This is a genomic window from Paenibacillus sp. FSL M7-0656 (assembly GCF_038003225.1).
Lineage (GTDB): Bacteria > Bacillota > Bacilli > Paenibacillales > Paenibacillaceae > Paenibacillus > Paenibacillus amylolyticus.
On the sequence record NZ_JBBOOT010000001.1, the window covers coordinates 1,672,472 to 1,787,814 of the forward strand.

The window sequence follows — 115,343 nt, forward strand, 5'->3', positions numbered from 1 at the left end:
TACCGTTAGCCAGCAAACTAAGAATTTTAACGTCCTCTTTTGTTTTGGCAAACATCTTCATTTGCATGGAGTCCGTGAAGTCGGTCAGGTAGAAGGTAAACAACGTATTTCCGTTTCGCAGTTCTTTACGATCCAGACCAAAGACCGAACCTTGAAGCGTGACCTTTTTCTCTTCATCCTGGATTTCCTGCATGGGTACTGCAGGTTCCTTGATGTCATAACCCATTTGTAATCGCAGATCACCCTGCTCCTCATCCACCGGGATTTCTGTGTCCACTTCACTCATCATCTTCTCGATGACCTCAAGTTCTTCTACACGTTTTTGGGCTTGGAACTGTTCCATGGCCTCTTTATTGCTTCCCACTTCACCCACTTGCATCTTGATGCGAAGAGGTAGATGAAAGTATTTTTCATAGAATTTCGTAATAGCCTGATCAATCTGTTTCTTACGAGCCAATTCCATCGACGTTGCATCACTCATTGTCAGTTGTAGGAGATCCTCTTCACATTCAAAGGTTGTCCGGTTCATCCAACCATTTACAGATGGAATCTCACGGGTAACCCACTCCAGAAAGAGATTCCAATATTCACTGACGATATCACCATTTTGTACTTGGTCCGTGTATTTGAAGCCAAATGAAATTTTGGCGATATGATTCATTTTCTCTTGGATATGCAGGCAAAATGTGCGATAGATTGGAGCGGGTACCAACGTATCCTTTGCAATCAGAATATTCCAATCCCGATTACTTCGATTGGTCTCTACTTGTTCAATCCATCCATCCAAAAAATAGGGCTCTAACAGACCAGCCGGAAGCTCTGCCTGTTTCATCAACAACTCAAACCGTTTTCTTTTCTCCTCGAATCCGCTCATCGTGTTCCTCCTTGTACCCCCTTAAAGCATGAAAAGCCCCTGCATTCAAAAATGTCACCGATCCGAACTCGCACCGACTCATTTTATCCGACAGAAGCTCTCCATTCATTACTCTTACAGTCCGTACGTGCCATTATATACATTGAACAAAAAGATATTTACACTTACCACTCCGATAACAGAACAACCTTCCGATCGCTGTTACCCCCAGATTTTTTGATTCCCATTTACAAAGGGGAAAATCCGGGGATAAAGGCGCAGTGTATGCTTCCGATGTAGCTTTCTTTCAGAAAGCTTTTAGCTCCGCTTCTTCAGGTTATTTCTGTTCTCTACGTTCTCATGTAAATGTTTAGTTCAATGTATATAGTCAGGTTATCCTGACTTAATACGCTCTTGCAAACACAACCGTGTGTTCTGCCTGTTCACCACAAGCCAGGCACGTATGCTTTTCTTCAGCAGGCTGGAACGGAATGTTCCGGCTTGTTGCACCTGTGACTTCTCTTACTTTATCTTCGCAAGTTTCCGAACCGCACCATCCGGCCAGTGTAAACCCGCGTTTATTTTCCATCAGTTCTTTCATCTCATCGAGTGTATCCACGGAGTAGAAGTTATCCGACATAAATGTGCGAGCACGCTCTAACATATCTACCTGGATCTGTGTCAGCATAGCCTGGATCTCTTCTACCAGATTTGCTTGTTCTACCACTTTCTTCTCACCTGTGATCCGTGATACGAGTACACAAACGCCATTTTCCATATCACGTGGACCAATCTCCAGACGAATCGGAACACCGCGCATCTCGTATTCATTGAATTTCCAACCTGGGCGAACATCGCTGCGATCATCCATTTTCACACGGACTCCAGCTTTTTTCAACTCAGTGAACAACTCATCTGCACGCCCAACAACAGCATCACGTGTTTTAGGAGGTCCAATTGGAATCATGACCACTTGAGTAGGTGCGACTTTAGGAGGAAGTACGAGACCACGGTCATCTCCATGAACCATAATTAATGCACCGATCAAACGTGTGCTTACTCCCCATGAAGTAGTGTAAGCCAGCTCCAGCACATTATTCCGGCTAAGATACTGGATTTCAAATGCTTTTGCAAAGTTCGTCCCCATGTAGTGAGATGTACCTGCTTGTACTGCACGTCCATCCTTCATCATGGCTTCGATCGAGTAGGTATCCACCGCACCCGCAAACTTCTCGGACTTGGTTTTCTGACCCACAATTACAGGAATAGCCAAGTATTCCTCAACCACTTCACGATAAATCTCCAGCATTTTCATCGTTTCTTCACGTGCTTCTTCTTCCGTCTCATGCGCTGTATGACCTTCCTGCCACAGGAACTCACTTGTGCGAAGGAAAGGCAACGTTCTTTTTTCCCAACGAACTACGTTAGCCCACTGGTTGATCAGTACCGGAAGATCACGATAAGACTGAATCCACTTGGAATACATGTGACCAATAATCGTTTCGGATGTAGGACGGATTGCCAGACGTTCTTCCAGCTTCTCTCCGCCAGCTTCCGTTACCCATGGTAATTCAGGGTTAAAACCTTCCACGTGCTCTTTTTCCTTTTGAAAGAAGCTCTCAGGAATGAACATCGGGAAGTATGCGTTGCGATGACCCGTTTCCCGGAAACGACGATCCAACTCATCCTTAATATGTTCCCAGATTTCAAATCCGTCTGGTTTGAACACAATACAACCGCGTACGGGTGCATAGTCCATGAGATCAGCTTTTTTGATAACATCAATGTACCAGCGTGAGAAATCCTCACCCTGTGGTGTGATTTCAGTCACGAACTGTTTATCATTTTCCTTTGACATAAGACTCCAGCGTCCTCCCATAACGACTATCTCTGAATGTACAGAGCGTAGTCCAACCGTAATTATCCGTTAATTAAACGTAATATATCATTGTAAGTTACTGCCAGCATCAACACAAACAACATCGCAAATCCGACGAAATGCACCATGCCTTCGCGATTGGGATCAACAGGTCTGCCGCGCAGCGCTTCAATTCCCAAAAATACCAGACGACTGCCGTCCAGTGCAGGTATTGGTAGCAGGTTGAAAATCCCAAGGTAAAGACTCAAAATCGCTGCCCATCTCGTTAACTGTTCAATCCCTTGTTTAGCAATTTGTCCTGTCACTTCAAATGTGCGAACTGGACCACCGATATCATCCATGTTGAACTGATTGATCAGATGTTTAAATCCTTCAAATATTATTTTGGTTGTATCAACCATGGCCACGCCTGAGACTTTAAATGTCTCTACAAATCCAACAGATCGGGTTGGTAACGTAGGTACGATTCCCACTTTACCGCCCTCTTGTCCTTCTACAGCACGTGGAGTAATCGTTATATTAAACGTATCCGAACCCCGGCGCAGCGTCCATTCCATCGGCTTGTCTTTGGAATCGGCAATCATCGACACCATTTTTTGTGAATCCGTACCAATTGCAGTACCATTGATTGTTTCGATAATATCGCCCTTTTGCAGGTTTGCCTGATCGGCTGCCCCACCTTCAACCACTTCACCAATTACAAGATTTTTTGGATTTTCCACTGGAACTCCTGCCATCTGCGCATATACAGCAAACAGCACAAAGGCCAAGATAAAGTTCATGAGTGGGCCCGCAAAAATAGCCAATGCACGCTGTCCAACAGTTTTGCTGCCGAATTGACGATCTTTCGGTGCAATCTGCGTTTGTTTACCACGACTTACCAACATTGCTTGAGGATGAATACGATACTCCTGAATCTCTCCATCTACATCGAGTTGAAGCTTCAGCGCTCTCTCCATATCAATGGAGATGACTTCACCACGTATTACATTTTTACGGTTATCCAGCTGATCCAGATAGATCATCTTCACCTGGTCATCCGCTGATCTTACCGCAATGGTCTGTCCTTCCTGGATCTCTACCAGTTCCGGATCTTCCCCTGCCATCCGTGCATATCCACCAAAAGGCAACAAACGCAATGTAAACTGGGTCTCGTTTCTTTTATATGAGAACAATTTGGGACCAAAACCGATCGCAAACTCCCGTACAAGAATACCGGCGCGTTTGGCAAAATAATAATGCCCCCATTCATGAACCGTCACGATGACAAAGAACATGAGCACCGTTAGAAATACCACTTGTATGGTTTCCAATCCCTATCCATCCTCCTTCACGGCACATACCGCAGTCTGTCCCTCTAGATTATCATTATTCTCTGATGCCGCACAAGAGAATCACTTCTTCCAATTTGTTATGAAAAAAGAGATTACAGACTCGCCGCAAGCTTACGGCTCTCCTGATCACAACGCGCGATCTCCTGCAGATCAGGCTCGTCCACATTGTGGTGTGCTTCCAGCACAGAAGCAATAATATCTTCTATTTTAAGGAATGAAATCTCTTTACGCAAGAAACGGGCTACAGCAACCTCGTTGGCTGCATTAAACGCCGTTGTTGCGGTTCCTCCCATTTTACCACACTCATACGCCATTCTTAAACACGGGAACCGTTCCATATCCATATCACGGAAATGTAATTTCCCAGCTTGAGCAAGAGACAGACGCTGTGCCGGTGATGGCAAGCGGTCAGGGTAAGTCAGTGCATATTGAATTGGAACTCGCATATCCGGATTCCCCAGTTGTGCGATGATGCTTGTGTCATCAAATTCCACATATGAATGAATAACACTCTCTGGGTGAAGCAATACATTAATCTGATCATATCGAAGACCAAATAACCAATGTGCTTCAATGACCTCAAGACCCTTGTTAACCATCGTTGCCGAGTCTATCGTGATTTTGGAGCCCATTGACCAATTCGGATGTTTAAGCGCATCCTCTATAGTCACGTTCTTCAACTGTTCACGGGTAAGATCACGGAATGATCCACCTGAAGCGGTGAGCGTGATGCCTGTCAGGCGTTCTCTGTTTTCACCATTTAAACATTGGAATATCGCAGAGTGCTCACTATCAACGGGCAGTAAAGAGACTCCTTTGGCAGCCGCTCTTGTCGTAACAATATGCCCCGCTGTAACCAATGTCTCCTTGTTAGCCAGTCCGATCTGTTTGCCTGCGTCTATGGCAGCCAGCGTTGACTCCAATCCAACACTGCCCACCACCGCTGTAACAACCGTATGCGCATCGGTTCCTGCCGCAACTTCTACGAGTCCTTCGTTGCCATAAAATAGTTGCGTTCCTGCTGGCAAATGTGGAGCTACCTTCTCCGCCAGTTCTTTGGACCCCACTGATACTTTCTTCGGCCGGTAACGTTTGGTTTGTTCGATCAGCAGGTCTGTATTGCCTCCGGCAGCCAGTCCCTCCACTTGAAAGAGTTCTGGATGCATGTCAACTACATCCAGTGTCTGGGTTCCAATGGAACCGGTTGACCCAAGAATCGCAATTTTTTTCATGCTGCACCTCATCTTTAATTATCCAATGCCTACGGCGAACAATGCTGTTATCTCAGACTCATGTTCTTCTTTAGTAGGGCAGTAGCATTAGTATATGTACGAATGGAAAAACAACAATCCAGCTGTCGCACCGATCAAGAATGCCTCCATGCCCTGGGAGAAGACTGCCTGAATCCTTGATATTATATACACGTTTGTATGCAGACTGGATCAAGTCACCCATCTGACCTACAACTGCACAGGCAATTCCGATCACAATCGCTCTCTGCCAGGAAAGCAAACCATCTGATACTAATGCAAAAATAACAGAAGTAACAATTGCAATTACGATGCCACCCAGTGCGCCCTCTATAGTCTTGTTTGGACTGATGGAAGGCCACAGTTTGTTTTTACCAATGAGTTTCCCTACAAAATAAGCTCCTGCATCACTGGCCCATATGGAGCCCAGCAACAGGAACGTCCAGAACAACCCATGATGCAGATGTCTGGATTCTGCAATGTAATAGAAACCGATCCCTATATACAACACGCCGAGGAAAAGCATGGCCACTGTATTCACGGGAACCTTATTTTTGGTGACAACCGAAGCTGTCATCAGTACAAGCATTACTATCCAGATGACCTGAAATAAGGATAGCGGTCTTGCCTCCCAAAACATTTCCCAAGGAAACACAATGGCAAACACACCAGCATATCCAATCAGGGCCACACCTGAAAAAGGCATCACCCCGGTCATTTTAACAAATTCATAATAACCGATGAGAGCCATAAGCAATACCAAACCATGGTACCAGGGTCCGCCCAGCATGCAAAAACCTAAAAACAACACACCTGCTATGATTCCTGTCGTTAGTCGCTGTTTCAACGGCTTCATCCTCCATCTATTTCAAACCGCCGTAACGCCTTGTTCTGCGCTGATATTCGGCTACTGCTTCAAGCAAATGCTTTTTGCCAAATTCGGGCCAGTATATATCCGTAAACCATAATTCACTATATGCAAGCTGCCAAAGCATAAAGTTGCTTAATCTCAACTCTCCGCTCGTCCGGATCAGCAGATCCGGATCAGGCATGTCAACCGTCAGCATATGTCTATCAATGAGTTCAGGTGTTATGTCCTCTGCCGATAGTTCCCCCGATTTCACCTGCAGAGCGATCTGTTTAACACAGTCCGTCATTTCACGACGACTTCCATAGTTCATTGCAAAGTTCAAAACGAGACCTGTATTATGTTCCGTAAGACGAATGGCTTCCCGCAAGGCATTAATGGTATGAGAAGGTAAATGTTCCTCTTGACCCATCATGCGAATGCGCACATTTTTTTCTATAAGTTCATCCAGCTCTATGGCTAGAAATTCTTGCGGAAGTCGCATCAGAAAATCCACTTCTTCTTTTGGACGCGTCCAGTTTTCTGTCGAAAAAGCGTACATCGTCAGATATTTGATGCCCAGTTCATCCGCCGCGATGGTCGCACGTTTGACCGCCTTCATGCCATTTTGGTGCCCGGCTATACGCGGGAGTCCCAAACGTTTGGCCCATCGTCCATTGCCGTCCATGATGATGGCGACGTGCTGCGGGATATTGTCCTCGGATATAGTCAGCGTTTCCTGCTTGTCAGCCCCATTCCACCACGACCGAACCCGTTTGATCATTCCTGTTCCTCCAAAATCCCTGAAGTTTCTTTATCTGAAGCTTGGAAAAAGAGACAAAACCCCACCGTATTGGAGGGGCTGCGCTTGTCTTACACTTCCATGATTTCTTTTTCTTTGGCAGCGAGTACCTTATCGACTTCAGCAATATACTTGTCAGTCGATTTTTGGATATCGTCCTGATGTCTCCGCGATTCATCCTCGGAAATATCTGACTTTTCCATTTTCTTGATGTCATCATTCGCGTCACGTCGAATGTTACGAATCGCTACTTTACCTTCTTCACCGAACTTCTTCGTCAGCTTAACAAGTTCCGCTCTACGTTCTTCCGTCAATGCCGGAATAGACAAACGGATCATGCTGCCATCATTGGCTGGAGTAAGACCCAGATCCGATTTCATGATGGCACGCTCGATGTCACCCATGGAGGATTTGTCCCAAGGCTGAATCATCAGTGTACGGGAATCCGGAGTACTGATATTAGCGAGTTGATTCAATGGCGTCATTGCTCCATAATACTCTACCTGAATTCGGTCCAGAAGAGCTGGAGTTGCGCGGCCTGCACGCAAAGTAGCCAGGTCACGACGCAATGCTTGAATTGCTTTTTCCATACGCTCTTCGGCATGTTGTTTAACCGCTTGTGGCATTAATCTACACTCCCTTTAACGATTGTTCCGATACGTTCGCCCAGAACAACACGTTTGATGTTACCTTGTTCCGTAATGGCAAATACGATCAACGGGATGTTGTTGTCCTTACAAAGCGAGGATGCCGTTGAATCCATTACACCAAGGTCTTTGTTAAGAATATCCATGTAAGTCAACTGATCAAATTTCACAGCTGTACTGTCCTTAAACGGATCTGCTGAGTATACACCATCAACTTTATTTTTGGCCATCAAGATAACTTCTGCTTCAATCTCCGCTGCGCGCAGTGCTGCTGTTGTATCCGTGGAAAAGAACGGGTTACCTGTACCTGCTGCAAAAATAACGACCCGGCCTTTCTCCAGATGGCGAATAGCTCTACGACGAATATAAGGCTCTGCAATCTGTTGCATTGCAATAGATGTCTGTACACGCGTAGGCACTTCAATCTGTTCCAAAGCATCCTGCAGTGCCAGCGAGTTCATTACTGTCGCCAGCATACCCATATAATCGGCAGTTGCACGATCGATGCCGTTTTCGCTACCGGCAATTCCACGCCAGATGTTTCCGCCGCCACATACAATAGCAACCTGTACACCAAGTGCAACAACCTCTTTTACCTGTTGGGCAATCGACGAGATCGTATCTGCATCAATACCGTAGCCGTTTTGACCGGAAAGAGACTCTCCGCTGACCTTTAAGACAACACGTTTAAATACTGGCTGTTCCAATTATTCACCCTCCACTTTGAATCGAACACGCTTGGTGTTCAACCAACAAAACTTCTCGCGCATGGCCTCCTGCTTAAAAAGAAAGGAACACAGTTGTGTTCCGCTCTTTTAGGAAAAACGTTTAACCGGTAAGGCACTGTTTTCCTGAGATATAAGGGAGTTTACGCTTCGAAGTTTCATCATTCTTATATCTTCGAAAATCAATTCTGCTCGCCGGTTTATAGAAACCGTCTTATTTGTTTACTTGGGACATAACTTCTTCTACGAAGTTGTCTACTTTTTTCTCAAGACCTTCACCCAGTTCGTAACGAACGAAACGACGGATGGAGATGTTTTCACCAATTTGGCTGATTTTTTCGTTCAGCAATTGAGAGATCGTTTTGTCTGGATCTTTAACGAAAGTTTGTTCCAGCAGGCAGTACTCTTCGTAGTATTTACCGATACGGCCTTCAACCATTTTTTCAATGATTTTTTCTGGTTTGCCTTCGTTAAGAGCTTGAGCTTTCAGGATTTCTTTTTCTTTTTCCAGCTCATCTGCAGGAACTTCTTCACGTGTAACGAATTTAGGATTAGCTGCAGCGATTTGCATAGCTACATCTTTAACGAAATCCTTAAATTGATCCGTTTTACCCACGAAGTCTGTTTCACAGTTAACTTCAACCAAGACACCAATACGTCCACCAGCGTGGATGTAAGATTCAACAACGCCTTCAGTTGCTGCACGGCCTGCTTTGCTTGCTGCTGCAGAAAGACCTTTCTCACGCAACAATTCAGCTGCTTTTGTTACATCACCGTTTGCTTCTTCCAGTGCTTTTTTGCAATCGAGCATACCAGCGCCCGTTCTTTCGCGAAGTTCTTTTACTGCACTCGCATTAACTGCCATTATAAATTCCCTCCAACATTAAGTATTGTACGTACACTCTAAAAAAAGGGCAGTGAGAGGTTATCCACCTGCCAACCACCCTTTTCATTTAGTTTATAACATATGTTCGAATCTATTAAGCGGAAGTTTCTTCGCCTTGGTTAGCTTCGATTACAGCATCAGCCATTTTACCTGTCAGCAATTTAACAGCGCGGATCGCGTCGTCATTACCTGGGATAACATAATCGATCTCATCCGGATCGCAGTTAGTATCAACGATACCAACAATTGGGATACCCAATTTGCGAGCTTCCGCAACAGCGATACGCTCTTTGCGTGGATCGATGATGAACAGGGCGCTTGGCAGGCCTTTCATATTTTTAATACCGCCCAAGAATTTCTCCAGACGATCTTTTTCTTTGCGAAGCAAGATAACTTCTTTTTTAGGCAATACAGCGAATGTACCGTCTTCTTCCCAAGCTTCCAACTGTTTCAAACGATCAATACGTTTTTGAATAGTTTGGAAGTTAGTCAGGGTACCGCCAAGCCAGCGTTGGTTAATGTAAAATTGACCAGCACGTTCAGCTTCTTCTTTAACGGAATCTTGAGCTTGTTTCTTAGTACCCACGAAAAGAATTGTACCATTCTCTCCTGCGATTCCTTTAACGAAGTTGTAAGCCTCTTCGACCTTTTTCACCGTCTTTTGCAAGTCGATGATATAAATTCCGTTTCTTTCAGTGAAGATATAACGATCCATTTTTGGGTTCCAACGACGAGTTTGGTGACCGAAGTGTACCCCAGCTTCGAGAAGCTGCTTCATGGAGATTACTGCCATCTTCACACACCTCCTAATATGGTTTTTATTGTGTCCTCCGCCGGCATCATTTTTCGCCAAGACTCTCCATAAGGAAAGCACCCTCAACAAAATTAGCACATGCGTGTGTTTTAACACCGTTATCTAATATAGCATAACTGACTGTCCGATGCAACAGTCTTTGAAGCTAAAATCTACTTTTCATTTTTTGCTAGTATCGAATCCTTTAAACTTGATATGTAACTCAAAGCTAATTATTATCAAGCTTTGAAAATGTACCGTTTAATACGCAAAAACCGTCCTGTCCGAGCATGCTCAGTTTGACGGTTCTTTCGTGATTTTTGCGATAATGGATTTGAAACTTTCGCCTTTTTCAAGCGCATAGGTACCCACCTGGATTTTGGTATTGATTCGCTCAGCCTTGCCAGCCTTTATGAATGCTTGAGCATCATCTACGATTCCCGCAGTTTTTAGGTTTGCTGCAACGATCGCCAGACTGTTGCCTGAACGTACTTTAAATGATACTGTTGCGCCTTTCGGATTGCTTGGCGTTACAGGTTCTGTTGTCTTCGGCTCAGTTATCTCTTTCTGCCCTTCACCTTCACTTGCAGCAGGCTCTTGTGGCTTCTCAGGCTTGGTAGGTGTTTCCGTAGAGGTTGCTGTCTCTGGCGGTGTTGCTGTACTCCCCTGCAACTCACTGCTCTCCTGCTTTTTCTTTGCCACCCACTCTGCTTCTGTGTATAGTTCCTCTTCAGAACCGACCAACTTCATATCCAAGGTTTTCGCGGCCGTTTCAAGCTGTTCTTTGGTCATATTGGCAGTCTGCTCGGGGTCCAGATTACTATCCGACAATGCATTTTGTCCAACTGTGGCCAGTTGAAGCAAAACCGCACCAATAATCATGCCGCTCCCCAGACCAATCCATAAGGATCGCTTGTCCATGACTTAGCTTTCCTCCCGTTCTGCCAGTTGCAGTATTAACTGTACCTCACCTCGCTGAATGCCTGTCTGCTTGGATATGGCATCCATCGACTTACCTTCAGCATGTAGATTAAAGAGTTCCGCATATCGATCTTTAATCGATTCACGCCCAGGCAAAGATTCGACTTCACTGGTCTGTTGGTCTGCTTCTAACGCCTGCTGGGCCGCCTCTGCTTGTACACTTTTCACGAGCGCTTGTGCTTGCAAACCTTCGGAAGATTGTACAGATACATTACCGGAGTGTGGAACAGGTGATGCGACAGCTTCATTCTTTCTGCTCTGTTCCAGCTGATCCAACCGCTGCTGTAATTCCTGAAGTTGCAATTGCATACGTTGATCGGCTGCTGTCGCTTCTCCCTTCATTTCAGCCACGCGTTCAATAAGAGCATCATTATCATTCTCGATCTCGGTCATGTAGTGCTCAAGCGTAGATTCCATCTCCTGCACCAGTTGATGCCCAGGCTCTTGCGCCTTGTTTTTCCGAGGCATAATACAAGCGTAGGCGATGGCGCAGGCCCCTAATATGACAATAATGATCCATGGTGACAAATTGGGTTCTCTCCTTCTGATTCAACCATCGGTGCGCAAGACTGCATGTCCATAACAACCATTTATTATAAAGACAGATCTATGTGTTTTCCCTTGTACGGGTGCTCTGCAGGTTTGACAGTTTCTTGAGCCTGAGCAGTCTCCTGTCCATCGGAACCACTCTGCTGATCCCCATCATGGTTATGACCATCACGCACCGAAGTCTGTGAAGTTTCGTCCATTGCTTCACTTCGTTGCCTTGCTTCATTTGCTTCTTTCGACGTTTGCTCTGCCAAAAGATTCTGATCCGTAATCGGTCGCTGCTGGGCTTCACTTTGATAACGTCCCGCTTCACTTGTTCGTGGTACCGCAATCTGCAACTCCACTGCTTTGAAACTCATACGCTCACCTCACGGTTTCGAATGGATTTCTTCCTGTGCCTGAATGCTGTACTTAAACGTATGGAACCATCGTAATATCACCATCGTGATAATAAAATGAAATTCGACTCACTGGATCTTTAATAAATTTCGTGTATCTGCCGATAACTATTTTAGAGCCTCCATAAATCATCTTCAGAATATCAACACGAGCATTACTTGTATCTTCAAGTGCCTTTTCAATTTCAAAGATACGCATTTTCGTTTCTTCACTTATACGAAGAGCAGATTTCTGCGTAGCATTCAGTTTGATTCGCATCGACATCTTATCTGGAGTTAGTTGTCCAGCGGCAGCTAATTGATCCAGCAATGTCAAAGCTTTCTTCGTTTTGTCCAAGGAATCCATCTGCTCTCTGACTTCCTTGCGCAAATCATTGAGTTCGTTACGCAACTTTGGTAGCACACCAACTTCAATGGAAGTGACCGTGGACATGCTGTTGCCCACAACACGCGCTGAGACGTTCTGACCAGCCTGGATCGAGCCACCAACAATAAGACCCTTGGTTCCCGCACAGATGACACCGTGGCCAGCACGAATATTAGAATGCATAATACTTTGGGAAACCAGAACATCTTCACCAGCATCTACGTTGCCCTCTTGAATGAAAGTACATTTAACATTATGGCCTGCTTGTACCAGTCCTTTGTTATAACCAATAATACCACCGGTAATTTCGATTGAGCCGCCTGCTTCCAGTTCAGCTCCTTCGACACCTCCGACGACACGAATGTCACCTGCTGCTTTTACTTTAAATCCGGTAAGTACATTGCCTCGTATGACAACTGTGCCTACAAAGTCGATATTACCGTTATTGTAGTCAACGTCACCATTGACTTCATAAACCGGAAACACATTCAGTTTGTTACCGTCCGTTTTGGTAACCAGCCCATCCAGTGCAGCATACATCGCAGAACCATCCGGGTTAATCACAACGTTTTTCCCAACTTTAAACCGAGCTTCTTTTCCCGGACGATAAGGAATTTCCTCACCCGTTACTGCCCTGCCTGGTATGCCATCGCTAGGAGCGATCCGCTCTGCAATGATCTGACCACTACGGACATTGTTTAACCGGGTCACTTCTTTGTAATCGACAGTTCCATCTTCCGATTCCAGTGGTCGTCGTTCATTCGTATCGTCCATTCCAACCAGGACCTTGATGAAGCCATCTGTTCCTTGAATGGGAGCGACACCTTCTGCAATCTTGTATTTATCTTTCAAATAGGTTTCAGGGTTGTTCACAAAAAGTAATAATGCCTCTCGCGATACACCTTGTTTGATCCCCTTGTTTGCCACAAATTGTTCAAGTTCATCGATCGTGCAGGCAAAGCCTTCTTCCTCTTTGGAAAATTCAAGGTAGGCTGTGCATTTGTCGTCCGATAAAACAATGTTTAAACATTGTTCCAAAGCAGTCCGCTGTGTCACCGCAATTCTTCCCCCTTTTAGACTTTCCACTCCCCAAACTCCAATGATATTACTTCTCTCTATTAATCTTTACGCATCAACAAATCTTTCTGTTTGTCCAACGTGCCGCGTAATCGTAATATTGCCTTGGAATGTAACTGGGATATACGAGACGGAGAAAGAGACATAACCTCAGCAATTTCACTAAGAGAAAGATCTTCGTAATACAAGAGTGAAACAACCGTTCTCTCTTTTACCGTCAACTTGTCAAGCCCTTGCACCAAAGCTTCCTTCAAATAAAACTCATTCACTTTATAATCCGGATTTTTGGCTTTCTCATCCACCATCAAAGACAGACGAGTCTCAGACTCTTCCTCACGAATTGGGTCCTCCAGCGAGCAAAGTGACATGACTGCCACTTCCTGAAGCATATGTTGAAAATCTTTAGTGGATACGTCCAAATACTCGCTCATTTCCTCATCACTAACAGACCTGAGATAACTTTGTTCCAGCTGTTGGTAGGCGTCTTCAATTCGCTTGGCCTTCTCACGCACAGAACGCGGAACCCAATCACCTTGACGCAGACCGTCAAGAATGGCTCCGCGGACCCTCCATGATGCATAAGTTTCAAATTGCAGACCACGTTCATAGTCGAACTTCTCCAATGCATCAATTAACCCCATAACGCCATTGCTCTCCAAGTCATCCTTGGGAACATTTTTGGGTAAACCAACAGCCAGTCGACCGGATACATAATTTACAATATGAAGATACTTTTCAATCAACGTTTTCTTGGCTTCAAGATCTCCATGTTCTTTCCACTTTTCCCACAGATCAGAATGGTTCAAATGTGAAGCTTTACGCTCGTTCAATTACTTTCACCCTCCTTATTTGTCTGTCAGGTGACGAACGGCCTGCGCCAATTCCTCCGGATCCTTGGTCCGGACAAGTTTAGGCGGATCCAAAGGGGCGAATCCCGTTGGAGCTTTCGTCTCAGATGGCGGAAGATCGTCCCCAGATGAAGCGTTCTGTCCACTCTTGAGCAAATCATTCAGCTCTTGTCCATCGTCTTCGATTTTAATGTCCACCTGTGAACCTCTTTGATCTTGAGCACTTGATGAATCATAACCATACCCATTTCCCTCGATCTGAGGGTTCAGCAGCAATCCCAATCCCCAGCGTAAACCATATGCAAGGACAAACCAGGCTACGAATCCGATCAATCCGCGAATTAAACTGGTCATCAGCACATTGCTGCTGTATGCTACAAAAAAAGTAAGAATAAACCCAACGATGCCTGCTCCAAGATTAATGCGGTAGTTTCCTATCATAGTCTTATAGTTCCTTTACACCCATTTGTACGCTTCGAATAGTCAAAAGTCCAGTTTCACAATCCATCTCAATCGTTCGTCCATAATTCCCACCCGTATCTTCTGCTAGAAGAGGGATATTGAGTTTTTGAAGCCACTCTCGACAAGAATCTGCATTCCTTGGTCCAATACGCATTGTATCTCCAGCGCCAGCAAAGGCAAACATCTGAGAGCCTCCGGCCATTTTAGACACAATACGTGAGCGAGAAGCGCCTAGTTTAATCATCTTTTCCAAAAGCTCAGGCAACGCCGTGTCCGCATATTTCGCAGTGTTCAGTTTCCCTTCACGGGCGATCTCTGAAGTAGGAAGCATGACATGCGCCATTCCAGCCAGCTTCAAATGTGGGTCATACATTGTTAATCCCACACACGAACCCAAGCCAGTCGTACGGATTACACCAGGAAGATGAGCGATGTTTAAATCCGCCATACCGACTTTAACGACGCTTTTGTCCTCAATCATAGCTCAGTGGCACCCCTAGCGATTCAAATATCTTTGCAAAGGATGGTGGATCCGGAATGAGGAAAAACTGACCCTCAACTTGATCTTCACCTTCAAAGAAAGATGTGTCAATCAACAATGCAGCGTCACCCATCTCGCCAAATTGCAGCAAGCCATAACTTAGAATGGCACCTGCCATGTCGATGGCAAGTCCAGGGACAGTTGGATACATAGACAACTTCGTGAAATCTGCCAGAGAAGAAAGATAGGATCCAGCCAAAATATTTCCAATCTCGGAAAGCGCTGATTGTTCCATATCTGTAAAATCAAGTCCTTCTTTCAGATCAAACCCGGCAAGTCTATTTAACAACATTTTAGCAGCCTCTGGTGTCATCATAAAGAAAAGATTTCCCGGTGCCTCGCCTTCTACACGAAGAAACACGGTAACCACGATGCGTTCATCTCCGCCCACTTTTTCGGCAACTTCTTCAAAAGGGAGCATTTGTACTGTAGGTACACCCATGTCAATCGGTCTGTTGAGGAGTTGAGACAACGCCGTTGCGGCGTTGCCTGCTCCAATGTTACCGACCTCTTTGAGCACATCCATCTGGAATACCTCAAATCGGTTGAACATCTCCACGGTACTAGCCCTCAACACTTTCCAGCTGTACAATCTCGCTTTTATTTAATACTTCGTTTAGGTTGAGCATGATCAACAAGCGTGAATCTTCCAATTTAGCAACACCTCGCAGGTATCTCGCTTTGACGCCGCCAACCACTTCTGGTGGGCTATCGATCGCACTGCTCTTGATATCAATAACATCATTGGCAGAATCTACGATAAAGCCAACTTGCATGTCGTCTACACCTACGATAACAATACGAGTCTGATCCGTGTATTCCGTTTCCGGAAGGGAGAAACGACCGCGTAGATCAATGACCGGAATTACAACACCGCGTAGATTAATAACTCCTTTTACAAAGGAAAGTGTCTTGGGAACACGGGTAATTGGCATCATGCGCTCAATCGTCTGAACCTTGTCTACCTCAATACCATACTCTTCGGAACCCAATTTAAAGACGATGACTTTCAACTCTTCTTCCATGTAAAAAACCTCCCTATTAAATGTAAGACTTAGCTCTATGCTTATTTAATAAATGCATTAGGATCAAGAATCAGGGCTACTTGCCCATCTCCGAGAATGGTTGCTCCAGAGATTCCTTCAATAGCAGGAAGATAGGTTCCCATTGATTTGAGAACAATCTCACTTTGTCCAATAAATTCTTCAACAGCTACGGCTGCAAGACGGTCGCCTTTGCGAATCACGACAATTTCTGTTTCTTGCTCATCAGCGTCATTGAAATCCGGTACAGAGAATACTTCGCTCAAAGACAAGTACGGAATAAGTGACTCACGGAACGTGATCATTTTATTGCCGTGAATATTACGAACTTGCTCACGCTGTACAATGGCCGTCTCTACAATGGAAGACAACGGAACAGCATATTTCTCAGAACCAAGTCGTACAAGCATTGCAGCAATAATGGATAGTGTCAACGGAAGCTGAACAGAGAAGTTCGTGCCTTTGCCTGGAGTTGAATGAATCGTTACATTACCGCCAAGCGAAGTGATCTTCGATTTTACTACATCCAAGCCAACACCCCGGCCAGAGATATCCGAGATAATATCAGCAGTACTAAAACCAGGTGCGAACAACAGCTGATTCACTTCATCATCACTCATTTTGGCACCTTGTTCTTCGGTTACAACACCACGTTTGATCGCGGTTTTCAAAAGCTTGTCGCGATAGATACCTTTACCATCATCTTCAATTTCGATAAATACGTGATTTCCACTGTGGAAGGCACGCAGGTTTACTGTACCCATCTCTGGTTTACCTGCAGCTACACGCTCTGCAATGGATTCCACACCATGGTCAACCGCGTTACGCAGTAAATGCACAAGCGGATCACCAATCTCATCAATTACCGTACGATCCAGTTCCGTCTCAGCACCTGTAATCACCAGATCGATTTTTTTATCAAGTGTCTTAGCCAGATCACGGATCATGCGCGGGAATCGATTAAATACGGTATCTACCGGAACCATTCGCAATTTCAGTACAATATTTTGCAAATCTGTGCTAACTCGACTTAAATGAGCTACTGTATCGGATAAATCATTGTTGCCTGTTTCACTGGCCAGTTGCTCCAGACGTGAACGGTCAATCAACAATTCACTGAACAGGTTCATCAATACGTCGAGACGTTCAATATCCACACGAATGGTACGTGAAGGTGCAGCAGCTTGCTTCGGTGCAGCTGTTTTAGCTGGTGCCGTTGTGGTTTCTTCTTTGGGTACAGAATTCTTATCCGGCGAAGCAACCTCAGCTACAGCTGTTGGTGCGGGTGGCGCTTCAACTGTAGCTGCTACCTGATTGGCCATCTGCTGAAGAGTCTCCTGATCCAGTTGAATGAGCTTTGCACTTTCAATTTCAGAGATACTCATGATGCCTTCTTCCAGTTCGTGCGCTTCTTTAGTTGTTATGTAATACAACGAGAAACTGCGCTCAAACTTCTCCTGCTCAATATCCTGAACGGATGGGTAAGCCTTAACGACTTCACCTGAACGTTCCAGCATATCAAAGACCATATAAGCCCGTACACCTTTTAACTGGCTATGCTCGCTAACAAGCACATCCACGTAGAACACACGATGACCTTCGGCGATCGACTGATCCAGCACTGAATATTGGAATTCATCCAGCTCCACAGCCGAAGAGATTGAAGCGTTAGCCGGCTTGTTTGTTTCTGTAGCAGGTCCATTTCCGTTTGTCATTTCACCATTTTCAATGGCTTGAAGTGAAGCTACGATCGACGATACATCTGCTTTACCTTGTCCACCTTCGGTAATATCCTGAACCATAGTTTCCAAAGCGTCCAGACTCTTGAACATGGTATCAAAAATGTAATCCTGCATTTTCAACTTCTCATTACGAACCAGATCCAACACATTTTCCATTTTATGTGTCAGTGATGCCAAATCTTCAAAGCCCATAGTTGCTGCCATACCCTTCAAGGTATGAGCAGAGCGGAATATAACCTGAACTATGCCCAGGTCTTCCGGATTGCCTTCAAGTTGAAGCATGTTTTCGTTAAGCGATTGCAGATGATCATTAGACTCATCAATAAACATGGATAAATATTGGTTCATGTCCATTGTGAGGCACCTCCTCCGTGAGTTACACTCCGTTATTTCACTGCTTGAACAAGTTTAGAAGCAATCTCCTGCAATGGCAGAAGATGACGAACGCATTGCAGCTCTACAGCAGAACGCGGCATACCATATACAACACATGTTTCTTCATTCTCGGCAAAGGTTGATGTAACTCCGGCTTCGTATAATCTCTTCATCATACGTGCTCCATCACTTCCCATTCCCGTTAGCAAAACAAGATGCCTTTGTAAAGATGTAAACGGCAGAAGTGACTCAAACATCGTATCCACTGAAGGTCTATGGCCATTCACTGGTTGATCTTCAGTCAACTTCACGATAAACTTCCCGTCTGCTGTTTTGTTAACTTTCACATGGAATCCGCCGGGTGCTATATAGGCGGTTCCTTTTTTCAGAACCATGCCCTCTTCAGCTTCAACCACATGCAGTGGACTGAATGTATTCAATCGTTGAGCCAGAGAACGTGTGAAATTGGGCGGCATATGCTGCACAATAATGACCGGTGCAGGCAAATCAGCAGGCAACTGCTCGAGCAATGTCTTGAGAGCCCTCGGTCCACCCGTAGAACAACCTATTGCCACAAGTTTGTTGAATGGTCCTTCCAGTCCCCCTCCACCTTTGGGAACAGGATTAGGCTTGATTACATCCTTGGCTTTTGCAGAGGCAGAAGTTGCCGCTATTTGATCAGCTGCCACTCTAGCTGCATTAGGTAGTCGAACTTCCTTTGGAGTCTGTACTGGATTAGCTGACCTCACTGCTTTTTCTGCCTTCGTACCCAAATTACGCTCAGCCTTTGGCAAAGGCTCTGGTTTATTCTCTACGCGACCTGGTTTTGAAGGTGACAATGGTTCAATTGGTTTCTTTGCTTTGGCCTGAAAGGCTTCAGTCCGCTCTCGAAGAGAGCGTTGGATCGTCTCGACAGGTTCGATCGTTTTTTTCACAGGCTCCGCTCGATCCCTAGCCGGCAGTTCTTTCTGCACTGGCTGAGTTGGGGGAGCAACTGCTCCTCGCAACATGTCTCTATTTTTCATGGATAACTCACGATCAGCTTTTCTTTTAATCTCATTCATCGCAGCTCGCATGCGCTCAACCAAGGCTTTACCAACTTGAGCAATATCCTGGTCATGTGAAATAGATGGTTTGCGAATGAAGTCAAATGCCCCAGCTTCAAGCGCCATAATGGTTTCTTTCATGCCTTGTTCATTGATACCAGAGAGCATAATCACAGGAACGAAAGATTCCTTCATAATTGATTTTAATGCATCCAACCCATTCATTTCGGGCATCTCAACGTCCATTGTAATAATATCGGGTTTCAATTCTAGTGATTTTTGAATCGCTTCTCTACCGTTTGATGCCGTTGCTGTAACCTTGAATTCTGGATCCGCTTGGATCAAATCCGTAACAATCTTACGCATAAAAGCGGAATCATCGACAACCAATACTTGATACGCCGCCATGTTGTGTCACCCCTGTTTCCTTTATTCAGAAATCATGTTGTCCGTTTAAGCCACTTATTCATAAATCCCCTGATTCCTGTCAAGGTTCCGGATCCCGGAGTTGCAGGTACAGCCAGATAACGAAGAGCAAGTTTCTCTATATCTTTAGAGGCTTTGGCATTGGGATAAGCCAGACTATAGGGCATTTGCCTTTTAACCGCCTTGACTACCTGAGCGTCTTCTGAAATATACCCAAGCAGCGGAATATCCGTCTGCAAAAACCGCCTCGCCACTCCAGCTATTTTTTCTGCCACCCGTTCCGCTTCTCGTTCGTCTTCCACCCGGTTAACGATCATCCGAAAGGGCGTAGCATTTTCCTGGCCGTGCATAACTTTGACTAAAGCATAAGCATCGGTTATTGAAGTCGGTTCAGGTGTAGTTATAATCAGGCATTCATCAGCAGCACCGATGAACTTCATATTCTCTCTGGAGAGTCCTGCCCCAGTGTCAAAGATGACATAATCCATTTCCTGGGCAATATCCTCGACTTGACTAGCGAAAAACTCCAGATCACGATCAGACAATGAGAACAACTCTTTCATGCCCGATCCTCCAGCAATGTAAGGCAAGCCACTGGCACCCAGTTGTATGATTTCCCTTATGGATTTTTGTCGGTACAACAGGTGGTAAAGATTATAGGAAGAAGACGTACCCATAAGAACATCAATATTAGCCATTCCAATATCGGCATCAAATACAAGTACCTTTTGCCCCAAAGCCTGCAATGCCAAGGCAAAGTTCAGTGTGAAATTGGATTTGCCAACACCTCCCTTACCACTGGCCACAGTAATGATTTTCGAGGATCGAATATCTCGCTCAATGCCTTCCATTTCCAATGGCGCGGAGACCATACTTCGAAGTGCAGCTGCCTGATCCTTCATTGTGACCATTCTCCCAGCAACTGTTTGGACAACGAATCTGCATCTGGTTTCAACAAATCGTCCGGAACATTTTGTCCATTTGCCACATATGCGAGCTTGAGTGGAAAACGGTGTAACAAGTTAAATAGCGGACCGCAGCTCCCAGTCTCATCCATTTTGGTGAAAATCACCTTATCCAGTCCATATTTACTGAAATGTTCAGTGATCTGCACCATATCAGCACTTTTGGAAGTCATACTCATGACCAGAAAGGTTTCGCTATTCTCTACAGGAGCAAGCAAACTTTGCAGTTCTGAAACAAGTAATTCATTTCTGTAGTTTCTACCCGCTGTATCCATAAAGATCAAATCACAATTCTCTAATCGAGAAATGGCACGTTGTGTATCCCCGGGCGATTGTACAACCTCAAGTGGAACATTCAGTATAGATGCATACGTTCTAAGCTGTTCTACCGCCGAGATCCGATACGTATCTGATGTAATGAATCCCACTTTACGCTGTTTTTTGAACATTTGTTCAGCAGCCAATTTTGCAATTGTCGTAGTTTTCCCTACACCGGTTGGTCCAGCTACATAGACGATTCGCGTGGTAGGAAGAATGCCTTCTTCAATACGTTGCTCCAAAAAGTGCATAACCTCAAGCTTCACTATTTGCTCTACACCCTGTTCTTTTAATCCATCCTCAGACCGTTTTGCTTGAATTGAATCAAACCAGGATTCCCACACTTCAGGCCAAACATCTTGTTCTGTCAAACGTTCTCGGATCGTATGCAGTTCCTCTGGCACAGGGTCTGCAGAAGTACCTTGCTTTGAAAGCCTGGTCACCATCTGTTTAAGATCCTGCAATTCAGTCATCAACTTATCCTGCTGCAGGTCTGAACCTGTTGGCTTCGGACCAGTTGTTGAACCCGAAAAATCCGCCCCTTGCGGTCGCGGTTTATGATCCGTGCTCGAAGAACCTGAGCCGCTGTCTATGTTTGAACCGATATTACGCGATTCAAACACAGACGGTGCAGCCGCAGATTGGTCCTGTACACTTTGATCAGCTGTATTCGTTGCCACCGACTCATCAGAAGCCGCAACAAACGAACGAGCTGTTTGCCGATAAGCCTCAGGTACAAATGCACGAGGTACAGGTGTGAATTGATTTTGTACTGGCTTTGTTGTTTGCTTGTTTTCTTCCTTATCCACTGCAGCTACAACTTCGATCCGTTTTTTGCGAAACATTCCCATCACACCGCCCACCTTAATCTCTTTGGTGGACAGAATAACGGCATCACTTCCCAGGTCTTTGCGAATTTGAAGCATAGCTTCGGGCATGGTCTCAACAACGTATTGTTTTACTCTCATAAGTTCACCACCCCGATACTTTGAATTTCAACATTCGGCTCCAACTCGCTGTAGGAAAGCACAGGAATGTCCTGCATAGTACGTTCAATAACCTGACGCAGATACATCCGAATGGTTGGAGAAGTTAATACAACAGGTTGTTGACCTGATTGAATCAAACGGTTCACTTGTTCACTGAGCTTCTGATATACACTTTGTGTAGATACGGGGTCTAGCGCAAGATAACTGCCTTGATCCGATTGTTGCACACTTTCAGCAATTTTCTTCTCAAGACCAGGTCCAACCGTAATCACTCGAAGTGTCTCACCTTTCTGTGAGAACTGCTGAGTAATCTGACGTGAGAGGGATTGTCTGACGTATTCAGTCAGCACATCAGGATCTTTCGTATACGTACCATAGTCAGCCAGTGTCTCGAAGATGGTCACCATATCTCGAATAGATATTTTCTCACGCAATAACTTGGCAAGCACTTTCTGTACATCACCAATGGAAAGTAGAGAAGGGATCAGTTCATCCACAAGGGCAGAGTAGTTCTCTCTGAGATTATCCACAAGTGCTTTTGTCTCTTGTCTTCCAAGTAACTCATGCGCATGTTTCTTAATCAGTTCCGTCAGATGTGTAGCCACAACGGAAGGCGGGTCAACAACCGTATATCCTGCAAGTTCGGCTCTGTCTTTGGTCACTTCATCTATCCATAGTGCTGGAAGCCCAAAAGCAGGCTCCGTCGTTTCAATACCTGTCACAGACTCCTCATCATAGCCAGGACTCATGGCAAGGTAATGATTCAACAACAGTTCTCCGCCACCTACCACATTACCCTTGATTTTGATAACATACTCATTGGGTCTGAGCTGGATATTATCTCGAATCCGTATAACCGGAACGACCAACCCCAGTTCAAGAGCACACTGCCTCCGAATCATAATGATCCGATCCAATAAGTCCCCACCCTGCTGATTATCAGCAAGCGGGATTAAACCATAACCAAATTCAAACTCAATAGGGTCCACCTGAAGCAGGTTAATTACACTTTCAGGACTTCTAACCTCTTCAATCTGCTGTTCTTCTTCCAACTGTTCTTCCGCTACTTGTTTCAAATTCAGATTATTCTGCATACGCCACGCGGCATATGCCAACACACCTGCCAACGGAAGCGTAGTAATAACATGAATTGGTGTGAAGAAACCGAGCATGGCAATAACGAAAGCTACGATATAAATTAGTATTGGATATGTAAACAGTTGCCCCGTAATATCATCTGCCAGGTTTCCTTCTGAAGACGCTCTGGTGACGATAAGTCCTGCTGCTGTGGAAATAAGCAGAGCAGGGATTTGGCTTACCAATCCATCTCCGATAGTCAGTACAGAGTACGTTGACATTGCATCTGCAAAAGCCATCCCATGCACAGTCATACCGATTATAAATCCACCAATGAGATTGATCAGGAGGATGATAATACTTGCAATTGCGTCACCTTTTACGAATTTACTTGCTCCATCCATCGCTCCATAGAAATCGGCTTCACGTTCAATTTTGGAACGACGCTCACGAGCTTGTTGCTCGTTGATCAGACCCGCATTCAGATCCGCATCAATACTCATTTGTTTACCAGGCATCGCATCAAGGGTGAATCGGGCAGCAACTTCAGCTACGCGCTCAGACCCCTTTGTAATAACGATAAACTGAACGACAACGAGGATCAAAAACACGATAAATCCAATTGCAATCTGTCCTCCAGCAATCCAGCTACCAAAGGTAGCAACTACAGCTCCAGCATCCCCTTCACCAAGAATTAGCTTGGTAGTCGAAATGTTCAGAGCCAGTCGGAATAGTGTAGTGATCAACAGCAAAGCTGGAAAAATAGAAAACTGCAACGCTTCTTTGCTGTTCATTGCAACAAGGAGTATCATCAGTGCAATTGAAATATTGACGACCAGCAACAAGTCCAACAGCCAGGTTGGGATCGGAAGAATCATCATCAACACAATGCCAATGATACCCGCAAGGACAGCTATATCTTTAATCTTCAATGAATGTACGGCCTCCGATCCCCTTTTATTTCGTTCTGCCCTTTAGTTTATATACATAAGCCAGCACTTCAGCTACCGCTTGAAACAAATCGGCCGGTATAGCGTCACCAATCTCGGCTCTCTGGAACAATGCCCGTGCCAGCGGCTTGTTTTCCATCGTAATAACACCGTTTTCTTTGGCTATTTCCTTAATACGCAAGGCGACATAATCCTGACCTTTGGCAATAATCTGTGGTGCCTCCATCTCGGAACCTTCATACTTTAGCGCAACCGCAAAGTGGGTCGGGTTCGTGATGATTACATCCGCATTTGGCACTTCCTGCATCATACGCTGCATAGCCATACGACGCTGGCGTTCCCGGATTTTACCTTTGATCAGCGGATCACCTTCCATTTTCTTGTACTCGTCTTTGATGTCTTGCTTGGACATACGAATCTTCTTCTCATGGTCATACTTCTGATACATGTAATCAAATATCGCAAGTATCATTAATGCCACTGCAATCTTGATACCAAGACTTAAAGTGATCGACGCAGCGAAATGTAAAATAGCATCCAATGAAAAATGAGAAAGTGAAGCAATATCTGACTGGTAGCCTTTAATTGTACTGTAAACGAGATAACCGATAAGCGACATTTTCAAAATGGATTTAGCAAATTCCACTAATGAGCGGAGAGAGAATATATTTTTGAAACCTTTAATCGGGTCCAGTTTCTCAAGTTTTGGCTTCAAACCTTCCCCTACAAGAAGAAAACCAACTTGCATGTAGTTAACGATTAAAGCAACCAGTAACGCACCCAGCAAAACGGGAGCGATCAATAACAAAACTTCAATGCCATAGCGCATCATAAGCGCCATCACATTCTCTCCGGTGATATCCATACTCAATCGATTGATGAAGATATCTGTAAACAGACGAACTATACGTTCTTTATAGAAATTGCTGAATACCATCATGATCAAAAACACGATTAGGAGAATGGATGCGCCAGATAGTTCAGCGCTTTTTACAACCTGTCCTTTTTTTCGTGTATCCTGTCTCTTTTTCGGGGTAGCTTTCTCCGTCTTCTCCCCTGAAAACAACTGGAGGTCGAGTTGAAGTTTCATCCGTGTCTTTTCCTCCGTTTCACTCAGCCGGGCCTTTGTCCAATGGTTCCAAGCAATTTTTCCATCGATCTGAATATCGCTTCGAACAATTGACTAAATACAAAGGAGAAACTGGGAACCAGCAAAAGCAAAATAGCAAGACCAACGAGTAACTTAAGCGGCAACCCAACTGCAAATACATTAAATTGAGGAGCAGTTTTGGCCAAAAAACCCAATCCAACATCCGTCAAAAACAACGCAACTACAATCGGAGCCGACATCTGAAAAGCCAGCATAAATGATTGACCTAAGGTCTGAATCAAAAATTCAGCAATACTTCCATCTGCCAACCGTAGGAAAAACACATTAGATAATGGTACCCACCGGTAACTGTAAACTATCGCATCCAGCAAATAATGGTGACCATTCATTGTCAGAAACAGAAGCATAGCAAATGCATACTTCAAGTTACCCGTAAGTGGAGCTGAAGCACCTGTCATTGGATCGTATACATTGGCCATACCAAAACCGATCTGTAGATCGATAAAGGTCCCCGCAGTCTGAACAGCCGTCATCAACAGATAAGCCACAAAACCTAAAAGCAGGCCAATTAGAATCTCTCTGATGATCAATAAGACATAACTCAGGTCTGTGGGTACGGTCTGGTCTATTCCGTAAATCAGATAGACAGATAATGTGACAAATGCAGAGATACCTATTTTAACTGAAGCCGGCACATTTCGAGCCGAAAAAACTGGCGCAGTTACAAAAAATGATGTGATTCGACAAAACATAAGCAGAGCGACAGGGAAACTTTGCAACAATGTCTCCATCTGCTAAAGCCTACCCTATGTATCTGTATAGATTATCGAGAATGTTAAACGTGAAATCGACCAAGATATTTAAGATCCAAGGTCCAAACAAAAGTACTGACAGAAGTACGGCAACAATCTTGGGCACAAAAGCTAATGTTTGTTCCTGAATTTGAGTTGTCGCTTGAAAAATACTGATTGCAAGTCCTACAACCAGAGCTAGTATAAGCATAGGTGCGCTGGCCAGCAATGACGTGTATACCGCTTTCCCGGCCAGACCGATAATAAATTCCGAAGTCATGACCGTCCTCCTTTAACTTTCCGGATCAAGTATTAAAACTCAGTAACAGTGACTTGACAACCAGATACCACCCGTCCACAAGGACAAAGAGCAGTATTTTGAAAGGTAATGAGATCATGACCGGCGGAAGCATCATCATCCCCATTGCCATGAGTGTACTCGCGACAACAATGTCTATAACCAGAAACGGAATAAAAATCATAAACCCCATTTGGAATGCTGTCTTCAACTCACTGATTACATATGCCGGCACCATAACAGTAATTGGGATATCCTGATAGGTCTTTGGTTGTTCAGTCTGATTGTACTTCATAAACAGCAGAAGATCTTTTTCTCTGGTGTGACTAAACATAAATTTCTTCATGGGATCCGCTGCTTTTTCAAGTGCCTCGGTTTGCGTAAGCTCTCCCTGGAGATAGGGCTGAAGCGCTACCTGATTTATGGAAGACAACGTCGGCGACATAATGAAAAGTGTCAGAAATAGCGCCAAACCGACCAGCACCTGATTGGGTGGCATTTGTTGTGTACCCAAAGATGTACGTATAAAACCGAGCACAATTACAATCCGGGTAAAACTGGTCATCAGTACAAGCATTGCTGGAGCAATACTAAGCACTGTAATTAACAGAATGATGGACAGTGAACTCGTGCTTGGTGTCCCTCCATCACCGTTTCCAATCTGAATATCAATATTCGGAATGGGTTCGGCAAAGGCAACCGTTACAGATGCCAGACTGATAAGTCCTAATAAACAACACGCTAACCAAATCTTTTTCTTCATGAATCCCTCGACCGATCTGTAGTATTGTCTTTATCCAGGAGCTTTTCCATCTTCTCTTTACGGTTAGGCATCTGCCGAAGTTTGGATTCAAACATTTCGTGAAAAGAAGTTGTGTCCTCTAGTTCCATTTCCCGCGGCGGTTCTTCTTTACGGAAACGTTTTGTGAGCTTGGCAATGAGAGGTGAGAGATTTCCTTGTTGTGCAGCAGCATCTCGTTCGAAGGAATCAATGATTCTTTGGGCCTCTTCCAAATCCGAAACCTTATCTATCAACTGGATGTCTTCACCTACACCAAGCAGATATACACACCCACCAATTTCCATAATTTGCAACGACTTGTTTTGCCCCAGTCCAACTCCGCCCAGGGTACGAATTGTGCCGTGCCGGAACATTTGCTGATTCCTTTTGTTTAGAAAACGGATCAGATAAACAATAAGGGCCAGGATGACGGCCAGGACAACAATCACCCATACAAGCTGTAAATAATAATTACTTCCCACGCCAGCTCCTCCTGGAATATCACCCTGAGCCATCATCATGTCTCTTAAACGCCCAGTGTCTTGCTGATCGCTTCGATAACCCGGTCAGATTGGAACGGTTTAACGATAAAGTCTTTAGCACCTGCTTGAATAGCGTCGATTACCATCGCTTGTTGACCCATCGCGGAGCACATAATTACTTTAGCGTTAGCATCAATCTTCTTGATTTCTTTCAAAGCTGCAATGCCGTCCATCTCAGGCATCGTAATATCCATTGTGATTAGATCCGGACGAAGCTCTTTAAATTTCTCAATTGCTTGTGAGCCATCCTGTGCCTCACCAACAACCTCATATCCATTTTTGGACAAAATGTCCCGGATCATCATTCTCATAAATGCAGCGTCGTCTACGACTAAAATTCGGTTTGCCATCTTGATTTAAGTCCTCCCTAAATTGTGCTTATTGTAATTTCTGAATTCGGTCCCATTGGCTAACGATATCTATAACACGAACACCAAAGTTTTCGTCAATAACGACAACTTCTCCCTTGGCGATCAGTTTGTTATTCACCAAAATATCGACAGGTTCCCCGGCTAACTTATCCAGTTCGACAATCGAACCCTGTGACAGTTCCAAAATATCTTTAATTTGCTTCTGGGTCCTTCCTAATTCTACGGTGACCTTAAGGGGAATGTCCATCAATAAATTCAAATTGTTTTCGTCTACCTGACCATACGCCCCATTTTGCAAATTGGCGAATTGAACTGGTTGTACGTTAACATTCCTATTTGGCATTCCACCGTAATGTTGAGGTGCACCATAAGGTTGCTGCGGTGGCATGCCATACGGCTGCTGTGGCGGCATTCCTTGAGGCATACCCATCGGGGCCTGTCCATATCCGTTATAGTCCTGAGCAGGCTGTTGTGGAGCCTGTGGAGCCTGTTGGTGCTGAACGGGCGGTTGCTCCGCAACCGGTGGTGGCGTTGCTGGTACAGCTGCTGGCGCAGGTTCAGGTGTTGATGCCACTGGTGCGCTGGCTGTTGACTCCTGAGCGCCTCCAATCAGCATATCTACCATGTTTTTGGCAAAATGTACTGGAAGCAACTGCATCAGATTGGAATCGATCAGATCCCCGATTAACAAACGAAATGAAACTTGGATAAGGGTCTCATCTGCTGGAAGATTACTTACACCCTCTCCACTCTCCAGATTGAGAATATCAATTCCCGGAGGGGAAATATTCACAAAACGATTAAAAATGGTGGACATTGAGGTTGCAGAGGAACCCATCATCTGGTTCATCGCTTCCTGTACTGCACTAATATGGATTTCATTCAGTTCTTCATCGACCGGATTTCCTTCGCCACCCAACATCAAATCAGCGATGACTTGAGCATCTCTCTTCTTGATAACAAGTGAGTTAATACCTTCGAATCCATCCACGTAATTCACATGAACGGCAACATGTGGCTTAGGAAAAGCTTCTTCAAACTGCGTTCGACTAATGATAGAAACTTTAGGTGTTGTAATATCTACTTTGAGGCCTAATAGCGTGGACAAGGCTGTTGCCGCGCTACCAAATGTAATGTTACCAATCTCCCCCAAGGCATCCTGCTCCAGCTCGGTCAAAAAATCATCAACCGTCTTTTCAGCGGGTTCCGAGCTGTTTATCGATTCCGATTGCCTGAGCAAAGCATCGATTTCTTCTTGGGATAAATAATCCTTACTCGTCAAATTCTTCAACTCCTTCGGTGACAATCTTGTCTATTTGCACAGCCACACGGTCTTTGATTGTCCCCGGACTGCCCATGTATTTCAGTTTGTCACCCACTTTAATGGAAAGTCCCTCATCAACTGGTTTGTTCAACGTAATGACATCGCCAACGGACAGACCCAGAAATTCTGCAATTGAAATTCTCGATTCTCCCAATTCCGCAACGATTGGTAACTTGGCTTTGTTCACACGCTCTTTTAGAGCATCATACTCCTCCGGAGCTCTCGTTTTCTTCTCCGAAACAAACCACTGATGAGTTGACAACCGTGACATAATAGGTTCAAGAACGACATGCGGTATACATAGATTGATCATGCCTGTCGTGTCACCAATTTTGGTACTGAGCGAGATCAGAGCAATGGTCTCATTGGGAGATACAATCTGCATAAATTGCGGATTGGTCTCGAGCGCTTCCATCCTTGGGGAAATATCCAACACGGTCTTCCATGCTTCTTGCAAACTTTCAAATGCTCGGCTGAATATCCGCTCCATGATGGTCGTCTCAATCTCCGTCATCGATGCGATCTTGGTTGGAGCAGTTCCGGTTCCACCAAGCAGGCGATCCAACATCGCATATCCCACGTTCGGATGGACTTCCATCACCATTCGTCCCTGTAGTGGCTCCGCTTCAAAAATGTTCAATATCGTCATCTTAGGAATAGAACGGATAAACTCATCATAAGGCAACTGTTCGACCTGAACGACATTGATTTGAACGAACGTCCGCAGTTGGGCTGAAAAATAAGTGGTGAGAAAGCGTGCAAAGTTTTCGTGAATACGAGTCAAGCTTCTGATATGGTCTTTGGAGAAACGCACTGCCCGCTTAAAATCGTATGATCTAATTTTCTTCTGAGTATCTTCCTTCTTCAATTCTTCTGCGTCCATCTCACCAGAAGAAAGGGCTGCTAATAGGGCATCAATCTCATTCTGTGATAATACATCCACCATGTTCTCACCCCCTTACAGGTCTACAGCGTGTTCTGTTCATTTACATTGGCGCTATAACAATGTCTGAAAAACTAGTGCTTTTCAATTTCGGCTCAGGCAATGCCTCATTAATCAGACCTGTCAGTTTCTCATTGAATTGTTTCATACCCTTGGCCGAACTCAGTTCCTCAGCCTTGGTGTCTGCAAGTGCCTGAATAATAATAGGCTTCACCGTAATGCTTTTAATTTTCTCAAAATCTTCTTTGGCTGTTTTATCAGATAAAATGAAAGAAAAACTAACCATAATAATACGATCCGGATCGGCCATATTCGTTTTAATCTGTGCAAGCTCTGAGGATACCTCTACAATTTCATCCGCAGTCATTTTTTTTTCTTCAGCAGCTGCCGCCGTATGTGTGTCGTTCTTATTCCCGGTCTGTCCTTGCATAAATACAAACACAACCACCACAATGAGTGTTATTGCCAGCAACATTGTTGCAAGCCAGGGCATCATTTTTTTCATCAGGATTCCTCCGTTTGCTGCACTTTAATAGTGGCTGCCTGAACCCCGATTTCACGGTTGTAATCTTTAATTTTGGAAATAACTTCATCGGCTTTCTCAAGCACAATCAATCTCTTTCCAGTCACCAGAGTAACATACGTGTCAGGCGTCTCTTCCACAATCTCAACCATCAGCGCATTTAACCACATGGGAGAACCATTTAACCGCGTAACCGAAATCATGCTAAGCCCCCTCGATCAGAGTGGGAGGAGCAAGCTCCTCCACATTTTAAAAATCACTAATCAGCTATTAACGTTTCAGGTTAACAACTTCCTGAAGTATTTCATCCGACGTTGTAATGATCCGGGAGTTGGCCTGGAATCCACGCTGAGCTACGATCATCTCAGTAAACTCTCCAGTCAGATCCACGTTAGACATCTCGAGCTGTCCAGCAACGATTGCTCCTGTTCCGTCCTCAGCACTGTTCGCTGTTAATGGTTCCAACGCCCCATCCGGATTCGCGTTTGCTGTCATACGATACAAGTTGCCCCCAATTTTCTCAAGACCTTCTGGATTGACAACTTTACCTATTCCAAGCTGTGGACCCGCTTCGATGGTTCCGTCTGCCATGGTTTGGTTGATTGTTCCATCCTGACCTATCGTGAAGGAAACAACATCATCCGGTATCGTAATATTTCCACCACCGTTATCCAGAACAAACAATCCATCCGAAGTCAAAAGGTTACGTGCAGCATCCACATGGAAATCTCCTGCACGAGTCAGGTAAGGTACTTCCTGATCTTCACTCAAACGTACCAAGAAGAATCCATCTCCATTAATCCGAAGATCTGTTGGATTATTCGTTGTCATTGGGCTACCTGCCAGATGCAACGTATCAATTGAACCTACCGTTACACCAAGACCGATTTGTTTCGCATTGACACCACCACTTGCATCGCCAGGGGCAGTTACCCCTGCCGTAGTTTGGCTCATAATATCTTTGAACATAACCCGACTGCCTTTGAAGCCAACCGTGTTTACGTTCGCAATATTGTTACCAATTACGTCGAGTTTTGTTTGGAAACCCCGCATCCCGGAAACGCCTGAGTACATTGATTTTATCATTTTTAAAAATCCTCCCAGTCTTCATTTGGTTACCGCATCAGTCGGTCAGCGGCATTCCGGCTCCCGAGAAGGGCCAGCCGGTTAAGAAATGATTACAGCACTATCAATCTGAGTGAACACATTATCCTTCATGCTCTCACTATCCATAGCTGTAACCACAGTACGATTTTTGACATTGACGATAAAAGCCATATCCTGCATTAAAATCAATGACTCTTTGGCTCCTTTGGCAGCAGCTTTGTCCAAAGCAGAACCAATCTGTTCCATTTGCTCAGTCTTGAGTTCAATACCACGCTGTTCCAATCGTTTGGCAGCATGATTGCTCAATTTCAGAAGATTATCTTCCAGCACTTTTGCAAAAGGTTTTTCGGGTATAGCCGAAGCTTCTCCCGTTTTGGGTCTTTGAAGCATATTCGGTGTAATCGGGCCTGCGTATAATTGTCCAACCGTTATGCGATCACTCATATCGTTTTCCCGCTATCTTCCGTATCACCCGTTTCAGCGGATGATTCAACTTCTTGGCTCTCGTTCGTTTCAGGGGCTACATCCTGAACGTTCTGTACCGGAGTTTGACTCTCTTCTGCCTTTTTTGGATAATTCACCTGAATGATCTCATCCAGCTTAATCTCGTCGTTGCCTACTTTTGCGTATTGAACGCTATCTCTTACAATGATGGAATCTACAATACCCTGACGAAGAGTTCCGTTATCATCTTTATTAGAAGAAAGCCAACTTACCTCCATGCCAATCATGCCGGATACAGCACCAAGGGACTGGTTCAATGTTTTAAGTTGCGTAGAAATATTGACCAGTTGTTCCACTGAGCTGAACTGTGCCATTTGAGCGATAAATTCCTTATCCTCCATCGGCTGCATCGGGTCTTGATTTTGTAGCTGGGTAATCAGGATTTTTAGAAACTGATCTTTACCCAATTCTTTTGTTGCAGCACTTGTGGTTGCTTTATTAGCTGCCGAATAGTTCGGCCAGGTATTATTCGTTGAAACAATTTCATTAGCCATATGCTCACCTCATTTCTGTTTAAGCCTCAGCACTAAACGTATCTCTCTGTAATTCATTTCCTTCGACTTGCTCGCTACGCCAGTTACGCAATTCTTCTTGAATCCCTGCTGTAGCTATAGCATCATCCGATTGTTCCTCACGCTCACGCGAACGGCGTTGTTGTTGAGAGTTACTTCCCGGCTGACGGCCTCCGTCCTGATACATCTGTGATCCGATTGAACTGTTCTGGGTAACCTCAAGTCGTTCCACTTGAATTCCCTGGGCTTGAAGTGAAGAACGCAGTTGCGTCATTTGTTGTTCAAGCATGTCTTTAGCCATCGTATGTTCAGTCATAAACCGTGCAACCAGCTGCCCGTTCTGCAAGGTAATTTGAACATCCAACTTACCTAGATGCTCAGGCCGAAGTGAGATGGTCGCCTCGGAAAATCCTTTTTGCTGGACAATATCCAGCTTGTTAACAACAAACTGTGTCATTTCCTTGGCAAACTGTGATGTTTGCATTACAGGTTCAGCCGGTTTTCCTGCTGTAGTACCTGATGAACGCAAGGACAGCTCTCCTGCAGTAATGATGGTTGAGTGTTCCACTTCTCCACCTGCATTTGAAGTAGATGTTGTCTCAACCTCAGCTTTCACTTGGGTTCCAGAATTCGCCACTGCCGCAACAAGAACTTGTGGTACGACCAAATCCTGTTTGGATGTTTGAAGCCTAGTACTTGGAGCGACCTGTGCAGTCTGATCCTTAACTGCAGTCAATGTATCCAGTATGGATTTCAGTTCAGTCCATCCTTTGTTACTAGTGGTATCCACTCCAGCCTCTTGAAGCTGACTCTGCAGAGATTGTAACAAATGTTTGAATTCAGGAGCGTTCTTCGCAACGTTACTCTCAGGATCATTCATTCCAGCTACTAATTGTGTAAGCATATCTTGCAGAACAAAACGTACTGCTGCAGGATGCTGCGACAGTTCAATTGCGGGTACTGTTTTTACACTTTCCGCTCCGTTCGAAGACTCGTCGGAACCTTCTGCATTAGTACCTGAAGGATCACTTAATTGTGTATACATCTGTTGAATCAGAGTTTGCAAACCTGCAAGTAGAGCTGGGTCATTTTCCAAAGCTTCGTCAAGTGAATCCAAGTCCGTGAACAACGAATTCAGTATATCTGTGATTGATGCCGCTTCTCCTTCTTCACTTGTAGCAAAGGAAAACAACAACGGATTGGCAGTTAAACTTCCAGTAGCGCTTGAACTGTCACCTTCTGTGTTTCCTCCAGATAGCGATTGTGCAAGAGTTTGGAGAAATTCACCGCTAGCACCTACAGCTGAACCTTTCGATTGTGCTCCGGTTGTCTGACCTGTCCCCGTTGCTTTTGCAGATGCTGTGGATGCCATTTGATATACAATCGACATTTATTTTCACCTCCTCTCGGTTATACAGAGTAATCAGTTCTACTTGTTACCCATTAATCTGTTCAAAATTTTTGCAGTTTCAACCGAATCCTCTGAAGACATGTTCTCAAGCAATTGAGAGCGTGTTGCATCATCTACTGAATTCAGGATGGTCAATGTTTTGTCAGGACTTAACTTGTATGTTTCCAATAATAGCTTGGCACCACTTGAAGCAGACATCGAAGCAAATGTTTGACTAAGCTGGTTTTTATCCAGGTTTTTGCTTGTGGTTGTGGATGCAGTTGAAGTTGCTGTGGTTTCTTTCTTCAATCTGGATTGCAGCGCATCCAGCGCCAGATCCCCGGACGGTTTGGCATCCTTCATCATCATGGTGACATCGGCTGCCGTTTTCGGGTCCATCTTTTCAAGCACCTTGGTCCGAGCAGATGACTGCATGGCATTCAACAACAATACCATTTCCTCATTCGTCATATTTTGCAAAATCGGTGCAGCTTTGCTTGGGCTCATGTCCGCATACATTTTAGCCAAATCTTTGATTTGTTTCTGATAATCAGATTCCGTTTCGGGCGTTGCTGCTGTAGCCGTTTCAGCCGCTTTTTCCGCATCATCCAACTTCTTCTGAAGGTCCGTGGCCTTCTTTGCTTCAGTTGTTGTCGCTTCCTGTGCTGCCTTGAGCTCTGTTTCTTTGGCAGTTACTTGGGATTTCAGCTTTTCGATTGTGGCTTCAGCACTTTCAACCTGCTGCTCACTCTTCTCCAGCTTCTCCTTCTCCGGATCCAGTACAGGATCAGGTACCCATTCCTTAACTACCGGTATCTTGTTGGCAAATTCAAACAAATTATTACGAATATCTACATTAAATAGCGTAAGTAGTACACCTAGCAATACCACGGTGAATACAATCGGGATAGAAATCATGAGAAACTTTTCCCAACCGCCTCCCGACTCTTTTTCCATGTCGCTATCATCTTTAACAGCCATCGTTTATTCCTCCTTCACGAGACAACTTCGCGTCCGGCTCACATCAATTCGCGCGTCCGGCTTTGGCAGCGAAGCGTACAGTAGCCATCTCGTCCAGATCGTTCTGTTCCCGGAGGAGCATCTCCTGCTGAAATTTGATTTTTGCCTTGTCTCTCGCTCCAAGCCATACTTTTTCATCAACCATCTTACCGTTCAGAAACGTCTGATTCCGTTGCACATTGACCTGAGCATGTTTAACATCACTGTTTTTGCGTGAAATGCACTCGTCAAGGTGATGTACATAACGCTGCATCTCCTGCAGACTGTTTACAGACGCTGTATTTTTCGTAGCAGATTGGATAATGCCGATCAGATTACTTCTATCATTAAGAAGTTGTATCAGATGTTCTTCCTCCGTCTGAAGTTTACCGATCGCTGTGGATAACATCCACTCTGCCTGTGTTTTTTCATTACTCTTCAGGTCAACAACTTTCTGGAAATGATATCGAAATTTCATCGTTTACCCATTCATCTCCTTGCAAATTCAAGAATCAAACGTTCCTGTACTTCACTTAAAGTGACTTTCTCGTCGACTTTCTGCTTGGTAAAGTTCCATATACTATCAATCTGGTCTATCGATTCATCTATGGCTGCATTTGATCCCCGCTGGTAAGCTCCAATATTGATCAAATCTTCCGATTCTTTGTACACAGCCATCAAACGTTTCATATTATTAACGGCTTCCAACTGCTCTTCTGGAGCAATATCCTTCATAACACGGCTTATGCTGGCTAACACATCAATCGCTGGAAAATGACCTTTATTTGCAATGGATCGATTTAACACAATGTGTCCATCCAGAATACCCCTTACCGCATCCGCGATCGGTTCATTCATGTCATCCCCATCGACCAGAACGGTGTAAAAGGCTGTAATCGAACCAGTAGGTCCTGTACCCGCCCGTTCAAGCAGTTTGGGCAAACTTGCAAAAACCGATGGCGTATATCCTCTCATTGCCGGAGGTTCGCCTACAGCCAGACCCACTTCCCTTTGTGCCATCGCATATCGGGTTACCGAATCCATCATGAGCATCACGTTCATTCCACGATCTCGGAAATACTCTGCAATAGTGGTCGCAATAACTGCTCCCTTAATCCGAATCAGGGCAGGCTGATCTGATGTTGCAACAATGACTACGGAACGTTCCAGTCCTTCCGGACCCAGATCCCGTTCAATAAAGTCGCGTACCTCACGTCCACGCTCACCCACAAGCGCGATGACATTGACATCTGCTGCTGTATTACGAGCAATCATGCCCATCAATGTACTCTTACCAACACCAGAACCGGCAAAAATACCTACACGCTGTCCCTTACCTACGGTCAACAATCCGTCGATAGCTCTTACACCAACACCCATCGTTTCAAGTACACGTGGACGATCCATTGGATTAACCGGTGTATTGGAGGTAGAGTACATCGGCATTCTGGATGGAAGGAGGGAACCGTCCAGCGGTTGTCCAAGTCCGTCCAATACTTTACCGAGCAATTCGGAGCCTACCTGAACGCCGAGTGGTTTACCCGTACCTACTACATCGCAGCCAGGACCGATGGATTGAAGTTCACCCAGTGGCATAAGCAGCACTTTGTTATCTCGAAACCCAACAACTTCGGCCTGAAGAGGCTTGGCCGATTTCCCAGGATAGATATAACATACGTCACCGATACTTGCATCTGGCCCTTCTGACTCCACCATAAGACCAATGACCTGAGTAACTTTGCCGTTAATACGAACAGGATCGAATTGGCGCAAATGTTCCATATATCGCTGTGAACTAAGAACCTTCATGTTGATTTTTTCGCTCCTCATCCTCAAGTGCTATGCGGACCAGTTCTTTTTTAATCTCAGCAAGCTGTGTATCAATTCTCGCATCTACACTTCCGAACGAAGAACGAATGACACATCCCTTATCTTTGACCGTTGAATCAGGCAAAATCTGCAATTCTGCCTGAGAGTCAATAGACAGAGACAATTCTTCACGAGCTGCCTGTACAAATGTAAACTGATCAGGTGCCACACAGAGTGTGATCAAACCCTGTTCCCGTTTACGTGACAAACTCTGACGAATCAGTTCCAATGTATGATCGGGTTCAATGGTAAGTTGCTTATCAATGACTTTCTCAGCGATCCCGCAAGCGAGCTCCACGAGGAACGGTTCGGCTTCCTGAATGATCTGATCTTTAGCTACATAAGCTTCCTTGAGCACTTCCTGGGCTTCAATCATCATCTTTTCGATTTGCACCTGGAGATCCAGTTCAGCTTGTACTTTGCCTTCTTCAAAACCCTGTTGGAAACCTTGTGAACGAAGCGCTTCAGTCAGATGTTCATCCTGTTGTCGTTGTTCCTGCCACCAGCTGTCGATCTGTTCACGGGCCTCTTGAAGCATGCGCTCTGCCTCTTCTGAAGCTTCACGTACTTGCTTTTCTGCAAACTCCTTGGCATCTTCCAGCATTTCTGCGGTAAGACGTTGTGTTTCTTCGTCCACGCGTGCTTGAAGTGTCTCAACTTCAGAACCTTCAGCACTCACACCATTTAATTCCGTTTCAGACTCCTCAGCACCACCATAATGATGATGATTTTCAAGTTTTTTACGGTCATCAACCGGTACATACTGGAAAGATTTAATCAAATTAGACAATGATATCATCTCCTCCACCGCGTGCGATAATGATCTCACCGGCTTCTTCCAATCTGCGTATCGTTCCTACGATACGTGTCTGAGCTTCCTCAACATCACGCAATCGCACAGGTCCCATGAATTCCATCTCTTCTTTGAATGTCTCGGACATCCGTTTCGACATATTCCGGAACACGGCATCCCGAACTTCTTCGCTTGCCACTTTGAGTGCCAGCTGCAAATCTGCGTTGTCGATATCCCGAATAATGCGCTGAATCGAACGATCATCCACATTGACGATATCTTCGAATACAAACATGCGTTTTTTGATTTCCTCTGCAAGCTCTGGATCCTGAATTTCAAGCGAGTCCAAAATGGTACGTTCTGTACCCCGATCGACTCCGTTCAGAATCTGAACGATCGATTCGATACCACCTGCATTGGTGTAATCCTGCGTTACGGTAGAGGATAACTTCTGTTCCAGAACCCGCTCCACTTGAGAGATAACTTCTGGCGAAGTACTATCCATAACAGCCACCCGGCGAGCGACATCTGCCTGTTTCTCTTGTGGCAAGGATGATAGAATCGCTGCCGCCTGTTCGAATTGCAGGTAAGACAGAACCAGGGCAATCGTTTGCGGGCTTTCATTCTGAATAAAGTTCAAAATTTGATTCGGATCTGCTTTGCGCGCAAAGTCAAATGGTCTGACTTGCAGCGTAGCTGTCAAACGATTAATGACTTCAAGTGCTTTTGATGAACCCAGAGCTTTTTCCAGGATTTCTCTGGCGTAATTGATACCGCCCTGAGAGATATATTCCTGCGCCAGACAGATCTGGTGAAACTCGGCCATGATCATATCCTTTTCAGAAGAATCAACTTTGCGAACGTTGGCAATCTCCAACGTAAGTTGCTCAATCTCCTCATCACGCAGATGTTTGAATATCTGAGCCGATACTTCCGGACCTAATGTAATCAACAATATTGCTGCTTTTTGTTTGCCAGTCAAACCTTGACTGCTTGCCTTTGCCAATGCGCTCACCTCTATTCGTCAGCCAGCCATGTACGCAGCAGATTGACGAATTCGTCTGGCTTTTTCTTGGCCAAACTCTCCAATTGTTTGCGCACCTGACTTTCGTTCGTTACACTGTCCAGCGTAATGGACGGGAACTCTGTTGCTATTGGAAGAGGAATCTCTTCTTCTTCGACTTCGTTTTGTTTGCGGCGACGGCGTACTAACAAAATAACTACCGCTACGATCAATGCCGCTATGAGTGCGCCTCCACCCCACATCATCGTTGAGGAAAGTTGGAAACCTGTATTGTCTGCAGAGGCAGTCTGGAAGCCTTGTGACATGACTGAAACTTTCTTTGTCAGATCGGCGTCACTTATTACAGTGCCTGAGTCTGCCAGTGAAGCACGAACAATGTTAACCAAAATGTTCTCAATTGCGTCCTGAACCGGTCCCTGTAATTCTGTTTCTCCATTCGGTGGTTCAACCGCAACGTTAATGGTTAAGTCTTTTACAGTATACGGACTGGAAATGATATCCTTGGCAATTCGATTAACATCGTAGTTTATAGTGCTTGATGATTCTTCGGAGGTAGAGTTACCGGTTGCATCAGATGATGGGTAACCCGGAACTTCCTCTTGTCCTGTGCCAGCAACACCACCTGTTGGATTGCTTGCGCCAGTGTAGCTCTTTTGAATCTCCTGCACACTGATCTCGATGCCTTTCATATTATCTACATCAACAGGTGTGACCAGATTTTCCTTACGTGTTTCTTTGTCAAAATTAAGCTTGGAGGCTACCAAAACATTAACTTTGTCTTCGCCTACAATCTGGGAAAGGAATTGCTTTACGTTATTACGGACATCGTTTTCAAACTTTTTCTGTAGTGCCATGTTCTCTTGAACTTCGGAAGACAACCCGCCACTGCCACCTCGGGCAGTTGGAATCAATTCTGCTTCATCTGTGTTTGTAATTGTGATGTTCTCAACAGGCAGATTAGGAATTGCAGTCTTAACCAAGTTAAAGTAGCCATCTACCGCTGCCTGATTTGGGTGATAACCCGGTTTGAATTGGAGAGCTACCGATGCTGATGCTTTGTCTTGTTCTTCCAAACCAGCAAAGATGTTATCTTTCGGCATATTAACCAGTACTTTAGCATCCTGTATCCCTTGCATCCGCTGAAGTAACTGTTCAACTTCTCCGTTTATAGCGTTGTTGTACTTTACATCAAACTCTTTATCCGTCATCCCGATGGGGGATGATGACTCCTCGAATGACTTATACCCTAATGAACCATTCTGAATAATCCCTTGAGATCCAACATTCACCTTTGCAATTGCAACACTTGTACTCGGTACGGATATGGTCTTGCCATCTGAACTTAATTTGTATGGAATGCTAGATGAATCGAGATAACTGATCACGCCCGCTGAATCACTTGCATTCAAATCTGTAAAAGCAACTTCATATTCCGTTTTGGACAATTGCATCGTGAGTACAACTGCAGCCAAAATCAGAAACAGGAAGGTAGATATAAATAATACTTTTTGCTTTTTGCTAAAACTATTCCAATACTGGGATGCCTTATCCCTGTACTGGGCGATTCTCTCATTCACTCTGTCACCCCATCCGAAACTTTGCTTAGTCTGTCCTTACTCAACCCTAGCCGTTTCATAGGTTGACGATCAGGAGCAGCATCGCAGCTGCTTTGTTGTAATGATCAGCGCTATTATCGAAGCGCAAGTAGGTTATTTTATAACTGCGTTCGCATAACTTCTTGGTATGCTTCGACCACTTTGTTTCGGACTTGAGTTGTGAGTTGTAGACTTAACAAGGCCTGTTCTGAAGCAATCATCACTTGATCCACATTCGCTTTGCCGACCAAAAATTGATTCGACATTTCATGCGATTGAGCCTCCTGTGCTGCAACGGACCCTAATGCATTCTGTAAGTATGTACCGAAGCTCTGAATGGTTTCGGCTGGTGTAGAAGGCTTACTTTCGGTTGCACTCTTCATCTGTAGCGGTTGTATCCCCTGTGTGCTAAACATGTTGTTCTGAATCATTAATGTCCCTCCCCTTCATCCCTGGTTTGTATTTTTCTTATTTTCATTTTTAAGCAGATTATCTTCCAATCTCCAAAGCTTTGGAGATCATCGCTTTGGTTGAATTCAGTGCTGTTACGTTTGCTTCATATGAACGCGAAGCAGAGATCATGTCGACCATTTCTTTCGCAATATCCACATTAGGCATAAATACATATCCTTCTGCGTTTGCATCCGGATGAGAAGGGTCATACACAGGCTTCAGAGGTGACTGATCCTCGCGAATCTCCGTTACTCTTACGCCATCTCCTGAACCGCTACCTCTCATCTGATTTTGCAGCATCGTACCAAATGACGTTTTATTCGGCTCAAGCACAACCATTTTACGTTTGTAAGGGACCGCCTCACCATTGGATACGCTCGCGCGCGTAGTCTCTGCGTTGGCAATGTTGGAAGATATTACGTCCATCCGCAACCGTTGGGCTGTCAGAGCTGAGCTACTGATACTAAAACTATTACTAATGTTCAATTTAGGTTATCTCCCTTCCACGCCAACACGCATGATTTTAATTTGTTCGTTCACTTGCTGAATATAAGCGTTATAACGTAACTGATTCTCCGCCAGAAGACTCATTTCTCTGTCTATATCGACATTGTTTTCGTTGTTATTCATGGAGGTTGACTGGTCCATATTAACTACTGGCGTGGGTACGGAAGAGGAAGGACCTATGACAAAATGCCTTGCATCAGTTAATTTACCCTTAAGAACAGGCATATCTCCATTCATTTGCCCTTGCAACATTTCTTCAAAAGAAACGTCCGAGCGCTTGAAATACGGAGTATCGGCGTTCGCGATGTTGTCAGCAATTGTTCGTTGTCTGATATTGGACGCATCGAGTGCACCTTGCAATCTTTTAAAGCTGATATCGTTTAAAAGATTCACAATCTCCCTCCTCTCTTTAGAAGTTATGGAAAAAGATTGTATCTTTTCCCTTGAAAATTCTTATGTTTTTTTCGACAAAAACATTCGTCTTTACACGGTTTTCTAGGACTTAAGTAGAATTAACTCTGATGTTGTCGTATAACATAAGTTTCTTCGAGTTTGGGATTTATTACAATAAGAAAAAAGCCCTATCTTTTCTGAAAGACGGGGCTTTTTGTGTATTTTCTGCAAATTATGAATTTTTTCGTAAATGTTCGGGCCCAAAACAAAAGTATGTTAATACTCTCCCTTATTGTTCTTTAACATTCTTAAAATAAAAAAAAAATTTCGAGTCTCAACATGAGCTTATAACGCCCGTAATTATGTATATTTCCGAATATTTCATAGTTGATAATGTTAGAATTTTTTGCCGTTACACTAAGGGTTTAAGGACAATATGATAGGTATACATACAAAGCTGTATATTAATCAATTGACAAATTATCTTTCAAGAATAAAGAAAACTCGTCTTGCCCACACAACACTTTCTTAACAATTAAGTGGGGTCTATATATTTTAATTTTAAGAAAACAATTAGTGACTTCAAACTTTTCAATAATTCATCATTTTGCGCATTTACGCAACATTTACCAATCTGTCGACTAAACCGATGACCAGACTTGGAATAAGGAAAATTCTTTTAATGGGAATCATTGGGTATGGAATGGAAGAATAACTACCACTCCGATAGGTTTTAACTCCGGATACATGCGGCACAAGTCCTAGGTTTTGTCGATCCGTATAACAACCACACATCTTTTATCGGTTGTAACATCAAAATCCTTTAGATAGAAACAAAAATAAACGATATGCGCCAAGTAAGAGGGCCTTTGTGATTCATTAAAGGATTGCTTCCCTTTGTCGATCACACAAATGTTCTCTACTCTCTTGCATACCGTTCATTTATAGCATCATTTTAACAACTGCATTGCTAGCCGCATGTTACAGGATATACTGGCTCAAATCACGATCAAGCGCAATATCATTTAATTTCTCCCGAACATACTCCGGAGTGATCACCATACGTTCCAGTGTAAGCTCAGGTGCCTCAAAGGATAAATCCTCCAAAAGCTTTTCAAGAATCGTATGCAATCGACGAGCACCTATATTTTCTGTATTTTGATTGACGGATTCAGCCAATTTGGCAATCTCGCGAATGGCCTCATCCGAGAACTCAATCTCAATATTCTCTGTCCGCAACAGATCAACATACTGCTTGGTCAGTGCATTTTGGGGTTCAGTCAGAATGGAAACAAACTCCTCCAGTGTTAGACTGCTTAGTTCCACACGAATTGGGAAGCGTCCCTGAAGCTCAGGAATCAAATCAGAGGGTTTGGCGACATGGAATGCGCCAGCTGCCATAAACAGAATATAATCCGTTTTGACAGGACCATATTTCGTCATTACTGTAGAGCCCTCTACGATAGGCAGTATGTCACGTTGCACACCTTCACGGGATACATCAGGACCACTACCGCGCCCTTGACTGGCGACCTTGTCAATTTCATCTATGAAAATGATACCTGTCTGCTCTGCTCGACGAATGGATTCTTGTGTAACATCATCCATATCGATCAATCTGCCTGCTTCTTCCTGGGTCAACACTTTGCGCGCTTCTTTGATGGCGAGCTTGCGCTTTTTCGTACGACGAGGTAAGAGGCTACCAAACATCTCCTGCATATTCATGCCCATCTGATCATTACCTTGTCCAGCAAACATGTCCATCATGTTAGGCGCAGTGTCTTCGACATCAATCTCAATGATGTCATCCTCCAACTTGCCGGACAACAGATCAAACTTGATCTTACGGCGGCGTTCGGCAACCCCAGTATCCGGTTCTGGCTCATCCTGTTCCTGAACGTTGTTGCCATTATTACCAAAGATCATCTCAAAGGGATTACGCTGACTCTTGGACTTGGACTGTGAAGGAGCCAAAATATGTACAATTCGCTCATTGGCAGCTTCTTCAGCTTTGTCCTTCACTTTTTCAGTCCGCTCCAACTTCACCATCCGCAGTGATGTCTCAATCAGATCACGCACCATCGATTCAACGTCACGGCCAACGTAACCTACTTCAGTGAACTTGGTAGCTTCCACTTTCACAAATGGCGCACCTACCAGTTTAGCAAGGCGACGGGCGATTTCCGTTTTACCCACACCGGTAGGTCCAATCATCAAGATATTTTTAGGCACAATGTCGTCCTGAGTGTGCTCAGGCAAAAGGCTACGCCGATAACGATTACGAAGAGCTACCGCTACCGATTTTTTAGCTTTCTTTTGACCTACAATATACTTGTCAAGCTCTGCAACAATCTGTCTAGGTGTTAACGCTTGAGTATTCATATTGCTTCCCTCCTACCAGTATGTTGAATTTATTTTTCCTAACAAGGACAAAGAATCCCCTAGACGTCCTGGAGCAGATTACAGAATCATGCTCCACTACGGGAGATTTCTTTGGCTTATAACTCTTCTACAATAATATTATTATTGGTATATACACATAGCTCCGAGGCAATCTGAAGTGATTCACGCGCAATATCTTTGGCTTCCAGATTTACTGCATGACGTTTCAACGCACGCGCAGCAGATAAGGCGAAGTTTCCACCTGATCCGATAGCAATAACGTCATCATCTGGTTCAATTATCTCCCCGCCGCCTGAAATGAGCAGCATACCTGATTTGTCCATCACAATCAACAGCGCCTCAAGCTTACGCAAGATCCGATCCTGACGCCAATCCTTGGCAAGCTCTACAGCAGCACGTTGCAAGTTACCATGGTGCTCCTCGAGCTTACCTTCGAATTTCTCAAACAGGGTGATCGCATCCGCCACAGAACCAGCAAAGCCAGCAACAACCTGTCCGCGGTACAAACGTCTTACCTTCTTGGCTGTATTCTTCATCACAACACTTTGGCCCATGGTCACCTGACCATCTCCTGCGATTGCAGCCTTACCATTATGACGAACAGCACAGATCGTTGTAGCATGAAATGACATATCCATGATATCAGCATCCTCCCACGAATAATTTATACGCGTTCCGGAACAGTTAGACCTTCTGCCGCAGCAAAACTAGTAATGCCATCCAGTGCACGCTGTGCAAGAGCTTCATTTTTTTCCTTTTTGTTACGAATCTTTGTTTCAAGCTTCGGCAACAAACCAAAGTTTGCGTTCATTGGTTGGAAGTGCTTGAAGTCAGCAGTTGTAATATACTGAGCCATACTGCCAAGTGTTGTTTCTACCGGCAATACCACCAGTTCCTGCCCAAGTGCTGCTTTGGCTGCGTTCATGCCGGCAATAAGCCCTGATGCAGCAGATTCCACATATCCTTCTACACCCGTCATCTGACCTGCAAAGAACAGGTTTGGACGCTCTTTAAACTGATACGTCGGAAGAAGCAGTTTAGGAGAGTTAATAAATGTATTACGGTGCATTACGCCATAACGAACGAACTCTGCATTTTCAAGTCCAGGAATAAGGGAAAAGACACGTTTCTGTTCTCCCCATTTCAGATGCGTCTGGAAACCCACCAAGTTATACAGGGTTCCAGCTGCATTGTCCTGTCTAAGCTGAACAACCGCATGTGGCAACTCTCCTGTATGAGGGTTAACCAGACCTACCGGTTTCATTGGACCAAACAGAGCCGTCTGTTTTCCGCGTTTCATCATCACTTCGATTGGCATACAACCTTCAAAGTAGATTTCTTTCTCGAACTCTTTCAATTGAGCGACTTCAGCAGTAATGAGAGCTTCATAGAAGACATCAAACTCTTCTTCTGTCATCGGACAGTTCAGATATGCCGCTTCACCCTTATCATAACGGGAAGCCAGATACACTTTATTCATATCAATTGAATCTTTTTCGATGATCGGTGCAGCTGCATCATAGAAGTAGAAATACTCTTCCCCCATTAGTGCCTTGATTTGCTCAGACAATGCAGGTGAGGTCAGCGGCCCCGTTGCAACAACAACGATGCCCTCTTCCGGCAGAGAAGTTAATTCCTCATTCACCACTTCGATAAGCGGATGCTGGTGCAACGTGGATGTAATCTCACCTGAAAATCCATCCCGGTCCACAGCAAGCGCCCCACCTGCGGGAACTGCATGTTTGTCTGCTGCTGACAATACGAGAGAATTGAGCATTCTCATTTCTTCTTTTAACACACCCACTGCATTGGTCAATCCATTCGCACGCAGCGAGTTGCTACATACCAGTTCTGCAAATTTATCCGTATGATGGGCTGGTGTTTTCACAACAGGTCTCATCTCGTATAATTTTACGCGTACGCCGCGACTTGCAATCTGCCAGGCCGCTTCTGTTCCTGCCAGCCCGGCACCAATAACGGTTACTTGTTGTTCATTCGTCAAAATCATTTACCCCCATAAAGCAATTTCATATTTCACTATAATTGATTCACATATATACTAATCTGCTGATTCGTCATCCGGTTCATCCACCGGCTCCTGATGATCACATGAAGTACACTGCAATCGTGCTCCCTTTTTGTTCCGCTTTTCAATCATTAGCGATCCGCAACTTGGACATGGTTTGGCTGAAGGTCTGTCCCATGAGACAAAATCACATTCAGGATATTTGTCACAACCGTAGAAAATACGTCCTTTTTTGCTACGACGCTCAACAACATGACCTTCCTTACACTTCGGACAAGTCACGCCGATATCCTTGATAATCGGTTTGGTATTCCGGCAATCAGGGAAGCCCGAGCACGCAAGAAACTTGCCAAAACGTCCGAGTTTATAAACCAGCGGTTTGCCACACTTCTCACAGATCTCATCCGACACTTCGTCTTCAATCTCGATTTCTTTCATTTCTTCTTCCGCAAACTCAAGGCGTTTCTCAAAAGATTCATAGAATTCTGCGAGTACTTTGACCCAATCCTCCGAACCTTCCTCCACATGGTCAAGATCACCTTCCATGTTTGCGGTGAACTCTACATTCAGAATTTCCGGGAAAAACTCTTCCATCTGTTCGATGACCAGTTCACCCAGCTCGGTCGGCATGAATTTCTTTTCCTCAATTGCAACATATCCGCGCTTCTGAATGGTCTCCAGTGTTGGCGCATATGTACTCGGACGCCCTATACCCAATTCCTCAAGCGTCTTAACCAACCTTGCCTCCGTATATCGGGGTGGCGGTTGTGTAAAATGCTGTTTTGGCTCAATCTCCTGCTTCTCAAGTACATCTCCACTTTTCAACGGGGGCAGCAGACGGTCTTCATCGGTTGTACCATCGTCGTTTCCTTCAACATATACCTTCATGAAACCTTGGAATCGTACCTTCGAACCTGCTGCACGGAAAATGGTGTCCCCCGCAGCAATATCTACAGAGAGTGTATCCAGGATAGCCGAAGACATCTGGCTCGCAACAAAACGTTCCCATACCAGTTTGTACAACCGGAACTGATCGCGACTCATGAATGACTTGATTGAGTCAGGGTCACGCAGAATTGAAGTTGGACGAATCGCTTCATGCGCATCCTGAGCATTAGCTGCTTTTTTGGAATAGTTTCGTGGAGTCTCAGGTGCAAATGGCTCACCATACTTACCAACGATATATTCTTTGGCTTCTTCTTGTGCAGATGCCGCAATTCGTGTGGAGTCCGTACGCATATACGTGATGAGACCTACTGTGCCTTCTTTTCCAAGGTCTACACCTTCATATAGTTGTTGGGCGACCGACATCGTCTTGGAAGCTCTGAAATTCAATTTACGTGCCGCTTCCTGTTGCAGAGAACTCGTCGTAAACGGGGCGGAGGGGTTACGGCTCCGTTCTTTCTCTTTAACTTCCTTGATCGTAAAGTCTGCACCTTCGATCTGTTTCAGGATCGCTTGCACTTCCGCTTCACTGCCCAGCTCTGTTTTGGCCCCGTTCAGTTTATGAAACTTGGCTTCAAACGGATTGCCGTCTGCTGTCAGTTTGGCGGTAATGCTCCAGTATTCTTCCGGCTCAAAATCATCAATTTCATTTTCACGATCTAAAATGATTTTAACAGCCACGGACTGAACCCGGCCTGCAGACAAACCTTTTTTCACTTTCTTCCATAATAACGGACTAATTTTATATCCAACGAGTCGATCCAGAATACGTCTTGCCTGCTGCGCGTTAACCAAATCCATATTGATTTTCCGCGGCGTTTTGAACGCATCTTTGACCGCCTGTTTTGTAATTTCATTAAATACTACCCGGCAATCTGCCGTATCATCCAGTTCAAGAGCATGGGCCAAATGCCATGCGATAGCCTCACCTTCGCGATCCGGGTCAGCTGCGAGATACACTTTTTTCACTTTCTTCCGTGCATCCTTCAGTTCTTTCAAAATTGAACCTTTGCCGCGGATCGTAATATATTTCGGATTAAAATCATTCTCTACCTCAACGCCGATCTGACTCTTTGGCAAATCGCGAATATGCCCCATCGAAGCTTTTACGATGAACTTGCTGCCTAAATATTTGCCTATCGTCTTCGCCTTTGAGGGCGACTCCACGATTACGAGTGCATCCGCCATAGGTTCATCCTCCTCTCAGTCATGAAACTGTCATGAAACTGTTTCTGTAAGCTTATGCATAGTTAATAACTTCTGCTAATTATATATTTCCACGCACTACGTAGGTTGTAGCTTCGTCATACCCTCGCGTATTTAGTGCCTGGTAATTGGCTAATCTGCTTTTTTATGATTAAAGATAACAGAACTGAATGCAAATGTCCAAAATCCCAACCAAGCAGCTCAACCAGTTGATCCAATGATTGTTCTCCCTGTTCCAACAGATAAATCACACGTTGTTCATCTGGAGAGAGCTTAACCTCAGCGAATATCCCTCGCCCGGAAGGCTCGGTTGTTTCGGTCGAACGTCCTCTATTGTAAGGAAGTTGTTCTGCATTTGGCAAGCCCAATCGATACTCTTCCAATACATCTGCTGCACAAGTGACCAATTTGGCCCCTTGACGGATAAGATTGTGTGCTCCCCGACTTTTCGGCGATGTAATAGGTCCAGGGACTGCAAATACATCCCTGCCTGCTTCAAGCGCAGCATCTGCTGTAATGAGTGAACCACTGCGAATGTCAGCCTCAACAACCAATGTTCCCAGTGTCAGACCGGCAATGATTCGATTCCGTTCCGGAAATAATCCCTGGCGCGCTCTCGTACCTGGTGGATATTCCGACAAAAGCAGCCCCGTCTCCGCGATTCGTTCAGCGAGGCTTGTATTTTCGGGTGGGTATATATTATCAATCCCTGTTCCGAATACTGCAATCGTTTTTCCTTTGGCACGTAGTACTGCCTCATGACATACGCTATCAATACCACGGGCAAGCCCGCTTACAATCGTCAGTCCTGCATTGCATAATTGCTCTGCCAGCTTTTCTCCAACTTTGCGCCCATACACGGTTGGCATACGAGTTCCCACCATGGCAATAGACGAATTGTGTAGCAAACTAACATCCCCTCGAGCATACATTACCCAGGGAGGCTGAACGGTTTCCTTCATTAATATGGGATAATTCTGATCCAGATAAGTAATAACCTCTATCCCCTGATTGTAAACGTGTTCTCTTTTACTCTCAATCCAGTCGATAGTAAATTGGCTAGCCAAACGTGCAGCCTGATCTTTCCGCAAGCCTGCTGCGACCCAGTCGCTTTCCCCATAATTCAATAGTTCGGGTAATTCATGTTGTCCCAGAATCAGTTTCGAGATTGTTTTCTTGCCAATGCCCTCCATCTCATGTAACCCAAACAAGATCCATCTTTCTTTCATACCATAAACCTCCCAAAGCGGGAAGAGATCTTCCCTCATATTGTGTGTTAAGTGACCACGGAATGCAAGCGTTTACGCAGATGAGAGACAATTCCTCCTCCTTTTCCCGTAAAAAAAAACGCAAAAAAGCAACCCTTCGCCCTGTTCAAGGACAAAAGGTTGCTTACCTTTTCCGTAACCATAATAGTCGGTCTACCAGAAATAAATCATTTCCGAGCCGTTTCTTCTATTATAACGAAAAAGAATTAATGTGTCGTGCACAAATTCAAAATACCGCGTTCCTCAAGTACACTCACCAAAGTCGAACCCATCTCAGCAGGAGTTGGTGCTACTTTGATTCCACATGATTCCAGCTTCGCAATTTTCTCTTTGGCTGTACCTTTACCGCCAGAGATAATAGCGCCAGCATGGCCCATCCGTTTGCCTGGAGGCGCTGTTACGCCACCGATAAAGCCAACAACCGGTTTGGTCATGTTTTCACGTACCCAATCTGCAGCATCCTCTTCAGCTGTACCACCAATCTCACCAATCATGATGACCGCATGAGTCTGTGGATCTTCATTGAACCGTTTGAGAATATCAATGAACTCGGAGCCTTTTACAGGGTCTCCCCCGATTCCTACAGCAGAAGATTGTCCAATGCCACGTGTCGTCAGTTGATGAACGGCTTCATAGGTAAGTGTTCCACTACGGGAAACAACGCCTACGTGCCCTGCCATATGGATATAACCAGGCATGATACCGATTTTACATTCTCCTGGTGTAATGACACCTGGACAGTTTGGTCCGATCAGGACAGTATCTTTACCTTCCATAAAGCGGTCAACCTTGATCATGTCAAGAACCGGAATACCTTCTGTAATACAGATTACGAGGTCCAGCTCAGCATCAACAGCTTCCATAATGGAATCTGCTGCAAATGCAGGAGGAACGTAAATGACGCTCGCTGTTGCGCCTGTAGCTTCCTTCGCTTCCTGCACAGTGTTGAACACCGGCAGACTAGCTACTGTGCCGTCTTCCAACGTGATATCCACATTAGTTCCGCCTTTACCCGGTGTAACTCCGCCTACCATCTGGGTTCCGTAGTCCAATGCGCCCTTCGTGTGGAACATTCCCGTTGAACCCGTAATGCCTTGCGTAATGACTTTTGTATTTTTATCGATCAAAATACTCACGTTGCTTCACATCCTTACGGTTATTTTTCAATTCCCGGACAGCTCCGGTACTAAGGAATGAGCTTATTTTACGAGGGCAACAATTTTCTGTGCACCATCGGCCATGGAATCAGCAGGAACGATATTCAGGCCAGATTCACCCAGAATACGTTTGCCAAGCTCCACGTTAGTTCCTTCAAGACGAACAACCAGCGGTTTGGTCAGGCCAAGCTGCTTCGCGGCTTCAACAACACCATTGGCGATAACATCACAGCGCATGATGCCACCGAAGATGTTAACAAAGATCCCAGCTACTTTGGCATCGGACAAGATGATCTTAAATGCTTCAGTCACCTTCTCCGTTGTCGCACCGCCCCCAACGTCAAGGAAGTTGGCCGGGTCTCCACCGTAGTATTTGATAATGTCCATCGTTGCCATCGCAAGTCCCGCACCATTGACCATACAGCCGATGTTGCCATCAAGTGCTATGTAGCTGAGGTCGTATTTGGAAGCTTCGATTTCTTTTTCATCCTCTTCATCCAGGTCACGCAGTTCCAAAATGTCTTTGTGTCGGAACAGGGCGTTGGAGTCAAAGTTCAATTTCGCATCTAGCGCGATAACGTTTCCATCTCCGGTAACAACGAGAGGATTGATCTCGGCAATAGAGCAATCTTTTTCGACAAATGCAGTGTACAGCGCGAGCATGAACTTAACAGCTTTGTTCACCAGTTCATTCGGAATCTTAATGCTGTAAGCCAGTTTACGGGCCTGGAACACTTGCAATCCAATGGCAGGGTCAATGATTTCTTTGAAAATTTTCTCAGGTGTAGCTTCAGCTACTTCTTCAATCTCAGTACCGCCTTCTTCGGAAGCCATCATAACTACACGGCCTGTGGCACGGTCCACAACAACACCCACATAATACTCTTTGCGGATATCGCATCCTTCTTCAATCAGAAGACGTTTCACTTCTTTACCTTCTGGTCCAGTCTGGTGTGTTACCAATACTTTGCCCAGAATTTCAGAAGCATAGGCACGAACTTCATCCGTACTCTTTGCCACTTTTACGCCGCCGGCTTTACCCCGGCCACCTGCGTGAATCTGTGCTTTGACAACAGTCACTGGACTGCCCAATGCCTCAGCGGCCGCGACCGCTTCATCGACTGTATAAGCAACCTTTCCGTTTGGAACGGTAACTCCATACTGTTTCAGTACTTCTTTTCCTTGATATTCATGGATATTCATTCTCGAATCCTCCTATCAACATGACTGCAACAAGGCGGGTTGGTAGACTAACAAAAGACAAATGTTGACTATTTTCACTCAAGCCCAATTCATTGTAACACGTTTTTAAAACGCTTTCCTTAAAAAACTAATGGTTAATAGACAGTATTTTGATATGAGTATGATCCCATATTGTGAATGCTTGGGTATATATGGAAAAAACCTCAGCTAAAAACTGAGGTTTCCTTGATGTAAAACTACATTTTATTTTTTGGCTGCGTTGGTGTTGGTTTCGTGAACTTTCTCCAGCAATCCTTTGAACTGACCCAGCAATGTTTCAAACTCTGTACTGTTCAAACACGCATCTCCCTGAATGGATTCAGGTATGGATAATGCCTTGTTCCGCAACTCACGACCCGAGTCGGTTAGTGTAATTAATACTTTTCGTTCGTCCTGAGCCGAGCGTTCGCGATTAATAAGTCCTGCTGACTGCAAACGTTTGAGAAGTGGTGTCAACGTTCCCGAATCGAGATAGAGAGCCTCCCCGATCTCCTTAACCGTACATTCTTCACGTTCCCATAAAACCATCAACACCAAATACTGGGAATACGTTACGCCAAGTACCTCCAGATAAGGCTGGTACATCTTCGTAATCTCACGTGAACAAGCATATATGGCAAAGCATAATTGGTTATCCAGCTTCAAACTGTCAGTCTGCATATGTCTTTCTCACCTGCCTATTGTGCAATCTATTCCTAATAATACGGGAACTATAGATCTATACTATCACAAAATAGAAAAAAAACAGAATAATTGAGCACAAATGATTTTACTATTCAATTTAATTATGATAAATTAGATTGTGTAAAACATAAATATAATTAGATAATCAGCAGTTCATCCCCATGGTTTAACAACAATAATAGATAAGTCCGACGAACAGATTCACGCTTTCTCAGGTCAAATTTAATTACCATAATGAAAGTTTATACGACCATTTTCGCCAAAGCAATTTAATGATTTCCTTCCAGAAATAAAATTCAGGGATCAGGAAAGATGACTACAGCAATGATAATGACAGGTTGACTCCATGATTCCTTTTATATAAAATGCTTAATAGAAGCTGAGGAAGCACCTTAATTCGTAGACTGGCCCGTATTATGCGGAGTCAAGAATCGAGTGAGGTGTTTCTTTGTTATGTACGGAAAATTACACAGTGCGTGTTTGTACGGAATCGATGGTGTTCTGATCGAGGTGGAAACCGATTTATCCAATGGTCTACCACAGACATCCATCATCGGTTTACCGGATTCAGCCATTCGTGAGGCCGTTGAACGTGTTCGTGCAGCGATTAAAAACTGCGGATATCAGTATCCTTTACAGCGAATCACAATCAATCTGGCCCCCGCTGATCTGCGCAAGGAAGGATCTTCCTTTGATCTAGCCATTGCTATTGGTTTACTTATGACAAGCGGCCAGCTTGTACTTCCTCCCCAGGAACGGACACTATTGGTTGGCGAACTGGCGTTGGACGGTTCGATCAGGTCCGTGCCGGGCATTTTATCCATGGTGGATCTGGCCAAACGGCAAGGCTTTACGTCCGTGCTCCTACCTTTGGATAACGTGGAGGAAGCGTCACTGATTCGAGGTATCCAGGTTTTTGGCATTCGTCATTTACAGGATATTGCTCCGGAAAACCCAGATCAACCCTCTAATTCAGTGGGAATACCAAATAATTCGAATGCAGGACCAGTCGTGTTGAAAAATTATGCACACCTCGCTGCTCCTATAACTGATAAGACTCATAAGATGGCGGATAGGAAGACGAGACAAACACCATTATTTGCAGACGACTATAGTGATGTTCTAGGGCAGCATCATGTAAAACGCGCGCTTATGATTGCTGCAGCCGGCATGCATAATATACTGCTCGTTGGACCCCCAGGCACGGGCAAAACGATGTTAATCAAACGTCTACCCTCCATCCTTCCTCCTTTGTCAGAAGATGAAGCGTTGGAAGTCACCAAAGTATTAAGTGCCGCAGGCAAGTTGAAAGAAGCGCCTCAAGGCCTGATTGCAGACAGACCTTTTCGCTCTCCTCACCACACGATATCCACCTCTGGTCTGATTGGAGGCGGTGGTATCCCAAAACCGGGTGAAGTGAGCCTTGCCCACCGGGGCATATTGTTTCTGGATGAATTACCTGAATTCCAGCGCCAAGTGCTGGAGGTATTAAGGCAACCGTTAGAGGATCGCACAGTGACAATTAGTCGGGCACGGGCTGCTTTCACCTTTCCGGCCCAGTTTATGCTTGCATGTTCCATGAATCCCTGTCCCTGCGGATATTTGTCCGCTCATTCGGAGGAGCAACGCTGCATATGTAGTCCAGCCCGTGTTGCCGCGTACCGAGCCAAAATTTCAGGACCACTGCTGGACCGCATTGATCTTCAGGTTGAGGTTCCTCCACCAGGCGAGTGGCGCAAGTCTGCTGCTTCCCCTTCCTCTGAAGAAATGCAGGCAAAAGTGATCCACGCTCATCAAATTCAGGCTACACGTTATGCCAAAAGTTCAGTCCGTTGGAATAGCCAGCTTTCGGGCACGCTTTTGCGACGAACGATCCATCTCCCCCAAGAGGCAGAGCAACTGTTAGAGCAAACGCTGCAAACGTTAAACCTGAGCATGCGTGCACATGATCGGATTATCAAGATGGCACAGACAATTGCCGATCTGGACCATGAAGGTGAAATTGTGACAGCTCATGTGGCTGAAGCCATCCAGTATCGTCAATTGGATCTTAATTTATTTTGAAGCTATTTTAGAAGCATATGGAGGAAAGAACAGGCCTATTTACCCAAAGGCAGTGAAATGGGCATGAAACTGCAGACATCAGAGGAAAATCGAGAAGGATTCCTTATGCAGATTCTACAATGCGGATACTCCAACATGACAAAAAAACGTACAAGCCCTTCTCTTCTGTGAAGAAAGGTACTTGTACGTAGATTTCCCTGTAAACGTATGGGGATCGTATATAGCTAAGGTCTGCAACAATTTATTATTCAAAAAGAGTGAGTTTGTCCTTAGCTGGTGTGCGTTCTTTGGCAGAAGGAATAACATCAGGGTAACCCATATAAATCATGCCTACAATCTTCTCTCCCGCCTCTATTCCAAGCGGTTTGCGGAATTTGGGAGCGTATAAAAATGGCTTGGTCACCCAGAACGTTCCAATGTCTTCACTCCAGGCTGCAAGCATAAAGTTTTGAACCAATGCACTGACCGCAGCGAAGTCTTCGTCCCAGATATTCTGTCTTGGATCTTCTTCCAGCACGACAAGCATAACGGATGGAACTTGCATAATATTGGGTGAGAATTTGTTGTCTTCTCCCATTTCTGCGTCAATAGCCTCAGCCAGTTTCTTCCGTCCATTCCCGGTAAATAACAAAAATCTCCAAGGTTCACGCAGTTTATGGTTAGGAGCCCAGACTGCCGTATCCAGCAATTCTATAATCTGCTGTGTAGGAACAGCTTCTTTTTTGAATTTTTTCACCGTACGACGGTTTTGAATCGCATTTCTGACTTCATTTGTTGTTTTCGTAGCTTTACTCATCGGCCGTACCTCCTGTTTATAAAATCATTTGCAACCGCAATAGTGATTCGCGGCCTTGTACATTCAATATAATTTCTTTATGACATAATAAAATACCAGTTTACCTTCTTGATTATACACCCATCTGATCACGAGATTCAAAGGGGAGGCAAAGGTCAGTACCGTTAGGGTCATTCCAACAGAAAAGACGACTCTGAATCTTGATTCACCACGAGGGATCATAAAGTCAGAACCGTCTTTTATTCTCATGTTATTGATTCACATATCATATCAACGAGTAATTAATCGTCGTAACTCGCCCCTTCAAACGTGCCATTCCCTTCAAATGTGCCATTAACAAAATCCATTTTGTTGTACTTCTCCTGGTTACCTGCAACATCTGTACTATAGTACTCTACCACCTTGACATCAGGGGCATAAAACTTGACGGGTCCTTCATAGTTCTTCCATTCTCCCCCATTGATTCGATATTGCGTTGTTTTTACGCCCGAGCCTTTGACTTCGTCTGTTGCCTGAAGTCTGAATGTAAATCCTTTGATGTATATTTTCCCGTTCACAGTATCTGTAATAGGAACTAATCTGTACTTGGTTACTGGAGGTGTAATATCTGCATCCTTCTTAAGTACGATATTAAACGTATTATGATCTCCTTTTACAAGAGTAACGCTCAGGCTCGTTTTTAGATATCCTGCTGCTTCTCCCGTTATCGTTCTAGCCCCTGTTGGTACGCGCTTTATTAAAATAGTTGCCTTGAGCATCTGTTGTTGCCGAACCTCCAGCATTAACTTTAGCCCCACTTACTGGATTGCCCGACTCATCTACAACTTTTCCCCGCACGTGTGCCGCCTCTGCCAAAACAACATCCATTCTCAAGGTTCCTCCCTCCCGGACACCCAAGCGATCCTGTTCATATAACATATAACCATCGGCATCTACCCATATTGCAATGTTCGGATTATAGGCGTAATCAATTCCTGTAACCGCATATCGACCTTGCTGATCAGTTTTCACTATACGATCAAAGACACTTGTTACTTTTATACGAGCATCTGGAACAGGTCTGCCTGCCTGATCTTTGACTGTTCCTACAATCGTGGATGGCTCATAAATACGAAAATCAAGTTGTATTTGCTCTCCACCCCTTAAACTATAGGAAGTGTAATGTCGATACGGCACATACCCCTCTGCTTCAACTGAAAAGGTAAATACAGTATAGTTCTCAACGGATTCAATAATACGATAATTCCCACTCTCATCTGTCTCCACGCTGTGTTCCTTATTCCCATAATCAAGCCAATACTTGACTGTGGCGTCCTTGACAGGCAATCCCTGACGATCAATCACTTTACCTGACACACTAACCGCATTGTCAGATTCAGCAGCATAAGAAACTCCGGAATACATGATTCCAAACAAAATGAAACATAAAGATAGTGTACTTAGTCGAATGATCCATTTGATACTTGTCTGCATCTTCTCACTACACCTCATTTATTTTATTGATCAAACATTGCTCTTTAACCTCTTAAATTAACTGACCATAAGTTCAAGCTTCCAGAATTCTCCGTCCCAAACATATTGCCAAATCCCCTGTCCACCGTTCATGGTCTCGCTGATATCCAGCACTTCCATCCGAGGGCACTCCCATACTTGTTTTACTGTGTTGTTCGAAGTATTCTGAAGCTCTTTCATACATCCCACCAACCTCTCTTTAAATTTCAACTTTCTTAGTTTATTACAAGTGATACATTTTGTATCTATAAATTTCTGAAATACAATGATTTTATTATCAATGCTCTATCCTCTGTTTAGTGATTTCATAGTTAAATCAAAAAAAGCCGCAGCTCCTGTATAAAGAGGAACTACGGCTTTAGTATATTAACTAATTTTAAAACTAAAACGAATGCAAAGATAAGACATAATTAAACTTGTACTTCGAAATCACTGACCAACTCACATTAAAAAGATACATTTCGTATCACATAATACAACAATAACTTCGATTGTAATTCTTAAAAAGCATTAACAATATGATTCACAGAGACAATTTCTCCTGCTTGATCAAGCATTACGGCAATTACATCAAAACGGATCTGAAGTTCCGTCTCTCCCGTCATTTGCAAATATACGGATGCGGTTGAACGCACCTGCTCCATTTTACGCATATCAACCGATTCCTGAGGTGTACCGTACTGAGCAGCTCCACTTCTGCTTCTTACTTCTACAAAGACAAGCAAGCCCTCGTAGGAAGCAATGATGTCAATCTCACCGCTACGGCAACGCCAGTTCTGTCTAATGATTCGATAATCGTGCTCTCGCAACCATTGACAGGCAGCCTCTTCACCTAATCGGCCTTTCTGCTGTCGTGTGAGCTTTAATCCTGGCTCCTGACCCAATCTACGTTCTACCATGGCTCATTTTCCTCACGTCCTGAGGCCATTCGATCTGCACGGTAGACGTACGTTAGCACCTCTGCGACCAGTTGATACAGTTCTGCCGGAATCTGTTCATCCAGATCCAACTTGGAGAGCACCTCCACAAGTGCTGCATCCTCCTGAACAGCCACGCCGTTTTCTCTGGCTTTATCCAGAATGGCTTCTGCCACTTTGCCGCGCCCCTTGGCTACAACAACAGGTGCTTCGCTCTCTCCAGGGACATACTTTAGGGCAACCGCCTTTTTGGAAAGCAGGTCCGGTTGTGACGACTCGTCTTTCATACCTTCAAGTCCACCCCTTTGTATCGTTCAGGACTATAGTCCGAGGCCCGCGTTTTTCGTTCCGCGCCCGGCTCCTGGCCCGCAGGCCACGGTTCCGCCTTGAAGGTCAGCAGTTGATAGCCCAGCTTGTCCAATGCATGATGGATTACCTCTCGTCCGCTCTCCAGGAGCGCTCCCATTCCTTCGCGATCATTTAATACACGCAGACTGACAATGTTATTAACCACATGGACATCTACCAGAGTAGGCCCAAGACTTTTCATGTCCAGATCAAACCATAGACGGCAGTTGGACGCATCCAGCTCTCCACGAGATCCACGACGTGATTGAATCTGAACAGACGCCGTTTCTTCCCCGTCCGGTCCAGTGATCGGAATAAACCAGTGCATCTGTGCAAATGTAGCACTGCGATCTGTTGTCAGCAATAACTGCTGACCTGTCAGATACTGCACCGCCTGTCCGGCGGCATCCTTAAGCGCCGCCGGTGCACCTTCGCTGCTGGCAAGTTGCAGCAGCAAGCCCTTCAGCGTGTCCGCATTTGCCGGACTCGCCGCATCCCCCACGCGCGGCTGCGCTGCCGCGCCGTGAACGGCCTGCTGCTCGTGCTCCGCACCGAGCAGCTTCAGCACGCGCCCCACCCACGGGTCCCCCTCGTGGGTGACAGGCGCGGGTAGTGCCGCAGCTCCCGCAGGTGCTGCGGCACTACCGCCAGCCGGCGGCGCATCAGCGCCGGCTGGCAACGGCTGCGGCACGCCTCCGGCAGCCGCAGCCGCCTGGCCGCCCTGCGATGCAGGGGCGGCCTGTGCTGCCGCACCAGGCTGTGCCGGTGCGGCAGTGGACGCGCTGCGCAGGGCGTCCAGCAGCGCCAGCAGCTTGGGCGCCAGCTGCGCTGCCGTAGGCGCTGCTGGCGCCGCCTGGCCTGCTGCGGACGGCGTCCCCGCAGCAGCAGGCGTTTCAGCGCGGCCGTCAGTCCGCCCGGCCGCGCCTGTTTCAGGCTGGCCTGCACTTGCACGGCCAGCCACAGATTCAGTAGCCGCCCCAGATGTACCCGGACGGCTCCCAGCTTGGCCCGCGTCAGCCCCGCGCGGGCCCTCTGCGGGTATTCCGGTTCCAGACGGAATACCTGCGCCCCCTTTGCCAGCCGTTTCAACGTTGCTGGCAACTGCCTTGGCCCCGGCTTCAGCATTCCCTGTGCCTCCGCCGGTCTGCACATTTCCTTTCACCGCAGTACCTGCATCCTCTGCCCCGCCATCCGTCATGGATATAGCTCCTGCCAACGCCCCGTGTCCTTGTTGCGTTGACAAAGCAGGTGTTCCGGTTCCAGTCACCTGACGACCATTGCCTGATGCAGCCAATCCTTCTTCCGTCTGTGATGCATTCGATACAACAGGTACACCAACCATGACTGCTGGTTTCAACGTAGCAGATTGTTCGCCAGGCAATAGTGGTTTACCTGTTGTTTGAGTCAGCATCGTTTCCAACTGGTCAGCCAACCCGCTTAACAACTGGTGCAGAGGGGGGCCAAACACCGTCTGGTGTAATCCTTTTACTGTTTCCGCCGTAACCGGAAGACCACGCTGAAAAGCAATTCCCGTCGCCTGCACCCATTCTTCCACAGGTACCTGTGCAGGTTTAGCAGTCATCATATTCTGGACCATAGCCACATTATCCTTCGTTAGCGGCAATCCGCTACGCTGCATGGCAAGTAACAGTTCCCGGTTCCCTTTTGTATCCGGCAGTCCTACATCCTTAAGCAGGTTGTTCAGCGAAGCTTGTGGCAGCTCAGCAAGTGTACCCGTCATAGGTTTCATTACCGTTATGCCATTTTCACCTGGAGGTTGCACTTGAAGCAACGTGGTCTCACCCGGACGGAGTGGAGTCTCCAACTTGGCGCGCACTTGCACACCTTGAATCTGCAGAACTGCTTCTCCCCCATCATCGGATACACTAACGACGGAGCCACGAACCACCTGACCTTCCTTTAATTCAAGCGGTTTGGCATTGCCGGGCTTACTGTCTCCCATTAACCCCTTTATCATGGAACCGATATTCAAATCTCTCCCCCTCCTTTCTTCAAACCTGTGTTAAAACAAAGATTGCTGCTCTCCAAGCAGGTTGCCCAGAAAACTGCGCCGATGCATCGGGGTTGCCCCCAATGCCATAATTTGCTCCCGATGAACTTTTGTTGCATATCCTTTATGTATCGACAAACCATATTCCGGATATAACGTATCCCATTCTTCCTTACACAGCCGATCTCGCGTTACCTTGGCAATAATAGATGCCGCTGCGATCGATTGACTATTAGCATCCCCTTTAATAATGGACAGTTGAGGTACATTCACATCCACCTTCTCGGCATCCACCAGCATATAATCAGGAGTTTCTCCCAATGCTTCAACCGCACGTTTCATCGCAAGTCTCGCAGCCTGTTTGATGTTAAGCCGATCAATTGTCTCTGCATCCGCATACCCGATACCTACCGCCAGCGCTTTTTCCATAATGATGTCATATAATGCATCACGTTTTTTCTCCGTTAATTTCTTGGAGTCATTCACGCCTTCCAGGATGAGATCCTTCGGTAAAATAACCGCCGCTGCCACAACATCCCCAAACAAACAGCCCCGTCCCACCTCATCAATACCAGCAATACGTTCAAATCCACTGTCCCAATACTCCCGCTCATAGAGCAACAGATCTCGAGGTTCACTGACTTCTTTTTTCTTCTTTGGTCCAATCGGAGTATCCAGTAGATTCAACCCGATCTCTTCATTATTTTCAACCATAACGCTCATCTCCTCTACCCACGCTTTTTCAGCATACGTATCACTTACAACTTTTTATAATATAGACGTAGATCCTCTGTCTTTTGTTCTGTACAACCTGTCTCTCTCAGTAAAACTTTTCCTTGAGATTTATAATATAAAGATAGTGATGTCTTCATTTATCGGTATTTGATGGTTTAAATTGAATATATCAGACCTCGTCTAATTTAAATTGCACCACCATTTATCATAGCACGATTTTGATGCACCTGATATATAGGTCAGCCAATTCCATAAAGCGTACTGTTCTTCAATCCTCTTCCATTTTATCGTTTTCGACGTATGTTCCAGCTCTACTTCCGCGTTTGTATACACAAAAAACGACCGCTCCCGGTAATCCGGTAACGGCCGCTTCTTTCGGCACTTGTATATATGAAATGAACAAATGAAGATAATGATCTTCATCGTGTAGAGTCCATTTTTTAATAAGGAGCTTCCATAGAGAAACGTCCCATTTTACCCGCTCGCAGTTCACGCAGAAATGCTCGTGATGCCTTTTCCAGATCAATACGTCCACCGCTTACAATGCAACCACGTATACGGCCGACTTGTTCCATAATTGCAATAACACTATCTGAATCATCTGCATCCTTGGAGAAATCCTGAAGTCCGTATCTCTCTTCCAAAGCGTCCCAGTAATAACGCATCAGGTAACTGATTCCAAAAAAGGCGATATCCTCTGCATTCAAAATTTCCTCTTTGATCGCACCAGTTACGGCAAGACGATAACCTACATTTTGATCTTCGAACTTAGGCCAAAGAATACCTGGAGTATCCAATAACTCCATTTCTTTGCCTACCTTGATCCACTGTTGCCCCTTCGTCACACCAGGACGATCTCCTGTTAACGCAATACTCCGTCCAGCCAGTCGGTTAATCAGTGTTGATTTACCTACATTGGGAATCCCTACGATCAATCCGCGAACCGCACGAGGATTAATCCCTTTAGCAATTTGACGGTCAATTTTTTCTTTAAGAAGAAGCTTGGCCTGCACGGGAATATCTTTAACATTGGTTCCCGTCGAAGCATCTACAGGAAAAGCGGTAATTCCTTCTTTTTTGAAATATTCAATCCATTCTTGCGTCACTTTTGCATCTGCCAAATCGGATTTGTTCAACAAAATCATCCGGGGTTTATCCAGCAATATTTCGTCGATCATTGGATTACGGCTGGAGACAGGCAGACGGGCATCCAATAGTTCGATGACCACGTCGATGAGCTTTAACTTATCCTGAATCTGGCGTCTGGCTCGAGTCATATGACCTGGAAACCATTGTATCGTCAACTTGTCTTCACCTCATTATTTACTTCAAATTCAGTGGTTGATCCACTTAATCTCACCGATCGGCCAGAAAATCACATCTGCACGACCAATAATATCTTTTAAAGAAACATAACCGATCATACGGCTGTCTGTACTATTCGGACGGTTATCTCCCATGACAAACACATGACCTGCCGGCACTTTGCCATCAGGGAACTGTTCATTCGGGAAATCCTTCACGTTATAGGTTCCACCATTTGCTTCAGCTGCATCAATGGCTCCTTGAATATACGTTTCATCAACCTTTTTACCGTTAACCATCACAGTATCGTCTTGAACCTCAACGGTATCACCTTCTACAGCAATAACACGTTTAATGAAATCTCGACCTTCGGATGGTACGTGGAAGACGATAACTTCACCGCGCTTCGGTTCTCTGATATCATATAAGATTTCGTTGACGATCACACGTTCACCCGTTTCAAAGTTCGGCTGCATGGACGGACCGTCCACAACAAACGGTTTGAAGAGCAACCACCGAATCAGAATGACGAGAACTAATGCAATAACAATGGCTTTAAGCCATTCAACAATTTCATTTTTGGCTTTTTTGGATCGACTGTCTTTCTCTTCGGCAGGATTGCCCCGGTCATGTTGAACTTCTTGTTCCATTCAAGATCTTCCTCTCTTCACAGTACATGTTTATAGCAGTACACACATCCAGCATTCTGTATCGTTCCAATAACTCAATGGATGGATACAAAACATTCACATCAGTTATGTAATCTTACACCAAGCATTACAGTACATTTAATCCACAATTCAAATGTTATCAATAACTGATTTTACAAGCCTCCCGGACTATTCCCCGCATGTGTTGCCATACCATTTTACTCGGAAGTGTACCTCCGGTTCAACTTTTCCCGGACAAAAACGAAAAGGGCTTGTCTCCAAGCCCTTCCCGGTATCCGTTATATTAACGAATTTCTTTAATTCTCGCTGCTTTACCGCGTAGTTCACGAAGATAATAAAGCTTCGCACGACGAACTTTACCACGGCGAGCCACTTCGATTCTATCGATTTTAGGGGAATGAAGCGGGAAAGCTCTTTCCACACCTACACCGTAAGAAATTTTACGAACTGTAAAAGTCTCACTGATTCCACCACCACGGCGTTTAATCACAACACCTTCGAACAATTGGATACGCTCGCGAGTTCCCTCGATTACCTTAACGTGCACTTTCAAAGTGTCACCAGGACGAAAACTCGGAAGATCCTTGCGAAGTTGTTCTTGTGTAATCGCTTGAACGATATTCATCTATGACTCCCTCCTTCCATACAGGCGTTCATACTTCTTCCAGAGATCACCTTGTCTCCTTCATCATCCATAGAGGACCGCCGTATTCCACATAACAGACTTATTGTATCACGCAGCATATCAAAACACAAGAGAAATTAAACAAATGCCTATTGTTCAATCTGCCACTCTGAAACTCATCCATCACATGTTAACTTCATTCTAAAATACATTCTCCCGTATGGAAAGTGAATCAACGCTCTCATCTGCAAGTCAACCTAATACAGGAAAAAATACTGTAACTTCCAGTGTAGTAATATCGTCTATGATATAACTTATTGACCACTTTAAAAGGAGAATCCCAAGACTTATGAAATATTGGAAAAAGATCACACTTGCCCTACTCGCCATGCTCACATGCTCCATTACACTATATTCATATGCCGTAACTCACCCAACGAATGCACTGTCACACAAAGCCTGCACATCCTGGGACATAGTCAAACGCAAAGCATTCGAGCTGTCACACACTGACTTCTCTAGCCAATCTGCGCTGGATCGTTCTAACTTTAGGATTGAACAAGGTACCGCTACAGAAGTTCCTGTGCTGATGTATCATTACATAGAGCCCAAACTGAATAATCACGAGACAGATAATAAATCCATCATTAATCTGGAGGATTTTGAGCAAAATATGAAATACCTGCATGATGAAGGCTACCGCTCGATTACATTGAATCAGCTTGAACAATATGTTAGCGGGAAGATTTCCCTGCCACAGAAGTCCATTGTGATTACCTTTGATGACGGATACCAGAACAATTATACTTTAGCTTACCCTGTGCTTCAGAAATATAATTTTCATGCCTCGCTGTTTGTCATAGGCAGTAAAATTCAGGATCAACCTTCGGTATTTGAGCCCGCCATCAACAGTTTCATCTCCAAGCCAGAGATGCAGGCAGCAACCGACGTATTTGAGTACAACAGCCATACCTATAACCTGCATCATAAGGGATTTATGCGCTGTGGGACCAGCGTACCTGTCGGTCTGGACACCAGTCTTCTGGATGATGATATCCAGCAAATGAAGGAAATCGGAATAGACACACCTTATTTGGCCTATCCTTTTGGTTATACCAGCACACAGATGATCTACAAGTTACAACAACATGGATATCGCATGGCCTTTACCGTAAAGTCTGGATTTGTGCATCCAGGAGATCATCCCATGAGGCTGCCTCGCTTGACGGTCACGACAGGTACTGATTTGGCGACGTTGCTTCAACCCAAATCCAATCCGCAGAACGAATTACCTGCATCGGAGAATGATCAGTAAAATCTAGATTTTAACTTCACCGCCCGGATACAGAGTCGAGCTATACAGCCTTTTGAGCTGAGGCTTGGCTCTTTTTGCATCGGTAAGTGATAATGTCATCGGAGAGCTGGAATAAATCACTGCTTCCTCTGCGTCATAGATGATGATCTGCTCTTTCCCCGTCTGAACCAGGTCTGCATGTACCGCATATCCCTCTTTCGGGAATTCAGTAACCGTTTTCATATCTCCATCTACCAAAGAAGGCAACACATCTCCCCCTCGGCGATACGCCAAAATATAATCGAGTCCACCCTCATCCCAGTTACACACAGGCTCTATAATGGTTAACCAGCCCCGAGTTGTGCGGTTTTCTTTCCAAATTTCTTTACCAGCGCTATCCAGCATGAACATTCCATCCTTACCATGCTCATCCCCCCGGACAATCCGGTCCAGACCTGCAATCTGTAAACCTTCCATTCCAGTACAAAAATGGCCTAACGCAATATGCTGTGATTCAATTGAATCTTCATAACGCCATTTCTCATTTCCGTAGCGGTCCATCATGACCGTAACACTGCCACCAATGACAACCTCGACTTGCCCATCACCGTCAACGTCGCCAAACCATATACAGTCAGCATGATCATCGAGATTCTGACAAGACCATAATAATGTCCCATCATGATCCAGCATGTCATATCCGGCCATCACTTCATCTTTCCCATCTCCATCGATATCGTATACCCATGGAAAATGTCCTGGATTCCCTTCATGCTTCCATAACAAATTAAAATCATGGTCGAGTGCCCACAACGTCTTATAGCGGTCTTTCAGTATAATGTCCATTCTATGCTGGTTACCCGTCAGGTTGGCGAGAATAATGCAGTCATGTGCTTCATCACCTGGCAGATCACGTGTTTCTTTGATCTCTCCGGTCCGGCCATCCAACACGAGAAATTGTTTGTCCATCACACACAATACTTCATTATTTCCATCTCCATCCCAATCTGCGACCTGAGCGGGATAGTCTGAACCCGGACCCCCTGCATCGGGATCAGGAGTTCCGACCTGCCATAGTAATGTTCCTTCCAGATCAAACGCAGTCAAACAACATACCTGATGCGGGACATACCGATCGTCTATACCCCCATCTGCCTGTACCAGCAACATTTCAAGTCTGCCATCCCCGTTTAGATCTCCTAAAAGCATTTTGCAGCGTTCTCCGGCTTGGCTAATATTTAGTCTGGCGATTTCATAAGGCTGAATGCTCATCATCTTCCTCCTCAGCTTATCGTTGTTATTCAAATCCAGCTGAGTTCACCATAAAGAAAACCCCTATTTTTTACAACCCTATTATGTGGTCATGCAAAAATGTTCAAAATTGCAAAAAAGTGCCTACGTAATAAACGATTTAAACGAATGATTTTAAGCCCACTCTAAAAACTCAAGACGATTGCCAAAAGGATCATTTATATAAAAACGTCTTACACCTTCATCTACTCTTGCTTCGTCATCGACAATATGAATTTGGTTATGAATGAGATGATCACGTAACTGATCCAAATGTTGTACATGAAATGCCGGATGAGCTTTTGTGGCGGGAATAAAATCTTTTTGTACCCCAATATGCACTTGGTGTCTGCCACACTCGAACCATACACCACCCCGTTTTCTCAGAATTTCAGGTTTGGGAATCTCCGTCCAGCCCAGAACTTTATTGAAAAAATGACGTGCCTCCTCTTCACAGCCTTCTGGTGCTGCGAGCTGAATATGATCAAGACCAATAATATTGTAATTCATTCTTACACCGCCTTTGGTTTCATTTAGTGAAACTTAGTTTTAAAATATACCTCCATTTTATAGAATTACCCAATGAATATCCAGCTTTCTTTACAAAACACATAAGAAAAGCCAACCTTTGGTATCAAGGTTGGCTTTTTCAAACTCTATAAAAAGATATATTTACGTGTTTATACGATACATATACTTATTCTGTGCTATGTTTACGGTTTGAGCGTATCTTTTTCAACCAAATACGTTCTTTATCCGTCAGATCAGCCGTTTCCAACATCTCCGGTCTGCGCTCCAGCGTACGAAGCAACGACTGTTCTCTGCGCCATGCCTCAATGTTCAGATGATGTCCCGACAACAGCATATCCGGTACTTTCATGCCCCTAAACTCGGGTGGACGTGTGTAGTGTGGATATTCGAGGAGTCCAGTACTGAATGAATCCGTCACAGCACTTGTCTCATTGCCAAGCACACCGGGAATAAGGCGTACGATGCTGTCGATCGCAACCATAGCAGGCAATTCCCCACCAGTGAGCACGTAATCACCAATGGATAGTTCATCCGTCACGAGAAATTCGCGAATTCGCTCATCGTAACCTTCATAATGTCCACATATAAAAATCAGATGATCTTCCTGTACAAGTTCTTCTGCTTTTTTCTGTGTAAACGTCTCACCTTGCGGACACATTAAAATGATACGTGGAGCTTTCATGGTTGCCGCGGCTTCTCCGCGTTGCTCCAGTACATCTTCAACAGCAGCAAAGATCGGATCTGGTTTCAGCACCATGCCTCCACCCCCACCGTAAGGAGCATCATCGACCGTATTGTGCTTATTGGTCGCATAATTACGGAAGTTGGTTGCACCGAGGGACACCAGCCCCTTCGTTTGGGCTTTACCCAGAATGCTTGCTCCGAATACGCCATCAAACATCTCCGGGAATAGTGTTAATACATCCACTTTCATGTTACAGCAGCCCTTCCATCAGGTGAATCTTCACTTGCTGCTGTTCGATGTCCACATCAAGTACTACATCATCAATAACGGGAATCAGCACTTCTTTACCTGCTGGCGTTTTGACAACCCATACATCATTGGCACCCGGAGTCAAAATTTCAGAAATGGTTCCAAGCGTTTCACCCTCTTCGGTGATAACCGAACACCCAACGATTTGATGGAAGTAGTATTCACCTTCCTCCAGCTCAGCGAGGTTCTCTTTTAACACTTTGGCCATACCGCCTTTAAACTTCTCTACTTCATTAATATTGCCATACTCTTTCAGACGAAGAATATACATATTTTTATGCAAACGTGCAGATTCCACGTTAACCATGACGGGATGATTATCTGGTGTAAAGAAAAACAACTCTGCATTTTTCGCGAAACGCACTTCTGGGAAATCGGTTATAGGCATGATTCTCACCTCACCGCGAATTCCATGCGTATTAACGATTTTACCTACATTCATAAACTCTGCCATACGTTCCTCCTACGAAATTAAATCAAACTAAACAGCTACTTCGACTCTCGTACGGTCGTTCCGGCGACGGTTCGTTCTTTCGATCGCTGTTACCCCCTCATTTTTCGAACTTACTTTAAAAGACGAAAATGAGGTGATAAAGGCGAACGCTGACGCTTCTCCAGAATCGATCCCGTCCCCTGCACTGCTCCGAAGTCACTCATACCCAAAATATTTTAATTCAATATCTAATTCAACATATTAAGTTCAGCATGCACGAAAAGGGGCTAGGACATGCATCCTAACCCCCTTTCGTATATCTTTAAGATATGATATCAACGGTAACCCGTTTATCCATCTTAACTGCTGCTGATGTGACGACCGTACGAAGTGATTTCGCGATTCGTCCTTGTTTACCAATTACCTTCCCGACATCGTCAGGATGAACGGTTAACTCATAAACGACAAGCCGGTCTTTCTCAACCGTCCGAACCGTCACATCTTCCGGATGATCGACTAAAGCCTTAGCAATTATGCTTACTAATTCTTCCATAGATGACCCTCCGAATCAGCACTTTATTTAGATAATTTAGACTCGTGGAACTTCTTCATCACGCCCGCTTTGCTAAGCAAGTTGCGGACAGTGTCAGATGCTTGTGCACCGTTTTGAAGCCATGCCAATGCTTTATCTTCATCGATCTTAACAACAGCCGGTTGTTCAACCGGGTTGTAGTAACCGATCTCCTCGATAAAACGACCGTCACGTGGGGAACGGGAATCCGATACCACTACGCGGTAGAAAGGAGCTTTGTGAGCACCCATACGTTTCAGACGAATACGAACTGCCATTTGAAAATTCACCTCCTTCAATGAAATCTGTATATGATCCAGCTTCGCTTAAATCAACGGAAAGGAAACTTCATTCCTTTACCCATACCTTTAAGCTGCTTCATCGCTTTATTTTTACCGCCGCCTTTAGGTCCCATCATATCCGAGAACTGTTTCATCATGCGGCGCATCTCATCAAATTGCTTGATCAGACGATTTACTTCAGCCAGAGATGTTCCGCTTCCGGTAGCAATACGCTTCCGGCGGCTATGGTTGATCATGTCCGGGTTACGTTTCTCTTCGGTCGTCATTGAGTAAACGATCGCTTCGATCCGGCCCATCTGTTTATCATCAACCTTCAGATCCTTGGCTTGTTTCATCTTGCCCATGCCGGGGATCATATCCATGATCTGATCGATTGGTCCCAGCTTTTTCACTTGATCCATCTGCTCCAGGAAATCTTCAAACGTGAATTCTGCATTACGCATCTTCCGTTCCATTTCCTTGGCTTTATCGGTATCAATGTTTAATTGTGCTTTCTCAATCAGAGATAACATATCACCCATACCGAGGATCCGTGAAGCCATACGTTCCGGGTGGAACGGCTCCAAAGCGTCAAGTTTCTCTCCAAGAGAAGCAAACTTGATTGGACAACCCGTAACTGCTTTGACGGAAAGCGCAGCACCACCACGAGTATCTCCATCCAGCTTTGTCAGGACAACCCCGGTCAGATTAAGCTGCTGGTTAAAGTGTTCTGCTACGTTAACCGCATCCTGACCTGTCATGCTGTCTACGACAAGCAGTACTTCATCCGGATTCACTACGCTGTGAATCTGGCGAAGTTCTTCCATCAGTTCTTCATCAACATGCAGACGTCCAGCTGTATCGATAATAACATAGTCATTACCGTTATCCTTCGCATGTTGAAGACCTTGACGTGCGATCTCAACAGGGCTTGTCTGATCTCCCAGTGTGAATACCGGCGCTTTGATCTGCTCGCCAAGTACTTGCAACTGTTTGATCGCTGCGGGACGATAAATATCTCCTGCAACAAGCAATGGTCTGCTGTTTTGCTTTTGCAGCATTTTAGCCAGTTTACCCGATGTGGTTGTTTTACCAGCACCCTGCAAACCAACCATCATCAGCACCGTAGGCGGTTTGTTCGCTTTAGCCAGTTTCGCTTGGCTTCCACCCATCAAATCCGTTAGTTCCTTGTTAACGATGTCGATGATGACCATTCCTGGCGTGAAGCTCTCCATCACTTCTTTGCCAACAGCCTTCTCTTTCACCTTGGCGATGAATTCCTTGACCACTTTGAAGTTTACATCCGCTTCGAGCAATGCCAGACGTACCTCGCGCATAGCCTCGGCTACATCTTCATCAGACACCTTGCCTTTGCCGCGCAGCTTGCTGAACACATTCTGTAATCGGGTCGTTAATCCTTCAAATGCCATGATCCCACCTCCTTAAGCTTTAATACTGTTTTCAAGACCGATCCGTTCCGCTCAGCCAATATTTCATTCACTAAGCTGAGCAACGATATCGTGTATTTGTTTGTTGTTATCAATGGAGACGCCTGCGCGTTCCAATGCATTTTGCAAATCTTCAAGATTGCGATTACGCCGTTCATGCTTTTCCAGCAAGCCCAGCTTGCTTTCGTAATTTTCCAGCACTTGTTCGGCACGCTTGATATGCTCGTATACCGCCTGGCGGCTGATCTCAAACTCGGCTGCAATTTCACCAAGTGAGAAATCGTCATGAAAGTAATACTTTAGAAAAGTCTGCTGTTTCTCGGTAAGTAACAATTCATAAAAAGCAAACAGCAAGTTAATCCGGTTTGTCTTCTCAAGCCGATTTTCTTGACTCACATCGGGGCACTCCCTTCGTCAAGGAAAAACACTTTACACTCTTGCAACGTTCCTAATAATACCTAAAACAAATCAGGTTGTCAAGCAAAAATACTTGTCACAATAAAAACAGCTCTGATGATACGTTATTTCGATGTTTAACGGGTGCTTTATCCCCTTCTTCACTACAAGCAAATTCTATCTGTGTCCCTGCGACCCACCTCTATGTAGAAGAAAAAACGAATGCGTCTCAGTCCGTGGAGATGCATCCGTCTATGGTGTTCTAACGAAGTGGTGTCAGGTACAGCAGTACCATAAAGAAATGAAGAATACTGCCTGCTAACACAAAGAGATGCCAAATCGCATGGTGGTACGGAAATCCACGCCATACATAAAAGAGCGTACCAAGTGTATACATCAGGCCTCCAGCAACCAGCAACACAATGCCGCCTGTAGGAATGGCCGCCATAAGAGGTTGCCAGGCAATAACGATCAGCCAGCCCATCGCAATATAGAAAATCGTGGACATGAATAGAAACTTTTTCGTAAAAAATGCCTTAAAGATCACGCCGAATAATGCGATACCCCAGATTATACCAAACAGGGTCCATCCAAGTGTACCGCGAACAGCAATAAACAAAAGCGGAGTGTACGATCCCGCAATAAATAAATAAATGGAAGAATGGTCGAAAATCTCAAATAAATCTTTCACTTTTCCATCTTTCCATGCATGCACGAGTGTAGAACTTGTATAGAGCAACAGCATGGTGATTCCGTAGATCGTGAAACTGACCACATGCCAAGCCGTGCCTTTCATACTTGAAAATACAATCAATATCACCAGTGCAGCTACACTGAGTGCAGCGCCGATTCCATGTGTCACCGCATTGGCGACTTCTTCACGGCGAGAATAGGTATACGTATTGGCCATTTTCAACCGTCCTTTCTAACCCTTTAACATTGCCTGCTTTATTCCTCCATTATACACGTATTGCCAGTGACATTACACGTGACACTTATCACGTATATCACTGGCAATACGGTTAACATTATTAATTCATCCTATTATTAATGATTCTAGGAATTAGCTTCCTCTTCTTCAGCACTTTCCGCTGGCTGTTCCTGGATCAATCCGGCGAACAAAGCATGCACAAATTGCTCCGAATCAAACGGCTGCAGATCATCAATTTTTTCACCAAGTCCTACGAGCTTCACAGGCAAGTCCAGCTCCTGACGGATCGCAACAACGATCCCCCCTTTGGCTGTTCCATCCAGTTTCGTCAGTACGAGGCCTGTTACACCGCTTTTCTCACCGAAAAGTTTAGCCTGGTTTAAAGCATTTTGACCTGTTGTTGCATCCAGTACCATCAGTACTTCATGCGGAGCATCCGGAATTTCACGTTGAATGACACGATAGATCTTGTTAAGCTCGTCCATCAGGTTCGATTTGTTTTGCAGACGACCTGCTGTATCACAGAGCAGAACATCCGCACCCCGTTGTTTCGCTGCTTGTACCGCGTCATACATAACCGCTGCTGGATCAGAACCAGATTGCTGTTTGATCACATCGACACCGGCACGTTGCCCCCATACTTCCAGCTGTTCAATGGCTCCGGCACGGAACGTATCTCCAGCTGCCATGATGACTTTTTTACCTTGTTGTTTAAATCGATGTGCCAGCTTGCCAATCGTTGTTGTTTTACCAACACCGTTAACACCAACGAACAAAATGACGGTAATGCCATCCGGGTTCATTTTCAATTCGTTATTCTGTTCACCGCGAAGAAGACCCGTCAGTTTCTCGGACAATACAGGCTGCAGCTCAGCCGCATCCTCAATTTTGCGTTTTTTCACCTCAACGCGCAGGTCTTCGATCAGATTCATGACTGTATTCACACCAACGTCTGCTCCGATCAAAATCTCTTCCAGTTCTTCATAGAACTCTTCATCGATTTTTTTGCGGCGGATTACGAGATCCGACACTTTTTCCACTAACCCTTTACGTGTCTTTTCCAATCCATCCTTGAACTGTTTGGTGACCGACTCCGTTTTGCTTGCAATGCTGTCTCTAAGCTTTTTAAAAAAACTCATAAAGCCCCTCCATCGTGTACATAATCTAAGCGCTTTTGCAAAAATGCTCAATCTGAATGATTTTCAATGATTACAATGAGTTCGTTTGTCTCTCAGGTTTGGATCAGATCAGGCAATTACTGCTTCCTCATCTTCCAGTTTAACCGAAACGAGCTTGGATACTCCGCCCTCTTCCATTGTAACACCGTACAGCACATCTGCCTCTTCCATCGTACCCTTACGATGCGTAACAACGATAAACTGTGTCTGTTCGGAGAATTCACGCAAGTACTGGGCAAAACGTACCACGTTAGCTTCGTCCAGCGCTGCCTCAACTTCATCCAGCACGCAGAATGGTACCGGTTTGACATGCAGAATAGCAAATAATAAAGCCATTGCCGTCAAAGCCCGCTCCCCACCGGATAACAGTTGCAGGTTTTGCAGTTTCTTGCCTGGTGGCTGAGCCACGATATCTATTCCCGTTTCAAGCAAGCGCTCCGGGTCCATCAGAACAAGGTCAGCACGTCCCCCGCCAAACAACTTGCTAAACACGGTACCGAACTCACGGCGGATGGCATCAAACGTGATCTTGAATCGCTTCGCCATCTCGTCTTCCATTTCCCGAATAACCTGATACAACGTTGTTTTAGCTTCAACCAGGTCATTCTTCTGTTCACTAAGGAACTCGTATCGCTCATTGACTCGCTGGAACTCCTCAATCGCTCCCAGGTTCACATCACCCAGGGCGGATATACTGCGCTTCAGCTTCTGTACCTCTGCCTGTGTATGCTCCACGTCTTCCGGCACAGGATAACGCTCTTTGGCCAGTTCATAGCCCAGTTCGTATTCATCCGTCAGCTTTCGCAGTATATTTTCCAGCTCAACATCCAGCCGGTTCACGGAAATTTCCGTCTGTCGCATCTGCTCTTCCACAGCTTTTAACTGCGTGCGCTGTTCCTTCGTTTCGCTCTCTGCAAGCTCAAGCTTTTTCGACAACTCACTTCGGGCAGCACGTTTGAAGTCCAGCTCCTGGGAAGCTTCCGCTTTTTTCAGTTTGTACTGGTTCAGATCTTCAATCTGCTTAACACTCTCGTTCTGTGTTTTCTTGAGATCTGCTTCCATCGAAGCCAGCAACGTGCGATTCTGACGAAGATCTTTCACCAGCGACTCAACTTCCCGCTCCAGACGTCGCAATTGTTCCCCATTGGAGAATCGCTCCTGATCAAGCTTGCCTTCGCGCACTTTCAATTCGGTGAGTTGGCTCTGCAATTCTTCCTTCGCGGATTCATTGGCTTTCCGAGCAAACTCAGCTGCATGAATGGCACGATGAGTCGCTTTTTCTTCCTCTTCAAGCTGCTCCAGCTTCTTCACAGCGACGATGCGAGCTGTATCCAGCTCTTTGATCTCTTCGGTAAAGCCACTCTTCTCCTGCCCGGCAACGGCAACCTGTTCAAGCACATGGCGAAGCTCATGCTCTACCTGTTTCATTTCCATCGAAGCCTGCTGTTCTGCATTTCGGGTGTCATCACCGGACTGACGAAGTTCATCCAGTTTGTCCTGACACTGTTCCAGTTGGACTTTTACATCATCCACACTGCGATGCAGTTTCACGATTTGATTTTCCGTATCCAAAATATCCTGGTCGAGCTGGTCCAGCTGCCGTTTCCGGCTGAGCAGACTCACATTTTTCTTGTGCTGGCTACCACCTGTCATGGAACCACCCGCATTGACCACGTCACCTTCAAGCGTCACAACCCTGAAACGATACTGACAGCGAGCCGCAATTTTATTGGCGACCTCCAACGTTTCGGCAATAATAACATTACCGAGCAAGCTGCCAATGATTGAAGCATATTTGGATTCGAATTGTACAAGATCAGCACCGATCCCCACAAAACCCTCCATACCTTCAATCATAGAACGTTCAGCCGCTCCAATGGCACGAGGACGAATGACATCCAGAGGCAGGAACGTTGCACGCCCCAACTGGCGTTGCTTCAGAAAAGCAATTGCCTGTCTGGAAACTGATTCATTTTCCATGACCACATGCTGCAAGGATGCTCCCATTGCTGTTTCTACCGCAAGTTCGATCTTCTCGGGAACTTTTACGAGTTCAGCCACAGCTCCATGAACACCGCTCAGCGTACCTTTACGTGAAGCCTTGAGGACCTCCTTGACACCCAGCATGAATCCGTCAAAATCATCCTGCATCTCTTTCATCGTATCGCGGCGGGAAACTTGAGCTTCACGCTTCTGTTCCCATTTACGGACCGTACCCCGACTTTCTTCAAGTAGCTTCTGCAGCGACTGGAGTCGTTCACTTTCCGTAATGTATCCACCACGTAGATCACTGATTTCTTTGCCCAAACGAACAACTTTTTTCTCAATGTCCGTTTTGCGACTCTCCAGTGTCTCTTTCTGCTCTTCCCATTTGCCTGATTCTTCAGCCGCGCGATTCATTCTGCGCTCCAGCGTTTCTTTCTGCTGATCCACATAACGAATTTCATTGCGTGTCTGAGCCATCTGATTCATCAGTTCCAGCAAATTGCCTTTGAGGCTTTCCTCTTGCTGCTGACTAATGCCACCTGTGACACCGATGAGTTTGGCTTCTTCTTGAGACAACTGATTTCTCACATCATTCAGTTCATGCTCAAGCTTGCCAAACTTCTCACGCAGTGCAAGCAGCTCGGTTTCCCGTTCGCGATGTCTCTCTTCACTGGCGGCAAGCGTTACTTTGAGCTGCTCCTGATTTGTTTGCAGATGGTGCGAGCGCTCCTTGAGCAATTCTCCAAGTCCTTCACTTTTCTCTGTCGCTTCACTGAATTGCAATAAAGCGGCTTGCAGTTGCTCTGTCTCTGTTTCCAGGATACGCAGCGCATTCCGATCATTTTCCAGCTTGGCATCATGCGTAGAGACAATCGCCGCCAGTCCAACCTCTTCCTGTTTTAGCGATTGCAGGCGCTCATTTGCCTTACTCCAGGACGCATGAATCTGTTCGATCTGGTACACATACATGGAAATTTCCTGCGATTTGAGCTGAGAACGAAGTTCCTTATAGTGGATCGCTTTCTCCGATTGTTCCTTTAGCGGGCCAATCTGATCTTCCAGTTCAGTCACCAGATCATGAATACGCAGCAAATTTTGCTCTGTCTCATCCAGTTTGCGCGTCGCATCCCGCTTGCGGGATTTATATTTAACGATACCTGAAGCTTCTTCAAAGATACCTCTGCGATCCTCTGAACGGGTACTCAGAATCTCTTCGATTCGCCCCTGTCCAATAATCGAGTAGGCCTCCTTACCGATGCCGGTATCCATAAACAACTCCGTGATATCCTTCAAACGACAAGATTGTTTGTTAATAAAATATTCACTATCTCCGCTGCGATGTACACGACGAGTCACCGTCACCTCACCAAAATCCAATGCAAGTGCGTGATCTTCGTTATCAAGTGTTAGCGACACCTCACCGAAATTAACGGCTTTCCGTGCGTCACTGCCTGCAAAGATGATATCTTCCATCTTGCCACCACGCAGCGACTTGGCACTTTGTTCCCCCAGAACCCAGCGAATTCCGTCCGATATATTACTCTTTCCACTTCCGTTCGGACCTACAACAGCCGTAATGCCACGAACGAACTCCATCTCCGTTTTGTCGGCGAATGACTTGAATCCACCCAATTCAATCCGTTTTAAAAACATAGGGTTTCTCGTCACCTCCTCTTGCAAATTTCAAGTATTGCATTCCAGCGCCTAACTAAATTGAACTAAAATAAAATTCAACTTATTTAGTTAACGATCAGGCTAACTCCCCCTGAACCTCTTTACAAAAAAAAGAGCAAAAAGCAGTCCGGCCGATTACTTCCGCCGGGGCGGACCCGCGGGCTGCTCTTTGCTCTTCGTTTGTCTATGCGCTATCGGTTAAGCTCCGGCTTCCGGAAGCTTCAGTCGATCAAGTGCTGCAGATGCAGCCTGTTGTTCCGCTTCCTTTTTGGAACGTCCTGTACCTCTGCCAAGCCTTTCTTGACCCATATGGACCTCCGAGACAAACTCACGTTCATGGGCAGGTCCCCGTTCCTCAACGATACGGTATTCCAAAGCTCCCATATTGTGATGCTGAGTAAGTTCCTGCAGTTCCGTTTTGTAATCACTCATTTGCAGCTTGCTGCCCAATACGATTAATGGGAAGACATGCTGATCAAGAAATGTCCGAACAGGCGCAAGCCCCTGATCCAGATACAATGCACCAATGAAAGATTCAAACACATCTGCCAGCAGAGCCGGCCGTGTCCGTCCTCCAGTTAGTTCCTCACCTTTACCAAGAAGTACATACTGCCCAAAACCCAACGCTTCAGCAAATTTGACGAGGGAAGGCTCACAGACAATGGATGCCCGCAGCTTAGTTAATTCACCTTCCGGACGGTTAGGATACAAATGATACAAGTACTCCGATACAGTCAGTTCCAGCACGGCATCGCCCAGAAATTCCAGACGCTCGTTGTCCTGATGCTGACTGAACCGGTGTTCGTTTACATAAGAAGCATGGGTAAACGCTTGTTTTAAAAGCTGCCTGTTGTCAAATTTGATTTGAAGTTTATGTTGTAACTGCTTCAGATCTTCACTCAAACGAACTAGCCCCTTATGCTTCAAATTTTTTGAGAATAATGGTGGCATTGTGACCGCCGAATCCAAATGAATTGGACATGGCAATATTAACTTTGGTTTGACGTGGAACATTTGGTACATAATCCAGATCACATTCCGGGTCCTGATTTTCCAGGTTAATCGTTGGAGCCAGTGTCTGATGTGTCAGTGACAATCCGCAGATAACCGCTTCTACACCACCAGCAGCACCAAGCATGTGGCCCGTCATGGATTTAGTGGAACTCACAGCGAGCTTGTACGCATGATCACCAAATGCCTTTTTGATCGCAAGCGTTTCGGATCTGTCGCCTACAGGCGTCGAAGTTCCGTGTGCATTAATGTAGTCCACTTCTTCAGGCTCAATGCCCGCATTACGAAGTGCCATCTTCATGCAACGTGCTGCTCCGTCCGGATCTGGTTCTGTCATGTGATGTGCATCACCTGTCAGACCGTAACCGATCACTTCACCATAAATGCGTGCACCACGTTTTTGAGCATGCTCTAGGGATTCCAGAATCATAACACCAGCGCCTTCGCCCATAACAAAACCATCACGTTCTGTATCAAAAGGACGGCTTGACTTCGCAGGATCATCATTACGTGTAGACATTGCGCGCATCGCACAGAACCCTGCAAGACCCGTTGGTCTGATTGTTGCTTCTGCACCACCACAGATCATGGCATCTGCATCACCATTGGCAATCAGCTTGAAGGAATCTCCGATGGAGTGTGTACCTGTTGCACAAGCGGTAACAACGTTAATGTTAGGACCTTTGGCACCAAGAGAAATGGACATTTGGCCTGAAGCCATGTTGGAGATCATCATGGGAATAAAGAATGGGCTTACCCGTTTTGGACCTTTTTGCAACAATGCATTATGTTGGTCCTCCCACGTACCCAATCCACCAATACCTGATCCGATGGATACACCGAAACGCTCTGCATCAATATTCTCGTTAATTTTCAGACCACTGTCTTCAACAGCTTTGAAGCCGGCTGCCACAGCGAACTGTACAAAACGGTCCATTTTGCGAGCATCCTTGCGATCCATATATTCTTCCGGGTTGAAATCCTTGATCTCGGCTGCAATCTGTGTCGTGTATTCACTAACATCAAACGCCTCAATCTGAGAAATTCCGGACTTTCCTGCCATTAAACTGCCCCAGAACGTTTCCAAATCTTTTCCGAGCGATGTCATTACGCCCATTCCGGTAATTACTACTCTTTGTTTCAAACCGAGTCACCTCTATATCGACTGCATTACGCAAGTATTTTGTGGGAATATCCGCAAACAGACATCTACTCAACCAAGATAGGCCTGTTTAAGTAGAGCAGCTTGCGGAATGAGAAAAACCAATGAATGATGAGAAGTCCCGCCTGTTCGAAAACATGTGCGGGACTAAAAATGACTTTAGGTATGAGATTGTATGTAGTTTACAACTTCACCTACGGTCGTGATTTTTTCTGCATCTTCATCAGAGATTTCCAAATCAAATTCATCTTCCAATTCCATGACCAATTCCACTACATCCAAAGAATCAGCACCCAAATCTTCTTTGAAAGATGCTTCAAGTGTAACTTCAGCTTCGTCTGCGCCCAAGCGGTCGACGACGATGCGTTTTACACGCTCCAATACATCGGACATCCGGTTCACCTCCTTCTTTGGTATTATACGAGAATCGCAGGCAAAATGCCATAGAAGACATATGCGGCTCCCGGCCGGGGAACCCGGCCTTTTTCCGGCATTTCGGATCGTCCAGCGCCTGTTCCCCGACTATTGTTCAAGTCCGGGAAGAATTACATGTACATGCCACCATCGACATGCAGCGTCTGCCCTGTCATATAAGATGAAGCCTGTGAAGCCAGGAAAGTGACTACACCGGCGATTTCATCCGGCTGACCCAAACGGGACAACGGAATACCACTTAGCATACCGTCCACCAGCTCCTGGGACAACTCTTTTGTCATATCTGTCTCAATGAATCCTGGTGCAACACAGTTAACTGTGATTCCACGAGAAGCCAGTTCACGAGCAGATGCCTTTGTCAGGCCAATGACACCTGCCTTGGCAGCAACATAGTTCGCTTGTCCAGCATTACCGAGCACACCTACAACCGAGGAGATATTGATAATTCTTCCCGACCGTTGTTTCATCATTGGACGTGTAACCGCCTTAAGGCAGTTAAACACACCTTTGAGATTGGTTTCAATAACCTGATCGAATTCTTCCTCTTTCATACGCATGATCAGATTATCACGGGTAATTCCAGCATTGTTCACCAGAATATCAACGTTGCCCCATGCTTCGAGTGTAGCTTTGACCATTTGTTCAGCTTCATCCATCAGGCCAACATTGGCTTGAAGTGTAATCGCCTTGACTCCTTTGGCACGAATCGCTTCCGCCACTTCCTCAGCTGCCGCTTGGCTACCCGCATAATTCACGGCTACGTTCGCTCCAGCTTCTGCAAGTGCCAGTGCAATACTGCGCCCAATGCCCCGGGATGCCCCGGTAACGAGTGCATTTTTACCTTCTAATGGTTTAGACATAATCATTCCTCCTTTCCCCAAATCTAATCCCTGCTAATCACTTCAACGCAATTGCCGTTGCTTCGAGCGTTTCAAGACTGTTCACATTGTACAGTTTTACGGTTTTATCTGTTTTTTTAATCAAACCAGTCAATACACTGCCAGATCCAATCTCGATGAACGTATCCACGCCTTGCTCAATAAGCCATGTCACACTGTCTTCCCATAATACAGGAGAATAGACCTGAGCTGTCAACAAATCCTGAACCTGTCCATCCTCTGCAGGTCTTGCAGTCACATTAGCGACTACAGGGACCGATGCCGGTGAGAACGTAACGGTTTTCAGTTTCTCTGCTAGCTTCTCAGCCGCACCCTTCATCAATGAAGAGTGGAACGGACCACTTACTTCCAATGCAATGGCGCGTTTACCTCCTGCTTCTTTCACTCGTTCCGCAACAGCAGCTACGCCTTCCTTCACACCAGAAATGACGATTTGTCCCGGACAATTAATGTTGGCAAGTTCAACCGCATGACCACTTTCAGATACGTCACGGCAAAGCACCCCCAGCGCTTCCCGATCCGCACCCAACACAGCAGCCATCGCTCCTTGTCCACCCGGTACTGCCTGTTCCATATACTGACCACGTGCCCGCACAGTGCTCACTGCGTCAGCAAACGAAAGAACGCCCGCTGCCACCAGTGCACTATATTCTCCCAGACTGTGTCCAGCCGTATAGTCAGGCTGAATTCCTTTTTCTTTGAAAGCTTCTAGCAAGGCAATACTTGCTGTCAACAGAGCCGGTTGTGTATTTGATGTCTGTTTCAACTCGGTCTCCGGTCCTTCAAATACAAGGTTACTCAGCGAGAAACCCAATGTTTCATCTGCTGTGCGAAAAATTTCAGTTGCCGCAGGCACGGACTCATACGCGTCCTTGGCCATGCCTACAGCCTGTGATCCCTGTCCGGGAAATACAAATGCTATTTTACCCATCTCATTCATCTCCCAGATGTCTATTTTACCAAACGAGTACCGATGCACCCCATGTCAAACCGCCACCGAATCCAACCATCAGAACGGTATCTCCGGCTTTCATGCGACCTTCCTCCGCTGCTTCTACCAGAGCAAGCGGTATGGAAGCAGCAGATGTGTTTGCATACTTATCCACGTTGACTACAACCTTTTCTTCAGGAAGTTCAAGTCGTTGCATCGCAGATTGGATAATCCGAATATTCGCTTGGTGAGGAACAAACAGATCCACATCCGTACGCTCCATACCAGCCTTACGTAATACCTCAATGGTAGCCGTCCCCATGACACGTACCGCAAACTTAAACACTTCACGACCGTTCATGTTGATGTAATGTTTTTTATTTTCAACGGTCTCTGCAGTAGCAGGCAGACGGGAACCGCCGCCTTCCATCTGAAGAAGACTACCGCCAGCACCTTCAGCACCGAGATCGAACGCTTTGAATCCGCGACCTTCCGGAACTTCACCAACAACTACCGCGCCTGCTCCATCACCAAAGAGGACACATGTGTTACGGTCTGTATAATCCGTAATACGAGACAAGCAGTCCGCACCAATGACAAGTGCATTGTTGTACATACCGCTTTGGATGAAGCTCGTAGCACTAGCCAAACCGTATACAAATCCGGAACAAGCAGCCGACAGATCAAATGCCGCGGCACCTTTTGCACCCAATTTGTCCTGCAAGATGCAGGCTGTCGATGGGAACGAAGAATCCGGAGTAATGGTTGCAACAATAATCAGATCAAGATCACTGCCTGTCATGCCTGCAGATTCAAGGGCTTTAATAGCCGCCTCATATGCCAGATCAGAAGTTGCCTGATCGGGTGCAGCGATGTGACGCTCTTTGATTCCTGTACGACTGACGATCCACTCGTCATTGGTATCGACCATTTTCTCCAGATCGCTATTTGTCAAAATTTTCTCAGGCACATATTTCCCTGTACCAATAATCCCTACTGGGCGCAAATTATTCATATCGTCACTCACTTCCCGCTAATTTCCTTAGATATGCTCTCTACCAGCTGATTCTGCACTGCAATCCGAGCTTGGCGCACAGCATTTTTGATGGCATTGCCATCAGCAGATCCATGACTTTTCACAACCAGTCTGCTCAAACCGAGGAGTGGCGCTCCGCCATGCTCCGTATAATCCAGCTTTCGTTTCAACCCACGCAGCTCAGGCATTAGTACAGCTGCAGCCAGTTTACTTTTGAGAGAAGATGAAAATTGTTCCTTAAGCAAGGCGAAAATGGCACCTGCTGTGCCTTCCAGCGACTTCAGCAGGATATTCCCTGCAAAACCGTCACATACAAGCACATCACAAGCACCAGTCAGCACATCACGTGCCTCAACATTACCGACAAAACGAATTGGGAGTTGTTCCAGTAAAGGGTATGCATGTTTGGTCAACTCATTTCCTTTGCCTGGCTCTGTTCCTACATTGAGCAAGCCCACTCGTGGGGACTCAATGCCCTGTACTTTTTGCCGATACAAACTGCCCATCAAGCCATATTGTGCAAGGTGCTCCGGTTTGGCATCCATATTCGCTCCTAGATCCAGCGCAAGCACACCTACATCATCAATCGTTGGAATCATAGGCGCAAGCGCCGGACGTTCAATGCCTTCCATGCGACCTACAACAAGCAAACCCGCTGTCATGAGCGCTCCAGTATTGCCCGCCGAGATCATCGCGTCCGCTTCGCCCTCTTTCAGCATGCGGCCTGCGACCACCATGGAGGCATCCTTCTTGCGACGCACTGCTTTGACGGGTTCATCATCCGAACCAATAACTTCGGAAGCATGCCGGACCGTAAGATTGGCAGGTCTAACACCTGACTGACTCAAAAGAGGTTCCAGCTTGGCTTCATCGCCGATCAGGACGATCTGTGTATCCGCCCATTCCGTGGCTGCGGCAATCGCACCTTCTACCGTTGATGCAGGTGCATTGTCGCCTCCCATGGCATCAATGACGATTTTCATTCCAAATGACCTCCTTCTCCGCTGTCTTCTCCACCTGAATGGTAGATTACAAAGTTGCCTTGAAACACCATTTCTTCACCTACATAAGTGAATACTTCCACTTTGGCTTTGCCCTTTTGACCCGGAATCGATCTCACATAAGCCTTTGCAATACATTTCTCTCCCAAATGAACCGAACGGACAAAGCGAATGTCTGCTGATGCAGTCAACGCGATCTCGTCATTAATAATCGCTACAGCCAAGGAGTTGGCCTGTGCAAAGACATAGTGTCCGCGTGCAATCCCTGTTCTGGAAAACACGTGTTCTTCCTTAATCTCAAACAGGGAAATCCCGCTCTTATCCAGTTGCAGATCCACAATATCACCGATAATCTCATGCAAGGGCAACGAGCGTACCTGATCATACGAGAGCTCTGCCATCAGTTTCATCCGCTCCCGAAGTTCGGGTATTCCAAGTTCCAGCCTGTCAAGACGAATCGTCTGAATACTCACCTTCAATTGGCGTGTAAGTTCCTGATCCGTCACAAACGGGTTCTCTTCTATCATTCTGGTTAACTGCTGTTGCCTCTGTCTCTTCGGTACACGTTCGATGCCTGACACCCCCCGCTGTATCGTTTACGGAACCGTCCCGTCCGGCCAGTTCAACCATTCTTTCGTGTTGCTTCTATAGTTGCATCCCTGGTCACCAGGGTCGTTCTCAAACGGATTATGGTTCATCTATATGTAACGTCAAATCTTAGAACCTGGTACTAAACTATAGTATATCTCATCCAGTGTCAAAAAGAAAGACTGGCCTAACAAAAACAATTCACCCTTCTGGTGCAAAGATTTCATGCTAGTTAGCTCACTCTACCTACACTCTCTAATCCAAAAAAAGTAGCACCTCATCGAAATGAAGTGCTACTTAATGTCCAACTATTATTGAGAGATGATCTCTCTTGCTTTGTACGTTCCGCACACTTTGCACACGTGGTGACTAAGTTTAAGTTCGCCACATTGTTCACATTTCACCATGCCCGGTACAGCCAATTTAAAGTGAGTGCGACGTTTGTCGCGACGCGTCTTGGACGTTCTCCGTTGAGGTACTGCCATTATTCCCACCTCCTTATCAAAATCAACCTTTGCAGGTAGTCTTAAAATGTTCGATTTTCAATCATGCTCATTTAAAAAAATCCTTGAGCCCTGCAAGCCGCGGATCAATAACCTCGTTATCACAACCGCAGTCACCTTCGTTCAGCTCATGGCCACACTTGGGGCATAACCCTTTGCATGTATCGCTACATAGCGGTATAAACGGAAGATCCAGCAGAAAAGCTTCCTCGGCATAACCCTTCAGATCAACGCTATCTCCATCCACATAGAGCGTATCATCGTCTTCGTGTAATCCCTCTGGCTGTTTTCCCTGCTTGAATTGCTCATGAAAATCAATATGAAAATGTTCATTGATTGGCTTAAGACAACGGGAGCACAACATGTCCACTCCTACAGTCAGCTTGCCATGAACATCCACAACGTCACCTTCTCTGAATTCTGCAGATAAGTCCGCAGTCAGCGGGGTAACGGCTGTGATATCTTGTCGGTTAGAAACCAGTTCCTTGATCTCCCACTGTTCGTTAAACTTCAGGGGACCATCACTGGTAGCCACTTTGCGAAATGGCATTAACATTTCCATCACTCCAAACGAAACCAATTTCATAATTCGTATCAAACGTATCACGACAGTTATACAGGTCAAGCCTGCTTTTGTAAAGCAATAAATCCTGACTGTATGTATTCTGACGAATCTTCGTTAAAAGTATTATGAAATTGACTTAACAAACAAAAATCATTATACCGATTTTTCAAGACGTTTGTCAACACTTTTAACTTTACACCCTATTTTAAAACCAATGGCCCAGAACCGTTTACTCCATCTGGTCTATTATAGACTCACTTTAAGATAAACTACAAGTCGTCATTTTAATTGTAGTTCCTTGCAAATAGCGGTCACATTTCGTTAACGTTTAGTGTGATCTATGTCACACAGACCCGCTTGCTCCCTATCTATACTTGCTATAAACCGAAGCATGATCAGCTCCATGACCGATTTATTATCCAACTATTTCATATTATATCGGGAGGGAAAATGTATGTTAAGCGAGCACACCATTAGAGTCATTAAATCTACAGTACCTGTACTTGAAGTCCACGGCGAAGCGATCACACGCCATTTCTATGAAACGATGTTCACAGCTCATCCGGAACTACTGAATATTTTCAATCACGCAAATCAGAAACAGGGACGACAGCAAGCCGCCCTCGCCAATATGGTATACACCGCTGCCCTGCATATCGATAATCTGTCCTCCATCCTGCCTGCCGTCCGGCAAGTTGCACATAAACATCGCAGCCTGGGTATCGTTCCCGAGCAATATGTGATTGTTGGCACCTATCTGCTTCAAGCCATCAAAGATGTACTTGGAGACGCGGCAACGTATGAAATTATCACGGCGTGGGGCGAAGCCTATAATGTCATTGCAGACGCCTTTATCGGGATTGAACAGGATATGTATACGGAAGCGGAAAACCAAACGGGTGGCTGGGAAGGGTTCCGTACCTTCAAGGTTGCCAAGAAAGTGCAGGAAAGTGAAATCATCACGTCCTTTTACCTCGTTCCAGACGATGGCCAGCCCATTGCCAGTTATGAACCGGGACAATACATCAGTATCAAAATCAAACCCGAGGCACAGTCATTTACCCAGATTCGTCAGTATAGCCTTTCAGATACCCCGGGTAAACCCCACTATCGCATTTCCGTTAAGCGTGAGCGAGGTGTATTAGAGCGTCCTGACGGAGTTATCTCAACGTATCTCCACGATCACATTGAAGAAGGTAGTCTGGTGGAGCTATCTGCTCCTGCTGGGGACTTCACGCTGATTGCAGACGATAAGCGGCCTGTTGTTCTCCTGAGTGGTGGTGTCGGTCTAACGCCCATGATCAGTATGTTAAATACGCTGGTTAACTTGAATGAAAATCGAACCATTACATTTTTGCACGCAAGTCCCAATGGTCAATCTCACGCGTTCCGTGATTATGTGGACAGTCTGGCCAAACGTAATCAGGGCGTTAAAGCTTATTATTGTTATACTCAACCTGAGGATGCTGATCGTGAAAATGAGTATTTTCATAAGGAAGGTTATATAGATGCGATCTGGCTTCGTCAAGTGATCGATGAACTGGATTCCACGTATTATCTGTGTGGACCGGTTTCGTTCATGCGGGCAGTGTATACGGAACTTCAGGCACTCGGTGTTGCGGCGGACAACATTCATTATGAATTTTTCGGGCCCAAAGCAAGTTTATCTCCCACGCCGGAAAGTGTCTAAGCGTGCTGAGATTGTGAGATGTGATTAACCTAACTTCTTCCTACATGTATAAGTGTATAGGTAAGTGTACTACTACGATGATTTATTAAGATGAAGAAGCCGTTCTCCGATTATCGAAAATGTGTAATATACAATAGATTTACAGGCACAGTCTGACTTCTGCTGATGTTGGAATTGTGCCTTTTTCTTGTCTAAATTGGTGCATGATTTGATCTAATACATGACATCCCCTATGATGGAATGGATGTTATACATACTCGGTTATCCAATCGAAAGGAGTACGTCTAATCATGAATGCCGTAGGCGTCATAGTTGAATATAACCCCTTGCACAATGGGCATGTCTATCATTTGCAGGAAGCACGGCGGCTAAGCGGAGCAGACGCCGTTGTCGCAGTTATGAGCGGCCCTTTTCTCCAGCGTGGCGAGCCCGCCATCGTGGGTAAAAGGGCACGCACCGAGATGGCGCTGCACGCAGGCGCGGATCTCGTGCTTGAACTGCCGGTTGCGTACGCGGTCCAACCGGCCGAGTGGTTTGCCTTCGGTGCGGTCTCGCTGCTGCACCGCACCGGCGTTGTGGACTCGCTCTGCTTTGGCAGCGAGTCCGGCGACCTGGACAGCCTGCAGCGCATTGCGCGCGTGCTGGCTGTGGAGCCCGCAGGGATGCGCGAGGACATCGCGCGCCGCCTGCGGGAAGGCGCCAGCTACCCCGCCGCGTACGCAGGCGCGGCGGCGGCGCTGGCGCCCGGCGGCGTCGATGTTCACGACGCCGCTGCACTGCTGGAGCAGCCCAACAATTCGCTTGGGCTGCACTACCTGATCGCGCTGCAACGACTTGGCAGCGCGATCCAGCCCTTTACGGCGGCGCGTACCGGTGCCGCGTATCATGAGGCGACGCCCGGGCCGGGGGCGATCGCCAGTGCCACAGCCGTCCGCCGCCTGCTGATGGCGGACGGCCCCAACGCCGCCGCGCCATACGTGCCGGCGGCAACCCTTGCCATTCTGCATCGCGAATGGCAAGAAGGGCGCGCTCCCATACACTGGGAGCGCTTTGCACAGCCGCTGTTGCACCTCGCGGCCACCCGACGCGCCTCCGAGCTGGAACGCATCGCCGAAGTCACGGAAGGCCTGGAATACAGGCTGAGCCGTACACTCGCTCAGCTCCCGGAGCCTTCAGTCGAAGCACTCCTGAATGCACTGAAGACCAAACGATACACACGCACCAAACTCCAGCGTATGCTCGCCCACTTGCTCCTGAATCACACCAAAGCCGAGTGTTCACCAGAGCAATTGGCTGCCGGACCCGGATATCTCCGAGTCCTCGGATTTAATGCTCAAGGGCAGAGCCTGCTTAAACAAATGAAGAAAACCGCGTCACTGCCTGTTGTGCTGAAACCATCGACGTTCACACACAATCAGCTGGAACTGGATATACAAGCTCAGGTTGCGTATGGGCTCGCTTGCGAGCACAGGGACACACGTAGGATGTTCAGTGACTACTATGAGTCGCCTGTGAGACTGTAATCCGCTTTTGACCATAAGGCTTCATCTCTATGGAGCTTTTTATTCCATCATCAAACAGATCATTGATATCCACTGTTCCACACTCAACTATACAATTAAAAAATCCCCTTGTTGCGCGCCTCTCAGGCACCTCGCAACAAGGGGATTTCCTTATTCACTTCTCTTATTCACTTCTCTTATTCACTTCTCTTGTTCTCTTAAATCTTTTTCTCTTAAATCTTTTGGGTATCTCTACCCCTTTGGGTCTAGTGAGTCTGTTGATCTTCTCAAATCTCTTGATCACATTTCATTCCACTGTAATCAATTATTCCGATTTTATCCGTTCTTTATCCATCCGGTTCAACGTTGGCTCGATATCTTCCCGCCCGTTTAAATCCTATGATTTCACGGACAAGGTTTTCAAATAAGCCAGTGCATCATCCACCGTGCTCACAGGCACAAGTTTCATTTTGGTGCCGATCTGTTCAGCCTTGGCTGCTGCTTCCTTATAGTTATCTTTAGGTACAAAGAAGATCTCCGCTTCTTTTCGATCAGCGGCTACAATCTTGTGTACTACACCACCAATGGCACCCACCACACCCTCCTTGGTAATGGTACCTGTACCCGCAATTCGATGCCCCTTGGTCAGATCTCCAGGTGTTAACTGGTTATAGATCTCCAACGTAAACATCAAGCCGGCAGACGGACCACCAACCTGAGTATCGGTAAAGGATATCTGTTTGTCTGGCTCTTCAGCTTTCACCTTCTGAACCGTACCAATCATTACTCCGAGTCCCGGGCGGGTTTCACCTGTTTTATTGTCTTTTACCTGAATCAGTTTCACATCCCGGCTAATGGTCTCTCCACCACGTTCCAGTTGCATTTCAACCGTATCTCCGACCTTTTTATCTTTTAACTCGGCAGAAAGCACCGTATTATCCGGCGTAGCTGTTCCGTTCACTCCCAGAATGATATCTCCCGGAGCAATGTCTCCTTCCGGTTTTGGATCTTCAGACAGTCCAAATACAAAGATATGTTCAGGTACAATAGAGTAAGTCACACCAGCCTGCTCATATGCAGCCTCCATTGCGGAGGATTGTGAGTCACTCATGAACCACACCTGTTCGGCAGAGTATTCCGCTTCGCTTTTGCCGCGCAGTCGGTCTTCCTTTTTATCCACTTGAGCATTTTTATTGAACAGAGAGGTTCCTAGCAAAAACACATTGGCATATGTTGCCGACACGGTTGTCATCATGAACACACCGTGTTCTTCCTGGTCTCCGCCCTTAACGGTTACCATTGGTTTTACTTCATCTGCACTGCCAGGCATATATATGATATACGGCGTTGGCATGTACACGGCAACATAGACGACCAGAGCCACCACGATCACAAAGATCGAAGCTCTGAATCCGCCAGATTTCCGAATCCGATTCATCGCATGAGCCTCCGTTCTTTGTATCTCTATATAAGCTGAACTCTACACTAATCAGCAATCGTAATTCCATCTTGTTTAATCATTTTTTTCAAGTCTAACACTCTGGTCCTTGTGCATACAATGGTACAGGCCGGATAGGCCGCTGTATACAATAGCCTGTCCGGTCAAGGCCGAACCGCCCTTCGGGCGTCATTCGGCCGTCCATAACGATTCAGATGCCGAATAGGCGTTATCTGATATGAGGTGAAACGATGACATTACAGAGCGAGGTTAGAGAATCTGGCCCGTTACGAACGATAATCCTAAGTACCGGCGCTTTAATGTTGGTCATTGCAGTAGTTGCTTCCCCCAAAGAAGCGTTTGACGCCTCTATTCAAGGTCTGGATATATGGTGGAAAATCATCTTCCCTGCCATGCTCCCGTTCCTCATGTTATCCCAAATGCTCACTGCGTTTGGCTTCACCCACGCGATCGGCGCCTTGCTTGGACCGTTAATGCAACGCTGGTTCAGACTCCCAGGCAACGCAGGTCTGGCGATTGCCGTTGGCATGTGCGGCGGATTCCCCGCAGGAGCAGATGCGGTATCCCGTTTATTTCAGGATAGACAAATTACCGCCAAGCAGGCGGTTGTCCTTGCGGCGGCATCTCATTTTGCCAATCCAATGATGATCATACTGGTCGTTGGTGCTGCTTTTCTCCACCAGCCAGCGGCCGGATATTTTCTACTCGTGGTCCACTGGATCAGCGGCTGGATTGCTGCCATTCTTGCCACACGTCTCCTGCCAGCACCGGGTAAACAGAAAGACAGGGTTGGCTCGACAGCCTTACAAGCAGATAAGAACTCTCTTGATTCTCAGCCTGCAAGTCCTGCAAGTTCCACAAGTCGCTCATCTGCCCCCCACCATGCTACGAACAAACGACGCAGTATATGGTCTGATATGATGATTGCAGCCAAAGAAGCCCATAGTCGTGATGGAAGAGGATTTGGCAAACTGTTAGGTGACACTGTATCCCAAGCTGTGCAGACCTTAATGATGACTGGAGGATACATGATCGGTTTTGCCGTATTTATCCGGCTGGTCTCCCTTTATCTGACCCCCGGGTCCTCTGCTGCGCTGTGGCCAGCTTTCTTTGAGATTCACCTAGGCACCTATCATTTGAGCCAGACTTCATTAACACCCATGCTGCTCATGTCTCTACTTGCAGCCGTTCTGGGATGGGGTGGTTTATGCTCCCATCTGCAAGTCTCTGCTGTCTTGAAAACAACTGGTCCGGGCAGCAAATCGATGTTGTACTTTGCCGGAGTTCGTCTGACTCATGGATTAATCGCCTTTTTCATCAGTCTGTTCCTATGGATGCCGTTCACCCGTTATAGCACAGAAGTCTGGACCACATTACAGACGAATGCAGAGCAGGACCTCTCGGCACCATTCGGTTGGCTACTCATACATAGTCCAGGTAACACATACACGATCAACACCATTTGGAGCGTCTTCCCTGCTGCATGCATGGGACTTGCGTTACTTCTTGCAGTCATGGTTAGTCTATCAGGTCTTACCTTCTGGTTTAACCGCCGGTTTTCTCGCTGATTTTCTGACGGAGCGCAGCTTCCACTTCAGGTGAGACAAGATCTGTAACATCTCCATGATAATGAGCGATTTCTTTGACGATGCTGGAACTTAAATAGGAATACTTCGGATTTGTCATCATAAATATCGTTTCCGCATCCGGGTTCAACTTGCTGTTGGTCGATGCCAATTGCAACTCGTATTCAAAATCAGTTACCGAGCGTATACCACGAACGATGACCTGAGCTTCCTTTTGCCGGACGTAATTGGCTGTCAGATCGCGGAAACTATCCACCTCCACATTGGGTAGATGGCGGGTTACTTCCGTAATCAATTCCTTGCGTTCCTCCACCGTAAACAGCGGATTTTTGCTCATATTGTTCAACACAGCCACAATGACGCGATCAAATTGCTTCGACGCTCTGGCGATAATATCCAGATGCCCCATCGTTACGGGATCAAAACTTCCAGGATATACGGCGATCCGTTCCTGTCGATGTATCATTTCAGTCATGAGGAGCCTCCTCTTCCGGTGTAATGGATTCTCCATCTTCAACTGCTTCTGGCGCATAATAATAGATGGATACTGCCGTCTCCCCATACAAAGCCTTGCGCGTTTGTTCAAACGGGCCGAATTGCTCAGGGTAATCATGTTTGGATTCATATTCAAGCACGATGGTTGCTTCGGGTTCCAAAAGTTCCAGTTCGTGCATGGTCAGCATTAACTCGTGCCCGTTCTTCATGCGATATGGCGGGTCGAGAAACACCAGATCAAACGTTGTGCCTCGCTTGGCGAGTGCCTTCAATGCTCGACCTGCATCATTACGATATACGGCCGCCTGGTCTTCCAGCTTGGTTGCCTTCAGATTCATGCGGATGACTTCAATACTTTTCGATTCCAAATCAACAAAAACAGCCTTGTCCATGCCGCGGCTCAGCGCCTCAATACCGAGACCTCCACTGCCTGCAAACAGATCCAATGCTGTGCCGCCCTCAAAATAAGGACCAACCATGCTAAATAACGCTTCCTTCACCTTGTCGGTGGTTGGCCGCGTACCCGTGCCAGGAACAGCCTTCAGCGGCCTGCCTTTTGCACTCCCAGATACCACTCTCACTTGACGAGTCACCTTTTCTCTATGTAAGTTTATTGATACGACTATCGTACCACATTCGGGTTCGGTTTGAAAAATGTGCGGTCTTCATTTCCCTTGGAAAATTGTTGACGAATTATTGACGCATATGTATAAAAAGGAAACAATCGGGCGATTCTATAATTATCGACATCACAAGTGTCGTAGACAACCGCGGAGAAGACTTACGTTTCCCCATAAGCTCTTCGTCCGGTTTCTCCTCTCCCATGAAAAAGAAGCTCTCGAAAGAGGGCTTCTTTTTGTTGTCTAAATCCTTATTTATCAAGGTTTTTATCTATACCTAACGATTGATGTCATTACTCAATCCGTTATTGGGTGCGAATTGGGTGCGTTTTTTTTCTTATCGAGCATTCGAAATACTTGGAATCCTTCGAGACCTGTTGATTGGCGTAGCGTCTTAATGATCTCGAACACCCAATCTTGAAAATCTTCGGCCTCTGACTTATTGCTTCGGAAAATTAATCTATAGATACCAGGTTCGTTTACAACGAGAACATCTTGCAGACCACCAGGGGTAGCTAGTTTACATACACCCTTTTGACTACCAGGTAGCCCTTTACTTTTTGACCTTGTGTTTCCGTTAATTGCTTGAGCGGCGTTTCTGATGCCCAGTGCTTTAGTAACATCAGTAGCAACTGCCCACCACTCACCAGGTATTTCCTCAACGAATCGAATCTCATGACCGAGCCAACTTTCAATGCGAGTGTTCATTTACCAACACCTCTGGTTCAGAAGTCTGTGGTTCTTCGTGCTTGATCTCAATCGTGATTCCGAGTGCACCACACACCCGATTGATTGAATCATCGACGGTATACTTTAAAAGTAGGTCGTCTAATAAGCGCTGTTTAACCTTAATGCTTTTAATCCAAGTGCATTAGCAACACCAGCAAACACAGCCCACCAATCGCCAGGGTATTTCTCTACAAACCTGATGTCACATCCAGCCGATGACCTTATTACTATGACTCCCATCTTCGACATGGGGGGTGCTTTGAAAGTACCTCCTCCGGTTGTTTTCTTTTTCTTGCAATTGTTATTTTCTTTGGAGGAGTGGGTTCATACCCGTCAATCTGACGGTCATCACCTATTCGATACTATCCGTTTAAGTGGATAATATCTTTTTCGTCGGTTCTTCCATTCTCCACCATGTGATTTCAAATCACATATCTTGCGCCTTACTCTTCCTTCTAGTTTTTATGGACTGTTTACTGCGCCAATCAATTTCTCTAGCTGTCAATCTGACAGATGTAGAATTTTTACATACTCATAAAGTGAGTACAAGTCGGCGGGGTTACTACAAGTAAGGTCGGGGGTAACAGATACTAACAGGAGATAGATACGAGGGGACTCATCATCCGATCAGGATGATATGAAATTCTGCCAGACTCAAAATACGAGTACGTTGTTCTTATAATACTTATATATACACTATACATCCTGACCGTTTAACGGACAGAAATAAGGACCTTCGTTTAATGAAGATCCTTATTATTTAGTTCCATCAATTTGATATTCTTATTTGTTATTCTTTTTTAATGTAGCACCAGGGACAAAGTCCCCGTTACACCAGCGCACGAAATGATCGGCGTGAAGTAGATATGTTTTCTCTGTAGACGGCTTTAACCCCGCACTCTTCACTTCCTGTGTGTAAGTGTCCAATAGCTCGTTTAGATGCTTCATCAACTCCGGACTCACTTTCATATTTATTCCCCTTATATAATGATTAAGAATTCTCGATCACTTTAGAAATGTATTCGTCCCAATACTCTTCATCTCCAACCACATCAAAAAGCCAGTTGTACATCATCAAAATCTCCAACTCCTGCTTTTTGCCTCGAATGAAGGACTTCTTAGGCAACCTTCTATACAATTCATTTAGATTGAAAAGATTACTCTTTTGCTTGTAGTCATACTCGTAATTCCTCCAAGAATCATTACTTTTTTTTCTATGTGTTGCTGGCCACAACTTCTCTTCTTCATAAAATTTAATCACCCAGTCGTAAGTAAACTTCCATAAGTTCACTTGATGCTTTCTCGATGTCTCTTCCAGCCAATTATTTATCTCTTCATTAATATAAGGAACTTTAACTCCATTTCTTTCCTGACTTTTGATCCCATGATGCTCTTTGATATAAATGAATAACATCTCAGTATGATCTCTTAAATAAGGATGCTTTTTACTCAAGAAAGTGTAACACTCGTAGGAAACACTCCGGAATTCAGCATCAGAATTATAGATCAGAAATAGCTCTTGTTTTTTCAGAAAATTATTAATAGCATGATTTAGCATTTTACCATGATTATCGAACAGTTGAACGAGCCACTCAGCCGTTTCAGAATCAAGCTGTGCTAGCTGCCCCCGGTACTTCTCAAGCTTCTCAGACTGGAGATATGTTTTTTCATCTGATGCACTTTCAGTAAGATAATTGTTGAAATACTCAAACACATAATTACACAGATACTCGTATTTTCTGCCTTCGCCTGGTAATTAAATTCATTAAGACCGTCCTCTTTCTTTCTCTTAGCTATGTAATCTACTATGCTTAGCAAGGCAACCTCCTCCTTCTAAAACATTACCTTCGCTCTATTAACGAGAATCCCCTTCCTAACACAAAAAGATATCAGGAATCTTTGCCTCTTCCGTTTTCCTTTTAACAATTTTCTGTCCTTGACTTCCGTTTTAATACTCCTTTCCATCACACCCTAACTTGGTGCATTATTTGAAGAAACACGCTCAAAAAGCCCCAGATTTGGCCTGAGGCTAAAAGAAGCGGAAGAAAAATAAAATTTTAAAATCTGAACGGATTTCGGGCTCGCGAGCACCCGTAGTCAGTTTTCATCTCTCAGAGGGACCCAAACTCCTAATCTGGCTTGTCTTTGTTTCTCCACTCTTCCATTCGTTCCTGGTACTCATCAATCGACGGTTTAAACCAGAACGGCCTTGTCCCAACCATAACGTCAGGCTCTGGGAACATCTTGTTCTTGCGGACATGATGCATATTCTTAGGGTCTGCACCAATCTGTTCCGCTACCTCTTTACTTCCAAGGAGAGGAGGGTACTTTTTCCAACGTATGATCTTTCTCGACTCTTCCAACTCTTCGACCAGTGCTGCGATCCGCTCTCCGACCTCTCCTCCCAGTTGGTCCGCCAGATCTCGGTACTGATTCAAGGTCAATGCTCATTCCTCCTTAAATTTTCCTGTTTAATAGCCTGTCATAAATATACGGCAATGCCGTTTTTTTTTACAAGAGCATTTAGAAAAACAAAAAAACAGGTTTATCACCTGTTCTCATTTCACGCGAATTTTATAGTCTTTTAGTGAAGTACAATTCACTATATGGATATTCAAACTTCTTTTTCAACTGATCCTTCACAAAAGATATTGTAACATCTCTGTTTTCTGTGTTATAACTTACAGCTTCTCCGACACCAAAGACATTGTGCTTAATTTCATAATCTCCATTTAAGAGCATCTCTTCTATCGAGATTTCATTAAACTTGTGCTCTTCAGTTCGATTATTTTCCTCATCCCACACCAGTAGATTCGATTTTTTTCTCACTGGAGGAGCAGATTTTATTGTTCTTATTGCCTCAAGTATAATTGCAGTATCCGGACTTATTTCTTTTTTCTCAGGGAGTGTCGCAGGCTGAATATTCAGCAAACTTATTAAAGAATGTGTATCATCATCTTTCATACGATACGTTTCCTTTATAGCCTCTGTTAAACGAGCCACCACTGCGTTTACATTATCAATCCGTAGAGCACGATCATATTCAATATCTCGCAGTGCTGATGTATCAAAGACTCTCGGGGTTGCATCATCTTTAATTAATACAACAGGTAAATTAAATGCTTGTCTTATCCCCAGCTCGTACATAACGTTTGGATTTTTCGAGCTTAGATCACATAGAACCATGTCTGCTTTCACAATTTGATCTAGTATATCCAAGATAATTGTGTTTGTGTGCTTGGTGTCATCCGCTCTCGATGGTTTGAATCCAGCAGCAGCACAAGCTGGTTTTATTATGTAGTCATAAACCCTATTAAAGTGCCCTGAATCGTACCCATCTGCATTCGAAATAGGCATTACAATGAAACAAGTTTTTAGTTCTTCTTTTTTGGCTTCTTGCTCTTGTTTTTCTACTTGATCTTTAACATTGGTAGTCAATCCAATTCCTCCCTAGTATTTACTACAAAATAGTGTAATTGAAATCTCAAATCATGTACATCAACTAGATTTCAATATAAGAAGAAGCCTATAGTATAGGCTTCAAACAATTCATTTATGATATTTTTACTGAATAGCATTAATTACTTTCAACTCTTCCTTATCATTCGCCCATATGAAGTCAGATTGCACTAAATGATCATCGAAAAAATTAGTATTCATTAAGTATGATCTAAATTTTTCGCCTTTTTGGGAATATACGACATTGTAGAATAACATCATTAATTCAAAAGATGAAAGCTGTGCACGTAAAATGCCCCTATACTTTTTCTTCTCTATTTCATTATTTACCACATCTTCAACGAATTTTTCATCCTGTATTAGCTTAATTATCCTATACAAATTCCTATAATAGTGGCCTATAGAATTCTCATTTTCATTATATACAGTTTCATATGCTTTTATTTTTAGATAATTCAGAGGGCTAAGTAAAGTGTCTTGTGTGTAAGTTTGAATAAAATCATTCTGCACACTAGCCTTCATCAATTCTTCAAAATTAGCTTCACGCAATATTTTATTTAAAAATGACTTGTTTTCTTGCAATGAATCAAAGTCTTTTTTTTCCTTTTCTTTTATTTCGAGCCAACGTCCATCTATGTCATTTTTAATATCGTTTATTTTGGTTTCCACATTCTTAATAACATATTGTTTCGATATAAAGTCAAAATCTCTAATTCGACCATTCTCTGCTTTTTTTCTAATTTCATGTATGTAATCCTGTTTCTTATTAAAAATAAATGACTTAAGAAGAAAATCATTCACCACAGTTGTTTTGCTACTCACAAGAATTAATTCTTTTAATTCTAACTCATAAGAGTTTAACACTCCTGACTTATATTCTTCATTCACCCTCTTAAACAATAAAGCTATGGCATCTCTTCCAGTACCCTCTTGATAAGTTATTTCCTTTAGAATATTATGATGCAGATTAATCATATTAAAGAATGTACTGTCAAATTGTTGTTTTCTCATTGTTGCGTTTGTTATCTTATACTCAGCAGTTGTTGCTTTTAGCTCAGCACGTTGTAACCTCAGCTCCTCTTTTTGCATGATAATTGCGGCTGTAACAAAGCTAATACTTGCCAAAGATAATAGACCTACTGTAGTGCCCCCAAAAAAATCTCCAATTGTCCCCAGCTTTCCAAAGCTGTCGACAGTGTATGGTGCTTTAGTGAAATAAATTATAGCGAATGGAACGAAAACAGTAATCACAGCTATTATTGAACCAAACCACATCAAAATATTTTCTTTTTTCAAACCAGATTCCCCTTTTCACCTTATTAGAATCAACAAAAAATCACCCCGCCAGTATGTAGACGATAACGGAGATGGACTGTACTTATTCTATAAGCATTATAAATGAATTGGTATATGTTGTAAATATTCTTTATTCGGACTGAACCACTTTAGCAATTTCTGCCTTGAATGCTTTAGCTACTGTATTCGAATTAATCTGATCATGGTTGACTGTGATTTGTGGTCACGGCAGCGTTAAGTCAGGATAGGGTAGCGGTTTGGCATGTATTGGAGAATTCAAACACTTTAATTGATTATGGAGGGATTGTAGAAGGGTATAGTACACTAGCTGTCAAGATCATGGGCAAGAGGTATTTGAAGAGAAACATTTGAGTTTAGATTAAAAAACGAGGTAGAGCGCCCCAATAGATGAGGCGCTCCTTTTATTAGAATTGATACACTCTGAATTGACCGGTGGAAACCCCGCCAGTAAACACTATTTCTAAACTTGATAAAGGCTGATTGGTTATGAAAGCCCCGTGATTCTCAAATCCAAGTAACGAGTTGTTTCCATTGATAGAATTTGCGCATCCATTGCTAAGAATCTTTTGTGATTTTGAAAAAACAGATAAGGTTACTTCAAAGAAGAAATTTGCATCCGAATGCCGACCGTTTCTTCCGATTAATATCCCTGTTTCGTCCCATGCCGCTTCATTGTCGTTACCAGTCATCAAATAATAACTTTTGTAAGAAGATTTAGCCCCATTTATTCTTAGTAATATTTTGTGATCAGCATTGTTTGCAGCTAGTTCACCGCTTGCAATGATCTTTACATACCCATCTGACACTGCATTGCTAACTGGACAAATTACGTTTGAGGTTCTGTCGAAATCAGCTTGACTTATAATATTCACTGTTTCATCGCTCCTTCATAATTTTTACTCGAAATATTATTCCCAAGCCAGAAAAAATTATGTTGAAACAAAAAAGACCCCGAATGATGTCTGATGTCGGGGCACTTTCTCAGTTAAAGAATACTCTTCAACAAATCCTCATTATTGTTTCGCACATTGCCCACTTCTTTTGGTACCTCGTATGCACGCATCGCAGACGCTTCATATGGCTTGAGCAAGCCAAGTAGTGACTGAACATCATCATTATCTTTTCCAAGCCATTCCGCCTCATCCTCAGGGCGCAAGATGACAGGCATGCGGTTGTGGATGTCTTCCATAAGACTATTGGGTTCAGTAGTAATGATTGTGCATGTGCTCAGTTTGTTCCCGTCCGGATCTGTCCAAGTATCGTACAGGCCGGCAAGCGAGAACAAGCGATCATCCTTCATCAAGATGCGCATGGGCTGCTTTGCAGATCCTTCTTTTTTCCACTCATAAAATCCATTTGTCGGGATTATACAGCGCTTGGAGCTGATCAGACGTTTAAAAGCTGGCTTCTCTGCCAAAGTCTCGGCCCGGGCATTGATCAACTTATTCCCGATCTTGTCATCCTTGGCCCAAACGGGTACCAGTCCCCACCGGAGCGAGCCTAATCGATTACCGTCTTTGCTACCGATTATCGTTGGGATGTACTGCATGGGTGCTGCGTTGTAATTAGGTTTGTAGTCAAAGCCATCAGCTATAAATGCATAGTATCTGTCCATTATTGCGTCCAAGGGATCTGTGATTGTGAATCTACCACACATACAAAGCACCTCCTGTATTGTCCTTACAATATATAATCACACTATAAACTGATCAATCACGGGAATACGCAGCAAGCCGGACTTGGTCCAATTACGCATTTTGACCCTGGCTTGTATCCTTGGTTCCAGGTAAACGTGGTTCTTATCCTCTCCCGTTACAAGCTGCTGACAAACACCACGGAAAGCTTGCTTATGTTTGGGACTCGGGCCATGCTCGATGATTCCTACCGGGCGCATCTTGCCTGACGGATCTGGAACAGCAGCAAGCCACCCGAATTCGGACTTTTTGTATCCTGTGATGAATATATCGGCATATGACCAGTTAATGACCTTCTGCCACTCTCTCGACCGCCTGCTGACGTACTGACTGTCCTTATGCTTGCCAACTACACCTTCCATGCCCATTGCCTCTATCTTGGCGTATAGGGCCTCTCCTGCGCCTTCAATATGCGGAACCACTCCAAAGCTATTAGACGGTAGTTGGAGCCCTTGCAGAATAGCCTTGCGTTCTATAAGAGCGAGCTTACGGAGATCCTGTCCTTTGTAATGCAGGATATCAAATATAGCGAACGTGGCAGGCAATGTCTTAATGAGTTGCTGAACCTTTGAGTGCTGCCGAGTGCTGAACCGGCTCATGACTGCCTCAAAGTCGTTCAGTCCTGTCTCTGGATCGGTGCAAGCGACCTCTCCGTCCAAGATGATGTCAGAGTCAAAGGGCAGTAGTAATTCAGGGTACTGCCGAGTGCAATCATTGTTGTGACGTGTATATAACCGGACGTTGCCGGATTGTTGCGAATATATCAACCGGTGTCCATCGACCTTAGGCTCAAAAATGTATTCCGAATGTGAGAATGGTCCCGGTGACGTTTCAAGTAACATAGGACTAATAAACATAAAAAACACCTCAACCCAATTATAGCGGTTTGCCATAAAGGATTGAGGCGGTAAGTTATGGATCTAAGGAAGCATTATTGAATTTCCTAATTTTATCTCTTTACTAGACTCCACAATCTCTTTTTTATGTGAAAGTAATAAAATAAGTTGAAGCACATTATTAAAAGAATCTGCAAAGACATCAGTTTCTATCCCCTTTGGAATATCACCGAGAGCATGAACAATCTTATTTCTCCACTGGATTAGCTTTAATACAGAATTCAAGTCAATATCCTCTAGGGATTTTTCGTTAATGGTTAAGGGCAGCAAACCAATTACTCTTGCTGTTAGGCCCACTTCTTTACTTAAAAACTGTTTCACTTTTTCATCTGTCATTTTCTTATAGTTTCTCATATAAGCACTCAAGAAACCGTTTAGTACAATTTCAAGAGATATCGTAGATTCGATTACCGCAATTCGGTAATTTTTGTTCTTATATTGTTCCAAAGCATTAACAAAGAAAACTCTCTCCGGAGGTGTTATGTAGTCCGTATTTATTGCAGGCTTTACTTCTTCATACCAGGTCTCATAATTGACATGAGCAGTGCCGATGTTGACACGATTTAATCTTTCATTCTTAGCTATACTTACGTACATAGATTCCAAATTAGGCTTGTATTCAGAATTAGTTAATGGGTTTACAAGTCCCAACTTATAGAAAACATTATGCAAATCTTCTCTTTCATCAAAAGAGACTTCATTGATTGACGTACAAACCCCTTCATTTCGGACCACTCTAGCGACAAGGTTAGTTATATTCAACACTGTTTTCGCAAGTTTCTCTTCATCATTTATGAGTTGTTCTACTTTATCCACTTTTTTATCAATATTACTGATAGAAAATTCTATAGCACTTATGCTCCTTGATCCTTCATTCAGTCCACCAACCTCCTCTGAAGAATAATCCCCAGAAATAAAAGAAACGTTACATGTGTATGATTTAAACTTTATTGTGACAGGCTCTAATCTGAAATTTTCATAATGAAAAATATGTATTTCACAACTAACTTTCCAGTTTATCGACAAAACTATTCCCTCCTCAAAATGATAATGATGTTGATTATTTTAATCAATTCTTTATTTTTGTTGTAAATTTCAATTTTATAGAATTGGCGATCATCTTATCCATGGCTCCGATCGCAGCATCAAGATTAGATCTTTCCAAAGCGTACAAATCGCAATTATGCTCTATTTCGAGTTCTTTGTCACAAGACTCTCCAGGAGGGACGAGACCATAGGTTAGGTGACCTTCTTCATGTAGAAGGATAAATTCTTTTTCTTCATTCGTTAGTGAATTGAAATTATCTCCAACTATTATGTGTAGCGGAAACCGGTACCATGTAGAAGCAGTTTTTAGATGTGATAGCGCACTATGTACAGGAATACCACTTTTAGTTGACGGGTGTCCCAGTAAAATCCCCCCTCAAAACTCATAATGTTTCTATTTTAATATATGACTACTAGTTATGTATATCAATAAAAGGCTCTGCTGATAAACCATCAACAGAGCCTTTCATGCCCATTATAATTCTTCTATTATTCTTTGTGTACAAAACTTTCATTTCACCAATCATCGTGTCATCCAAAACTCACCCTTTCCCTTTGTCTCTGCCATTGAGCCATTTCCTGTGCAAATGAAGCGCGGCCAGCGTCATGAGCTGCAACAATATCTGCTTTACTGGCGTTACCATTGATGTTTATATTAGGGCTGTACACGATGTTCATACCTCCACTAGAAGGTGCCGGAGAGTAACCCATACTTCTGTTTGCAGCATCCAACAATCCTTGTGATTTAGGAGAGTTGTTGTCCGGGATGATCCACTCCGCTGATCTGCCTTCCCCGACCCAAGCAAGCTCAGGTTTGTTGACGTATCCGCCTGTTGCATACCCACCGACCGTTGGGATTTTCGGGATGTCTACCCCGATAGTTCCGCCTCCTAAGAAGTCCGGGATGTCGAAGCTGATCCCGTTGGCCTTCTCAATTACCCAGTTCAGTTTTTCGATTATCCAATTCACTGCGCTGTTGAATGTTCCTTTGATGCTTTCGAATATTCCACCGAACCAACCTGTCAGGCCACTAAACGCCGTTGTAGCCGCATTGTAAGCCTCGTTCCACCGTTCGGAGAACCAAGCACCAATACCACCCGACCAGCCTTGTACAGCGGTCCAGAATCGACCCACCGCAGCTTTAATGGAGTCCCAGTGTGTTACTGCTAGGACGATAGCCGCTACCAACGCACCTATGGAAACTATCACTATGCCAATTGGATTAGCGAGCATAGCTCCATTCAGAGCCCATTGTGCAGCTGAGGCTAAAAGTGTTCCAGCTTTATATGCTTTCATAAGGGCATTAATACTGCCAATTATCTTTAATGCTGTAAATGCTGTTTGCATAGCTGCAATTCCCGCTACGACAGACAGAGCAATACTTTTTACACCTGACCAGTTATTCTTAATCGTTGTGTACAGATCAACAGCCTTTTTGATGATCTTTTGAATATTGTCCTGCATGTTTTGCATCCACGCCTTGCCATCAGTAGACTGGAACCACTTTGCCACTTTGGAAAGAACCGGCAACAACTTTTTACCTAAGGGCTGAATGAAATCCATCTCAACCGAACGTCCGATGGACTGAAACGCCATGCCCAGGGTGTTGAATTTGACATTTTTGACGTTATCCATGGTCTTCCTAGTCTTATCGAATTGGCTACGGGCTTCGCCCATGGCCTTGATCGCTTCATACTCCAAATCCTCGAACTGAGTACTGAACAAGGAGACACCAGCGGCGTTTCTCTTAATTGGGTCCTGGATTTTAGACAATGCTTGGAATATTTTCTGGGTAGCTTTCTTCGCGTTTTCTCCGCCTCCGGCTATGGCCTGTTCGAATTGCTCAGCGTTGAGGTTCAGGAGCTTATAACCTTCATAAGTCGTCTTCGATTGGTCCTTGGTTCGGATGGTCAATTCCTTGATCGCGTCCATTTCTGTTCACATGGTGTGCTAATACCATGCCGCCACTCGGCAGCTGTATGTTTCCATACAGATCAGACTATATCTTCATCCAAGCAATAAAAAAAGAAGGCTTGGATGCCTCCCGTTTCGAGCCGCTTTGCCCTACGTCTTTCGACTAGTCGTTGAAGGTTCTGCCCTCGTTGTATTTCAATAAAAGATCATCCATCGTATCTTTGTCAGTCACATCTTCTCTGAAAAGTTTGTATCCTCTGGTATGACGATACTTGCCTTTTAAGGCATTATATAAGTTGGAATAACTGGTCTTGGAACCGACTCGAACATCAAACCAACTTTTCAAATCAAACCACGAGTCAAACTTATGAATTTCTCCGTTTGATACGTCCACAGCATAAGAAGAGACTGATTTTGCATTTGGATGGATACTGCCTTGTCTGTGATCTTTCATTACAACTGGTTCAATGATTCCGTGTTTGAATTTATGTTCAATCTCAGTTAGGACTCGGTGTTCTGTGACATCTTGGCGAAAAAACATATGACCTTTAAAAGTCTTTCGACCTTTTCCGCCTCGCATGACTGCAAGAACACTGCTACGGTTCAATTTTATACCTCTCTTTTCAAATGAATCTCTTAAATCAAAAAAAGAGTTGAATTTCTCAATTAAACCAGTTGAACACTCCAAGGAATAACATATTACAGCCTTTATAGATGGATTAGCGTTACCTTTTAAGCGTCCTCTATTTGAATTACCGATCTTCTCTTTTGTGTCTATTGACATCTTAGTTCCAAATAGAGGATGGTTTATTCCGCTAACAAGGTGTCCCTTTCCATACTTAGGATTCGATTCCCCGGACCAGCTTCCGCGCTTCTTGTGGGTGACGCTGATTTTCTTCCTCGTCTCCTTTGAGAAAACCGCCCCATTCATTCCTTCGCCCCCCAAAGTCGCGTTATATCCATGCGCATCCTTGTTATGAGCAAAGGTTTTCATTTTTCCAATGAAGTGTTTTTCTCTTTCAGCAGCTTCCGCGAGTGTTTCGACTTGTTCAATTAACTCGGTATAAAATTGGTCTTTCCCATATTTCCTTATAGCTCGGCAGAGATACCTTTCGCTTGATCCACGAGATTGTTTGATATGATCATTGAATCTCGACTCATATCCCTTTGACGTGTATCCCACATATCTTTTGCCGTTCACTTTATTTGTGATTACATAAATATCATACACGGAATAAATCCCCCTCAGGCAGCTTCATGCTGGTTGTCTTCCCAAAACCAATCATACCAAACTTAATTCTTTGATGGTATCTTTTGGAAGGTTTAAGGCTTCCCAGCATAAAGAGAGGTTTAACCTGAGCTATACGATAATCCAACTTGTCGAGCTACTTCGCAAAAAGTGCCCAAAAATAGCATTTCTACTCTACTCCATATTTTATGAAAAGCTTAATCTACCAATGGTTTCACGATTTGATATATGAACTCATGAGCCGAATTAACTCCTCTCCCATGAAAAGTAGGCCCTCGAAAGAGGGCCTATTTTTGTTGTTTATATCACATTATTTAGTTAGTTATATTTTTCGTCAAATTCACTTATTTCTGCTTCTTCTTCAGTCTGCAACCATCCGATCTCCCTCAGCCACATGCCCATATCTGCGATAAACTCATTCACTTTTAAATGTTCAATCTTGTATTTCTGGATCTTTTCACTTAAAAAAGCATAAAACTCATGGCTTAACGCATACCGTTGTTTGCTTTTGCTTAATGCCTTATAACGATCCTCACTGACCACCAGATCAAAATAGATGACATTCTCCTTCTTCACATGCCTGACCGTGGACCTTCTCTCGTATTCCTCAGGAAGACACCTGAAAACAAAGAAGAGTTCAATATCGACTATTTTATATTTGCTTTCTGCTTGATCAAAAACAGACTGCAACTCATCCGAAAGATTGGCAAGCTGCGTTAAACCTGAAGTGTCAGTTGATCTGCCCAGAATCACCACTAAACTCCTCCTTATTCATTTTCAACATTCAGAATGAAACTAAAAAAGGTTGGCTAGTAATGTAATCTCCGTCAACCTTTCCTATGTTCATCCCTCTTGTGCCTTACCCCAACGTAGCAAGACCTTACGAGTTCAGCTCTCGATGTTTTCGATTGGAAAGTCGTAAATTGATCAATGGAATGATGAGTGCAACAACCGGCAAGAGAAGATTTATTGAACCATTCTTAATCATCATGAAGGTAATAATCAGCACGGCGAGCCAAGTCATAATCTCCATCATTTCATATTTGGTTAACGTCAGCTTGAAAGCTTTTTTCGAAATGAAACGAATCAAGAAATAAGCGATCAAGCTATAGAACAGGATCATTCCCAAGATAGCAACTAGGATTATGAGGTACATATCCACCATAAAAATCTCACCCGACCCTTATATCATTTCCTTAATTTTACCATATAAGAGATAAGGTGTCATTACAAATTCCAAACCAGCGCTTCGTCAAGACTGGCAAATTACGCTTACTTCTCTTCAACAACAATCGTTGCATTATAGATCACAACACGTTTCCCATTGAGATCAAATAATACTTTATTGCCGTATTCCGTATCTTCCACGTCAATCTTACCATCATAGGTCTGAATCAATTCACCGTTATTGCTGTACACTTTAACAACCCTCTCCAGGCCACCCGAGTTATTGGACCTCATCGTTTTGAGTGCACGTTCACCCGAAGCGGTATTGAAATACCATATGAAACATCCAACTATGATACCCAAGAAGACCAACACCGTCACCCATATACCTGTCTTTGCTTTTGTACTCATCTTGAACCCCCTCTTATGTTTCCTGTCTCGTACATTACGAGGTTGGAGAGAGAACGGTTTCATACCAAGCCTCCCAAGCTGTTCGTTGACATAACAAAACAGAGGCCTCCGATAGCGAAGACCTCTGTTCTTTATAGAATACATTCTTTATTCTGTATGATCCTTTTACTTACAGTGCACGAATGACAAATTCAAATGTCAGTTCGCCGTCCGAAGGGATCAGGTATTCCGGATGAACTGGAGCACCCCAGCTGTCATCACCACCAACACCCATTTGTTTACCCGCTACAGTCACGACCGTATAGTGTACAGGAGGCAATTCGTACGCATGTTGTGCATTCTCCAGCTCAAATGCCGTATATGGTGAAACATTCAGCTCAACCGGAGTTCCGGATGCTTCAATTTTGAAGCCACGTCCCGCGTTGTCTGTCAATTTGGCCCAACGTACGCCCGTACGGTTGCCTGATTCCTGTGGTACCAGATATGGAGCCATAGTATCAGCTACCTTGCTGCCATGGATACCCAGACGTGCGCCAAATGCGCGGTCTGCATAATTTTCTTCGGGTCCCATCGCAAGCCATTCCACGTTTTCGAAGTCAGGTGATGTTCTGAAGGACAATGCATGAATTGGCAGGTTTGGCAATCCGGCTGTACCTTTGTACGCATTATGCACACGCACGCTTCCATCTGCATGAACGGTATATACCACTTTCACTTGTACATCCTCCGAAATGTTGAGCTTGTACGTGAACTCGATCCGGTATTGATCCGGTTTCTGTTCCGCTTTCCACTCTACAGAACGTGGCATCAGGCTCGCTGCATACCAGGCTCCCAGTTCGAAGCCCATCGCCATACCTTTGTCATTATCCGTCATTGCACGCCAGAAGAGCGGTGCAGGTGGTACAGCAATCGTCTCGCGACCAGACAATTTCAGGGAAACCAGTGTCCCAAACTGTTTGGAGAACAGCGCATGTGTCTTGCCGGCACGAACACCGATGTTAACGTCACCTTCGATAACTTGTACATCACTTACAAGGTTCAAGTCGACTTCAACTGCATCATTTACCTGATCCTGGGTGAAAATAAACTGTCCAAATGCCACTTCTTCGCCTTTGTCAGCCCACATTGTAGCTTCTTTTAACACAAATGCAGTGTTCACAGCGTACTCACCGCCCGCCAGAGCTTCTGCACCCAGCGGAAGTTTCACTATCGTCTCGCTTTGGGCATCCACGTTGACTTCCAATGTTCCACGCAGCACTTCATGTCCATCGCGCTCCAGGCTGTATACCAGTTCCAGCGCAGATGTATCTGCGAACAGATTACCGTTCACGATTTTAACACCTTCACGATCCGGGAACAGCTTGATGTTCTGGTAAAGGAATTTAACCTCCTGCATTTTCGCAGTTACTTTACGGTCAGCATGGACGATACCGTTGCCACAGAACGAATAGTCTGATGGACGATCACCAAAATCTCCGCCATAAGCGAGGAATTCTTTGCCGTAACGATCTTTTTTATAAATGGATTGGTCGATGTAATCCCAGATGAATCCACCTTGATACATCGGATATTTGTCTTCCAACTCCGTATATTTGTGCATACCGCCAATAGAGTTACCCATGGCATGCATGTACTCACAGCTGATATACGGCTTGGTCGGGTTTGCATTCAGGAATTCCTCAATGTCCGCCGGTTTGGCATACATGCGAGTCTCCATATCACTTGTTTCATCGAAACGGCGATCATGGAATACACCTTCATAATGTACCAGACGTGTTGGATCAGCTGATTTGAAGTATTGGGATACCTTGTAGATGACTTCACCACCGTGTGATTCATTACCACAAGACCAGATCAGAATGGACGGATGGTTTTTGTCACGCTCCACCATGGATACAGCGCGGTCCATAACGATATCATGCCATTCCGGTTTGTCACCTGGAATAACCCATGAAGGCTCAACAGCACCAAGTTTCTGCCAAGATCCGTGTGTCTCCAGGTTCATCTCGTCAATAACATACAATCCGTATTCATCACACAACTCATACCAAAGACTTTGGTTTGGATAGTGTGACGTACGTACGGCATTCATGTTGTTCTGTTTGATCGTACGAACATCCCACAGCATGTCTTCCTTCGTAACTGCACGTCCACGACGCGGGTTGAACTCATGGCGGTTCACACCTTTGAATACGATACGTTTACCGTTGATGTGCATCACTTTATCGATCATTTCGAATGTACGGAAACCAACGGCTTGAGGAACTACCTCAACCAGTGCACCCGCAGCATCATATACACGAATATAGAGACGGTACAGGTATGGAATCTCTGCGCTCCACAGGTTCACTGTACCGATATCTTCACGAAGACTTACTTGCCCATCGTTAACTTTGGATTCAAACGTTTTAACGGTATTGCCTTCACGATCACGAAGTTCAGCCTCTACTCGCGCTCCAGCAACCGCTTTTCCTTCCAGTTTCAAATCTAGTTGCAACGTACCGTTGGTATAGGACTTGTCCAGATCTGTGCGAACATGAACATCACGTACGTGTGCAGTCGGGACGGTATACAGATACACATCTCTGAAAATGCCGGAGAAACGCCAGAAATCCTGGTCTTCCAGCCAGCTGCCTGTGCTGCGTTGATACACCTCAACCGCGAGTTTGTTCTCTCCATCCTGAAGGAATGGCGTCAGGTCAAAATCAGATGGCGTGAAGCTGTCCTCCCCGTATCCTACGAATTGTCCATTAAGCCATACATAGAATGCAGACTCTACACCTTGGAAAGAAATATATACCGGATTCGACTCCCAACCTGTCGGCAGGTGGAATGTACGAATGTAACTTCCAACTGGATTTTTATCCTGTGGTAATGCCGGCGGACGAATTTCGTTCAGGCCATCCCAAGGATATTGTGTATTTACATATTGAATCTGTCCGTATCCTTGAAGTTGGATATGCCCCGGAACTTCAATATCATCCCAGCCTTCACTGGAAAAATCGGATGTATAGAAAAACTCAGAACGGCTGTCTGGACGAATCGCATAGTTGAATTTCCACGTACCATTCAGATCATAACGCATGGACATCGCGCCTGAACCTACAGCTTCATCCATTGTTTGGTAATAACGGTGATCGGAATAGGCATGAAGACGGTTCACCTCAAATACACTTACGTCCCCCAACCAGTTGATATCTGCCTTTGTTGCTTTCATCGGCTCTCTCTCCCTTTAAAACGTTATAGTTTGACTTATTCAAGGTTTACGCTGGATTTCCTTTTGCTTTACATAAACAAAAAAGACAGAGGTACGCCATAACAGCGCCCTCTCTTCTTTCCTGCATCCGTCATTTGCACGGATTATGCTGTTTTCATTACTTCACGGAACCTACCATACCTGCAACAAAATGTTTCTGCATGATGAAGAAAACGATTGCTGTAGGCAGTGTTGCAATCACGATTGCTGTCATGATTACTCCGTAATCCGGAGAATAACCAGCACCCAGATTTGAGATCAACAGTGGAATCGTTTGTTGGTCAGGTGTTTGCAATACAATGAGTGGCCACAGATAGTTGTTCCAGCTACTCATGAATGTAATGATTGCTGCCGCTGCATATGTTGTTTTCATGGTTGGCATATAGATCTTCAAGAAGATGCCGAGTTCACTCAAACCATCAATACGTCCAGCTTCCAGCAAGTCTTTCGGGAACATTTTGGTGTTCTGACGGAAGAAAAAGATCAGGAACGCTGTTGCGATGGTTGGCAGGATCACTGCTGCCATCGTGTTGATTCCGATAACCGGTGCAACTCCCGAGATTGTTGCGAACATACGATACAGTGGTACCATGATCGCTGCAAACGGGATCATCATGGATAACAACAGGATATTAAACACAATGTCACGAGACTTCGTGCGATATACCTCGAAACCATAACCTGCCATGGAACCAATAAACAGTGCCAAGAGAGTGGAGACCACAGAGATAATCGCCGAGTTTCCGAGAGCCTGTACCAGATTTGTCGAATCAATCAGTTTGTTGAAGTTATCAATAAAAGCTGAACCGGGCAGCAGTCTACCCTTGGTGACATCGACTGATGCATTTGTTGAACTGACCAGCATCCAGAAGAAAGGGAAAATGGATACAAAGGCGACGATGGATAGGAACACATACGTGAAAATCCGTTTTGCTTTAGCTTTAGCCATTTTTATTATCACCTGCCACTTTAAACTGGATGATGGACAATACAATAATCAAGATTACGATGGAATACGACACTGTTGCTGCATAACCGAAGTCCGGTGAATATTTGAACGAAAGGTTGTAGATGTATTGTGAAATCGACATGGTCGCATTACCTGGACCACCTTTGGTAATATTCATGATCTCATCGAAGATTTGCAATGTACCAATCGTTGATGTGATGGACGTGAAAAGGATAATCGGTTTAAGCAAAGGTACAGTGATTTTGAAGAATTGTGTAAAAGCATTCGCTCCGTCAATTCTTGCAGCTTCATAGATCGATTGATCGATGTTTTGCAGGGATGACAGATAGAAAATCATGTTATATCCGGTCCAACGCCAAGTAACGGCGATTATGATCGTAATTTTAGCCCAGAACGGGTCTGTGATCCATTGAATTGGATCGCCAATAATGTGCAAGCCCATCAGGAATTGATTCACCATTCCATCTGGTGCAAACAAATATTTGAATACAACAGAGTACGCTACCAATGAAGTTACACAAGGCAAGAAAATCGCTGTACGGAAGAAGCTCCGGAAACGTAGTGTGCTGTCATTCAGCAATACGGAAATAAACAAACCAAGGATAATCATTACAGGCACTTGAATAATCAAGTAGATAAATGTATTCGATAATGCTGTACGGAACGTTGTATCAACTAACAATCTTTTGTAGTTAGAAAGGCCCGAAAATTCAAGATTGGCTCCTACACCAGACTTGAACGATAAGAGCAGCGCTTGAATCATCGGGTAGAAGTAAAATGCAACAATCCCGACAACAGCCAGCAAAACAAAAGCCCATCCAGTCAAATTATTTTTCTTTTGGAGACTGTCTCCTGTATTCATGGCTTTCACAGTATGGCTCCTCTCTCTCCATGGAACATGGGTAGAACCCACGGAGCCTCTCGCCATATCCGGTTCGACTTGCGCCGGACGTGGGAGACGGCTCCGATGTTTCCTAGGGTTCTATAAGTTACCTTGGGTATCTTAGTTTAATTGTGCTTCAGCTTGTTTTTGTGCATCAGCCAGAACGTCATCGATTGATTTACCGTTCAGGAATGCTTGCATTTCTACTACCAGAATATCTTCAATGGCATATGTGTTGATACCATAGTTTACGCTTGGAATTTCTTTCGTCCAATTTGCAAAGTCTGTGAAGATTTTTTGTCCGCCGAAGTACTCGTCTGCTTTGGCATACGCGTCACCATCAACTGCTGGTTTGTACGTACCAATTGCGCCGATGTTGTTCAACAGATCTTGATACAATTGTTTGTCAGAACCAAATGTTTTTGCTACAAAATCAGCTGCTTGATCTGCGCCAGGAACGTTGTTCATAACATACCAAGAGCTACCACCCAAGTTGGATGCGTGAACAGAGTTTGCTTGACCAGCCATTTTCGGTATTGGAGCTACAGCCCATTTACCGGATTGGGAAGCTTCTTGACGTACAGATGGTGAGAACCAGTTACCTGTAGGAATTGTTGCTACGCTACCGTTATTGGCGTTGGCAACGAATTGACTCCAGTCAGAGTGCAATTTAACAATGTTGGCATCCATCATTGCTTTGTAAGTAATAAACGCTTCTTTCAGAGCAGCATTATTAGCAATGTCAGGTGTTTTACCATCTTCTGCGGAATACCATTTACCTGCAGTTTGAATCATCATACGAATCAAACCAAGGTCATTCGGGTCAAGAGAAAGAAGCTCTTTACCTGTTTTAGCTTTTACGTCTTTACCAATTTGGATGTAGTCATCCCAAGTGATGTCTTGCAGGTCAGCTGCTTTGTAGCCCGCTTGCTCCAGCAGATCTGTTCTGTAGTACAAACCAGCAACGCCGGAGTCAAATGGTACTCCGTATTGTTTGCCATCAAACGCTGTTGGTCCGAGTTTGTAATCTGCAAAATCGGAAGCCGTGATACTGGAAGACAGATCTTTGAACGCATCAGGATATGCATTCAGGAAGCTTTGTGAACGATAGTCTTCAATCAGAACTACGTTTGGAAGACCACTGGCAGTTCCGGAGTTAAGACCTGTGTTCAGTTTCTGAATGATATCAGCTTGAGCGTATTCAATGATGTTAATTTTCACATCAGGATTTGCTTTTTGATATGCTTCTTTTGCTGTTTCCATTGCAGCTACGTTAAAAGCTTTGTCCCAAGCCCAGACCGTGATTTCGTTTGTTTTTTCGTCACCACCACTAGCGGATTTACCTCCGCCACCGGATGAACATGCGGACAACAGCAGTACTGTAACGAGCATCAATACCCACATTTTTTTCAAAACATTCAACTCCCCTTCGACCTCTTTGTGTGTAATTTGTTTGCGTTTTCTGAAAGCGGTTGCTTTCGATGTATTCATCTTATCATTCCCATATCTCCATTCGTTAGTAATAATTTTGTACGGATTTGTCATCTTATTGCCACAATGAAAACCTTTACAGAAACCGTTTGCATTAAATTTGGTTTTTTGTAATTTCTTTTGATTTTGTAATTTCTTGATCTTGAAATAGTACAAAAATGATTTCACCCGCTTTACCTCTGACACGTAAAATCCCCCGACTCTGTAGAAAACAGAAGCGAGGGATCTCGATTTTAAGTGTATTTAATGGAATCGGGTTTCGATTCAACTCGTGATTAAAGGTAGTGTAACGGTGACTCTCGTTCCTTCCCCAACCGTACTCATAATGGTGACACCATAAGGTGAACCATATAATAACTCAATACGGTCATGGACATTGCGAATACCGATACCACTGAATAGTTGACGATTGTTCTTTGGATTGGGCAACGTTTCTCCCATGACAAGTCCTTCAATTCCATCCCCGTTGTCCATAATCTCACAGATGAGTGATTCTCCCGCTCTGGAAACCATGACATGAATCGTACCCGTTTCTTTCTTGATGAATCCATGGAAAAATGCATTCTCGATAAACGGCTGGATCACCAGTTTGGGTACATGATAGTGTGTACAATCCGGAGCAACGTAGAAAGCTGCTTTAATCCGGCCACCATATCTGACGTGATTAATGAAGACATAATTTTTCAAATTCTCGACTTCTTGTTCCACGGTAACAGTCTGACTCACATCACTAATCGTATTTTGCAACAATCCAATTAATGCATTAATGGTCTCCGCAGCCCTGTCTTTGTTGCCTTGTTGCACCAGAACTTTGACAGATGCAAGTGTATTGTACAAGAAGTGAGGATTAATCTGACTCTGTAATGCCGCAAGCTCTGCGTTCCGTTGTTCATGTTGTGTCTGTACTAACTGATCCACATAATCATGCAGTTCATCAAGCATGTAATTGTAAGCATGACCAAGCTGCCTGCTCTCGTAGCTTCCGCTCACCGGAATATAGTTGTCCAGATCACTTTTTGTAATGTTGGACATCTGCTTCACAAGTCTGCGCAGTGACTTGGTAATCTGGCTGGTGATGAGAAACACAAGGATGAGTGCCCCCACAACGATAGCTGCACAGATCAGGGCAACCGTCTTCATGTCGATAAGTTGACCCATCGCCAGATCCTTATCCACTACATTGACAATATAAAACCGATAGAACGGTAAATACTCGGATAACACAACGCTATCCTGATCCATCACACGAGCATTAATACTTCTCGGAGAGTTGTTGTTCATATCCCGGGCATACGATAGCAAATCCAGCTGAGTTGTTCCGATCCAGTCTTCACGATTCGATGATACAATCTCACCTTTTTCATTCATAATGACCACATCATTGCCACGACTTGTAAAGCTGCTGTAAAATTGCCGGAATATGTCTTCTCTCATCGTGACATAGAGCGTACCGTATATCCGGCTGCGTGTTCGGTCCGTCAACGCTTTCGTCGCAGAGATCATCTGCTGACTCCCGAGCGTTGCCTCGTTTTGGTAAACATCAAAGATAAGACGACTCGGCGTCTCAGCGGCTTCCATCGTAATTGGCTCCTGCTTCAATTCATCCACGGACAACTGAAGGTGAGCACGATTCGTGGAATAGCTCCGTCCATTAATCCCGATAATTGTTATCCCAACTTCGTAGGATTCTGTGATGGATTGAATTCGATCCATCGTTTCCCTCATATTATAGAAGGATTTGGCCATCGTGAGGGAATCGGCATCTCCTTCGGACAGGAATCCTCGGATCGATCCACTCTGCGTCACATTATTCGATACGGCAGCAATGGCCTCATTAAAGGATTCAAAATTTGTTTTGATCTGATTAAGCACCTTGGAGTTTGTGATACTGAACGTCTCAGTAAACAGATTGGTTGACATGTGAATGGTCGTCCATAAGATGAGTACAGAAACGAGGACAATACTGACCACCATAACCAGAAACAACTTAGGAAACAATCCGAGACGAGATAATTGGTTCATCCATTTCTTCATGATCTTATCCTTCTGACTTTATGCCCAGAATTTGCGCCGGTATCGGCTTGGTGATAATCCGGTGAATTTTTTGAACACTTTGCAAAAGTAACTATGATCGGAATAACCTACCATACTGCTAATCTCAGAGATCGTTACATCATCGGATCGGAGCAGTTCCTCGGCTTTTTCAATCCGAATTTTATTCAAGTATTCATTAAATCCTTCTTTTTTGTGAGATGAGAAATAACTGGATAAATACGATGGATTAAAATGAAAGTGCTTGGCTACTTCAGCAAGCCCGAGCGGCTGATCAAAGTGCTCATGCATGTAATCCAGCAACATCTTCATGTTGGGATCACTTCGTTTTCCACCCGCACCAACGGTGCACTCCTGAACTTCCGTCATGAATTGATCAAGCACGGTCATGACTTCGTCCAGA

At 44.9% G+C, this 115,343-nt stretch carries 116 protein-coding genes (2 of these 116 running past the window's edge); 5 read left to right on the forward strand and 111 right to left on the reverse strand.

Annotation, left to right across the window (positions count from 1 at the left end; all coding sequences use genetic code 11):
• The 55 genes from MHI01_RS07140 to MHI01_RS07410 form a co-directional block, all read right to left on the reverse strand.
• Positions 1 to 874 carry the beginning of a PolC-type DNA polymerase III gene (locus tag MHI01_RS07140; RefSeq protein ID WP_036609313.1) on the reverse strand. It extends 3,446 nt beyond the left edge of the window, so only the first 874 of its 4,320 coding nucleotides appear in the window; its start codon is at positions 872 to 874; the stop codon falls past the left edge of the window.
• Positions 875 to 1,256: 382 nt separating this feature from the next.
• The gene (gene proS / locus MHI01_RS07145) at positions 1,257 to 2,711 is read right to left on the reverse strand and encodes a proline--tRNA ligase (RefSeq protein WP_074094579.1); all 1,455 of its coding nucleotides are present in this window, start codon (positions 2,709 to 2,711) and stop codon (positions 1,257 to 1,259) included.
• Between the two features lie 62 nt (positions 2,712 to 2,773).
• Positions 2,774 to 4,045, reverse strand: coding sequence for an RIP metalloprotease RseP (gene rseP, locus MHI01_RS07150; RefSeq protein ID WP_315371350.1), 1,272 nt, complete (start codon positions 4,043 to 4,045; stop codon positions 2,774 to 2,776).
• A 113-nt stretch (positions 4,046 to 4,158) separates the two neighbouring features.
• Positions 4,159 to 5,298 (reverse strand): 1-deoxy-D-xylulose-5-phosphate reductoisomerase, encoded by a 1,140-nt coding sequence (locus MHI01_RS07155; protein ID WP_340982836.1) that lies wholly within the window; start codon positions 5,296 to 5,298, stop codon positions 4,159 to 4,161.
• Positions 5,299 to 5,368: 70 nt separating this feature from the next.
• Positions 5,369 to 6,163: a phosphatidate cytidylyltransferase gene (locus MHI01_RS07160; protein WP_036670385.1), complete on the reverse strand. Its 795-nt coding sequence runs from the start codon at positions 6,161 to 6,163 to the stop codon at positions 5,369 to 5,371.
• 16 nt (positions 6,164 to 6,179) lie between these two features.
• Positions 6,180 to 6,947 carry an isoprenyl transferase gene (locus tag MHI01_RS07165; protein WP_017689151.1) on the reverse strand — a complete coding sequence of 256 codons (768 nt, stop codon included), beginning with the start codon at positions 6,945 to 6,947 and terminating at the stop codon, positions 6,180 to 6,182.
• Between the two features lie 89 nt (positions 6,948 to 7,036).
• Entirely contained in the window at positions 7,037 to 7,591 is a 555-nt protein-coding gene (gene frr / locus MHI01_RS07170; protein ID WP_062833820.1) for a ribosome recycling factor, read from the reverse strand.
• Positions 7,591 to 8,319: a UMP kinase gene (gene pyrH, locus MHI01_RS07175; protein WP_017689153.1), complete on the reverse strand. Its 729-nt coding sequence runs from the start codon at positions 8,317 to 8,319 to the stop codon at positions 7,591 to 7,593. The genes frr and pyrH overlap by 1 nt, the downstream gene beginning before the upstream one ends.
• Positions 8,320 to 8,551: 232 nt before the next feature.
• Entirely contained in the window at positions 8,552 to 9,202 is a 651-nt protein-coding gene (gene tsf / locus MHI01_RS07180) for a translation elongation factor Ts (protein WP_036609326.1), read from the reverse strand.
• A 115-nt stretch (positions 9,203 to 9,317) separates the two neighbouring features.
• The gene (rpsB, locus tag MHI01_RS07185; RefSeq protein ID WP_047842496.1) at positions 9,318 to 10,016 is read right to left on the reverse strand and encodes a 30S ribosomal protein S2; all 699 of its coding nucleotides are present in this window, start codon (positions 10,014 to 10,016) and stop codon (positions 9,318 to 9,320) included.
• 294 nt (positions 10,017 to 10,310) lie between these two features.
• Positions 10,311 to 10,937 carry a hypothetical protein gene (locus MHI01_RS07190; RefSeq protein WP_253507504.1) on the reverse strand — a complete coding sequence of 209 codons (627 nt, stop codon included), beginning with the start codon at positions 10,935 to 10,937 and terminating at the stop codon, positions 10,311 to 10,313.
• A 3-nt stretch (positions 10,938 to 10,940) separates the two neighbouring features.
• Complete coding sequence (locus tag MHI01_RS07195) at positions 10,941 to 11,525, reverse strand: hypothetical protein (protein WP_253507502.1); 585 nt, start codon at positions 11,523 to 11,525, stop codon at positions 10,941 to 10,943.
• Positions 11,526 to 11,590: 65 nt separating this feature from the next.
• Positions 11,591 to 11,905, reverse strand: a complete 315-nt coding sequence (locus MHI01_RS07200; RefSeq protein ID WP_036609332.1) for a hypothetical protein — start codon at positions 11,903 to 11,905, stop codon at positions 11,591 to 11,593.
• Positions 11,906 to 11,957: 52 nt separating this feature from the next.
• On the reverse strand, positions 11,958 to 13,367 hold the full coding sequence (locus MHI01_RS07205) for a DUF342 domain-containing protein (protein WP_076249810.1): 1,410 nt from the start codon (positions 13,365 to 13,367) through the stop codon (positions 11,958 to 11,960).
• 62 nt (positions 13,368 to 13,429) lie between these two features.
• Complete coding sequence (locus MHI01_RS07210) at positions 13,430 to 14,218, reverse strand: FliA/WhiG family RNA polymerase sigma factor (RefSeq protein WP_017689160.1); 789 nt, start codon at positions 14,216 to 14,218, stop codon at positions 13,430 to 13,432.
• A 15-nt stretch (positions 14,219 to 14,233) separates the two neighbouring features.
• Positions 14,234 to 14,677, reverse strand: a complete 444-nt coding sequence (locus MHI01_RS07215) for a hypothetical protein (protein WP_253507499.1) — start codon at positions 14,675 to 14,677, stop codon at positions 14,234 to 14,236.
• 4 nt (positions 14,678 to 14,681) lie between these two features.
• On the reverse strand, positions 14,682 to 15,179 hold the full coding sequence (locus MHI01_RS07220) for a chemotaxis protein CheD (RefSeq protein WP_091031874.1): 498 nt from the start codon (positions 15,177 to 15,179) through the stop codon (positions 14,682 to 14,684).
• Positions 15,172 to 15,792: a chemotaxis protein CheC gene (locus tag MHI01_RS07225; RefSeq protein ID WP_100529443.1), complete on the reverse strand. Its 621-nt coding sequence runs from the start codon at positions 15,790 to 15,792 to the stop codon at positions 15,172 to 15,174. The genes MHI01_RS07220 and MHI01_RS07225 overlap by 8 nt, the downstream gene beginning before the upstream one ends.
• A gap of 10 nt (positions 15,793 to 15,802) precedes the next feature.
• Positions 15,803 to 16,264 carry a chemotaxis protein CheW gene (locus MHI01_RS07230; RefSeq protein ID WP_036609340.1) on the reverse strand — a complete coding sequence of 154 codons (462 nt, stop codon included), beginning with the start codon at positions 16,262 to 16,264 and terminating at the stop codon, positions 15,803 to 15,805.
• Between the two features lie 41 nt (positions 16,265 to 16,305).
• Positions 16,306 to 18,378 carry a chemotaxis protein CheA gene (locus MHI01_RS07235; RefSeq protein WP_036609342.1) on the reverse strand — a complete coding sequence of 691 codons (2,073 nt, stop codon included), beginning with the start codon at positions 18,376 to 18,378 and terminating at the stop codon, positions 16,306 to 16,308.
• Between the two features lie 32 nt (positions 18,379 to 18,410).
• A complete protein-coding gene (cheB, locus tag MHI01_RS07240; RefSeq protein ID WP_047842490.1) occupies positions 18,411 to 19,853 on the reverse strand; it encodes a chemotaxis-specific protein-glutamate methyltransferase CheB in 1,443 nt (480 codons plus the stop codon).
• Between the two features lie 32 nt (positions 19,854 to 19,885).
• Positions 19,886 to 20,773: a MinD/ParA family protein gene (locus tag MHI01_RS07245; RefSeq protein ID WP_127543761.1), complete on the reverse strand. Its 888-nt coding sequence runs from the start codon at positions 20,771 to 20,773 to the stop codon at positions 19,886 to 19,888.
• Positions 20,770 to 22,122, reverse strand: coding sequence for a flagellar biosynthesis protein FlhF (gene flhF / locus MHI01_RS07250; protein WP_047842488.1), 1,353 nt, complete (start codon positions 22,120 to 22,122; stop codon positions 20,770 to 20,772). The genes MHI01_RS07245 and flhF overlap by 4 nt, the downstream gene beginning before the upstream one ends.
• A complete protein-coding gene (gene flhA, locus MHI01_RS07255) occupies positions 22,119 to 24,152 on the reverse strand; it encodes a flagellar biosynthesis protein FlhA (RefSeq protein WP_036670372.1) in 2,034 nt (677 codons plus the stop codon). The genes flhF and flhA overlap by 4 nt, the downstream gene beginning before the upstream one ends.
• 25 nt (positions 24,153 to 24,177) lie before the next feature.
• The gene (flhB, locus tag MHI01_RS07260; protein WP_174806417.1) at positions 24,178 to 25,260 is read right to left on the reverse strand and encodes a flagellar biosynthesis protein FlhB; all 1,083 of its coding nucleotides are present in this window, start codon (positions 25,258 to 25,260) and stop codon (positions 24,178 to 24,180) included.
• Between the two features lie 23 nt (positions 25,261 to 25,283).
• On the reverse strand, positions 25,284 to 26,072 hold the full coding sequence (gene fliR / locus MHI01_RS07265; protein WP_036609353.1) for a flagellar biosynthetic protein FliR: 789 nt from the start codon (positions 26,070 to 26,072) through the stop codon (positions 25,284 to 25,286).
• Between the two features lie 10 nt (positions 26,073 to 26,082).
• On the reverse strand, positions 26,083 to 26,352 hold the full coding sequence (gene fliQ, locus MHI01_RS07270; RefSeq protein ID WP_017689172.1) for a flagellar biosynthesis protein FliQ: 270 nt from the start codon (positions 26,350 to 26,352) through the stop codon (positions 26,083 to 26,085).
• A 25-nt stretch (positions 26,353 to 26,377) separates the two neighbouring features.
• A complete protein-coding gene (gene fliP / locus MHI01_RS07275; RefSeq protein WP_036609355.1) occupies positions 26,378 to 27,133 on the reverse strand; it encodes a flagellar type III secretion system pore protein FliP in 756 nt (251 codons plus the stop codon).
• The gene (locus MHI01_RS07280; protein WP_100529395.1) at positions 27,130 to 27,666 is read right to left on the reverse strand and encodes a flagellar biosynthetic protein FliO; all 537 of its coding nucleotides are present in this window, start codon (positions 27,664 to 27,666) and stop codon (positions 27,130 to 27,132) included. Before MHI01_RS07280 ends, fliP begins: the two co-directional genes overlap by 4 nt.
• Before the next feature lie 11 nt (positions 27,667 to 27,677).
• A complete protein-coding gene (locus MHI01_RS07285) occupies positions 27,678 to 28,043 on the reverse strand; it encodes a response regulator (RefSeq protein ID WP_017689175.1) in 366 nt (121 codons plus the stop codon).
• A 28-nt stretch (positions 28,044 to 28,071) separates the two neighbouring features.
• The gene (gene fliY / locus MHI01_RS07290; RefSeq protein WP_150367668.1) at positions 28,072 to 29,346 is read right to left on the reverse strand and encodes a flagellar motor switch phosphatase FliY; all 1,275 of its coding nucleotides are present in this window, start codon (positions 29,344 to 29,346) and stop codon (positions 28,072 to 28,074) included.
• Positions 29,336 to 30,334 (reverse strand): flagellar motor switch protein FliM, encoded by a 999-nt coding sequence (fliM, locus tag MHI01_RS07295; protein WP_339188217.1) that lies wholly within the window; start codon positions 30,332 to 30,334, stop codon positions 29,336 to 29,338. The genes fliY and fliM overlap by 11 nt, the downstream gene beginning before the upstream one ends.
• A gap of 40 nt (positions 30,335 to 30,374) precedes the next feature.
• Positions 30,375 to 30,836 (reverse strand): flagellar basal body-associated FliL family protein, encoded by a 462-nt coding sequence (locus MHI01_RS07300; RefSeq protein ID WP_339188219.1) that lies wholly within the window; start codon positions 30,834 to 30,836, stop codon positions 30,375 to 30,377.
• A complete protein-coding gene (locus MHI01_RS07305; protein WP_169478481.1) occupies positions 30,836 to 31,057 on the reverse strand; it encodes a flagellar FlbD family protein in 222 nt (73 codons plus the stop codon). Before MHI01_RS07305 ends, MHI01_RS07300 begins: the two co-directional genes overlap by 1 nt.
• A gap of 67 nt (positions 31,058 to 31,124) precedes the next feature.
• Complete coding sequence (gene flgG, locus MHI01_RS07310; protein WP_339188222.1) at positions 31,125 to 31,940, reverse strand: flagellar basal body rod protein FlgG; 816 nt, start codon at positions 31,938 to 31,940, stop codon at positions 31,125 to 31,127.
• An 81-nt stretch (positions 31,941 to 32,021) separates the two neighbouring features.
• Positions 32,022 to 32,405: a TIGR02530 family flagellar biosynthesis protein gene (locus MHI01_RS07315; protein WP_047842481.1), complete on the reverse strand. Its 384-nt coding sequence runs from the start codon at positions 32,403 to 32,405 to the stop codon at positions 32,022 to 32,024.
• Positions 32,402 to 32,959 (reverse strand): flagellar hook capping FlgD N-terminal domain-containing protein, encoded by a 558-nt coding sequence (locus tag MHI01_RS07320; protein WP_339188225.1) that lies wholly within the window; start codon positions 32,957 to 32,959, stop codon positions 32,402 to 32,404. The genes MHI01_RS07315 and MHI01_RS07320 overlap by 4 nt, the downstream gene beginning before the upstream one ends.
• 19 nt (positions 32,960 to 32,978) lie before the next feature.
• Complete coding sequence (locus MHI01_RS07325) at positions 32,979 to 34,367, reverse strand: flagellar hook-length control protein FliK (RefSeq protein ID WP_340982838.1); 1,389 nt, start codon at positions 34,365 to 34,367, stop codon at positions 32,979 to 32,981.
• A gap of 39 nt (positions 34,368 to 34,406) precedes the next feature.
• The gene (locus tag MHI01_RS07330) at positions 34,407 to 35,348 is read right to left on the reverse strand and encodes a MotE family protein (protein ID WP_036609363.1); all 942 of its coding nucleotides are present in this window, start codon (positions 35,346 to 35,348) and stop codon (positions 34,407 to 34,409) included.
• Between the two features lie 43 nt (positions 35,349 to 35,391).
• Entirely contained in the window at positions 35,392 to 35,844 is a 453-nt protein-coding gene (gene fliJ / locus MHI01_RS07335) for a flagellar export protein FliJ (RefSeq protein WP_340982839.1), read from the reverse strand.
• Positions 35,845 to 35,855: 11 nt separating this feature from the next.
• On the reverse strand, positions 35,856 to 37,175 hold the full coding sequence (gene fliI / locus MHI01_RS07340) for a flagellar protein export ATPase FliI (protein WP_036609365.1): 1,320 nt from the start codon (positions 37,173 to 37,175) through the stop codon (positions 35,856 to 35,858).
• Entirely contained in the window at positions 37,162 to 38,025 is an 864-nt protein-coding gene (locus MHI01_RS07345; protein ID WP_076249819.1) for a FliH/SctL family protein, read from the reverse strand. Before MHI01_RS07345 ends, fliI begins: the two co-directional genes overlap by 14 nt.
• Positions 38,018 to 39,034: a flagellar motor switch protein FliG gene (fliG, locus tag MHI01_RS07350; RefSeq protein WP_036609368.1), complete on the reverse strand. Its 1,017-nt coding sequence runs from the start codon at positions 39,032 to 39,034 to the stop codon at positions 38,018 to 38,020. Before fliG ends, MHI01_RS07345 begins: the two co-directional genes overlap by 8 nt.
• Before the next feature lie 11 nt (positions 39,035 to 39,045).
• On the reverse strand, positions 39,046 to 40,629 hold the full coding sequence (fliF, locus tag MHI01_RS07355; RefSeq protein WP_340982840.1) for a flagellar basal-body MS-ring/collar protein FliF: 1,584 nt from the start codon (positions 40,627 to 40,629) through the stop codon (positions 39,046 to 39,048).
• Between the two features lie 137 nt (positions 40,630 to 40,766).
• Positions 40,767 to 41,078 carry a flagellar hook-basal body complex protein FliE gene (fliE, locus tag MHI01_RS07360; RefSeq protein ID WP_017689190.1) on the reverse strand — a complete coding sequence of 104 codons (312 nt, stop codon included), beginning with the start codon at positions 41,076 to 41,078 and terminating at the stop codon, positions 40,767 to 40,769.
• A gap of 58 nt (positions 41,079 to 41,136) precedes the next feature.
• Positions 41,137 to 41,586 carry a flagellar basal body rod protein FlgC gene (gene flgC / locus MHI01_RS07365; RefSeq protein WP_017689191.1) on the reverse strand — a complete coding sequence of 150 codons (450 nt, stop codon included), beginning with the start codon at positions 41,584 to 41,586 and terminating at the stop codon, positions 41,137 to 41,139.
• 6 nt (positions 41,587 to 41,592) lie between these two features.
• Positions 41,593 to 42,000: a flagellar basal body rod protein FlgB gene (gene flgB / locus MHI01_RS07370; RefSeq protein WP_036609373.1), complete on the reverse strand. Its 408-nt coding sequence runs from the start codon at positions 41,998 to 42,000 to the stop codon at positions 41,593 to 41,595.
• 981 nt (positions 42,001 to 42,981) lie between these two features.
• On the reverse strand, positions 42,982 to 44,382 hold the full coding sequence (gene hslU / locus MHI01_RS07375; protein ID WP_340982841.1) for an ATP-dependent protease ATPase subunit HslU: 1,401 nt from the start codon (positions 44,380 to 44,382) through the stop codon (positions 42,982 to 42,984).
• A 116-nt stretch (positions 44,383 to 44,498) separates the two neighbouring features.
• A complete protein-coding gene (gene hslV / locus MHI01_RS07380; protein ID WP_017689194.1) occupies positions 44,499 to 45,041 on the reverse strand; it encodes an ATP-dependent protease subunit HslV in 543 nt (180 codons plus the stop codon).
• A 26-nt stretch (positions 45,042 to 45,067) separates the two neighbouring features.
• Complete coding sequence (gene trmFO / locus MHI01_RS07385) at positions 45,068 to 46,411, reverse strand: FADH(2)-oxidizing methylenetetrahydrofolate--tRNA-(uracil(54)-C(5))-methyltransferase TrmFO (protein WP_405159044.1); 1,344 nt, start codon at positions 46,409 to 46,411, stop codon at positions 45,068 to 45,070.
• A gap of 51 nt (positions 46,412 to 46,462) precedes the next feature.
• Positions 46,463 to 48,562 (reverse strand): type I DNA topoisomerase, encoded by a 2,100-nt coding sequence (gene topA, locus MHI01_RS07390; RefSeq protein WP_047842473.1) that lies wholly within the window; start codon positions 48,560 to 48,562, stop codon positions 46,463 to 46,465.
• A 116-nt stretch (positions 48,563 to 48,678) separates the two neighbouring features.
• Positions 48,679 to 49,809, reverse strand: coding sequence for a DNA-processing protein DprA (dprA, locus tag MHI01_RS07395; protein ID WP_076318521.1), 1,131 nt, complete (start codon positions 49,807 to 49,809; stop codon positions 48,679 to 48,681).
• Positions 49,810 to 50,054: 245 nt separating this feature from the next.
• Entirely contained in the window at positions 50,055 to 50,984 is a 930-nt protein-coding gene (gene sucD, locus MHI01_RS07400; RefSeq protein WP_074094556.1) for a succinate--CoA ligase subunit alpha, read from the reverse strand.
• A 63-nt stretch (positions 50,985 to 51,047) separates the two neighbouring features.
• Positions 51,048 to 52,208: an ADP-forming succinate--CoA ligase subunit beta gene (gene sucC, locus MHI01_RS07405; protein WP_036609384.1), complete on the reverse strand. Its 1,161-nt coding sequence runs from the start codon at positions 52,206 to 52,208 to the stop codon at positions 51,048 to 51,050.
• A gap of 243 nt (positions 52,209 to 52,451) precedes the next feature.
• Positions 52,452 to 52,907 carry a MarR family winged helix-turn-helix transcriptional regulator gene (locus MHI01_RS07410; RefSeq protein WP_036609387.1) on the reverse strand — a complete coding sequence of 152 codons (456 nt, stop codon included), beginning with the start codon at positions 52,905 to 52,907 and terminating at the stop codon, positions 52,452 to 52,454.
• A gap of 477 nt (positions 52,908 to 53,384) precedes the next feature.
• Between MHI01_RS07410 and MHI01_RS07415 the strand changes: the two genes are divergently transcribed.
• Positions 53,385 to 54,995 carry a YifB family Mg chelatase-like AAA ATPase gene (locus MHI01_RS07415; RefSeq protein WP_340982843.1) on the forward strand — a complete coding sequence of 537 codons (1,611 nt, stop codon included), beginning with the start codon at positions 53,385 to 53,387 and terminating at the stop codon, positions 54,993 to 54,995.
• 244 nt (positions 54,996 to 55,239) lie between these two features.
• On the opposite strand, the gene MHI01_RS07420 is transcribed toward MHI01_RS07415, so the two are convergent.
• The 11 genes from MHI01_RS07420 to rplS form a co-directional block, all read right to left on the reverse strand.
• Entirely contained in the window at positions 55,240 to 55,791 is a 552-nt protein-coding gene (locus MHI01_RS07420) for a nitroreductase family protein (RefSeq protein ID WP_036609391.1), read from the reverse strand.
• Between the two features lie 281 nt (positions 55,792 to 56,072).
• A complete protein-coding gene (locus tag MHI01_RS07425) occupies positions 56,073 to 56,549 on the reverse strand; it encodes an OmpL47-type beta-barrel domain-containing protein (protein WP_340982844.1) in 477 nt (158 codons plus the stop codon).
• Entirely contained in the window at positions 56,503 to 57,264 is a 762-nt protein-coding gene (locus tag MHI01_RS07430) for a carboxypeptidase-like regulatory domain-containing protein (protein WP_340982845.1), read from the reverse strand. Before MHI01_RS07430 ends, MHI01_RS07425 begins: the two co-directional genes overlap by 47 nt.
• A gap of 57 nt (positions 57,265 to 57,321) precedes the next feature.
• Positions 57,322 to 57,483: a paeninodin family lasso peptide gene (locus tag MHI01_RS07435; protein WP_139331839.1), complete on the reverse strand. Its 162-nt coding sequence runs from the start codon at positions 57,481 to 57,483 to the stop codon at positions 57,322 to 57,324.
• A gap of 320 nt (positions 57,484 to 57,803) precedes the next feature.
• Positions 57,804 to 58,202, reverse strand: a complete 399-nt coding sequence (locus MHI01_RS07440; RefSeq protein ID WP_340982846.1) for a YraN family protein — start codon at positions 58,200 to 58,202, stop codon at positions 57,804 to 57,806.
• Complete coding sequence (locus MHI01_RS07445; RefSeq protein ID WP_340903692.1) at positions 58,196 to 58,507, reverse strand: EscU/YscU/HrcU family type III secretion system export apparatus switch protein; 312 nt, start codon at positions 58,505 to 58,507, stop codon at positions 58,196 to 58,198. The genes MHI01_RS07440 and MHI01_RS07445 overlap by 7 nt, the downstream gene beginning before the upstream one ends.
• Entirely contained in the window at positions 58,504 to 60,546 is a 2,043-nt protein-coding gene (locus tag MHI01_RS07450; RefSeq protein ID WP_340982847.1) for a DNA ligase, read from the reverse strand. Before MHI01_RS07450 ends, MHI01_RS07445 begins: the two co-directional genes overlap by 4 nt.
• Before the next feature lie 45 nt (positions 60,547 to 60,591).
• Positions 60,592 to 61,293: a ribonuclease HII gene (locus tag MHI01_RS07455; protein WP_083669772.1), complete on the reverse strand. Its 702-nt coding sequence runs from the start codon at positions 61,291 to 61,293 to the stop codon at positions 60,592 to 60,594.
• A 461-nt stretch (positions 61,294 to 61,754) separates the two neighbouring features.
• Entirely contained in the window at positions 61,755 to 62,618 is an 864-nt protein-coding gene (gene ylqF, locus MHI01_RS07460; RefSeq protein ID WP_047842466.1) for a ribosome biogenesis GTPase YlqF, read from the reverse strand.
• Between the two features lie 30 nt (positions 62,619 to 62,648).
• Complete coding sequence (gene lepB, locus MHI01_RS07465; RefSeq protein ID WP_036609449.1) at positions 62,649 to 63,269, reverse strand: signal peptidase I; 621 nt, start codon at positions 63,267 to 63,269, stop codon at positions 62,649 to 62,651.
• Between the two features lie 304 nt (positions 63,270 to 63,573).
• Positions 63,574 to 63,915, reverse strand: coding sequence for a 50S ribosomal protein L19 (gene rplS, locus MHI01_RS07470; protein ID WP_017689212.1), 342 nt, complete (start codon positions 63,913 to 63,915; stop codon positions 63,574 to 63,576).
• A 349-nt stretch (positions 63,916 to 64,264) separates the two neighbouring features.
• On the opposite strand from rplS, the gene MHI01_RS07475 reads away from it, so the two are divergent.
• Positions 64,265 to 65,230 (forward strand): polysaccharide deacetylase family protein, encoded by a 966-nt coding sequence (locus MHI01_RS07475; protein WP_340982848.1) that lies wholly within the window; start codon positions 64,265 to 64,267, stop codon positions 65,228 to 65,230.
• Between the two features lie 3 nt (positions 65,231 to 65,233).
• On the opposite strand, the gene MHI01_RS07480 is transcribed toward MHI01_RS07475, so the two are convergent.
• From MHI01_RS07480 to MHI01_RS07580, 21 genes are all read right to left on the reverse strand, one after another.
• Positions 65,234 to 66,481 (reverse strand): hypothetical protein, encoded by a 1,248-nt coding sequence (locus tag MHI01_RS07480; RefSeq protein WP_282322194.1) that lies wholly within the window; start codon positions 66,479 to 66,481, stop codon positions 65,234 to 65,236.
• Between the two features lie 153 nt (positions 66,482 to 66,634).
• Positions 66,635 to 67,009 carry a VOC family protein gene (locus tag MHI01_RS07485; RefSeq protein ID WP_340982849.1) on the reverse strand — a complete coding sequence of 125 codons (375 nt, stop codon included), beginning with the start codon at positions 67,007 to 67,009 and terminating at the stop codon, positions 66,635 to 66,637.
• Between the two features lie 187 nt (positions 67,010 to 67,196).
• On the reverse strand, positions 67,197 to 67,964 hold the full coding sequence (gene trmD, locus MHI01_RS07490) for a tRNA (guanosine(37)-N1)-methyltransferase TrmD (RefSeq protein WP_036670343.1): 768 nt from the start codon (positions 67,962 to 67,964) through the stop codon (positions 67,197 to 67,199).
• A gap of 1 nt (position 67,965) precedes the next feature.
• Positions 67,966 to 68,478: a ribosome maturation factor RimM gene (rimM, locus tag MHI01_RS07495; RefSeq protein ID WP_036609454.1), complete on the reverse strand. Its 513-nt coding sequence runs from the start codon at positions 68,476 to 68,478 to the stop codon at positions 67,966 to 67,968.
• 301 nt (positions 68,479 to 68,779) lie between these two features.
• On the reverse strand, positions 68,780 to 69,010 hold the full coding sequence (locus tag MHI01_RS07500) for a KH domain-containing protein (RefSeq protein WP_017689218.1): 231 nt from the start codon (positions 69,008 to 69,010) through the stop codon (positions 68,780 to 68,782).
• Positions 69,011 to 69,033: 23 nt separating this feature from the next.
• Entirely contained in the window at positions 69,034 to 69,306 is a 273-nt protein-coding gene (rpsP, locus tag MHI01_RS07505; RefSeq protein ID WP_017689219.1) for a 30S ribosomal protein S16, read from the reverse strand.
• A gap of 53 nt (positions 69,307 to 69,359) precedes the next feature.
• The gene (gene ffh, locus MHI01_RS07510; protein WP_017689220.1) at positions 69,360 to 70,739 is read right to left on the reverse strand and encodes a signal recognition particle protein; all 1,380 of its coding nucleotides are present in this window, start codon (positions 70,737 to 70,739) and stop codon (positions 69,360 to 69,362) included.
• Positions 70,740 to 70,802: 63 nt separating this feature from the next.
• Positions 70,803 to 71,153 carry a YlxM family DNA-binding protein gene (gene ylxM, locus MHI01_RS07515; protein WP_017689221.1) on the reverse strand — a complete coding sequence of 117 codons (351 nt, stop codon included), beginning with the start codon at positions 71,151 to 71,153 and terminating at the stop codon, positions 70,803 to 70,805.
• Between the two features lie 262 nt (positions 71,154 to 71,415).
• Positions 71,416 to 72,063 carry a PAQR family membrane homeostasis protein TrhA gene (trhA, locus tag MHI01_RS07520; protein ID WP_017689222.1) on the reverse strand — a complete coding sequence of 216 codons (648 nt, stop codon included), beginning with the start codon at positions 72,061 to 72,063 and terminating at the stop codon, positions 71,416 to 71,418.
• 146 nt (positions 72,064 to 72,209) lie between these two features.
• Entirely contained in the window at positions 72,210 to 73,223 is a 1,014-nt protein-coding gene (gene ftsY / locus MHI01_RS07525) for a signal recognition particle-docking protein FtsY (protein WP_036609455.1), read from the reverse strand.
• A 108-nt stretch (positions 73,224 to 73,331) separates the two neighbouring features.
• Positions 73,332 to 76,901: a chromosome segregation protein SMC gene (smc, locus tag MHI01_RS07530; RefSeq protein WP_340982850.1), complete on the reverse strand. Its 3,570-nt coding sequence runs from the start codon at positions 76,899 to 76,901 to the stop codon at positions 73,332 to 73,334.
• Positions 76,902 to 77,120: 219 nt separating this feature from the next.
• Positions 77,121 to 77,825, reverse strand: coding sequence for a ribonuclease III (rnc, locus tag MHI01_RS07535; protein WP_036670338.1), 705 nt, complete (start codon positions 77,823 to 77,825; stop codon positions 77,121 to 77,123).
• 13 nt (positions 77,826 to 77,838) lie between these two features.
• Positions 77,839 to 79,077: a beta-ketoacyl-ACP synthase II gene (gene fabF, locus MHI01_RS07540; protein WP_036609459.1), complete on the reverse strand. Its 1,239-nt coding sequence runs from the start codon at positions 79,075 to 79,077 to the stop codon at positions 77,839 to 77,841.
• Between the two features lie 177 nt (positions 79,078 to 79,254).
• Positions 79,255 to 79,488 (reverse strand): acyl carrier protein, encoded by a 234-nt coding sequence (gene acpP / locus MHI01_RS07545; protein WP_024630176.1) that lies wholly within the window; start codon positions 79,486 to 79,488, stop codon positions 79,255 to 79,257.
• A gap of 152 nt (positions 79,489 to 79,640) precedes the next feature.
• Positions 79,641 to 80,390 (reverse strand): 3-oxoacyl-[acyl-carrier-protein] reductase, encoded by a 750-nt coding sequence (gene fabG / locus MHI01_RS07550; RefSeq protein ID WP_017689228.1) that lies wholly within the window; start codon positions 80,388 to 80,390, stop codon positions 79,641 to 79,643.
• Between the two features lie 37 nt (positions 80,391 to 80,427).
• Positions 80,428 to 81,360, reverse strand: a complete 933-nt coding sequence (fabD, locus tag MHI01_RS07555; RefSeq protein WP_340390094.1) for an ACP S-malonyltransferase — start codon at positions 81,358 to 81,360, stop codon at positions 80,428 to 80,430.
• 25 nt (positions 81,361 to 81,385) lie between these two features.
• Positions 81,386 to 82,375 (reverse strand): beta-ketoacyl-ACP synthase III, encoded by a 990-nt coding sequence (locus MHI01_RS07560; protein WP_036610885.1) that lies wholly within the window; start codon positions 82,373 to 82,375, stop codon positions 81,386 to 81,388.
• 8 nt (positions 82,376 to 82,383) lie between these two features.
• Positions 82,384 to 83,379, reverse strand: coding sequence for a phosphate acyltransferase PlsX (plsX, locus tag MHI01_RS07565; RefSeq protein WP_017689231.1), 996 nt, complete (start codon positions 83,377 to 83,379; stop codon positions 82,384 to 82,386).
• Positions 83,376 to 83,924 (reverse strand): transcription factor FapR, encoded by a 549-nt coding sequence (gene fapR, locus MHI01_RS07570; RefSeq protein ID WP_047842457.1) that lies wholly within the window; start codon positions 83,922 to 83,924, stop codon positions 83,376 to 83,378. Before fapR ends, plsX begins: the two co-directional genes overlap by 4 nt.
• Before the next feature lie 372 nt (positions 83,925 to 84,296).
• A complete protein-coding gene (gene rpmF, locus MHI01_RS07575; protein ID WP_017689233.1) occupies positions 84,297 to 84,470 on the reverse strand; it encodes a 50S ribosomal protein L32 in 174 nt (57 codons plus the stop codon).
• A gap of 67 nt (positions 84,471 to 84,537) precedes the next feature.
• The gene (locus MHI01_RS07580) at positions 84,538 to 85,044 is read right to left on the reverse strand and encodes a YceD family protein (RefSeq protein WP_036609465.1); all 507 of its coding nucleotides are present in this window, start codon (positions 85,042 to 85,044) and stop codon (positions 84,538 to 84,540) included.
• A gap of 463 nt (positions 85,045 to 85,507) precedes the next feature.
• Here MHI01_RS07580 and hmpA point away from each other — a divergent pair, with 463 nt between their 5' ends.
• Positions 85,508 to 86,743, forward strand: a complete 1,236-nt coding sequence (gene hmpA / locus MHI01_RS07585; protein ID WP_340982851.1) for an NO-inducible flavohemoprotein — start codon at positions 85,508 to 85,510, stop codon at positions 86,741 to 86,743.
• A gap of 290 nt (positions 86,744 to 87,033) precedes the next feature.
• A complete protein-coding gene (locus tag MHI01_RS07590; protein WP_340982852.1) occupies positions 87,034 to 88,266 on the forward strand; it encodes a nucleotidyltransferase in 1,233 nt (410 codons plus the stop codon).
• A gap of 376 nt (positions 88,267 to 88,642) precedes the next feature.
• On the opposite strand, the gene MHI01_RS07595 is transcribed toward MHI01_RS07590, so the two are convergent.
• Positions 88,643 to 89,683, reverse strand: coding sequence for a SepM family pheromone-processing serine protease (locus MHI01_RS07595; protein ID WP_101313434.1), 1,041 nt, complete (start codon positions 89,681 to 89,683; stop codon positions 88,643 to 88,645).
• A gap of 251 nt (positions 89,684 to 89,934) precedes the next feature.
• On the opposite strand from MHI01_RS07595, the gene MHI01_RS07600 reads away from it, so the two are divergent.
• Complete coding sequence (locus tag MHI01_RS07600) at positions 89,935 to 91,272, forward strand: nucleoside recognition domain-containing protein (RefSeq protein WP_340982853.1); 1,338 nt, start codon at positions 89,935 to 89,937, stop codon at positions 91,270 to 91,272.
• Here MHI01_RS07600 and coaD read toward each other — a convergent pair.
• The 23 genes from coaD to MHI01_RS07715 form a co-directional block, all read right to left on the reverse strand.
• A complete protein-coding gene (coaD, locus tag MHI01_RS07605) occupies positions 91,250 to 91,756 on the reverse strand; it encodes a pantetheine-phosphate adenylyltransferase (protein WP_085981453.1) in 507 nt (168 codons plus the stop codon). The genes MHI01_RS07600 and coaD overlap by 23 nt on opposite strands.
• 1 nt (position 91,757) lies before the next feature.
• Complete coding sequence (gene rsmD / locus MHI01_RS07610; protein ID WP_036609474.1) at positions 91,758 to 92,366, reverse strand: 16S rRNA (guanine(966)-N(2))-methyltransferase RsmD; 609 nt, start codon at positions 92,364 to 92,366, stop codon at positions 91,758 to 91,760.
• A 336-nt stretch (positions 92,367 to 92,702) separates the two neighbouring features.
• Entirely contained in the window at positions 92,703 to 93,113 is a 411-nt protein-coding gene (locus MHI01_RS07615) for a BRO-N domain-containing protein (RefSeq protein WP_051449693.1), read from the reverse strand.
• A gap of 804 nt (positions 93,114 to 93,917) precedes the next feature.
• Complete coding sequence (locus tag MHI01_RS07620; protein WP_036670329.1) at positions 93,918 to 94,103, reverse strand: hypothetical protein; 186 nt, start codon at positions 94,101 to 94,103, stop codon at positions 93,918 to 93,920.
• Between the two features lie 22 nt (positions 94,104 to 94,125).
• Entirely contained in the window at positions 94,126 to 94,848 is a 723-nt protein-coding gene (locus MHI01_RS07625) for a hypothetical protein (protein WP_340982854.1), read from the reverse strand.
• 415 nt (positions 94,849 to 95,263) lie between these two features.
• Positions 95,264 to 95,578 carry a hypothetical protein gene (locus MHI01_RS07630; RefSeq protein WP_036670326.1) on the reverse strand — a complete coding sequence of 105 codons (315 nt, stop codon included), beginning with the start codon at positions 95,576 to 95,578 and terminating at the stop codon, positions 95,264 to 95,266.
• Positions 95,579 to 95,708: 130 nt separating this feature from the next.
• On the reverse strand, positions 95,709 to 96,572 hold the full coding sequence (locus MHI01_RS07635; protein WP_051449692.1) for a hypothetical protein: 864 nt from the start codon (positions 96,570 to 96,572) through the stop codon (positions 95,709 to 95,711).
• Positions 96,573 to 96,698: 126 nt separating this feature from the next.
• A complete protein-coding gene (locus MHI01_RS07640) occupies positions 96,699 to 97,889 on the reverse strand; it encodes a putative phage abortive infection protein (RefSeq protein ID WP_036670323.1) in 1,191 nt (396 codons plus the stop codon).
• 425 nt (positions 97,890 to 98,314) lie between these two features.
• Positions 98,315 to 98,782, reverse strand: coding sequence for a hypothetical protein (locus tag MHI01_RS07645; RefSeq protein ID WP_036670321.1), 468 nt, complete (start codon positions 98,780 to 98,782; stop codon positions 98,315 to 98,317).
• A gap of 113 nt (positions 98,783 to 98,895) precedes the next feature.
• A complete protein-coding gene (locus MHI01_RS07650; protein WP_036670319.1) occupies positions 98,896 to 99,567 on the reverse strand; it encodes an SOS response-associated peptidase in 672 nt (223 codons plus the stop codon).
• A gap of 36 nt (positions 99,568 to 99,603) precedes the next feature.
• Positions 99,604 to 100,461: an ATP-dependent DNA ligase gene (locus tag MHI01_RS07655; RefSeq protein ID WP_036670318.1), complete on the reverse strand. Its 858-nt coding sequence runs from the start codon at positions 100,459 to 100,461 to the stop codon at positions 99,604 to 99,606.
• A gap of 63 nt (positions 100,462 to 100,524) precedes the next feature.
• The gene (locus MHI01_RS07660; RefSeq protein ID WP_036670316.1) at positions 100,525 to 101,526 is read right to left on the reverse strand and encodes a hypothetical protein; all 1,002 of its coding nucleotides are present in this window, start codon (positions 101,524 to 101,526) and stop codon (positions 100,525 to 100,527) included.
• Between the two features lie 552 nt (positions 101,527 to 102,078).
• Positions 102,079 to 103,479: a hypothetical protein gene (locus tag MHI01_RS07665; RefSeq protein WP_340982855.1), complete on the reverse strand. Its 1,401-nt coding sequence runs from the start codon at positions 103,477 to 103,479 to the stop codon at positions 102,079 to 102,081.
• Positions 103,480 to 103,624: 145 nt separating this feature from the next.
• Positions 103,625 to 104,692, reverse strand: coding sequence for a GIY-YIG nuclease family protein (locus MHI01_RS07670; protein ID WP_036670312.1), 1,068 nt, complete (start codon positions 104,690 to 104,692; stop codon positions 103,625 to 103,627).
• 336 nt (positions 104,693 to 105,028) lie between these two features.
• A complete protein-coding gene (locus MHI01_RS07675) occupies positions 105,029 to 105,463 on the reverse strand; it encodes a hypothetical protein (protein WP_156946106.1) in 435 nt (144 codons plus the stop codon).
• 127 nt (positions 105,464 to 105,590) lie between these two features.
• Complete coding sequence (locus MHI01_RS07680) at positions 105,591 to 105,866, reverse strand: hypothetical protein (RefSeq protein WP_340982856.1); 276 nt, start codon at positions 105,864 to 105,866, stop codon at positions 105,591 to 105,593.
• Positions 105,867 to 105,982: 116 nt separating this feature from the next.
• Positions 105,983 to 106,288 (reverse strand): hypothetical protein, encoded by a 306-nt coding sequence (locus MHI01_RS07685; protein WP_340982857.1) that lies wholly within the window; start codon positions 106,286 to 106,288, stop codon positions 105,983 to 105,985.
• 169 nt (positions 106,289 to 106,457) lie between these two features.
• On the reverse strand, positions 106,458 to 109,505 hold the full coding sequence (locus MHI01_RS07690) for a glycoside hydrolase family 2 TIM barrel-domain containing protein (protein ID WP_340982858.1): 3,048 nt from the start codon (positions 109,503 to 109,505) through the stop codon (positions 106,458 to 106,460).
• A 157-nt stretch (positions 109,506 to 109,662) separates the two neighbouring features.
• Positions 109,663 to 110,493, reverse strand: coding sequence for a carbohydrate ABC transporter permease (locus tag MHI01_RS07695; protein ID WP_036609483.1), 831 nt, complete (start codon positions 110,491 to 110,493; stop codon positions 109,663 to 109,665).
• On the reverse strand, positions 110,486 to 111,376 hold the full coding sequence (locus MHI01_RS07700) for a carbohydrate ABC transporter permease (RefSeq protein ID WP_036610887.1): 891 nt from the start codon (positions 111,374 to 111,376) through the stop codon (positions 110,486 to 110,488). The genes MHI01_RS07695 and MHI01_RS07700 overlap by 8 nt, the downstream gene beginning before the upstream one ends.
• Positions 111,377 to 111,517: 141 nt before the next feature.
• The gene (locus tag MHI01_RS07705; RefSeq protein WP_235193818.1) at positions 111,518 to 112,801 is read right to left on the reverse strand and encodes an extracellular solute-binding protein; all 1,284 of its coding nucleotides are present in this window, start codon (positions 112,799 to 112,801) and stop codon (positions 111,518 to 111,520) included.
• 351 nt (positions 112,802 to 113,152) lie between these two features.
• Positions 113,153 to 114,922, reverse strand: coding sequence for a cache domain-containing sensor histidine kinase (locus MHI01_RS07710; RefSeq protein WP_036670305.1), 1,770 nt, complete (start codon positions 114,920 to 114,922; stop codon positions 113,153 to 113,155).
• 18 nt (positions 114,923 to 114,940) lie between these two features.
• Positions 114,941 to 115,343, reverse strand: the final stretch of a protein-coding gene (locus MHI01_RS07715; protein WP_127543821.1) for a response regulator transcription factor. The gene runs 1,145 nt beyond the window's last position; 403 of the gene's 1,548 nt are visible here — the last part of the coding sequence; its start codon lies beyond the right edge, outside the window; its stop codon occupies positions 114,941 to 114,943.

Bases quoted from the DNA above. Each gene is read 5' to 3' on its own strand.
- proS (WP_074094579.1), bottom strand. From the start codon at position 2,711: ATGTCAAAGGAAAATGATAAACAGTTCGTGACTGAAATCACACCACAG.
- MHI01_RS07155 (WP_340982836.1), bottom strand. From the start codon at position 5,298: ATGAAAAAAATTGCGATTCTTGGGTCAACCGGTTCCATTGGAACCCAG.
- MHI01_RS07165 (WP_017689151.1), bottom strand. From the start codon at position 6,947: ATGATCAAACGGGTTCGGTCGTGGTGGAATGGGGCTGACAAGCAGGAA.
- frr (WP_062833820.1), bottom strand. From the start codon at position 7,591: ATGCCACAAGCGGTTAAACAACATGCCGAAGAGCGTATGGAAAAAGCA.
- tsf (WP_036609326.1), bottom strand. From the start codon at position 9,202: ATGGCAGTTAATGCGAGTGCAGTAAAAGAACTTCGCGAAAGAACGGGC.
- rpsB (WP_047842496.1), bottom strand. From the start codon at position 10,016: ATGGCAGTAATCTCCATGAAGCAGCTTCTCGAAGCTGGGGTACACTTC.
- MHI01_RS07190 (WP_253507504.1), bottom strand. From the start codon at position 10,937: ATGGACAAGCGATCCTTATGGATTGGTCTGGGGAGCGGCATGATTATT.
- MHI01_RS07200 (WP_036609332.1), bottom strand. From the start codon at position 11,905: ATGAGTTTCAAAGCAGTGGAGTTGCAGATTGCGGTACCACGAACAAGT.
- MHI01_RS07215 (WP_253507499.1), bottom strand. From the start codon at position 14,677: ATGATAGGAAACTACCGCATTAATCTTGGAGCAGGCATCGTTGGGTTT.
- MHI01_RS07220 (WP_091031874.1), bottom strand. From the start codon at position 15,179: ATGATTGAGGACAAAAGCGTCGTTAAAGTCGGTATGGCGGATTTAAAC.
- MHI01_RS07225 (WP_100529443.1), bottom strand. From the start codon at position 15,792: ATGTTCAACCGATTTGAGGTATTCCAGATGGATGTGCTCAAAGAGGTC.
- MHI01_RS07230 (WP_036609340.1), bottom strand. From the start codon at position 16,264: ATGGAAGAAGAGTTGAAAGTCATCGTCTTTAAATTGGGTTCCGAAGAG.
- MHI01_RS07235 (WP_036609342.1), bottom strand. From the start codon at position 18,378: ATGGACATGAACCAATATTTATCCATGTTTATTGATGAGTCTAATGAT.
- cheB (WP_047842490.1), bottom strand. From the start codon at position 19,853: ATGGCGGCGTATCAAGTATTGGTTGTCGATGATTCCGCTTTTATGCGT.
- MHI01_RS07245 (WP_127543761.1), bottom strand. From the start codon at position 20,773: ATGAAGGATCAGGCAGCTGCACTTCGAAGTATGGTCTCCGCGCCATTG.
- flhF (WP_047842488.1), bottom strand. From the start codon at position 22,122: ATGAGAGTAAAACAATACGTTGTTGAGACCATGCCCGAAGCTATGCTT.
- flhB (WP_174806417.1), bottom strand. From the start codon at position 25,260: ATGAAACTTCAACTCGACCTCCAGTTGTTTTCAGGGGAGAAGACGGAG.
- fliR (WP_036609353.1), bottom strand. From the start codon at position 26,072: ATGGAGACATTGTTGCAAAGTTTCCCTGTCGCTCTGCTTATGTTTTGT.
- fliQ (WP_017689172.1), bottom strand. From the start codon at position 26,352: ATGACTTCGGAATTTATTATCGGTCTGGCCGGGAAAGCGGTATACACG.
- fliP (WP_036609355.1), bottom strand. From the start codon at position 27,133: ATGAAGAAAAAGATTTGGTTAGCGTGTTGTTTATTAGGACTTATCAGT.
- MHI01_RS07280 (WP_100529395.1), bottom strand. From the start codon at position 27,666: ATGGCTCAGGGTGATATTCCAGGAGGAGCTGGCGTGGGAAGTAATTAT.
- MHI01_RS07285 (WP_017689175.1), bottom strand. From the start codon at position 28,043: ATGGCAAACCGAATTTTAGTCGTAGACGACGCTGCATTTATGAGAATG.
- fliM (WP_339188217.1), bottom strand. From the start codon at position 30,334: ATGGTGGATGTATTATCACAGAATGAGATTGATGCCCTATTAGCAGCC.
- MHI01_RS07300 (WP_339188219.1), bottom strand. From the start codon at position 30,836: ATGAAAAAAATGATGCCCTGGCTTGCAACAATGTTGCTGGCAATAACA.
- MHI01_RS07305 (WP_169478481.1), bottom strand. From the start codon at position 31,057: ATGATTTCGGTTACGCGGTTAAATGGTTCTCCCATGTGGTTAAATGCG.
- flgG (WP_339188222.1), bottom strand. From the start codon at position 31,940: ATGATAAAATCAATGTACTCAGGCGTTTCCGGGATGCGGGGTTTCCAA.
- MHI01_RS07315 (WP_047842481.1), bottom strand. From the start codon at position 32,405: ATGAGTGATCGCATAACGGTTGGACAATTATACGCAGGCCCGATTACA.
- MHI01_RS07320 (WP_339188225.1), bottom strand. From the start codon at position 32,959: ATGGCTAATGAAATTGTTTCAACGAATAATACCTGGCCGAACTATTCG.
- MHI01_RS07325 (WP_340982838.1), bottom strand. From the start codon at position 34,367: ATGTCGATTGTATATCAAATGGCATCCACAGCATCTGCAAAAGCAACG.
- MHI01_RS07330 (WP_036609363.1), bottom strand. From the start codon at position 35,348: ATGGCTGTTAAAGATGATAGCGACATGGAAAAAGAGTCGGGAGGCGGT.
- fliJ (WP_340982839.1), bottom strand. From the start codon at position 35,844: ATGAAATTTCGATATCATTTCCAGAAAGTTGTTGACCTGAAGAGTAAT.
- fliI (WP_036609365.1), bottom strand. From the start codon at position 37,175: ATGAAGGTTCTTAGTTCACAGCGATATATGGAACATTTGCGCCAATTC.
- fliE (WP_017689190.1), bottom strand. From the start codon at position 41,078: ATGATTCAGAACAACATGTTTAGCACACAGGGGATACAACCGCTACAG.
- hslU (WP_340982841.1), bottom strand. From the start codon at position 44,382: ATGAATACTCAAGCGTTAACACCTAGACAGATTGTTGCAGAGCTTGAC.
- hslV (WP_017689194.1), bottom strand. From the start codon at position 45,041: ATGGATATGTCATTTCATGCTACAACGATCTGTGCTGTTCGTCATAAT.
- trmFO (WP_405159044.1), bottom strand. From the start codon at position 46,411: ATGATTTTGACGAATGAACAACAAGTAACCGTTATTGGTGCCGGGCTG.
- topA (WP_047842473.1), bottom strand. From the start codon at position 48,562: ATGGCGGATGCACTCGTAATCGTGGAGTCGCCCTCAAAGGCGAAGACG.
- dprA (WP_076318521.1), bottom strand. From the start codon at position 49,809: ATGAAAGAAAGATGGATCTTGTTTGGGTTACATGAGATGGAGGGCATT.
- sucC (WP_036609384.1), bottom strand. From the start codon at position 52,208: ATGAATATCCATGAATATCAAGGAAAAGAAGTACTGAAACAGTATGGA.
- MHI01_RS07410 (WP_036609387.1), bottom strand. From the start codon at position 52,907: ATGCAGACTGACAGTTTGAAGCTGGATAACCAATTATGCTTTGCCATA.
- MHI01_RS07415 (WP_340982843.1), top strand. From the start codon at position 53,385: ATGTACGGAAAATTACACAGTGCGTGTTTGTACGGAATCGATGGTGTT.
- MHI01_RS07420 (WP_036609391.1), bottom strand. From the start codon at position 55,791: ATGAGTAAAGCTACGAAAACAACAAATGAAGTCAGAAATGCGATTCAA.
- MHI01_RS07425 (WP_340982844.1), bottom strand. From the start codon at position 56,549: ATGCTCAAGGCAACTATTTTAATAAAGCGCGTACCAACAGGGGCTAGA.
- MHI01_RS07430 (WP_340982845.1), bottom strand. From the start codon at position 57,264: ATGCAGACAAGTATCAAATGGATCATTCGACTAAGTACACTATCTTTA.
- MHI01_RS07435 (WP_139331839.1), bottom strand. From the start codon at position 57,483: ATGAAAGAGCTTCAGAATACTTCGAACAACACAGTAAAACAAGTATGG.
- MHI01_RS07440 (WP_340982846.1), bottom strand. From the start codon at position 58,202: ATGGTAGAACGTAGATTGGGTCAGGAGCCAGGATTAAAGCTCACACGA.
- MHI01_RS07445 (WP_340903692.1), bottom strand. From the start codon at position 58,507: ATGAAAGACGAGTCGTCACAACCGGACCTGCTTTCCAAAAAGGCGGTT.
- MHI01_RS07450 (WP_340982847.1), bottom strand. From the start codon at position 60,546: ATGATAAAGGGGTTAATGGGAGACAGTAAGCCCGGCAATGCCAAACCG.
- MHI01_RS07455 (WP_083669772.1), bottom strand. From the start codon at position 61,293: ATGGTTGAAAATAATGAAGAGATCGGGTTGAATCTACTGGATACTCCG.
- lepB (WP_036609449.1), bottom strand. From the start codon at position 63,269: ATGGAACAAGAAGTTCAACATGACCGGGGCAATCCTGCCGAAGAGAAA.
- rplS (WP_017689212.1), bottom strand. From the start codon at position 63,915: ATGAATATCGTTCAAGCGATTACACAAGAACAACTTCGCAAGGATCTT.
- MHI01_RS07475 (WP_340982848.1), top strand. From the start codon at position 64,265: ATGAAATATTGGAAAAAGATCACACTTGCCCTACTCGCCATGCTCACA.
- MHI01_RS07480 (WP_282322194.1), bottom strand. From the start codon at position 66,481: ATGAGCATTCAGCCTTATGAAATCGCCAGACTAAATATTAGCCAAGCC.
- MHI01_RS07485 (WP_340982849.1), bottom strand. From the start codon at position 67,009: ATGAATTACAATATTATTGGTCTTGATCATATTCAGCTCGCAGCACCA.
- trmD (WP_036670343.1), bottom strand. From the start codon at position 67,964: ATGAAAGTGGATGTATTAACACTATTCCCGGAGATGTTTGATGGCGTA.
- rimM (WP_036609454.1), bottom strand. From the start codon at position 68,478: ATGGCAGAGTTTATGAATGTAGGTAAAATCGTTAATACGCATGGAATT.
- MHI01_RS07500 (WP_017689218.1), bottom strand. From the start codon at position 69,010: ATGGAAGAATTAGTAAGCATAATTGCTAAGGCTTTAGTCGATCATCCG.
- rpsP (WP_017689219.1), bottom strand. From the start codon at position 69,306: ATGGCAGTTCGTATTCGTCTGAAACGTATGGGTGCTCACAAAGCTCCT.
- ffh (WP_017689220.1), bottom strand. From the start codon at position 70,739: ATGGCATTTGAAGGATTAACGACCCGATTACAGAATGTGTTCAGCAAG.
- trhA (WP_017689222.1), bottom strand. From the start codon at position 72,063: ATGGCCAATACGTATACCTATTCTCGCCGTGAAGAAGTCGCCAATGCG.
- ftsY (WP_036609455.1), bottom strand. From the start codon at position 73,223: ATGAGTTTTTTTAAAAAGCTTAGAGACAGCATTGCAAGCAAAACGGAG.
- smc (WP_340982850.1), bottom strand. From the start codon at position 76,901: ATGTTTTTAAAACGGATTGAATTGGGTGGATTCAAGTCATTCGCCGAC.
- acpP (WP_024630176.1), bottom strand. From the start codon at position 79,488: ATGTCCGATGTATTGGAGCGTGTAAAACGCATCGTCGTCGACCGCTTG.
- fabG (WP_017689228.1), bottom strand. From the start codon at position 80,390: ATGTCTAAACCATTAGAAGGTAAAAATGCACTCGTTACCGGGGCATCC.
- fabD (WP_340390094.1), bottom strand. From the start codon at position 81,360: ATGGGTAAAATAGCATTTGTATTTCCCGGACAGGGATCACAGGCTGTA.
- MHI01_RS07560 (WP_036610885.1), bottom strand. From the start codon at position 82,375: ATGAATAATTTGCGCCCAGTAGGGATTATTGGTACAGGGAAATATGTG.
- plsX (WP_017689231.1), bottom strand. From the start codon at position 83,379: ATGAAAATCGTCATTGATGCCATGGGAGGCGACAATGCACCTGCATCA.
- fapR (WP_047842457.1), bottom strand. From the start codon at position 83,924: ATGATAGAAGAGAACCCGTTTGTGACGGATCAGGAACTTACACGCCAA.
- rpmF (WP_017689233.1), bottom strand. From the start codon at position 84,470: ATGGCAGTACCTCAACGGAGAACGTCCAAGACGCGTCGCGACAAACGT.
- MHI01_RS07580 (WP_036609465.1), bottom strand. From the start codon at position 85,044: ATGTTAATGCCATTTCGCAAAGTGGCTACCAGTGATGGTCCCCTGAAG.
- hmpA (WP_340982851.1), top strand. From the start codon at position 85,508: ATGTTAAGCGAGCACACCATTAGAGTCATTAAATCTACAGTACCTGTA.
- MHI01_RS07590 (WP_340982852.1), top strand. From the start codon at position 87,034: ATGAATGCCGTAGGCGTCATAGTTGAATATAACCCCTTGCACAATGGG.
- MHI01_RS07595 (WP_101313434.1), bottom strand. From the start codon at position 89,683: ATGAATCGGATTCGGAAATCTGGCGGATTCAGAGCTTCGATCTTTGTG.
- MHI01_RS07600 (WP_340982853.1), top strand. From the start codon at position 89,935: ATGACATTACAGAGCGAGGTTAGAGAATCTGGCCCGTTACGAACGATA.
- coaD (WP_085981453.1), bottom strand. From the start codon at position 91,756: ATGATACATCGACAGGAACGGATCGCCGTATATCCTGGAAGTTTTGAT.
- MHI01_RS07615 (WP_051449693.1), bottom strand. From the start codon at position 93,113: ATGAACACTCGCATTGAAAGTTGGCTCGGTCATGAGATTCGATTCGTT.
- MHI01_RS07620 (WP_036670329.1), bottom strand. From the start codon at position 94,103: ATGAAAGTGAGTCCGGAGTTGATGAAGCATCTAAACGAGCTATTGGAC.
- MHI01_RS07650 (WP_036670319.1), bottom strand. From the start codon at position 99,567: ATGTGTGGTAGATTCACAATCACAGATCCCTTGGACGCAATAATGGAC.
- MHI01_RS07655 (WP_036670318.1), bottom strand. From the start codon at position 100,461: ATGTTTATTAGTCCTATGTTACTTGAAACGTCACCGGGACCATTCTCA.
- MHI01_RS07665 (WP_340982855.1), bottom strand. From the start codon at position 103,479: ATGGACGCGATCAAGGAATTGACCATCCGAACCAAGGACCAATCGAAG.
- MHI01_RS07680 (WP_340982856.1), bottom strand. From the start codon at position 105,866: ATGTACCTCATAATCCTAGTTGCTATCTTGGGAATGATCCTGTTCTAT.
- MHI01_RS07685 (WP_340982857.1), bottom strand. From the start codon at position 106,288: ATGAGTACAAAAGCAAAGACAGGTATATGGGTGACGGTGTTGGTCTTC.
- MHI01_RS07690 (WP_340982858.1), bottom strand. From the start codon at position 109,505: ATGAAAGCAACAAAGGCAGATATCAACTGGTTGGGGGACGTAAGTGTA.
- MHI01_RS07695 (WP_036609483.1), bottom strand. From the start codon at position 110,493: ATGGCTAAAGCTAAAGCAAAACGGATTTTCACGTATGTGTTCCTATCC.
- MHI01_RS07700 (WP_036610887.1), bottom strand. From the start codon at position 111,376: ATGAATACAGGAGACAGTCTCCAAAAGAAAAATAATTTGACTGGATGG.
- MHI01_RS07705 (WP_235193818.1), bottom strand. From the start codon at position 112,801: ATGTGGGTATTGATGCTCGTTACAGTACTGCTGTTGTCCGCATGTTCA.
- MHI01_RS07710 (WP_036670305.1), bottom strand. From the start codon at position 114,922: ATGAAGAAATGGATGAACCAATTATCTCGTCTCGGATTGTTTCCTAAG.